The sequence below is a fragment of the Ammoniphilus sp. CFH 90114 genome (assembly GCF_004123195.1).
GTDB lineage: Bacteria > Bacillota > Bacilli > Aneurinibacillales > RAOX-1 > YIM-78166.
Genome location: NZ_SDLI01000005.1, coordinates 230,686 through 346,028, shown reverse-complemented (window position 1 = coordinate 346,028; position 115,343 = coordinate 230,686). Strand labels below are relative to the sequence as shown.

General features: G+C 42.6%; 118 protein-coding genes (2 of these 118 only partly in view). 26 read left to right on the top strand and 92 right to left on the bottom strand.

Annotation, left to right across the window (positions count from 1 at the left end):
• From ehuD to EIZ39_RS13950, 5 genes are all read right to left on the bottom strand, one after another.
• Positions 1 to 193 carry the start of an ectoine/hydroxyectoine ABC transporter permease subunit EhuD gene (gene ehuD / locus EIZ39_RS13970; RefSeq protein WP_129200595.1) on the bottom strand. It extends 479 nt beyond the left edge of the window, so only the first 193 of its 672 coding nucleotides appear in the window; it begins with the start codon at positions 191 to 193; its stop codon lies off the left edge, out of view.
• An 8-nt stretch (positions 194 to 201) separates the two neighbouring features.
• A complete protein-coding gene (gene ehuC / locus EIZ39_RS13965) occupies positions 202 to 858 on the bottom strand; it encodes an ectoine/hydroxyectoine ABC transporter permease subunit EhuC (RefSeq protein WP_129200594.1) in 657 nt (218 codons plus the stop codon).
• Between the two features lie 50 nt (positions 859 to 908).
• Positions 909 to 1,796 (bottom strand): ectoine/hydroxyectoine ABC transporter substrate-binding protein EhuB, encoded by an 888-nt coding sequence (ehuB, locus tag EIZ39_RS13960; protein ID WP_129200593.1) that lies wholly within the window; start codon positions 1,794 to 1,796, stop codon positions 909 to 911.
• A 231-nt stretch (positions 1,797 to 2,027) separates the two neighbouring features.
• Complete coding sequence (locus EIZ39_RS13955) at positions 2,028 to 2,375, bottom strand: hypothetical protein (protein WP_129200592.1); 348 nt, start codon at positions 2,373 to 2,375, stop codon at positions 2,028 to 2,030.
• A 74-nt stretch (positions 2,376 to 2,449) separates the two neighbouring features.
• Complete coding sequence (locus EIZ39_RS13950) at positions 2,450 to 3,112, bottom strand: site-2 protease family protein (RefSeq protein ID WP_129200591.1); 663 nt, start codon at positions 3,110 to 3,112, stop codon at positions 2,450 to 2,452.
• A 128-nt stretch (positions 3,113 to 3,240) separates the two neighbouring features.
• Between EIZ39_RS13950 and EIZ39_RS13945 the strand changes: the two genes are divergently transcribed.
• The 3 genes from EIZ39_RS13945 to EIZ39_RS13935 are packed head-to-tail and all read left to right on the top strand — an operon-like array spanning position 3,241 to position 7,104.
• On the top strand, positions 3,241 to 4,389 hold the full coding sequence (locus EIZ39_RS13945) for an iron-containing alcohol dehydrogenase (protein WP_129200590.1): 1,149 nt from the start codon (positions 3,241 to 3,243) through the stop codon (positions 4,387 to 4,389).
• 11 nt (positions 4,390 to 4,400) lie between these two features.
• Positions 4,401 to 5,681 (top strand): sensor histidine kinase, encoded by a 1,281-nt coding sequence (locus EIZ39_RS13940; RefSeq protein ID WP_129200589.1) that lies wholly within the window; start codon positions 4,401 to 4,403, stop codon positions 5,679 to 5,681.
• Positions 5,674 to 7,104, top strand: coding sequence for a sigma-54-dependent transcriptional regulator (locus tag EIZ39_RS13935; protein ID WP_129200588.1), 1,431 nt, complete (start codon positions 5,674 to 5,676; stop codon positions 7,102 to 7,104). Before EIZ39_RS13940 ends, EIZ39_RS13935 begins: the two co-directional genes overlap by 8 nt.
• A gap of 36 nt (positions 7,105 to 7,140) precedes the next feature.
• Here the strand turns inward: EIZ39_RS13935 and EIZ39_RS13930 are convergent, their stop codons facing one another.
• The 8 genes from EIZ39_RS13930 to EIZ39_RS13900 all read right to left on the bottom strand — a co-directional run bounded on the left by EIZ39_RS13930 (position 7,141) and on the right by EIZ39_RS13900 (position 15,166).
• Positions 7,141 to 8,904, bottom strand: coding sequence for a sigma-54-dependent Fis family transcriptional regulator (locus tag EIZ39_RS13930; RefSeq protein ID WP_129200587.1), 1,764 nt, complete (start codon positions 8,902 to 8,904; stop codon positions 7,141 to 7,143).
• Position 8,905: 1 nt separating this feature from the next.
• A complete protein-coding gene (locus tag EIZ39_RS27555; protein WP_255433955.1) occupies positions 8,906 to 9,040 on the bottom strand; it encodes a hypothetical protein in 135 nt (44 codons plus the stop codon).
• 263 nt (positions 9,041 to 9,303) lie between these two features.
• Entirely contained in the window at positions 9,304 to 9,576 is a 273-nt protein-coding gene (locus EIZ39_RS13925) for a DUF1507 family protein (protein WP_164985094.1), read from the bottom strand.
• A 96-nt stretch (positions 9,577 to 9,672) separates the two neighbouring features.
• On the bottom strand, positions 9,673 to 10,830 hold the full coding sequence (locus EIZ39_RS13920) for an iron-containing alcohol dehydrogenase (protein WP_129200585.1): 1,158 nt from the start codon (positions 10,828 to 10,830) through the stop codon (positions 9,673 to 9,675).
• A 245-nt stretch (positions 10,831 to 11,075) separates the two neighbouring features.
• A complete protein-coding gene (locus tag EIZ39_RS13915; protein WP_129200584.1) occupies positions 11,076 to 11,354 on the bottom strand; it encodes a DUF4242 domain-containing protein in 279 nt (92 codons plus the stop codon).
• 39 nt (positions 11,355 to 11,393) lie between these two features.
• Complete coding sequence (adh, locus tag EIZ39_RS13910) at positions 11,394 to 12,914, bottom strand: aldehyde dehydrogenase (protein WP_129200583.1); 1,521 nt, start codon at positions 12,912 to 12,914, stop codon at positions 11,394 to 11,396.
• 208 nt (positions 12,915 to 13,122) lie between these two features.
• The gene (locus tag EIZ39_RS13905; protein ID WP_129200582.1) at positions 13,123 to 14,178 is read right to left on the bottom strand and encodes an Ldh family oxidoreductase; all 1,056 of its coding nucleotides are present in this window, start codon (positions 14,176 to 14,178) and stop codon (positions 13,123 to 13,125) included.
• Between the two features lie 40 nt (positions 14,179 to 14,218).
• Entirely contained in the window at positions 14,219 to 15,166 is a 948-nt protein-coding gene (locus EIZ39_RS13900; RefSeq protein WP_129200581.1) for a hydroxyacid dehydrogenase, read from the bottom strand.
• Between the two features lie 183 nt (positions 15,167 to 15,349).
• Here EIZ39_RS13900 and EIZ39_RS13895 point away from each other — a divergent pair, with 183 nt between their 5' ends.
• Entirely contained in the window at positions 15,350 to 16,294 is a 945-nt protein-coding gene (locus EIZ39_RS13895; RefSeq protein ID WP_129200580.1) for a selenium metabolism-associated LysR family transcriptional regulator, read from the top strand.
• A 35-nt stretch (positions 16,295 to 16,329) separates the two neighbouring features.
• Here the strand turns inward: EIZ39_RS13895 and EIZ39_RS13890 are convergent, their stop codons facing one another.
• Positions 16,330 to 16,629 carry a UxaA family hydrolase gene (locus EIZ39_RS13890; protein ID WP_129200579.1) on the bottom strand — a complete coding sequence of 100 codons (300 nt, stop codon included), beginning with the start codon at positions 16,627 to 16,629 and terminating at the stop codon, positions 16,330 to 16,332.
• Between the two features lie 13 nt (positions 16,630 to 16,642).
• Positions 16,643 to 17,389 carry a FadR/GntR family transcriptional regulator gene (locus EIZ39_RS13885; RefSeq protein WP_129200578.1) on the bottom strand — a complete coding sequence of 249 codons (747 nt, stop codon included), beginning with the start codon at positions 17,387 to 17,389 and terminating at the stop codon, positions 16,643 to 16,645.
• Between the two features lie 301 nt (positions 17,390 to 17,690).
• Between EIZ39_RS13885 and EIZ39_RS13880 the strand changes: the two genes are divergently transcribed.
• Complete coding sequence (locus EIZ39_RS13880) at positions 17,691 to 18,572, top strand: sulfite exporter TauE/SafE family protein (protein WP_164985093.1); 882 nt, start codon at positions 17,691 to 17,693, stop codon at positions 18,570 to 18,572.
• 28 nt (positions 18,573 to 18,600) lie between these two features.
• On the top strand, positions 18,601 to 19,497 hold the full coding sequence (locus EIZ39_RS13875; protein ID WP_129200576.1) for a DMT family transporter: 897 nt from the start codon (positions 18,601 to 18,603) through the stop codon (positions 19,495 to 19,497).
• A gap of 49 nt (positions 19,498 to 19,546) precedes the next feature.
• Here the strand turns inward: EIZ39_RS13875 and EIZ39_RS13870 are convergent, their stop codons facing one another.
• The 19 genes from EIZ39_RS13870 to EIZ39_RS13780 form a co-directional block, all read right to left on the bottom strand.
• Positions 19,547 to 20,992 (bottom strand): NAD-dependent succinate-semialdehyde dehydrogenase, encoded by a 1,446-nt coding sequence (locus tag EIZ39_RS13870; RefSeq protein WP_129200575.1) that lies wholly within the window; start codon positions 20,990 to 20,992, stop codon positions 19,547 to 19,549.
• A gap of 16 nt (positions 20,993 to 21,008) precedes the next feature.
• A complete protein-coding gene (locus EIZ39_RS13865) occupies positions 21,009 to 22,196 on the bottom strand; it encodes a nickel pincer cofactor-dependent isomerase, group 22 (protein ID WP_240675814.1) in 1,188 nt (395 codons plus the stop codon).
• 2 nt (positions 22,197 to 22,198) lie between these two features.
• Positions 22,199 to 23,230: an Ldh family oxidoreductase gene (locus EIZ39_RS13860; protein ID WP_129200573.1), complete on the bottom strand. Its 1,032-nt coding sequence runs from the start codon at positions 23,228 to 23,230 to the stop codon at positions 22,199 to 22,201.
• Positions 23,231 to 25,207: a TRAP transporter permease gene (locus tag EIZ39_RS13855; protein WP_129200572.1), complete on the bottom strand. Its 1,977-nt coding sequence runs from the start codon at positions 25,205 to 25,207 to the stop codon at positions 23,231 to 23,233. It lies immediately after the preceding gene.
• Positions 25,208 to 25,271: 64 nt separating this feature from the next.
• The gene (locus EIZ39_RS13850; RefSeq protein ID WP_129200571.1) at positions 25,272 to 26,369 is read right to left on the bottom strand and encodes a TAXI family TRAP transporter solute-binding subunit; all 1,098 of its coding nucleotides are present in this window, start codon (positions 26,367 to 26,369) and stop codon (positions 25,272 to 25,274) included.
• A gap of 91 nt (positions 26,370 to 26,460) precedes the next feature.
• The gene (locus tag EIZ39_RS13845; RefSeq protein ID WP_164985092.1) at positions 26,461 to 28,062 is read right to left on the bottom strand and encodes a thiamine pyrophosphate-binding protein; all 1,602 of its coding nucleotides are present in this window, start codon (positions 28,060 to 28,062) and stop codon (positions 26,461 to 26,463) included.
• A 120-nt stretch (positions 28,063 to 28,182) separates the two neighbouring features.
• Complete coding sequence (locus EIZ39_RS13840; protein WP_129200569.1) at positions 28,183 to 29,538, bottom strand: SLC13 family permease; 1,356 nt, start codon at positions 29,536 to 29,538, stop codon at positions 28,183 to 28,185.
• Between the two features lie 78 nt (positions 29,539 to 29,616).
• Positions 29,617 to 30,723: an NAD(P)-binding domain-containing protein gene (locus tag EIZ39_RS13835; protein ID WP_129200568.1), complete on the bottom strand. Its 1,107-nt coding sequence runs from the start codon at positions 30,721 to 30,723 to the stop codon at positions 29,617 to 29,619.
• Between the two features lie 47 nt (positions 30,724 to 30,770).
• Positions 30,771 to 32,048, bottom strand: coding sequence for a TRAP transporter large permease (locus tag EIZ39_RS13830; RefSeq protein WP_129200567.1), 1,278 nt, complete (start codon positions 32,046 to 32,048; stop codon positions 30,771 to 30,773).
• Positions 32,029 to 32,595, bottom strand: coding sequence for a TRAP transporter small permease (locus EIZ39_RS13825; RefSeq protein WP_240675813.1), 567 nt, complete (start codon positions 32,593 to 32,595; stop codon positions 32,029 to 32,031). The genes EIZ39_RS13830 and EIZ39_RS13825 overlap by 20 nt, the downstream gene beginning before the upstream one ends.
• Positions 32,596 to 32,677: 82 nt before the next feature.
• Entirely contained in the window at positions 32,678 to 33,769 is a 1,092-nt protein-coding gene (locus EIZ39_RS13820; RefSeq protein ID WP_129200565.1) for a DctP family TRAP transporter solute-binding subunit, read from the bottom strand.
• A 24-nt stretch (positions 33,770 to 33,793) separates the two neighbouring features.
• Positions 33,794 to 34,402: a FumA C-terminus/TtdB family hydratase beta subunit gene (locus EIZ39_RS13815; protein ID WP_129200564.1), complete on the bottom strand. Its 609-nt coding sequence runs from the start codon at positions 34,400 to 34,402 to the stop codon at positions 33,794 to 33,796.
• Positions 34,403 to 34,417: 15 nt separating this feature from the next.
• Positions 34,418 to 35,326: a fumarate hydratase gene (locus EIZ39_RS13810; RefSeq protein WP_129200563.1), complete on the bottom strand. Its 909-nt coding sequence runs from the start codon at positions 35,324 to 35,326 to the stop codon at positions 34,418 to 34,420.
• Between the two features lie 41 nt (positions 35,327 to 35,367).
• The gene (locus EIZ39_RS13805; protein ID WP_164985091.1) at positions 35,368 to 35,739 is read right to left on the bottom strand and encodes a succinate dehydrogenase/fumarate reductase transmembrane subunit; all 372 of its coding nucleotides are present in this window, start codon (positions 35,737 to 35,739) and stop codon (positions 35,368 to 35,370) included.
• A gap of 15 nt (positions 35,740 to 35,754) precedes the next feature.
• The gene (gene sdhC, locus EIZ39_RS13800; protein WP_129200561.1) at positions 35,755 to 36,174 is read right to left on the bottom strand and encodes a succinate dehydrogenase, cytochrome b556 subunit; all 420 of its coding nucleotides are present in this window, start codon (positions 36,172 to 36,174) and stop codon (positions 35,755 to 35,757) included.
• A gap of 16 nt (positions 36,175 to 36,190) precedes the next feature.
• The gene (locus tag EIZ39_RS13795) at positions 36,191 to 37,927 is read right to left on the bottom strand and encodes an FAD-binding protein (RefSeq protein ID WP_129200560.1); all 1,737 of its coding nucleotides are present in this window, start codon (positions 37,925 to 37,927) and stop codon (positions 36,191 to 36,193) included.
• Positions 37,928 to 38,653 (bottom strand): succinate dehydrogenase/fumarate reductase iron-sulfur subunit, encoded by a 726-nt coding sequence (locus tag EIZ39_RS13790; protein WP_129200559.1) that lies wholly within the window; start codon positions 38,651 to 38,653, stop codon positions 37,928 to 37,930. It abuts the gene before it with no gap.
• A gap of 220 nt (positions 38,654 to 38,873) precedes the next feature.
• Complete coding sequence (locus EIZ39_RS13785) at positions 38,874 to 40,028, bottom strand: UxaA family hydrolase (RefSeq protein WP_205668552.1); 1,155 nt, start codon at positions 40,026 to 40,028, stop codon at positions 38,874 to 38,876.
• A gap of 51 nt (positions 40,029 to 40,079) precedes the next feature.
• Positions 40,080 to 40,376: a UxaA family hydrolase gene (locus EIZ39_RS13780; protein WP_129200558.1), complete on the bottom strand. Its 297-nt coding sequence runs from the start codon at positions 40,374 to 40,376 to the stop codon at positions 40,080 to 40,082.
• Between the two features lie 228 nt (positions 40,377 to 40,604).
• Here EIZ39_RS13780 and EIZ39_RS13775 point away from each other — a divergent pair, with 228 nt between their 5' ends.
• From EIZ39_RS13775 to EIZ39_RS13755, 5 genes are all read left to right on the top strand, one after another.
• Positions 40,605 to 41,669 carry a YeiH family protein gene (locus tag EIZ39_RS13775; RefSeq protein ID WP_164985090.1) on the top strand — a complete coding sequence of 355 codons (1,065 nt, stop codon included), beginning with the start codon at positions 40,605 to 40,607 and terminating at the stop codon, positions 41,667 to 41,669.
• A gap of 12 nt (positions 41,670 to 41,681) precedes the next feature.
• Positions 41,682 to 42,626, top strand: a complete 945-nt coding sequence (locus tag EIZ39_RS13770; protein WP_129200557.1) for a selenium metabolism-associated LysR family transcriptional regulator — start codon at positions 41,682 to 41,684, stop codon at positions 42,624 to 42,626.
• Between the two features lie 176 nt (positions 42,627 to 42,802).
• Entirely contained in the window at positions 42,803 to 43,228 is a 426-nt protein-coding gene (locus tag EIZ39_RS13765; protein WP_129200556.1) for a DMT family transporter, read from the top strand.
• Positions 43,229 to 43,255: 27 nt separating this feature from the next.
• Complete coding sequence (locus tag EIZ39_RS13760; RefSeq protein WP_129200555.1) at positions 43,256 to 43,930, top strand: Crp/Fnr family transcriptional regulator; 675 nt, start codon at positions 43,256 to 43,258, stop codon at positions 43,928 to 43,930.
• Between the two features lie 20 nt (positions 43,931 to 43,950).
• Positions 43,951 to 44,430: a DMT family transporter gene (locus EIZ39_RS13755; RefSeq protein ID WP_129200554.1), complete on the top strand. Its 480-nt coding sequence runs from the start codon at positions 43,951 to 43,953 to the stop codon at positions 44,428 to 44,430.
• A 92-nt stretch (positions 44,431 to 44,522) separates the two neighbouring features.
• Here the strand turns inward: EIZ39_RS13755 and EIZ39_RS13750 are convergent, their stop codons facing one another.
• The 5 genes from EIZ39_RS13750 to EIZ39_RS13730 all read right to left on the bottom strand — a co-directional run bounded on the left by EIZ39_RS13750 (position 44,523) and on the right by EIZ39_RS13730 (position 48,312).
• Positions 44,523 to 44,897 carry a hypothetical protein gene (locus EIZ39_RS13750; RefSeq protein ID WP_129200553.1) on the bottom strand — a complete coding sequence of 125 codons (375 nt, stop codon included), beginning with the start codon at positions 44,895 to 44,897 and terminating at the stop codon, positions 44,523 to 44,525.
• Positions 44,898 to 44,913: 16 nt separating this feature from the next.
• Complete coding sequence (locus EIZ39_RS13745) at positions 44,914 to 45,900, bottom strand: anti sigma factor C-terminal domain-containing protein (RefSeq protein WP_129200552.1); 987 nt, start codon at positions 45,898 to 45,900, stop codon at positions 44,914 to 44,916.
• A 3-nt stretch (positions 45,901 to 45,903) separates the two neighbouring features.
• Positions 45,904 to 46,392, bottom strand: a complete 489-nt coding sequence (locus tag EIZ39_RS13740) for an RNA polymerase sigma factor (protein WP_129200551.1) — start codon at positions 46,390 to 46,392, stop codon at positions 45,904 to 45,906.
• 108 nt (positions 46,393 to 46,500) lie between these two features.
• Positions 46,501 to 47,028 (bottom strand): hypothetical protein, encoded by a 528-nt coding sequence (locus EIZ39_RS13735; RefSeq protein WP_129200550.1) that lies wholly within the window; start codon positions 47,026 to 47,028, stop codon positions 46,501 to 46,503.
• Positions 47,029 to 47,211: 183 nt separating this feature from the next.
• Complete coding sequence (locus EIZ39_RS13730) at positions 47,212 to 48,312, bottom strand: iron-containing alcohol dehydrogenase family protein (protein WP_129200549.1); 1,101 nt, start codon at positions 48,310 to 48,312, stop codon at positions 47,212 to 47,214.
• A gap of 220 nt (positions 48,313 to 48,532) precedes the next feature.
• Between EIZ39_RS13730 and EIZ39_RS13725 the strand changes: the two genes are divergently transcribed.
• Positions 48,533 to 49,303: a YheC/YheD family protein gene (locus tag EIZ39_RS13725; RefSeq protein ID WP_129200548.1), complete on the top strand. Its 771-nt coding sequence runs from the start codon at positions 48,533 to 48,535 to the stop codon at positions 49,301 to 49,303.
• Entirely contained in the window at positions 49,304 to 50,074 is a 771-nt protein-coding gene (locus EIZ39_RS13720; protein WP_129200547.1) for a YheC/YheD family protein, read from the top strand. It abuts the gene before it with no gap.
• A 35-nt stretch (positions 50,075 to 50,109) separates the two neighbouring features.
• Here EIZ39_RS13720 and EIZ39_RS13715 read toward each other — a convergent pair whose 3' ends face one another.
• Positions 50,110 to 52,050 (bottom strand): ATP-dependent DNA helicase, encoded by a 1,941-nt coding sequence (locus EIZ39_RS13715; protein ID WP_129200546.1) that lies wholly within the window; start codon positions 52,048 to 52,050, stop codon positions 50,110 to 50,112.
• Between the two features lie 139 nt (positions 52,051 to 52,189).
• Between EIZ39_RS13715 and EIZ39_RS27550 the strand changes: the two genes are divergently transcribed.
• Positions 52,190 to 52,321 (top strand): hypothetical protein, encoded by a 132-nt coding sequence (locus EIZ39_RS27550; protein ID WP_255433954.1) that lies wholly within the window; start codon positions 52,190 to 52,192, stop codon positions 52,319 to 52,321.
• 92 nt (positions 52,322 to 52,413) lie between these two features.
• On the opposite strand, the gene EIZ39_RS13710 is transcribed toward EIZ39_RS27550, so the two are convergent.
• From EIZ39_RS13710 to EIZ39_RS13690, 5 genes are all read right to left on the bottom strand, one after another.
• Positions 52,414 to 53,619, bottom strand: a complete 1,206-nt coding sequence (locus EIZ39_RS13710) for an alanyl-tRNA editing protein (protein WP_129200545.1) — start codon at positions 53,617 to 53,619, stop codon at positions 52,414 to 52,416.
• 139 nt (positions 53,620 to 53,758) lie between these two features.
• Positions 53,759 to 54,940 carry a dicarboxylate/amino acid:cation symporter gene (locus tag EIZ39_RS13705; protein WP_129200544.1) on the bottom strand — a complete coding sequence of 394 codons (1,182 nt, stop codon included), beginning with the start codon at positions 54,938 to 54,940 and terminating at the stop codon, positions 53,759 to 53,761.
• 706 nt (positions 54,941 to 55,646) lie between these two features.
• On the bottom strand, positions 55,647 to 57,209 hold the full coding sequence (locus tag EIZ39_RS13700) for a PAS domain S-box protein (protein WP_129200543.1): 1,563 nt from the start codon (positions 57,207 to 57,209) through the stop codon (positions 55,647 to 55,649).
• Between the two features lie 111 nt (positions 57,210 to 57,320).
• A complete protein-coding gene (locus EIZ39_RS13695; protein WP_129200542.1) occupies positions 57,321 to 59,624 on the bottom strand; it encodes a copper amine oxidase in 2,304 nt (767 codons plus the stop codon).
• A 15-nt stretch (positions 59,625 to 59,639) separates the two neighbouring features.
• Entirely contained in the window at positions 59,640 to 61,112 is a 1,473-nt protein-coding gene (locus EIZ39_RS13690; RefSeq protein ID WP_129200541.1) for an aldehyde dehydrogenase family protein, read from the bottom strand.
• Positions 61,113 to 61,321: 209 nt separating this feature from the next.
• On the opposite strand from EIZ39_RS13690, the gene EIZ39_RS13685 reads away from it, so the two are divergent.
• The gene (locus EIZ39_RS13685; RefSeq protein ID WP_129200540.1) at positions 61,322 to 62,035 is read left to right on the top strand and encodes a response regulator transcription factor; all 714 of its coding nucleotides are present in this window, start codon (positions 61,322 to 61,324) and stop codon (positions 62,033 to 62,035) included.
• Positions 62,019 to 64,106 (top strand): ATP-binding protein, encoded by a 2,088-nt coding sequence (locus EIZ39_RS13680; RefSeq protein ID WP_129200539.1) that lies wholly within the window; start codon positions 62,019 to 62,021, stop codon positions 64,104 to 64,106. The genes EIZ39_RS13685 and EIZ39_RS13680 overlap by 17 nt, the downstream gene beginning before the upstream one ends.
• Before the next feature lie 257 nt (positions 64,107 to 64,363).
• Here EIZ39_RS13680 and EIZ39_RS13675 read toward each other — a convergent pair whose 3' ends face one another.
• The 7 genes from EIZ39_RS13675 to EIZ39_RS13645 form a co-directional block, all read right to left on the bottom strand.
• Entirely contained in the window at positions 64,364 to 64,927 is a 564-nt protein-coding gene (locus EIZ39_RS13675) for a hypothetical protein (RefSeq protein ID WP_129200538.1), read from the bottom strand.
• An 18-nt stretch (positions 64,928 to 64,945) separates the two neighbouring features.
• Positions 64,946 to 65,389: a DinB family protein gene (locus tag EIZ39_RS13670; protein WP_129200537.1), complete on the bottom strand. Its 444-nt coding sequence runs from the start codon at positions 65,387 to 65,389 to the stop codon at positions 64,946 to 64,948.
• 18 nt (positions 65,390 to 65,407) lie between these two features.
• Entirely contained in the window at positions 65,408 to 65,872 is a 465-nt protein-coding gene (locus tag EIZ39_RS13665; protein WP_129200536.1) for a YbaK/EbsC family protein, read from the bottom strand.
• A 198-nt stretch (positions 65,873 to 66,070) separates the two neighbouring features.
• Positions 66,071 to 66,898 carry a beta-keto acid cleavage family enzyme gene (locus EIZ39_RS13660; RefSeq protein WP_129200535.1) on the bottom strand — a complete coding sequence of 276 codons (828 nt, stop codon included), beginning with the start codon at positions 66,896 to 66,898 and terminating at the stop codon, positions 66,071 to 66,073.
• Positions 66,895 to 67,542 carry an LbetaH domain-containing protein gene (locus EIZ39_RS13655; protein WP_129200534.1) on the bottom strand — a complete coding sequence of 216 codons (648 nt, stop codon included), beginning with the start codon at positions 67,540 to 67,542 and terminating at the stop codon, positions 66,895 to 66,897. Before EIZ39_RS13655 ends, EIZ39_RS13660 begins: the two co-directional genes overlap by 4 nt.
• Positions 67,543 to 67,735: 193 nt before the next feature.
• Positions 67,736 to 69,469, bottom strand: a complete 1,734-nt coding sequence (locus tag EIZ39_RS13650; RefSeq protein WP_129200533.1) for a methyl-accepting chemotaxis protein — start codon at positions 69,467 to 69,469, stop codon at positions 67,736 to 67,738.
• Between the two features lie 203 nt (positions 69,470 to 69,672).
• Positions 69,673 to 70,722 carry a YheC/YheD family endospore coat-associated protein gene (locus EIZ39_RS13645; RefSeq protein WP_129200532.1) on the bottom strand — a complete coding sequence of 350 codons (1,050 nt, stop codon included), beginning with the start codon at positions 70,720 to 70,722 and terminating at the stop codon, positions 69,673 to 69,675.
• Positions 70,723 to 70,898: 176 nt separating this feature from the next.
• Here EIZ39_RS13645 and EIZ39_RS13640 point away from each other — a divergent pair, with 176 nt between their 5' ends.
• From EIZ39_RS13640 to EIZ39_RS13630, 3 genes are all read left to right on the top strand, one after another.
• Positions 70,899 to 71,669, top strand: coding sequence for a YheC/YheD family protein (locus EIZ39_RS13640; protein WP_164985088.1), 771 nt, complete (start codon positions 70,899 to 70,901; stop codon positions 71,667 to 71,669).
• A gap of 43 nt (positions 71,670 to 71,712) precedes the next feature.
• Positions 71,713 to 72,456, top strand: coding sequence for a YheC/YheD family protein (locus tag EIZ39_RS13635; RefSeq protein WP_129200530.1), 744 nt, complete (start codon positions 71,713 to 71,715; stop codon positions 72,454 to 72,456).
• Positions 72,457 to 72,545: 89 nt separating this feature from the next.
• Positions 72,546 to 74,411: a diguanylate cyclase domain-containing protein gene (locus tag EIZ39_RS13630; protein ID WP_129200529.1), complete on the top strand. Its 1,866-nt coding sequence runs from the start codon at positions 72,546 to 72,548 to the stop codon at positions 74,409 to 74,411.
• Between the two features lie 65 nt (positions 74,412 to 74,476).
• On the opposite strand, the gene EIZ39_RS13625 is transcribed toward EIZ39_RS13630, so the two are convergent.
• The 11 genes from EIZ39_RS13625 to EIZ39_RS13575 form a co-directional block, all read right to left on the bottom strand.
• Complete coding sequence (locus EIZ39_RS13625; protein WP_129200528.1) at positions 74,477 to 74,674, bottom strand: hypothetical protein; 198 nt, start codon at positions 74,672 to 74,674, stop codon at positions 74,477 to 74,479.
• Between the two features lie 90 nt (positions 74,675 to 74,764).
• Positions 74,765 to 75,388, bottom strand: coding sequence for an HAD hydrolase-like protein (locus tag EIZ39_RS13620; protein ID WP_129200527.1), 624 nt, complete (start codon positions 75,386 to 75,388; stop codon positions 74,765 to 74,767).
• Positions 75,389 to 75,577: 189 nt separating this feature from the next.
• A complete protein-coding gene (locus tag EIZ39_RS13615) occupies positions 75,578 to 76,741 on the bottom strand; it encodes an aminotransferase A (protein ID WP_129200526.1) in 1,164 nt (387 codons plus the stop codon).
• Between the two features lie 10 nt (positions 76,742 to 76,751).
• Entirely contained in the window at positions 76,752 to 77,735 is a 984-nt protein-coding gene (locus tag EIZ39_RS13610) for an ABC transporter ATP-binding protein (RefSeq protein ID WP_129200525.1), read from the bottom strand.
• Positions 77,716 to 78,735: an ABC transporter ATP-binding protein gene (locus tag EIZ39_RS13605; protein ID WP_129200524.1), complete on the bottom strand. Its 1,020-nt coding sequence runs from the start codon at positions 78,733 to 78,735 to the stop codon at positions 77,716 to 77,718. Before EIZ39_RS13605 ends, EIZ39_RS13610 begins: the two co-directional genes overlap by 20 nt.
• Positions 78,736 to 78,749: 14 nt before the next feature.
• On the bottom strand, positions 78,750 to 79,664 hold the full coding sequence (locus EIZ39_RS13600) for an ABC transporter permease (protein ID WP_483296037.1): 915 nt from the start codon (positions 79,662 to 79,664) through the stop codon (positions 78,750 to 78,752).
• A 16-nt stretch (positions 79,665 to 79,680) separates the two neighbouring features.
• Complete coding sequence (nikB, locus tag EIZ39_RS13595; RefSeq protein WP_129200523.1) at positions 79,681 to 80,634, bottom strand: nickel ABC transporter permease; 954 nt, start codon at positions 80,632 to 80,634, stop codon at positions 79,681 to 79,683.
• A 24-nt stretch (positions 80,635 to 80,658) separates the two neighbouring features.
• Positions 80,659 to 82,248, bottom strand: coding sequence for an ABC transporter substrate-binding protein (locus EIZ39_RS13590; protein ID WP_129200522.1), 1,590 nt, complete (start codon positions 82,246 to 82,248; stop codon positions 80,659 to 80,661).
• 34 nt (positions 82,249 to 82,282) lie between these two features.
• The gene (locus EIZ39_RS13585; protein ID WP_129200521.1) at positions 82,283 to 83,863 is read right to left on the bottom strand and encodes an N-acyl-D-amino-acid deacylase family protein; all 1,581 of its coding nucleotides are present in this window, start codon (positions 83,861 to 83,863) and stop codon (positions 82,283 to 82,285) included.
• A 34-nt stretch (positions 83,864 to 83,897) separates the two neighbouring features.
• On the bottom strand, positions 83,898 to 85,235 hold the full coding sequence (locus EIZ39_RS13580; RefSeq protein WP_129200520.1) for a helix-turn-helix domain-containing protein: 1,338 nt from the start codon (positions 85,233 to 85,235) through the stop codon (positions 83,898 to 83,900).
• A 201-nt stretch (positions 85,236 to 85,436) separates the two neighbouring features.
• Positions 85,437 to 86,345, bottom strand: coding sequence for a cupin domain-containing protein (locus EIZ39_RS13575; RefSeq protein WP_129200649.1), 909 nt, complete (start codon positions 86,343 to 86,345; stop codon positions 85,437 to 85,439).
• Positions 86,346 to 86,961: 616 nt separating this feature from the next.
• Here EIZ39_RS13575 and EIZ39_RS13570 point away from each other — a divergent pair.
• A complete protein-coding gene (locus EIZ39_RS13570) occupies positions 86,962 to 87,942 on the top strand; it encodes an NADPH:quinone reductase (RefSeq protein ID WP_129200519.1) in 981 nt (326 codons plus the stop codon).
• 60 nt (positions 87,943 to 88,002) lie between these two features.
• On the opposite strand, the gene hprK is transcribed toward EIZ39_RS13570, so the two are convergent.
• A complete protein-coding gene (hprK, locus tag EIZ39_RS13565) occupies positions 88,003 to 88,938 on the bottom strand; it encodes an HPr(Ser) kinase/phosphatase (RefSeq protein WP_129200518.1) in 936 nt (311 codons plus the stop codon).
• Positions 88,939 to 89,017: 79 nt separating this feature from the next.
• Positions 89,018 to 89,770, bottom strand: a complete 753-nt coding sequence (locus EIZ39_RS13560) for an AAA family ATPase (protein WP_129200517.1) — start codon at positions 89,768 to 89,770, stop codon at positions 89,018 to 89,020.
• A 210-nt stretch (positions 89,771 to 89,980) separates the two neighbouring features.
• On the opposite strand from EIZ39_RS13560, the gene EIZ39_RS13555 reads away from it, so the two are divergent.
• Entirely contained in the window at positions 89,981 to 90,253 is a 273-nt protein-coding gene (locus tag EIZ39_RS13555; RefSeq protein ID WP_129200516.1) for a YciI family protein, read from the top strand.
• A 46-nt stretch (positions 90,254 to 90,299) separates the two neighbouring features.
• On the opposite strand, the gene EIZ39_RS27545 is transcribed toward EIZ39_RS13555, so the two are convergent.
• The 3 genes from EIZ39_RS27545 to EIZ39_RS13545 form a co-directional block, all read right to left on the bottom strand.
• Positions 90,300 to 90,428, bottom strand: a complete 129-nt coding sequence (locus EIZ39_RS27545; RefSeq protein ID WP_255433951.1) for a hypothetical protein — start codon at positions 90,426 to 90,428, stop codon at positions 90,300 to 90,302.
• 318 nt (positions 90,429 to 90,746) lie between these two features.
• On the bottom strand, positions 90,747 to 91,964 hold the full coding sequence (locus EIZ39_RS13550) for a chromate transporter (protein WP_129200515.1): 1,218 nt from the start codon (positions 91,962 to 91,964) through the stop codon (positions 90,747 to 90,749).
• A 42-nt stretch (positions 91,965 to 92,006) separates the two neighbouring features.
• A complete protein-coding gene (locus EIZ39_RS13545) occupies positions 92,007 to 92,315 on the bottom strand; it encodes a PadR family transcriptional regulator (protein WP_129200514.1) in 309 nt (102 codons plus the stop codon).
• A 186-nt stretch (positions 92,316 to 92,501) separates the two neighbouring features.
• Here EIZ39_RS13545 and EIZ39_RS13540 point away from each other — a divergent pair, with 186 nt between their 5' ends.
• The 4 genes from EIZ39_RS13540 to EIZ39_RS13525 are packed head-to-tail and all read left to right on the top strand — an operon-like array spanning position 92,502 to position 95,033.
• On the top strand, positions 92,502 to 92,993 hold the full coding sequence (locus EIZ39_RS13540; RefSeq protein ID WP_129200513.1) for a small multi-drug export protein: 492 nt from the start codon (positions 92,502 to 92,504) through the stop codon (positions 92,991 to 92,993).
• A 15-nt stretch (positions 92,994 to 93,008) separates the two neighbouring features.
• Positions 93,009 to 93,749: a hypothetical protein gene (locus tag EIZ39_RS13535; RefSeq protein WP_129200512.1), complete on the top strand. Its 741-nt coding sequence runs from the start codon at positions 93,009 to 93,011 to the stop codon at positions 93,747 to 93,749.
• A gap of 18 nt (positions 93,750 to 93,767) precedes the next feature.
• The gene (locus EIZ39_RS13530) at positions 93,768 to 94,157 is read left to right on the top strand and encodes a GntR family transcriptional regulator (RefSeq protein ID WP_129200648.1); all 390 of its coding nucleotides are present in this window, start codon (positions 93,768 to 93,770) and stop codon (positions 94,155 to 94,157) included.
• A 15-nt stretch (positions 94,158 to 94,172) separates the two neighbouring features.
• A complete protein-coding gene (locus EIZ39_RS13525; RefSeq protein ID WP_129200511.1) occupies positions 94,173 to 95,033 on the top strand; it encodes an ATP-binding cassette domain-containing protein in 861 nt (286 codons plus the stop codon).
• Positions 95,034 to 95,219: 186 nt separating this feature from the next.
• On the opposite strand, the gene EIZ39_RS13520 is transcribed toward EIZ39_RS13525, so the two are convergent.
• From EIZ39_RS13520 to EIZ39_RS13485, 8 genes are all read right to left on the bottom strand, one after another.
• Positions 95,220 to 95,711, bottom strand: coding sequence for a fasciclin domain-containing protein (locus tag EIZ39_RS13520; RefSeq protein WP_129200510.1), 492 nt, complete (start codon positions 95,709 to 95,711; stop codon positions 95,220 to 95,222).
• A gap of 68 nt (positions 95,712 to 95,779) precedes the next feature.
• Positions 95,780 to 96,004 carry a hypothetical protein gene (locus EIZ39_RS13515; protein ID WP_129200509.1) on the bottom strand — a complete coding sequence of 75 codons (225 nt, stop codon included), beginning with the start codon at positions 96,002 to 96,004 and terminating at the stop codon, positions 95,780 to 95,782.
• Positions 96,005 to 96,149: 145 nt separating this feature from the next.
• Positions 96,150 to 96,764: a LysE family translocator gene (locus tag EIZ39_RS13510; protein ID WP_129200647.1), complete on the bottom strand. Its 615-nt coding sequence runs from the start codon at positions 96,762 to 96,764 to the stop codon at positions 96,150 to 96,152.
• Between the two features lie 89 nt (positions 96,765 to 96,853).
• Positions 96,854 to 97,327: a MarR family winged helix-turn-helix transcriptional regulator gene (locus EIZ39_RS13505; RefSeq protein ID WP_240675802.1), complete on the bottom strand. Its 474-nt coding sequence runs from the start codon at positions 97,325 to 97,327 to the stop codon at positions 96,854 to 96,856.
• A 20-nt stretch (positions 97,328 to 97,347) separates the two neighbouring features.
• On the bottom strand, positions 97,348 to 97,677 hold the full coding sequence (locus EIZ39_RS13500; RefSeq protein ID WP_164985087.1) for a DUF1904 family protein: 330 nt from the start codon (positions 97,675 to 97,677) through the stop codon (positions 97,348 to 97,350).
• A 174-nt stretch (positions 97,678 to 97,851) separates the two neighbouring features.
• Positions 97,852 to 98,490 (bottom strand): nitroreductase family protein, encoded by a 639-nt coding sequence (locus EIZ39_RS13495; RefSeq protein WP_129200507.1) that lies wholly within the window; start codon positions 98,488 to 98,490, stop codon positions 97,852 to 97,854.
• A 5-nt stretch (positions 98,491 to 98,495) separates the two neighbouring features.
• Positions 98,496 to 99,626, bottom strand: coding sequence for an MBL fold metallo-hydrolase (locus EIZ39_RS13490; RefSeq protein ID WP_129200506.1), 1,131 nt, complete (start codon positions 99,624 to 99,626; stop codon positions 98,496 to 98,498).
• Positions 99,627 to 99,654: 28 nt separating this feature from the next.
• Complete coding sequence (locus EIZ39_RS13485; protein WP_164985086.1) at positions 99,655 to 100,083, bottom strand: MarR family winged helix-turn-helix transcriptional regulator; 429 nt, start codon at positions 100,081 to 100,083, stop codon at positions 99,655 to 99,657.
• A 170-nt stretch (positions 100,084 to 100,253) separates the two neighbouring features.
• Between EIZ39_RS13485 and EIZ39_RS13480 the strand changes: the two genes are divergently transcribed.
• Entirely contained in the window at positions 100,254 to 100,460 is a 207-nt protein-coding gene (locus EIZ39_RS13480; protein ID WP_129200504.1) for an asparagine synthase, read from the top strand.
• 93 nt (positions 100,461 to 100,553) lie between these two features.
• Here EIZ39_RS13480 and EIZ39_RS13475 read toward each other — a convergent pair whose 3' ends face one another.
• From EIZ39_RS13475 to EIZ39_RS13400, 16 genes are all read right to left on the bottom strand, one after another.
• Positions 100,554 to 101,735 (bottom strand): O-antigen ligase family protein, encoded by a 1,182-nt coding sequence (locus EIZ39_RS13475; protein WP_129200503.1) that lies wholly within the window; start codon positions 101,733 to 101,735, stop codon positions 100,554 to 100,556.
• A gap of 127 nt (positions 101,736 to 101,862) precedes the next feature.
• Positions 101,863 to 102,825, bottom strand: a complete 963-nt coding sequence (locus EIZ39_RS13470) for an NAD(P)H-dependent flavin oxidoreductase (protein ID WP_129200502.1) — start codon at positions 102,823 to 102,825, stop codon at positions 101,863 to 101,865.
• A 113-nt stretch (positions 102,826 to 102,938) separates the two neighbouring features.
• Entirely contained in the window at positions 102,939 to 103,520 is a 582-nt protein-coding gene (locus EIZ39_RS13465) for a LytS/YhcK type 5TM receptor domain-containing protein (protein ID WP_129200501.1), read from the bottom strand.
• 132 nt (positions 103,521 to 103,652) lie between these two features.
• Positions 103,653 to 104,300: an aspartate/glutamate racemase family protein gene (locus tag EIZ39_RS13460; RefSeq protein WP_129200500.1), complete on the bottom strand. Its 648-nt coding sequence runs from the start codon at positions 104,298 to 104,300 to the stop codon at positions 103,653 to 103,655.
• Positions 104,301 to 104,362: 62 nt separating this feature from the next.
• Entirely contained in the window at positions 104,363 to 104,716 is a 354-nt protein-coding gene (locus EIZ39_RS13455; RefSeq protein WP_129200499.1) for an aminoacyl-tRNA hydrolase, read from the bottom strand.
• A 295-nt stretch (positions 104,717 to 105,011) separates the two neighbouring features.
• Positions 105,012 to 105,239, bottom strand: coding sequence for a hypothetical protein (locus tag EIZ39_RS13450; RefSeq protein ID WP_129200498.1), 228 nt, complete (start codon positions 105,237 to 105,239; stop codon positions 105,012 to 105,014).
• Positions 105,240 to 105,351: 112 nt separating this feature from the next.
• Entirely contained in the window at positions 105,352 to 106,854 is a 1,503-nt protein-coding gene (locus tag EIZ39_RS13445) for a tripartite tricarboxylate transporter permease (RefSeq protein WP_129200497.1), read from the bottom strand.
• Between the two features lie 24 nt (positions 106,855 to 106,878).
• Complete coding sequence (locus EIZ39_RS13440) at positions 106,879 to 107,370, bottom strand: tripartite tricarboxylate transporter TctB family protein (RefSeq protein WP_129200496.1); 492 nt, start codon at positions 107,368 to 107,370, stop codon at positions 106,879 to 106,881.
• A 25-nt stretch (positions 107,371 to 107,395) separates the two neighbouring features.
• On the bottom strand, positions 107,396 to 108,856 hold the full coding sequence (locus EIZ39_RS13435; RefSeq protein ID WP_129200495.1) for a M81 family metallopeptidase: 1,461 nt from the start codon (positions 108,854 to 108,856) through the stop codon (positions 107,396 to 107,398).
• Between the two features lie 24 nt (positions 108,857 to 108,880).
• Positions 108,881 to 109,894: a tripartite tricarboxylate transporter substrate binding protein gene (locus EIZ39_RS13430; protein ID WP_129200494.1), complete on the bottom strand. Its 1,014-nt coding sequence runs from the start codon at positions 109,892 to 109,894 to the stop codon at positions 108,881 to 108,883.
• 67 nt (positions 109,895 to 109,961) lie between these two features.
• Positions 109,962 to 110,711: a FadR/GntR family transcriptional regulator gene (locus EIZ39_RS13425; protein WP_129200493.1), complete on the bottom strand. Its 750-nt coding sequence runs from the start codon at positions 110,709 to 110,711 to the stop codon at positions 109,962 to 109,964.
• Between the two features lie 216 nt (positions 110,712 to 110,927).
• On the bottom strand, positions 110,928 to 112,811 hold the full coding sequence (locus tag EIZ39_RS13420) for a PAS domain-containing sensor histidine kinase (protein WP_129200492.1): 1,884 nt from the start codon (positions 112,809 to 112,811) through the stop codon (positions 110,928 to 110,930).
• 128 nt (positions 112,812 to 112,939) lie between these two features.
• Positions 112,940 to 113,245 carry a monooxygenase gene (locus EIZ39_RS13415; RefSeq protein ID WP_129200491.1) on the bottom strand — a complete coding sequence of 102 codons (306 nt, stop codon included), beginning with the start codon at positions 113,243 to 113,245 and terminating at the stop codon, positions 112,940 to 112,942.
• A gap of 196 nt (positions 113,246 to 113,441) precedes the next feature.
• Positions 113,442 to 114,056, bottom strand: a complete 615-nt coding sequence (locus EIZ39_RS13410) for a PH domain-containing protein (protein ID WP_129200490.1) — start codon at positions 114,054 to 114,056, stop codon at positions 113,442 to 113,444.
• A gap of 128 nt (positions 114,057 to 114,184) precedes the next feature.
• Complete coding sequence (locus tag EIZ39_RS13405; RefSeq protein ID WP_129200489.1) at positions 114,185 to 115,150, bottom strand: hypothetical protein; 966 nt, start codon at positions 115,148 to 115,150, stop codon at positions 114,185 to 114,187.
• Positions 115,122 to 115,343 carry the end of an RNA polymerase sigma factor gene (locus EIZ39_RS13400; protein WP_164985085.1) on the bottom strand. Its footprint extends 357 nt past the window's final position, so only the last 222 of its 579 coding nucleotides appear in the window; its start codon lies off the right edge, out of view; the stop codon is at positions 115,122 to 115,124. The genes EIZ39_RS13405 and EIZ39_RS13400 overlap by 29 nt, the downstream gene beginning before the upstream one ends.

Here is a 115,343-nt window from a genome sequence, read left to right as displayed (position 1 = left end):
GAGTATTACGGATAAATTCAACGAAGCCGTGAGTAGACCATTGAACGACCCGAAAACGTGATCTTCTTGCAATCGCTAATACGAGCCCAATTAAGACAGCCACAAGAAATCCAACAACCGTCGCTGATACCGTTAGTTTCATAGCCTTGACTAGATCCGGCAGAATGGATAAAGCAAACTCGTGATTCCACATCTCTTTTCTTAGGACCTCCCTACTGATAATTTTCTCTCCAACCAACGCATACCCCACGTGCAGGGATACGTCAAAAGGAAATAAATCAAGAGAAGCAAAGTAAAAATTTCCATCGTTTGCATCGTTGTGGTCCTAAGCAACATACCTTGAAAGGTCAAATCAGATAAGGTAATCAAAGACACCAAAGCCGTCCCTTTGATTAACTCGACGATTAAATTAGTAAACGGAGGCAACATCCTTACACAGGCTTGAGGTAAAACCACGAGCCTCATCCGCTGCATCGGTGTCATATTCAAGGCAATGGTCGCTTCCGTTTGGCCTTTAGGAACAGCTATAATCGCACTCCGTACAATTTCTGCTCCGTAAGCACCCGCATTCATTCCTAAAGCAATTACCCCCGCCATCATGGCAGACAGTTCTATTCCCAATAAAGGCAGAGCAAAGTAGATCCAAAATAATTGCACTAACAAAGAGGTGCCACGGATGACCTCCACATAGAAAGAAGCGAATAAACGAATCACCTTAAATCTAGATAATCGGGCCAATCCGAACGTAAAAGATAGAACAAATGCCAAAATAATAGAGAAAAAACTAATTTGTACGGTTACCCATGCCCCCTTCAGCAAGGGCGGAACCAATTGGACCAATGTTTCCAACCTACACACATCCTTTTTTAAAGGGCAAAACCCCCCAAAGGGCCTTGGGGGGCTCCACTTTATTCTTTCAATAATTGCTCTAACGTTACATCACCCGGAAGCTCTTGCTCTGTAAACCCAAATTGTTGCAAGATCTCTAAGAGTTCCCCTGATTCTTTCAACAATTGAAGCTCACGATTAAAGGCTTGTCGGAAATCATCATCCTCTAGTCGAAAAGCGGTCGCTCCATATCCCCGAACACTTTCGCCATCGATGACAGGTTGCTTAAAATCCATTACACGCTCCAACTTCCCTTCTGGTGAAATCTCTAAAAGAGCTTGTAAAGAAGGACCAGTCATCGTAATGGCATCTACTCGCCCAGACTCTAGGGCAGCTATCGCGGAAGGATTATCAGGCACCGTGACAATCTGGTCTCTAGCAACACCTACTTTTAACAGATATTCATTTTCGATGGCACCACCCATGACAGCTACTTTGACGTCAGGCTGAGCAGCAATATCTTCATAGCTATGTAAACCTTTAGGATTACTTGGTTTTACAGCTAAAGCTTCACCAATACTGTACTCTGGATCTGCAAATGCTACTTCTTTCGCCCGTGCAGGAGTGATAAACATCCCCGCAGTAATCAGGTCAAATCTTCCAGCTTTTAGTCCGGGAATAAGGGAACCAAACTCTGTAAGTACCCCATCCATCTCGTTAATACCCATGTTTTTCAGTACTGCGCGGGCTACCTCCACGGCTTCACCCGTCAATTTACCATCCGCCGTAGCGTAAGCGTACGGCTTTTCGTTAGCGAAACCAACTTTAACCACTCCCTCTTGTTTCGCTCTTTCCAGCGTACTCTCCTCTTGCACTTCTGCATTAGGTGAAGAACTCTGCGTAGATCCACAAGCCACTAAGGATATGGCTGTCATGCAGGTGAGAAGCATTGATGCTAGCTTTTTCAAAGCTAACCCCCCCTTTTTCTGTTTCGTATTTTTTGGAATAGGACTATAAATATTGTATCGAAATCAAACAATTCTTTCAATTCCCCTCTGCCAGGATCTCCCTTGCTGAGAAGGGAGATATCTTACTGAGAGCAAATAAGAAGGAGCATCCTGCCTATTCTTTTTAAATCATGACAGATGCTCCCATATACTCAGGATTTGTTCAATTGTTCAAGAGTCACTGGCTTGTCACTAAAACTCCTCTGAAAATTCTTCATTAAACAATGTAAGACCGGCTGGATGAGCTTTGGTCGGGATCGGCGTTTCTCCTTCAAAAGAGGAAATGCCTTTACAGTCAAATTGTAATCTCACCGAAGTGGCTTGTTGTGCACTTTTAACTTCTCTTGCCAAGGTTTGGATAGATTCTTTCAGTTGCTCATATTCTTCTTTATTCGTAAGATAAGTCATCGTAATATGAGCTTGAATGGATAAAGAACCTTCCGTAGACTGTATCGAAACGATGGCTGCCCACGGTTCATGATAATTTTCAATATGTTGAAATCCATATGTATCTTCTGTTATAGGCACGGCTTGCCACATCGTCTTCCCTTCCTTCTATTAGGCTTGGTATCCAATATCCCCATAAGTGGATGAAATTAAGCCTTATTTATGAATTAGATGAAGAGAGAACCCATCGTTTTCAATACGTAAGGAACAGCGACCTGAAAGATAGGCGGAAAAACATAACTCCCTAAAGGCGTTATGGCTAAGATAAGAAAAATGACCACTCCATAGTTTTCATATTGCGTCAACTTTGCCCTCACATTCGGTGGTGCAACATCCTCTATAATTCGATACCCATCTAACGGGGGAAAAGGCAAGAGGTTAAAGATAAACAATACTATGTTTAAGTAAATGATTGTATTAAACAACTGGTAAACCATCTTATAATTTGCCTCCGAAAACCAATCCATCCAACCCATAGTCTTCAGAAAATACCAAACCATCATAAACAAGAAGGCTAATGCCAAGTTGCTAATGGGACCTGCGATGGAAACTAGAATTCCTGCCAAACGAGGATTGCGAAAATAAAACCGATTAACAGGTACAGGACGAGCCCAGCCAAAGCCTAGGAGAAAGATCATAATGAGGCCGACAGGTTCAACATGTACGGCTGGATTAAGGGTTAGTCGCCCTTGATTCTTTGCCGTAGGATCTCCAAATTGATAAGCAACATAAGCATGTGCCCATTCATGGAGTGAGAATGCAAGAATTAAAGCTATTAATACGTAAGGGATCTGTTCAAGGGGATAAGCTAAAAATGAATCCCAATTCATAGGAGTCCTCCTTTATTTTTTCGAGGTCATGCTCTTATTATTTGTTACAATTCTACTAAAAAACCAAAAATTTCTACCCTATCCTCTTATTATATATTAAACTATCTGAAAAGGAGGGTGTTTTTAGCGTGCGTATTTCAAAGTTCATGACACCGGAAATTATTTTTGGTCCTGGGTCAATGAGTCAGACTGGGGAGAGTCTTCGCCGTTTAGGCGCGGAAAAAGTGTTTGTAGTTAGCGACCCAGGTGTAATCCAAGCTGGTTGGGCAAAAGAAATTATCCGCTACCTGCACGATTGCCGTCTTGACTATCATCTTTGGACAAACGTAAGTGAAAATCCAAAAGATTACGAGATTAATCAAGGGGTTTCGGAATATCTTGCAACCGATTGCAATGCTGTACTAGGCATTGGTGGAGGAAGTGCCTTGGATGCCGCGAAAGCCATCGCTCTAATCAGTACCAACCATGGAACGATTCATCTCTATGAAGGTGTTGATAAAATTTCGCATCCCCTCCCTCCTATGGTGATGGTTCCCACGACAGCCGGTTCCGGATCTGAAGTCTCTCAATTCTCCATTATTACTGATACAACGCGCCGCTTGAAAATGACGATCGTATCCAAATCTCTTATTCCTGATATCGCGATCATCGATCCCGATACCCTTGTAACCAAAAGCGCCCGCTTAACGGCTAATACGGGGATGGATGCACTAACCCATGCTATTGAATCTTACATATCGCTAGCTGCGACACCCTTAACCGAACGTTTTTCTCTTCATGCCATCGAACTCATCTCCAAGCATTTGCGACCATCGACTGCTAGCCAGCATAACCGAGAAGCCAAAGAAGCCATGGCGATGGCCAGCTTGCAGGCAGGGCTTGCCTTCTCCAACGCTGTCCTCGGTGCCGTTCATGCTATGTCTCACCAGCTTGGGGGATTGCTTGACACTCCTCATGGAGAAGGGAATGCGATTCTCCTTCCTTATGTCATGGAGTTTAACTTTCTTGCTACTCCGGAAAAATACCGAAACATCGCTGAAGCCTTCGGTGAAAATGTCAGTGGTCTTAGCTTAAATGATGCAGCCAAGCAGGCAATCAAGGCCGTTCATCATCTCGCGAGAGATCTAGAGATCCCTGAATCGCTTGCCAAGCTCGGTTTAATGGAAGAGCATATTGAGGAGATCAGCCAGAATGCCGTACACGATGCCTGTATGATCACCAATCCGCGCGACATGAGTGAAGCGGATGTATCTAAGATCTTTAGGCAAGCGCTTTAGGAGGAAGCAACATGTCCGAGAAACAAGAATTAATTGATCTACTAACAGGGATAAAATCTTCTAGAAAAAGCTATTATCACGAATTAAATCAGGCCATTCTTGAGCTTCAGCTTAAAAACAAACAGCTTGAAGTCATTAATCAATTGACTCGCCTTCAGGTCAATCTGTCTTGGGAAGAAGCCAGTTATTATATTGCTGTCCAGGTTGGTCAAGTGCTGTCCTTTACATGCTTTGCGTTGACCCTTATGGAGGGCAAGACCACGTCCAGTTATATCGTAAGCACCGACACCTCTCCGAGCTCTGTCCAAACCTTAAGGTTCAGTGAACTAGAGAATAAGCCAACCTTGTCCACGGTTAACCGCTTTATAGAGGAACATCAAGGTAGCACGGGTACCACAGTCACGATGCGCAACCACGTTGGTCAAGTCTTTGGTTTCTTGACCCTGCTTCATCGTGAAACAAATGCGAATACGCACGAAGACCTCCTCTTCTTTCATCGAATTGCCGAACAGGTGGCCGTTTCCGTAGAAAACATCCTCCTCTTCAAGGATGTCAGCGATAAAGTGAAAATCGAAGCCCAGCTGCTGCAATCCGCCAAACTAGCCGCCATTGGTGAGATGGCCGCGGGCATTGCCCATGAATTAAACAGCCCACTCACAGCAATTCTAGGAAACGTCCAGCTCCTCTTAAGGGAATTCAAGGAAGATAGGCCTGGTAAGATGCTGCAGGATATCTATCAGTGCGGAGTTAGAAGCAAGAAGATTATTCAAAACCTGCTGGTTTTCTCTAGACAGGAAGAGTTTACATTTGAAGACCTCTCCTTGCATGACCTGATTGAAGATGTGTTCAGTCTGATCGGCTACCAGTTGAAGGTATCTGGAATTCCCGTGGAGAAAAGATGGGGCGAATCCCTTCCTCTATTCCGAGGAAATCGTTACCAAATTGAGCAGGTCATGATCAATCTACTTTTAAATGCCAAAGATGCCCTCCAGCAAGAAAAGGAACCTGTCATCACCATAGAAACGAAAGTGGTGAAAAAGGACTCTAAACCTTACGTCTCTTTTTCTGTTCGAGATAACGGAACAGGCATTGACGAAAAAATCTTGCCGCAGATATTCAACCCGTTTTTCACGACAAAGGAGCATATGAAAGGAACCGGCCTTGGGTTGTCAGTGAGTCTCGGAATTGTACAAGCCCATCATGGCATGCTGGTAGCAGAGAGCAGAAAAGGAGAGTATACCAAGTTTACCCTCATGCTCCCGGGGAAAGGCGGTGTTGATGACCATGAGTGAAAAGCGAATCTTAATTGTGGATGATGAAATGGAAGTTACTTCTTTTTTTCGTTATTTCTTTGAAGGAAAAAATTGCAAGGTAGCGGTCGCCAACAGTGGACGCGAGGTCGATCACCTGCTTCATAGCTCTCCCCTGCCCTTTCATTTGGCTTTAATCGACATGAAGTTGCCGGATACGAACGGGTTAGAGCTTCTCCGTACCATTAAGGAGAAGTTTCCAAGCTGTGAAGTTCTTATTATGACCGGCTACAGTACAGTAAAGACTGCCGTGCAGGCCATCCAGGCGGGTGCTAAGGATTATTTAGAGAAGCCCTTTGACGACCTAGACAACCTAGAAACTATTATCGATTCCCTCCTTCAGCAAACCTCGCAACAGGAAAAGGACCTGCGCAGTACGGCAGGACAATATGGCATTATCTACGCACCAGGAGGACCAATGGATACCGTCCTCTCCATGGCAAGCAAATTGGCTAAGAAAGCCATCAATATCCTTATTATAGGTGAGACAGGGACCGGAAAGGAGCTCATGGCGCGGTTCATCCATGAGTCCAGTCTCAGGTCACAGCATCCTTTTGTCGGCATCAATTGCGGCGCCGTTCCTCAGGCTCTGCTGGAGAGCGAGCTCTTTGGTCATGAAAAAGGGGCCTTCACAGGGGCTGGGAAAACAAGAAAAGGCTATTTCGAACTGGCCAATCACGGGACGCTGTTTCTCGATGAAATTGGAGAAGCTCCTCTAGATATCCAAGTTAAATTACTTCGTGTACTTGAAACAGGTGAATTTATGCGGGTAGGAGGAGAAGACATCTTGAAATCGAATATTCGTGTCATTTCTGCTACCCACCGACATCTTGAACACGAAATAGAAAAGAATAGATTCCGCTCAGATCTCCTTTATCGCTTAGAAGGGGTCAAGCTCGAGATCCCTCCCCTTCGTGAGCGACCTGAGGACATCCCGTTAATTGCTAATTATTATCTACAAAGAAAATTCGATGGACAATGTGAAATTTCGGATGAGGCTATTACCATGCTGAAAAACTGCCCCTGGCCGGGGAATGTCCGTCAATTAATCAACGTCCTAAATCAAACCGTAGCCATTCATGAATGCTCAATAATTAAAGCGACCCATTTACACGGAAGATTGAAAGAGATGCCAACTTCTCCCGTTACCGAGGAGAAGCTGGCTCTAGAAGAGTATATCCGACGCGAAAAGGAAAAGTTTATCCATGGGATTGTTGAATCCATTGGCTCCCTCGAAGATATAGAGTTCAATGAGTTAATGAAGCAAATGAAAGACCTGGAAGCACAGGTTGGTAGGCGCATCATCCTAAAAGGACTAAACGAAGTACAAGGTAATCGAAAATTGTTAAGTGAGAAGCTCGATATTACACCGAGGATTCTCCGCTACATCCTGAACGAAAAATAATTCCCTGAGTTCATCACCCAGGGAATTATATGAATTTTAAAGTGATATATTGTAAGTCCTTAGCTTTCGGTAAAGCGTGTTGCGTCCAATATTTAACAGCTTGGCTGCTTGGCTAATGTTTCCATTTACTTGATCTAGCGTCTGTTTGATGCAAGTCGCCTCATTCCACTTCAAGCTTCTTAAAGCAGCAGCCTCATTCTCCTCTTGTGCCTTTTCAGGTTTGGGCTCAGGAACTGACTCTTCCTCTATAGTAACAGAAGACGGGCATAGTGAAGCCAACAAGTCTCTTTGGATCTGTCCCGAATCTGCAAGAAGTGCTGCCTGTTGCAGCACATTCTGAAGCTGGCGGAAGTTTCCTGGCCAATCATAGGCTTGAATGAAGGACTTAGCCTCCTCGCTTAATATCGGAACCGTTTTGGCAAAAGGTAAATGAGAAAGTACATGTTCAGCTAACAGAAGAAGATCTGAGCGCTCCCTTAGAGCAGGGAGCTTTAAGGTAAATCCATTCAGACGATAGTACAAGTCCGCACGGAACCTTCCAGCTTCAATTTCTTTGAGCAAGTCCTTGTGGGTGGCCGCAATGATCCTTACGTTAACTGGTCGCGGGCTAATACCTCCAATTCGAGTTACGCATCGCTCTTGAATCACACGGAGCAAGGTTGCTTGTGCGGCTAATGGCATATCCCCAATTTCATCCAGAAACAAGGTTCCCTCATCGGCCGCTTCAAACTTACCAGCTTGTCCCCCGCTTTTTGCCCCGGTAAATGCCCCTTTTTCATAACCGAACAATTCGCTCTCGAGCAAGCTTTCTGGGATCGCGCTGCAGTTGATCGCAATAAACGGCTTATCGCTTCGAAGGCTCGCCCCGTGCAGTGATTGAGAAAACAGCTCTTTGCCCGTTCCGCTTTCACCCGACAACATTACGTTGATATCAAGAAGGGCTACTTTTCTTGCCATCTCAATGGTTTCCTTCATTTTAGGGTCATCGCAAAGAATATCCTGAAAAGAATATCGATTCGTAAGCTCTCCATGCTGTCCCATCTTTTCCCCGCGTAGGATGAATTGACTTCTTCCGTCTTGACTGCCACTTACAATATGGGTTGTAAATATATGATTCTTAAATCTTAGTTTCCGATCTTTGGCTAATTCTGAACTAGAGGTGTCCAATTGTTCAAATACAGCTGCAACCGACTCCCCCACTTTCTTAGATCCCACAATTTTCGAAGCCGAGAAGTTCATCCGCGTAATGATTCCTTCTTCACTGACAGTAATGAGGGACGAAGGATGGTGATCGTATATAAAATCTAGGTCCCCGCTCCAAGAATGTTCTTTCTGTCCCTTTTTCATGTCCGCAATGTAGAGGGCCTGTTCTATTGTTTGGGCCGCCCGCTTCACGAGCCCAAGCGAATAGGGGTGAAAATCATGCTTATAACTGCTCATATTAAGAACGCCAAGGAGCTCCCCTGAAGGCCCAAATATTGGACTTGCCGTGCACGTGAGAAAATGATTATCCCTACAGTAATGGTGCCTCCCATGGACAACGACCGGTTTCTTTTCGGTAATGGCAGTGCCGATGGCATTAGTACCTTTATATTTTTCCAGCCAATTGGCACCCCTGCACAGCGCCACGCGATCCACCTCTTGCAAAAAGGTAGGATTCCCCATGCTATTGATCACATATCCATCTGGGGTTGCTACCAATACCAAAAACTCAGTCCCAGCTATATCTTGAAACATGTCTTCCAAAATGGGAGAGGAATAGTGTAAAAGTTCAGCATACCGATCATAGTACTCTCGCATTTCATACTCTTAACACGCTTTCCAAATCCAAGTTCATCGGTTTAATACCATATGATTGGCAACGCTTCCAAGAGTCCTCAATATAAGCTGGAATAATCCCGGGTAATGTAGATGCAGGAGACAGATCCATAACCATTTTGTAACATACCTCCCATGATAATATGGAATAACTTCATCAACAAAACTTATGTAGACATATATTTACATTATTTGCAATTTTCATGCCAGATGACAGCTCGCTTTATTGTGGTCTTTTTCATATGTTTTCGGACGATTTATCGGCTAGACTGGACAGAATATCGGCTGAGGGCCGTTATTTTGTCATCTTTAACCTAAAAGTTGCAGTTTATTTCATAAAAAATAAAAAACAGGAACAAATCTTTGTTCCTGTTCGTTCGCTTATGAAACCTTGAAGGTCTCGTGGCTTTTACTAATTGTAATTTCCAAGTTATTCATAATGGACTTTCCCTCTATACGGCTTAACAGCTTCAATCGAACTAAAAAATCAACCACGCGGGATAGGCCAAACAATTGAGTGTTCAAGAGATCCTCATATAACGGATCCTGCTGGTTCAAATGACCATTCATTTTTTCCATCAACATCATGATCTTATTGATGTCGTGCTCCAATTGTTCGATCACAGAATCTTGTAGATCCCTCATATTTTCCATCACATTTCTCCCCAAATGATCGTTTTCCATCAAGACTAAGGAAACCATCGAGGATGTTAGGGAGTCCGGGACGACTCTCCACATCCATCTAACAAATTAAAATGCCGCGCGTATCATCGCTTGAACATCGTCAAGAGTTGCTTTTCTAGGGTTGGTAAAGGAGCAAGCATCCTTCATAGCATTTTCCGCTAATAGAGGGATGTCCTCTTCTTTAGCGCCTAGCTCAGCAAATCCGCTTGGAATATTGACATCGCGAGCAAGTGTAACAATCGCTTCTAATGCTTTCTCTGCAGCAGCACGAGTCGATAATCCGCTTACATCTTCCCCTAAGGCCACTGCGATGTCGACGAAGCGTTCTGGTTTAGAAATTAGATTGAATCTCTCTACATGCGGCAACAAAATCGCATTGCACACCCCATGCGGAAGATTGTAGAATCCACCAAATTGATGGGCAATCGCATGCACATATCCTAGGGAGGCATTGTTAAACGCCATTCCAGCTAGTAGTTGTGCATAAGACATCTTATCACGCGCCTCGATGTCTTCCCCGTTCGAAACAGCAGCACGTAAATATTGGCTTACGAGACGGATGGCTTTGAGGGCACATGCATCTGTTATCGGAGTTGCAGCTGTCGAAACATAAGCTTCAACTGCATGGGTCAAAGCGTCCATCCCGGTTGCTGCGGTTAAAGCAGGCGGTTTTTTCACCGTTAACAAAGGATCGTTGATCGAAATAGCAGGCGTCACATGCTTGTCTACAATGGCCATCTTTACCGAGCGTGAGGTATCTGTAATGATGCAAAAACGGGTGATTTCACTTGCCGTTCCTGACGTCGTATTAATAGCAATCATTGGAATCATAGGTTTTTCGGAGCGATCAACCCCTTCATATTCGTGAATAGCACCGCCGTTTGCAGCCACAAGCGCTACGCCTTTTGCACAATCATGGGAGCTTCCTCCACCTAGAGATACAATGACATCACAACCTTCAGTTTGTAATGCACTCAACCCAGCTTCAACGTTCTTATCCGTAGGATTCGGCTCAGCTCCAGGGAAAATAGCTACATCTACTCCAGCTTCCTTTATGTATCCAGCAATTTGATCAGCGACACCAAATTTATATAGGCCTGCATCCGTGACGATTAATGCTTTCTTTCCTCCTAAAAGCTTGATTCTTTCTCCCACTTGCTTTGCGGCGCCCACACCCATAAGATTGACACTTGGCATATAAAATCCGAATACTTGCTCTTGCATACTGAACAACTCCTTTAAATTTTATATTTTGAATGCGCTTTCTACTAACTTATATTGCAATAGGCGTGCCAACTATAAAAACCTATATTTCTCTTCTATTTGGGCCATTTTCTCATTAACGGTCATGGAGTTGCTCCGTTCTGGAACAAGACTACTGTTCCGTCCTGTAACACTGTATCGTTTTGCAAAGCTAGTAGAACAAAAGAGCTTTTTTCGAATGATTGTTCGAAAAAAGCTCTACCATTTTATTTTAACTCTGCGGTTGTTGGGTCAATAATATTGCGTACTTCTAACACCTGATCTGCAGGGAACCCGCCACGTTCTGCATGTTCCTTAATCAATTGAGCATTGGGGGCAATATATACACAAAAAATAGTGTCGTCTGTAACGTAGCTGTTCACCCATTGGATTTCCGGACCGAGCTCTTGAAGTACCCCAACGGATTTTTGGGAAATCGAACACAGGTCTCCAGCACCTAATTTTCCAGCATTTGCAAGTTTGCGTTCAATAATATACTTTGGCATTGTCATTCTCTCCCTTATATGATTTTAGTTTAATTTCCATTAAAAGAAGCCAAGAGCATCAGGACTGTAGCTTACTAATAAATTCTTTGTCTGTTGATAGTGGCTTAGCATCATCTTATGGGTCTCTCTTCCGATACCGGACATCTTATACCCTCCAAAAGCGGCATGGGCTGGATAAGCATGGTAGCAGTTTGTCCAAACCCGTCCGGCTTGGATGGCCCGCCCCATACGATAGGCTGTATTCATATCCCGCGTCCAAACCCCAGCTCCTAAGCCATAAAGGGTATCATTGGCAATAGTCAGTGCTTCTTCTTTATCTTTAAATGTAGTCGCGGATACAACAGGTCCAAAAATCTCCTCTTGGAAAATTCGCATCTTGTTATGTCCTTTAAACACCGTTGGCTGAATATAGTAGCCTCCTGCAAGCTCCCCAGACAATTCAGCTCTAGCCCCGCCAATAAGACATTGCGCACCTTCTTGACGGCCAATATCCATATATGTAAGAATTTTATCCATTTGCTCCGTAGAAGTTTGTGCTCCAATCATGGTGTCTGTGTCTAGCGGATTGCCTTGTTTAATACTTGCTACCCGCTTAAGCGCCCTCTCCATAAACTGATCGTAGATGGATTCCTGAATGATGGCGCGTGATGGGCACGTGCAAACTTCTCCTTGATTAAGAGCAAACAACACAAATCCTTCAATAGCCTTATTGAAAAAGGCATCATCCTTCGCACAAACATCCTCAAAGAAAATATTAGGGGACTTGCCGCCTAACTCAAGCGTGACAGGAATAATATTCTGAGAAGCATACTGCATAATTAAGCGACCCGTCGTTGTTTCTCCTGTAAATGCAATTTTTGCAATTCGATCACTTGTCGCTAAGGGCTTTCCTGCCTCTAATCCAAATCCATTTACGATGTTCAATACACCTGGAGGAAGTAGGTCTTGAATGAGCTCAGCAAGGACTAATATGGACGTCGGAGTTTGTTCAGCAGGTTTCAACACGACACAATTGCCTGCAGCCAGTGCAGGAGCTAATTTCCACGCAGCCATGAGAATCGGGAAATTCCAAGGAATAATTTGTCCAACTACGCCTAGTGGTTCATGAATATGATAAGCTACAGTATTGCTATCAATTTCAGCTAGAGAACCTTCTTGGGCACGAATGCAACCCCCGAAATATCTGAAATGATCAATGGCAAGCGGTATATCTGCCGCAAGAGTTTCCCGAATCGGTTTTCCGTTATCCCACGTTTCCGCAACCGCTAACATTTCTAAATTTTCTTGCATACGGTCAGCAATTTGATTTAGAATCGAAGCTCTCTCTGCAACAGAGGTTGCTCCCCACTTTTCCTTCGCTTCATGTGCTGCATCTAAAGCAAGATCGATGTCTGCAGAAGTAGATCTTGCTACTTCACAAAAAACTTTTCCATTTACAGGGGAAACGTTTTCAAAATATTGACCCTCTACCGGAGCCACCCATTTCCCGCCAATAAAATTGTGATACTGGTTTTTAAATGTAACCTTAGATCCTAACTGGCCTGGCTGTGCATAAATCATGAATCAACCTCCTTTATTTGTTTCGACATTATACAATGCAAAAACGATACCAACTTCTTTCTTATTGGTATGGTCTAATAAATAAGGAGGGTTGTTCGTTTTTTGAGAAGAACTTGGTCCATTTTGATACTACAGTGTTCCAATCTAATACATCCTGTACCTAAAAAAATACCTGATCTTCAACAGCGAAGATCAGGCAATCCCAAAACTATGAAGTCATAGCTGCCGGAAATCTTAAATCCAGTGACTCCCCTAGAGCGTATAGTTCTCTTTCTACTTCTTCAGAAAGTGATATTCCTTGCAATAGACGGTTTTTGTATTCTCTTGCTCTCCTCTCACCAGGATAAAAAATTTCGTCCACTCCTTCCGCTAACGGCACACTTTTCACTTCTTCCAAAAATTGCTCCAAAAGATGTGTAAAGTACTCAAGATCCATAAATTTGCTAATATCAAATAATATAAATAAATGTCCTATGTTTGATTTATCCGGATGTTCCTCATACATGTTCTTGACATGAGGTCCAAAAGCTGCTCCAGAAAGAACCCCTGTTAAAATTTCGATTGCAAGAGCAAGGGCATATCCCTTAGCCCCGCCCAGGGGTAAAACGGCTCCTCGCAAGGCTTGTTCAGCATCTTCGGTTTGTTCACCATGCTCATTAATCGCCCAGCCTTTTGGGATGGGTTGGCCTTGTTTGGCTGCCAGTATAATTTTCCCCCGGGCAACAACACTCGTGGACATATCAATAATCACGGGAGTATCCGACCTGGTTGGAAACCCAAAGGCAATGGGATTGGTGCCAAAAAAAGCTTTTTTTCCTCCCCATGGAGGAATACCAGGTGGGGAATTCGTAAAAGCCATCATGCCAAACCCTTGTTCACAGGCCATCTGACAGTAATAAGAGGCCGTTCCAAAGTGATTGCTTTTTTTTACAGCTACAGCTGCCAGTCCCGTTTGCTTAGCTAGTTCCATGCCTTTTTTTACAGCGTAAGAGGCTACAATTTGCCCTAAACCATGATCACCATCTACTAAAAGTACGGACTCTCCTTTTTTCTCCACGGTCATTTGTGCAGCGGCTTGGATTCTTCCTTCCTTCATTCTTTTGGCATAAATAGCCAATCTACTAATACCATGACTATCTACCCCTTCTAGGTTCGCTCGAACCAGGGCATCTGCCGCCGTATAAGCTTGCTCAGACTCCACCCCTAACCGTTCAAACACACGTTGACAAAAAATCTTCAAATCTAACTGGTTATATAAAGACATGATTTTTTACCGTCCTTACATTCATATTTCCCCTTCTAGGTTAACGCACGACACAAAGAGGAGATTGTCCTTGCAATATTTTAATGACTTCTTCTGCAACTAACATAGAGGTTCTAATTTGAGATTCTTCTGTTAAACCAGCAATATGAGGAGTAAGTACGATATTGTCACAAGATAAAAGCGGGTTGTCTTGTTGTATCGGCTCAGTCTCCAGTACATCAAGGCAAGCCCCTGCTATTTCACCAGATTGGACAGCTTGGACCAGAGCGGCTTCATCAATAATGGCACCTCTTGCTGTGTTGATTAGATAGGAGGAATGCTTCATGGATTGAAATTGGGCTGTTGAAAACATCGATTGAGTATCTCGTGTCAACGGAACGTGGATGCTGATAAAATCTGATTCGGTTAGCAAACGTTCAAAAGACACGGTTTGAATACCTGTCTCTGCTGACGGAAAATCATAAGGGGTCATAAACGGGTCATACCCGATAACATGCATTCCAAAGGCAGAGGCTCTTTTGGCCACGCGATGGGCAATTTCTCCCATACCCACCAAACCTAGTGTTTTTCCATACACCTCTGATCCAGTAAACCGCATGCGGTCCCAGTTTCCTTTTTTCACGTCTTGGTTAGCATGGAACAACGAGCGATTAGCCTGGAGCATAAAGGACATCACATACTCCGCAACGGAGATGGCATTAGCATTTCTACCATACACCACATCAATCTTTAAGAGTTTAGCTATCTTTAAATCAATATTATCCAGTCCTACTCCTAAACGGCCTACTACTTTCAATTTTTTTCCTGACTGCAGCAATTGATCGTCTACGACTGTCTGGTTCCTAACAATAAGAGCATCGACATCTTGTACCTTATTAAGTAACGCCTCACGATTCTTCCACAAGGTAGGATCATATTCCACACTAGCATATTGGGATAGGAGATCAATTCCTACTGGCCAGATCATTTCGGTAATAAGTACCTTCATAAATACCCTCCTCTTCTCTCCCTGCATGGATGACTTTATCAATAAATCCAATTTTTAAATATTCCATACTTTTAAACTATTTGTATTTATTATAAAATATAATAAGAGAATCTAAATTAAAACATTTGCTAATCATCCGCTGATCAAACCTATGTATTTACCCAATAACTCCAGTGGAGGGTAATGATGAACCTAGACCATTTGAAAGTCTTTTACATGGCAGCCATAAAGAAAAATTTTTCTGAAACAGCAAAAACACTTCACTTATCACAGCCTACGGTTAGCTTACAGATTCAGCAACTTGAATCCGTATTAGATACTAAATTATTTGAGAGAACAACGAAGAACATCAAACTTACAAAGCCTGGTGCTCTACTCTTTCAATATGCCGAACGGATTATTCAACTAGAACATGAAGCAATTAAGGAGATCGCCCTTCTGTCTGATTCCATTCAAGGAAATTTACATATTGGAGCAAGTCTCACGATCGGTGAATCCATATTGCCCTACATCATAGGGAAATATAGTAAAGAATACCAAGGAGTATCTCTTAATCTGGAGATTTTTAACTCTACCCAAATCATCCAATGGCTCAAACAACATAAAATTGACTTAGGGTTTATAGAGTCCCCTATCCACGATTCTGAATTGGTCCATATCCCTTTTATGGAAGACGAACTAGTTGTCATTTCTTCCACGAAGGATGTTCATCCCCTCATTGGCGATAAAGAGGTCATTAGTCCGGAAGAACTGTTTGCTTTGCCTTTGATTTTAAGGGAACCTGGGTCTGGTACACGTCAAGTCATGGAAGAAAGCTTAAGAAAGCATAAACTGAACCCGAGCCATCTTAATATCGTTCTAGAACTCGGAAACACGGAATCCATCAAGGCTTCTGTTGAATCTGGGATGGCACTATCCATTATTTCACATTCTTCTATTCAGAAGGAACTCCTGTTAGGAACCTTACGAAAGATTCGTATAGAAGGAATCACGATTCTTCGATACTTCTATGCTGTATACGATAAACACAAACGGAATTCTTTAGTCGAGGAAACATTTCTAGACTTTTTATTTCAAACACATAACCCTTCTAGCTTTTCTAAGTCACAGATTGAGTATTTGATATAGAGGTAAGTCGCTGTAACTTACCTCTATCTTTACAGCTAAGCTTTCTTTTTATAATCCCATCGAGCTGTTTTTAGGTTATGGGTATGCACATAATCACCGGGAGCAATGTCTTGTGTTGTTACTCCTATTTGAACACGGTACTCAATGACTTTGTCTCCTTTTTTTAAGCTAGTCAAGGCAATCTTATGGCCGAGAGGGATATCGCTTTTCGACTCCACAGTGACCGTGGCATTATTCTCCATGATTACCCCTTCCACCTTTTCCCCCTTCTTAATGTCTTCAACTGCGACACCTACATGATCAATCGCATGATGAACAAGAAATTTATGAGTCATTGATTTTTCCTCCTTAGGACATCATTTCGTTTCCTTTATGAATAGAAACAGCTTCGCTTCCTTTTTGATGAATTAAGATCGATTTTTGCACACTTTCTAGATGGTTCAGCATGTTTTGGACGGCCAATTCTTTATTATTCTGTTTAATAGCTTCAATAATTCGACTGTGTTCTAATAAAGATTGTTCACAACGTCCTGGGATCTCGACCGATTGTGTTCTTACCTCAGATAGTAGATCAATAAGATTCATCATAATGCGATGGAGAATGGAATTATCTGACATGCGTACAAGGGAGAGATGAAACTTGAGGTCTAGTCGAGATACTTCATCATAGTCATGGGACTGGGCAGCTTGCCTTGCATCCGCCAAGATACTTTCTAGTCCTGCAATTTGCCCAGGTGTACAATCACTATCCACTGCCCAAGCTACGGCCTGCGTCTCTAATACCTTACGTATCGCAAAAAGCTCCACAACGTCGTCATGCTTGACAAAAAAGGAAGAGGCAAAATTTTTTCTGTATGTTTCTTCATCCGAGACAAAAACTCCTTGGCCATGCTTAATGGTTAAGTAACCCTGGGCCGCAAGAATTTTATAAGCTTCCCTAATCGTATTCCTGCTTACATTAATTTTTTGAGCTAGCTCTCTCTCACCTGGAATCTTCTCTCCAGAGCTGAACCTGCCCTGATGGATTAAGTCCCGGATATAATACACAACCTCCTCCGATATACTCTTGCGCTCCGTCTTGAACCCATCAAACATTTATTCCCCTCCTTATGCTAATAAGACTACGTGGTAGAAGTATGCGATAACTTAGAATAGAACCTAAGAGGTCTACTTTGGTTGGGAGGTGTAATGGTTATATGTTCCAACCAGTGGGTTATAATCCTTATTAAACCATTATTTTACAGACTATTCAATATTATTAATCAATACGACTTATTTAGATTCTCAATGAAAACCATTGTAGATTAAAATAGATATCCTCTGGAAAATTGTGCTAAGGTATATGAAAGAGTTGAAATATTCAAATGAGGGACTAAGAGAAATTGGGGTGTATTCTTTGTTCATAACGATGTTAGTTATTGGTATCCTTGGCGGTATCCTCACTGGCATGATGTCTGTAGGAGGAGGATTAATTCTTATTTTCCTGCTTCTCTTTATTCCGCCTTTCTTAGGCTATTCGTTCACCATGCATGAAATTGCCGGAATGGTCATCATCCAAACCATCTTTTCAGGTAGCTCGGGCTTGTACAGCTATTGGAAGAGAAGATTAATCAACACTTTTTTGATTAAGTACATGGGGCTTAGCAGCTTTATAGGTGGTTTCATTGGGGTCATGCTATCTGAACTTCTCAGTCATAATCAGCTCCTGGCTATTTTCGCTGCTTTATCCCTGGTGGCAACCATTACCATGTTTTTCAAACCAAAACCCGTGGAAGGAGAACCGTATGAGAATAAGAGCCTTGCCATTGTTCTAGGACTAGGGATTGGTGTACTTGGAGGAATGTTCGGCCTCGGAGCTGGATTTTTATATATGCCAATCATGCTGATCTTATATCGGATTCAGACGAAGCACGCTGTAGGGACCGGTTTAGCTTTAGCCATCCTGCTATGCCTAGGTGCTCTATTCGGTAAGGTCACTGATCTTTCTGTACCTTGGCAGGCTGGTACTTTTTTAGCCTTAGGTGCTATTCCTGGCGCTCAACTCGGCTCCTATTTAGGACAAAGAATGAAAACCGAGTCTCTACGTAGACTGATGGCCATTTCAGTTGCCATTGTCTCAGTTAAGATTTGGATTGATCTGCTTCAAGAGCTAGGCGTTTCCCCCAGTCTATCCTGGACTTTCTTTCTCATTATAGGCGTTTTCATTAGCGCAATCGTCCAGGTTTATCAGTACAATACTAATAAAAAACAAAAAGAGATAAAACAACAGAAGTTCTGATCGATGCCATATCTAGGGAGGATTAGAAATGGGGGTATTGCTCAGCTTCTTTAGTGCTCTATCATTTTCTGCCAATTATGTTGCAGTACGCAGAGGAGTACGAGAACGACCAGAAAGAGATGCGGTCATTATTACCAATCTTATTAATTTTATTATCCTTGGAATAATTAGCTTTATTATTCTCATGACGATGAAGCCTGTTGAATGGTCCTGGTTGGGGCTTTTATTCTTTGCTCTAGCTGGTCTATTCACTTCCTTCTTAGGTCGTTTAGCCTTGTTTGGCGGTATTCGACGGATTGGATCAGCCCGCGCCGTTGCGGTCAAGAACGCCTCCCCTATGGTGACGATCATCCTTGCAATCCTCATTATTCAAGAGGATATTACACTCTTACCTTCACTAGGCATCTTGCTCATCATAATAGGTCTTTCTTTTATGATTCACCAGGATTGGAAGAAGGGGGAGGGCAATCAAGAACCACAAACCAACCGTATTGGAATTCTCATTGCCTTATGTGCCATGTTTGGTTTCGGCTTAGGCCAGACTTTTCGTAAGCTAGGCGTAGTTCATATGAATGAAGCCATTATCGGGGCTTGGCTTGGGGTCGCAACGTCCTTGCTTCTTTCTTTTCTTATGGAGATTGTAAGAGGCTCCGGCAAGCAACTCCCCTCTTATTTTAACCCTAAAAATTGGAATCGCTATTTTTTCTTAGCAGGTGTCTTCTCAAGCCTAGCCCTTATCTTCTTTTTCAGTGCCTTACGAAGTATTCCTATAGCCTATGTCAGTGCTATATCTGCTTTGGAACCTATCTTAACGGTTGCCATTACAGCCCTATTTCTCAAGACAGATGCCAACAAATTGACCCGAAAATTCTACGTGACCCTAGGGATTATCGTGTTTGGCGTCGGATTAATCGCTTTTAAATAAAACGAGAGGATGACTCCCAAGTGCCGGGATCATCCTCTCTTCATTTCTATTAAAACCCTAAGGAGACATACTTTGTTTCTAAAAATCCTTCCATTCCGTAGTAGCCCCCCTCACGACCGATGCCACTTTCCTTGAATCCCCCAAACGGTGCTTGAACAGTGGTTGGTATAGGATCATTGGCTCCGATAATTCCGTACTCCAATCCTTCGTACATGCGGATCGTTCGGCCTAAATCCTTGGTGTAGAAGTAAGCGGCCAATCCGAAAGGCGTATGATTAGCTTTCTCTAGAACCTCTTGCTCGGTTTCAAAGGGAAGAATAGGCACGACAGGACCAAAGGTTTCCTCATAGGCTACCCGCATTTCATCATCTACATCGACGAGAATCGTCGGTTCATAAAAATACCCTTTCCCCAGTTCTCCATCTGTCCTTATCCTTCCTCCACTGAGCAATTTCGCCCCTCGGTCTAAGGAGTCTTGAACTTGTTCTTCAATCTTTTGCAGCCCTACGCGATCAACAATCGGTCCAAGATCTACGTCCTCCCGAAGTCCATTCCCCATCACCATCTTTTCAATCTTTTGCTTAAGCAGTCTAGAAAACGGCTCGATGATAGAAGTATGAACATATACCCGATTGGTACAGATGCATGTTTGGCCACTGTTACGAAACTTACTAGCTATTAATCCTTCGACTGATTTTTCGAGGTCAGCGTCAGGAAACACAATAAAAGGGGCATGCCCTCCCAATTCCATGGACACTCTTTTCACTTGATGGGATGCCTGATTGAGAAGCTGTTTTCCTACCTCTGTGGAGCCTGTAAAGGTGATTTTCTTTACATAAGAACTGGATGTAAAGGCTTCTGCGATCTCTCCTGCATTCCCTAGGACCAGGTTAGCCACACCTTTTGGAAGACCCGCCTTTTCCATGAGCTCGAAGAATAGAATGGCACTGCCAGGGGTCTGTTTAGCAGGCTTGAGAATCACTGTGCATCCCGCTGCCAAGGCTGGAGCAATCTTTCTCGTAACCATGGATAATGGAAAATTCCAAGGTGTAATCGCTGCGGTCACTCCAACGGGTTGTCGTACTACTAGAATCCTTTTCGTTTTACTATTTGAGGGTACTAGGTCGCCGTAAACTCGTTTAGCCTCTTCCGCATACCATTGGACATAGTCAATCGCAATGTCGACCTCACCACGCGCTTCTCGAATGGGCTTTCCCATTTCAAGTGAGATCATATGAGCGAGATCAGCTTTATTCTCCTGCATCAGCTGCACGATCTTCAACAAATAGGCTGACCGTTCTTTTGCCGGTGTGGTTGACCAATCTGCAAACGCATCATGAGCCGCTTCAATAGCCATAATGGCCTCTTCTCTTCCGCCATAAGCCATATGGGCAATCGTCTCCCCTGTTGCTGGGCTTTTAAGTGCGATCTGTTTTCCGCTGAGGCTCTCCATCCACTGGCCGTTAATCAACATTTTTCTACTCCGATCTTCCATACACACTACTCCCCTTTTAGAACTTGATTTCATGTAGGTCACATTGGACACCCAGTGAACGAAGCTTCCCTTCCTTATCGCATTCACGAAACAGGGCCTCAGAGATCCAAAATTGCTGAAGGTATTTCGTATTCTTGATTCTTGCCACACGAAGGTCCTTCGTGGAATGAAGACGCACGGCCAAATCAATTGCAGCTTGCTTCGAAGGCATGGTAACTGGAATTTTAGCTGTACCCAGAAAGCCCGTAGCTATTGCGTTTTCCATGATCGCTTGCATGTTAATCTTATCTACTAACTCTCTTGTTGTAATATCCGCATATCCAATGCCTAGGGCATTCCCTTTTGATGCAAGAGTAAGGTCGAGAGCAACGATGGTCTCAAAATGTTGAGTAGGAGTTCCACCTAGCCTTCTATGCATCCCAACGACGTTTACATCCATTCCAGACCCGCTAATGTCTTTTCCAATATAATCAATGATCAGAACATGGAGGTGGTCATATGGTAGAAGGGGGATATTCTCCCAAGCTAGTTTTAAAAGTTGTTCTTCGATCTCTTCCATTTCATCTGGTCGTGCTGCTTTCATCTCAAGCGCCTCTCCCCAAGGGTTATCTACTATTGCTAAGCCTCCAATAAAACGCGTTTTCTCCCTGATCAACCGAGCAGCCTCGACAATGTGTGCCCCTAGTCCCGCTCGATGGAGAGTCTCCGCCCCTTTTTTCTTTCCTAGACCAACGGCTAGCATCTTCGAAAGACCGCTTTCGATAGGAGCCCGGAAAGCCGTATGCGGTTTTATCCGATTGTAGATAAAAATACCTTCAGCCTCAAAAGCCAAACGATCGCAATAGACGTCCACTCCCGATGGTGTTTGGCCTAGATGCACCACTTCCATGGATGAGCAAACAGGTATCCCAATCGTCTGTTCCGAGATACCTAAGTTTTCTAATACTTTGATTTGTCCCTCTGCCGTTCCTCCACCGTGACTCCCCATAGCAGGGATAATAAAAGGGTCAGCTCCCCAAGACCGAAAGGTATCCGCCAAGACCTTCATCACTTCGACTCCATAAGGAAAACCTCTGGACCCACTTGGCAAAGCCAGGCGCATACCTGGCTTGATATGAGGCTTAAATCTAGCTAACTCGTTCTTCACGGTTTCCGTTATATTTTCTATCTTTTTCTTATTAAATGGTTGCTCTACCAGATACATGTTCAAAGGTTGTATCTCTCCCTCAACTCTCTTAACATCTCTAACGTATGGTTGGCTAGGGGGATTCCATTCTCTCTTCTCTCCATAGCTGTCTTCTCTTCAAGCTCACCGGGATAGTAGATTTCATCAAATCCAGGGGCAGGCTTTACTGATTTAATCGATGCAATGAATTCCCTCATTAAAGAATGATAAGTGTACATCGGAAGAAAAGATTCAATAGAGATAGCTCCCAAAAAATGTCCAACATTCTGGCTTCGATCGAATTGATCTACTAATCCTCCCACATCTTTAGTAAAGCTTGCTTGCGAAAGAATAGCGGAGAATACTTCCGCTACAATGGCCAACGCGTATCCTTTCACCCCTGCAGCTGGAAGAAGGACGCCTTCATACCCCTCCCCTGCCGTCTTAGCAGGGTACCCTTCCTTATTGAGCGCCCAGCCTTTCGGAATAGGTTCTTCTGCCGTTAAATTCCGAAGTTTCGTTCGAGCCACAGCGCTTGTGGCAAAATCAATGGTTAGGGGAGGTCCGTCCTCAACGGGAAATACAAAAGCCATGGGATTGGTACCGAATAACGCTTCCATTCCTCCGAATGGAGCAACACTTGATGGAGCATTCGTCATGACGATGCCAATGCAATGTTGTTCACTGGCTTTTACAGCATAATAGCTGCTCATCCCAAAGTGACCAGAACGTCTTACAGCCGCTAGCCCTACCCCTCTCTCATGGGCGCGAGAAATAGCTTCTGTCATGGAAAAATAGCCTGCAACTTGACCTAATCCATTTCGACCATCTACCACAAACGAAGAGCCGCTGTCCTGAATAATCTCAGGTGTCGAATTTGGATTAACAACTCCCTTTTCAATTCGATTAATATAGACAGGAAGATAGCTAATGCCATGTGAATCAATCCCCCGTAGATTCGCCTCCAACATGACATCAGTCGTAATCTGAGCATGCTTTTGCGATACACCCGTTTTGATTAACACTTGCTCAGAAAGCTGCCTTAAGTCCTCAGGCATCCAGCGGTCTGTCAATTATAATCCCTCCCTAATAGGCTGCTCCATTCTATTTACTTCTTTCTTGTTAGCAACTCGGCTTATTCTTCGCTGTTGCATCATAAAGACGATCACACCAATCAAAAGACCCATAATATCCGTTAAATTCTCAGGCAAAATCAAAGCAACAGCACCAGCGAATAGGAGGAGACGCTCGAGCCAAGTACAAGAAATACGGAAGTAACCAATCACAGCGCAACCAAGCAGGATGACCCCTAGGATCGCAGCTAAGACACCAATAATTCCTTTGGATAGAGTCCCTTCCACAATTAACAAACTAGGTTCATAGGCAAACATAAAGGGAATAATAAACCCTGCTAAGGCAAGCCTTACGGATGTCCAGCCCACCTTAAACGGAGAAGCTTTAGCCAATCCGGCAGCAGCATACGCCGCTATTGCCACCGGTGGAGTAAGTGTTGATAATGTGGCAAAGTAGAAAACAAATAAATGTGAAGCTAAGACATTAATCCCTAATTCGATCAGAGCAGGTACCGCAATGATCGATGCCATAATATAAGCGGCTGTTGTCGGTAGTCCCATCCCCAAAATGATGCAAGCAATCATGGTTAAGAACAATGTGAAAAACACATGTCCTTCTGTAAATTGGAGAATGGAGCTTGTAAATGTAACCCCTGCACTTGTTAAAGAAACCGAGCCCACGATAAATCCAACCACCGCACAGGCAACGGCAACACTTAAGGCAGTTTTACCTCCTTGCTCCATCGCTTCAAGCAATTCCTTCCCATTCAATCTCGTCGTTTTTCTCAACATACCAATGGCCACGGTCGAAATAATCCCAAAAAACGCTGCATATATAGGGGAGTATCCATTAAGTAATAATAAGGTCACGACGAATAAGGGGAGGATCATATGACCTCTCTCTTTCACCACATCCAAGAAGCGAGGAATCTCCGATTTGTCTAATCCCTTTAGATTTAATCTTCTCGCTTCCCGATCAACCATCACCCATGCCGCTAAATAATAGAGGAAAGCTGGAATAATAGCGGCGATCATCACGGTAGAATAAGGAATCCCGGTTAATTCAGCCAATACAAACGCGGCGGCTCCCATCACAGGTGGCATAATCTGTCCTCCTGAGGAGGCAACGGTTTCTACCGCTCCTGCAAAGGTAGGGGAATAACCAATTCTTTTCATCATAGGAATCGTAAAGGCTCCCGTTGTTACCACATTTGCTACGGCGGCTCCATTTACCGTTCCCATCACACAGCTTCCGACCATAGCTACTTTAGCCGGTCCCCCTGGAGTTGTTCCGGCAACAGAAATGGATGCATCCGTAATTAATTTTCCCATGCCTGTTTTCGTCATAAAAGCGCCAAACAAAACAAACAGGAAGATATAGGTGGCAGAAACCCCCAACGCAATGCCAAAAATCCCTTCTGTACTCAGGTACATTTGCTCTATAATCCGTCCATAAGAAAAATCCATATGGGCAAAGGCCCCAGGAATCCATTCTCCATACTTGGCATAAACAAGAAAAATAATCGCAATGATTGGCAGCGTATTCCCCATTGTCCTTCGTGTTGCCTCAAGGACTAATAGAATCGTGATGGTACCAAAAATAATGTCTGTTTGGTTCGACATTCCTGCTCTCATGGCTATATCATCGTTAAAGACAATGAGGTAACCAATTCCAATCATAGATAACAAACTTAAAGCCATATCCGGAATGGTAGGCGCATTCTGATTCGACTTTTTTCTCATCGGATAGATTAAAAATACCATCATTAAGACCAAACCAAGATGAATCGCTCTTTGTTTAATGGCCAGAAGCTGGCCAAAGCCGGCGGTATACAGATGGAATAAAGATAAACCTACAGCAAGGGCGAACACCACATAACGCCAGAAACCCTGCCGAAATTCACGATAATTCGATTCGTTATCATATTTCTTGATAATTTCTTCTTGCTGTTCGACGCTAATATCGTTTGGCCTCATGAACACGCACCCCCTCGCAATAGTTAGGATGGCAGAGAACTGCCATCCTAATCAGAATCCTTCCTTACTGAATCAACGAATCCGGTATCTGTAGCCCCTGTTCTTTAAAGTACTTCACAGCACCAGGATGTAGAGGAAGAGTCACACCATTCAGCCCTTCTTCCGGCTTCATCTTAGAAGCTCCCTTGAAGCTAGCTGCTAGCTGCTCCTTGTTGTCATAGACAGATTTAATCATGCTGTACACCACGTCCTCATCTAGATCCGCACGGCCGAGAAGCAAGTTAGCCACCGCTACGGTTTCAATCGCTTCAGACTGTCCTTTAAATGAGTTGGCAGGGATCGTAACTGGGAAATACCAGCTATACTTCTCCATCAACTTATCTCTTACTTCCCCTTCAACAGGAAGAATCTTGACATCCTTGGAAGTGGCCATCTCTACTACACTAGCATGAGGAAGACCACCGGAAATATAGGTAACATCTACTTGGTTGTCGAGCAGCATCTGAGCGGACTCTGCATTCCCAACATATTGGGCCTTTGCATCTTTACCATCTTTGTAATCAATACCGACAATCGATAGAATTTCTCTTGCATTTAGCTCTGTTCCACTGCCTACTGGGCCTGGTGCAATCGTCTTTCCTTTGATGTCACTTAGAGAATTAATCCCCGAGTCTGCACGAACGACGAAATAGCAGAGATTTGGATAAAGATAGGTGAGAGCGCGAATATCTTTTTCCGCACTTCCTTCGAACTGCCCGACCCCATTCCAAGCTTCATAGGCAATCCCGTTCTGAACAAAAGCCACATGAGCTTCTTTCTTGCTCATCAGCTTGACATTTTGCGGTGATCCCGCTGTGGCCTGAGCCGAAGCGCGAACTCCTTCCACTTTTTGATTCCATAAGTCGGCCATCCCATTACCAAGGGCATAGTAGACACCGGCTGTCGTTGCGGTAGCCACGTTAAGAAATAACTGTTTTTTCGGACTCTCTGAAGCGGCGGGAGCTGGGGCTGAAGTCTGGTCTGAGGGTTTATCTGTTGGGCTACTGGGCGCGGGTGTGGAAGTCGTGTTGGTTGAGGTGGAAGAGCTACCACAGCCAGCAAGGATGGTGGACAGGCTCAAGATAAAACAAACAATCGTGACGAACCATTTTGAATTTCTCATTTTTTCCCCCTTAGTTTAATAGACTTCTCCCGATAGTAAGCGCTTTCTACTATGGGTAAGGAAGAAGGAAGCCGCAGCCTCCCTCTTTAACCTACATTTGTTGCCAATATTCTGCTGGATTCACTCGGGCATCAATAATGGTGAAAGTAGGACTAGACTGTACCTCTTTTAATGCTGCTTGAAGCTCCTCCACCGTCTCTACGGTGATGCCGTTTCCATTATAGGCCTTCGCAAGATGCTGATAATTGATTCCGGAAAACTCAACGCCGGTAGTCTCAAGATTCATACGGCTTTGCTTGAGGCGGATCAGACTTAGAAGCTGATCATTAAACACCACAATAGTGACCGGCAGCTGATGTTGAGGAAGCATGGCAAGCTCGCCAATAATCATATCGAAACCAGCATCACCGGTAAAAATTACGACAGGACGATCCCTATGCACCATCTGAGCTGCGATCCCGGCAGGCAGGGCATATCCCATAGAGCCTAAGCCATTAGATTGAAGCAAGGTCTTAGGTTCATAACATTGCCAAACATGGTTTAGCATAATGCGATGACTTCCTGTATCTACGATTGCGATAGCATCTTGGGGCAACAGCTCTCGACATGTGGAAACGACATCAAAGGGGCTGAGTCCCTCTCTTTCCTGAGGTTCTATCTTTTTCACCAAGTCTTCCTTGTAACGGAGGCAATCCTCCTGCTTCCATTTTGATTCTACTTCTGTAATCTGGTTCACACTTTCAAAAAAGCTTTGGATGTTACCTACATATTCCTGATCAACTGGGATCAGCTGATACTCATTCGGTACAATGTCGATGTTCCAGGTTTTCGTTTGCCAGGAAAGATTCCAGTCACTTCTAAGCTCAACCGGATCAAAACCGATCGTAATAACTAAGTCTGCGTCATCCCTAACCAACTGCATATGCTGCCCATCAGCCACCGGACTTAATCCTGTTCCCCCAAAGCAAAGGACATCATTTTCCGGCAACAAGCCCTTTGCCTTATAGGTCGTAATAAGCGGAACGCTCCAGTTTCTACAGAAGCTCTGAATAGCAGGGGCATCCTCCAAAGCCACCCCAACCCCAGCCAGTACAACGGGCTTTTTCGCTTCTCGCAATGAATTGACAAACGCATCGATCGTCTCAGCGGCCGGACCTACTTTACTCGTGGTCTTCTTTCTGCGCGGGATATACTTTTGTTGCATCACAGCAACATCCGTCGGTATATTAATATGTACAGGTCCTGGGTAGCCCGACTTACAAATGTCAATCGCCTTCTGAATGCTTTGACTATCTGAACATCCGCCTAACGTCGTTGACCACTTGGTAACAGGCTTAAGGAGGTCTCTCTGTTCTAGAATCTGATGAGTATAGACTCCTTTAAGCTTCGTGCTTACTTCACCTGTAATCACAATCATCGCTGAACGATCGAGATAAGCATTGGCAACCGGTGTAACGGTATTAGTAATTCCAGGTCCTAAAGTAGACACGAGTACCCCTGGCTTCCCAGTCAGCTGATAATACGCATCCGCCATAAATCCAGCGCCCATCTCATGTTTGGTTAATATAAACTCTATACCTACTAATCGGAAGGCCTCAAGTAATTCTAAAACTTCCCCACCTGGAATCCCAAAGGCGTATTCTATCCCTTCCTCCTTTAGATGTTTTGCTAGGATCATAGCCGTCTTTTCCATAGTAGCCTCCATTCGTTTACTTTGTTCTCTATGTTTCATTCTATAGGCTTGTTATTATATAGTCAATTTATAATGTTATTAATATTCATAATATATAAATTAATTTTATTTAATAAATGACTAGGTGATAGCAATTACTAGAGGCCAATAGAATCGGGCCATTAAATAGAGGATAAGGAAACCAAAGATAGAAACTAGTCCCCCTATTTTGATCATGTCCCAAGATCGAACATACCCACTCGAGAAAATAATGGCATTAGATGGGGATGAGATCGGCAATGCAAGCGCTAAGGAAGAAGAGAGAACAATCATGGTGACTGTGACGATCAGATTCGTATCAAAGCTAATGGCTAGTGGAATAATGAGAGAGGTTGCCACCGTGTTGCTGATAAAGGTCGAAACGACTAAAGATAGAATGACCAATGAGAGTACTAAGGCAGATGGTGAAATCTCCATGAGAAGCAGTTGCTCTAATATATATTTGGCCAATCCTGACTCCTTAATCGCTACTCCAAGGCTCATCCCCCCGCCAACCAACAGCAGGGTATCCCAGCCCATATGCTTTAAATCCTGAGGTTCTAGTATCTTGGTTAGGTACAGTAGAATAAAAGGAACAAGAGCCACTACTCCATCGGGAATCTGTTGGATGGGAGTCATTAACCAAAGGCCTACGGTTAATAGAAAAATGCTCGTGATGACAGCCGAGACCCTCCCCTTGGGTTTGGGCTTTTGCTTTGGCAGGGAAATGGGGGTCATGTCGTTGGTAGGGTAGAAGACCTCCAGCCCCATTCGCGCAACAAATAGAACCAATAAGCATAAGGGTATAGCTAGTAGAAACCAAAGGCTAAACGATACCTGCGTGACTCCTTGTTTCATAAACGTATACATGGCAATAGCATTGGGCGGAGTTCCAATGGGTGTAGCCATCCCCCCCACAGTAGAACCTACGGTAATCGCGAGTAAAATGGATTTGCTAAAAGGGTTTCCTCCATAAGGTTTTAATATAGGAAGAACGAGAATCATTAAGAGAAGAGTCGTCGCCGTATTCGAAATCCACATGGACATGGCTGCGCTAGAAAGCAAAAAAAAGGTCACCATCCTATCAGGAATACCCTTGCTCCTCTTTAGTATCCAATAGGCTAGCATTCGGTCGATCTCGTATTTATGGATCGCGTGACTGAGAGCAAAGCCACCTAAAAACAGCGTGATGATCGGACTAAAAAAGGGCTCGAAGAACAAGGTTAAACTGTTTCCCCCTAACAACCTCTCATCCGTTAATAGAATGGCCTCTAAAAACAACACCAATAGGGAGGTAAGAAACAGGGGAATCCATTCGGTTACCCAGAGGATCACAGCAATGACAAAGATCGCAAGGGTGACCCGCATCGGCTCTGTCAAAGTGTCTGAGATTATATATACAAAATACCCCACAATTAAACTTAGTAAGAAAAATACATATCTACTGGCTTCTCTCATTCATACCCCACCTCTTTTTCCCTTTGGTTGAGTGTATGCGAGAAAAAAAGAAAAAACGCCTACCATCACCTTTAGATGTTAAGCGTTTTTTAATAGATTTGGGATTAGCGCATGAGAGGTATGCCAAACCCCAGCGATTTGAGTATAAGAGGGACCATGATGGTGAGACGACAAAGGCCCTACAAAATATAGACCTGGCATACTGGATTCAAACCACTGATTTACTATAGGAAAACCATTGCTCTCTTTCTTAATTTCTCCACTTAAGGAAGTTAGAAAAGGGAGATTATAAAGATTAGGTCGATATCCTGTGGCGGCAATCACATGATCGACCTTTAATGTGTTCCCTGAAGATAAAACTAAAGAAACCTGATCTTCATCATAGAGTATATTGGCTTCCTTCACCTCTGAGTAAGGATGTTGGTTTGCCTTTCCTTCTACAAGGGGGAGTAGAAATTCCGTCACGGTCGCTTTTAGAAACTCCTTACTAATCTCCTTTTGTTGTTCCACTGGAAAGGAATAAAAAAGCGGTGCAATTTCTCTCTGCCTTCGGTTGATCTGGGGTACAGGAGGTTCATACCCTGAACCACGGTAAATTAAATCCACCTTGGCACCTGTTTGGTGCAACAACGCTGCAGCTTCCCAACCGCTTTGTCCGCCTCCTACCACCGCTACACTTTTCCCAGAAAACGGTTGATAATCGGTATAGCCATTGGTATGAGACAACCACTTCCCCTTAAGGTGAAGCAGGTTATTCGGAATGTACTCCGCATGCGTTAATCCGATAGCAATCACGAGGTGTTTGCACTCCAGGCTGGTTTCCTGATCTGTAATGACGAAATATCTTCCTTGTTTATAATTCACATGGCGCACACATTCCTCTGTAAACGTGACCTGATTTCTCTCTGCAAACCAAAAAGCATAATCCACCCATGCCGTTCGAGATACAGGATAGGTCAATTCTATATTCTTTTCTTTCTGATATTGGGCAAACGTATACTGCTCATGAGGATCTGACAAGCCAATATAATCGACTTGCGTGCGGATAAACATTTCTGGCGGCATCTTATGCCGCCAGAAACCCATAGGCTTCCCTAGCAATTTATACGTAAGCCCAGATGCCTGAGCATGAGCAGCCAAGGATATCCCATATGGACCTGCTCCTACAATAACCAAGTCCAACATCTCCAAACCTCCATGTAAAAGCACCAGTTGAACTGGTGCTTTCTTTTTTAATAACCGACGAACTTTGTTAGATACATTGAGAGATCTTCGAATCCGATTAAGATAAAGAGAACAGCAATCATAATGAGGATAAAAGGAAGAACTCCTTTCACCGCTTCTCCTAGAGGCGCTCTAGACACCCCGCTCACCACAAATAGATTGAGCCCAACGGGAGGAGTAATCATCGCAAGTTCCATATTTACTGTCATAATGATAGCAAAATGAATAGGATCAATCCCCATCGATTTTACAATCGGAAGCAAAATCGGCAACGTAATTAAGATGATGGCTATTGCTTCTAAGAAGGTACCCATCACAAAAAACATCAAATTAATTAAGAGCATAAAGCCCCAGAAACTCAGGTTTAAATCTCCGATCCACATCGCGACACTCTGTGGTATACTCTCATTCGTTAAATAGAGAGAAAAGAGCATCGCACCTGCAATGATGAGAAAAATCATAGAGGTGGTGTTGACTGTATCCTTCATCACTAAACGGAAAGTAGCTAACGACATCTCTCTATAGATGAATATAGATACGAAAAGAGAATACGCTGCAGCTACTACAGAAGCTTCCGTAGGCGTAACCGCTCCTGTATAAATACCTCCTAAAATTAGGAAGGGTAATATCGCTCCCCAGAACGCTTTTCGAGACGCTCTCCACCTTGTGGGCCAATCTGCTTTGGGATCTCCTCCATAACCTTTGACCTTCGCTACAATAATTGCCGTTACTAGTAATACGCCGCCGAGCAAGAGACCTGGAATTACCCCTGCGGCAAAGAGCTTACCTATAGACTCTTCAGCTATCGTACCATAGATAATGAGTGGAATGGACGGTGGAATGAGAATCCCTAGCGTTCCTGATGCGGCAACCAATCCCATCGCATAATGTCTGGGATATCCAGCGGCCACCATACCGGGAATAAGGATGGAACCGACCGCTGCTGCCGTTGCGGGTGAAGAACCGGAGATCGCTGCAAAAATCATACAAGCAAGAACCGTGACGACCGATAAACCGCCAGTGATGTGGCCCAGCCAGGCACGCAGTGCTTCAATTAAATATTTGGATACGCCCCCCTTAGCCATGATGGCGCCTGCAAAGATAAAACCGGGTATCGCCATGAGGGTAGAATGATGTAAACCAGCGAACATCCTTTGCGCGAGCATAAATACAGCAAAGTCGCCCTTAGTCATCATAATGGCTACGGTCGCAAGGGCAAGACAGATCGCTATGGGGACCCGGAGTAGAAAGAGTGTACCTAAAAGACTAAATAGCGTGGCTGTCATTACGGCTTCCCCCTTCCCCTTTATCGGCTTGATAAATCTGAATGTGCTGATCCGCTTCGCTATGCATCACAACGAGTTCATTTCTCTTCATTCTCAGGATGGCTTCCACGAAAAGTTTCAAATAACGGATTAATAAAAGTGTACCTGCCAAGGGTAGACAAATATATACCATCCACATGGGAAGCTGCAAATCCATAGAAAGCGCTTTAATTTTATAGTTAAACAAAACAAGACTTAAACCAGTGTAAAACAGAAAGATCGAATAGAGGATTCCTGCAAATGTGGCAAAGATATCAATGCAGTGCTTTAGGCGATTCGGTACAGCTGCGTACAGCAGCTCCACTCGAATATGATACTCATCCCGAAGAGCAACCGAGGCTCCAATTAAGGCTCCCCAAACAATCATAAAGCCGGATATTTCTTCCGCCCAGGTAATCGGTGAGTTAACAACATAACGCATGAACGCTCCATAAAAAATGATGGCTAAACCCACGACGATAAGGACGCCGGAAGCCAAATCTTCCCCAAGTCGAAAAGCTTTTCTCATGGTTTCCAAAGAAATACCCTCCTTTATAAATGGAATCTATAAAAGAGACCGAGCGGTCAGTGCCACTCGGCCCACTCATCCATTACTCTAGTGTTCTGGCGTAATCAATAAACTCTTGCCCGATAAGTGGCGTAAATTCATCATACATCGGTTTTAAAGCTTCTCTAAACTTATCCTTATCCGCTTCTGTCATCTCATAGATTTCATATCTACCTTCATCCTTAAACTTCTTAAAAGAACCATCGGATAAGCCCTTCGCAATCGAGCGTTCAAACGCTGTCGCTTCGTCCATGGCTTCCTGGATCATGGTCTGTTGATCGGCAGTCAGAGTATCCCACCACATCTTGCTTGTAAGAACCGCATAGTCTAATCTTCCATGCTCAGATAGAGTCAAATATTTTTGCACTTCCACGTATTTCTGCGTGTCAATATTGTTCATCATATTTTCCTGACCATCGACGGTTCCTTGCTGTAGTGCCGTATAAACTTCAGAGAAAGGAATCGTGACCCCTGATGCGTTTAGATATTTAAACTGGGCTTCGAGGACCTTACCAGCCTGAATTCTAAATTTGAGTCCTTTGAAATCTTCAGGTGTTATGAGTGGTCGCTTATTATTCGTGAAGCTTTTCGCTCCCCCACCCCATACCCCTAGTGATTTAAAGCCATTGGGTTCGATCTTTGCAAACATTTTCTCTCCCATTTCACTGTCCCAAAACTTATAGAAGGCCTCTTCACTCTTAAACAAGAAAGGCATATCAACAATTTGGAAGGAAGGATTAAATTTCACGAGCTTTGTCATGGATGGATTTATAATTTGAACGTTTCCAGCCAAGAGCTGCTCTTGCTCCTCGTTATCCCCGTACAATTGGGAGGATGGAAAGACTTCCACTTTGATCTTTCCCCCGGACTTCGCCTCTAAGACCTCTTTAAATTTATCTGCACCTTGGCCTTTTGGACTATCAGGGGTTCCCACGTGAGAAAACTTCACAATAAGAGGGGCTTCAGAGCCACCTCCACCACTAGAGGCTGGACTACTGGCTGGAGCAGGGGCTGGAGATGAACTATTATTCGAGGATCCCGTTTCCTGTGATCCCCCACCACAAGCTGAGAGTGAAAAAGCTAGAATAGCTGCTGATACGGTAGCTACTACTTTTTTATAAACTACTTTACTCACGTTTAATCCCCCCTGTTATTAATCTTAATTAGATATGCCTAACTTTTCATACACCTTACCTAAGTTGCCTTCTGCTTGGGTTCTCACTTCTTGATAGAGATTGCCACCGTGTGAATCTACGGATACGAGCAAAGGGCCAAAGTCCTTCACGCGAAGCTTCCAGATCGCTTCAGGCATCAAGTCTTCCCACCAAACCTCTTCAATCTCTTCAATTTGAGTGGTTTCTAATGCTGCCGCTCCCCCAACGATGGAAAAGTAGACTCCGCCTACCTCAACACAAGCATTCGCCCCGTCCTCTAGCATCCCCCCTTTACCTGTTATCGCTTTCACTCCAAATCTCTCAAACAACCCGCGAACGAATCGATCCATTCGTGTACTTGTTGTGGTACCAATACAGACCTTTTCATATCGTCCATCCTCCAGCTTCTTCACTCCAGGAGCCGTATGCAAAGTTACCGCTCCTTTTAGCTGTTGAACTAGGTCCTCAGGAGGATCAACCTTGTGATCAAAAATACGAATTAAGTTCGCATCTCGAATCCCAAAAATATGTCCGTTCACGGTTACTTTATCGCCAACTCGTAGCTGCTTTAGAAACTCATCTGTCATGGGTGTTTGCAGGTAATAGTGTGCCACTCGTCTTTCCTCCCTCTAGTAACTAATCACAGGCTTTTGATTCTCTTCAAACGTACCGCGTGCTCTTCGTGCCGGCCAGCACATCATATTGACCGCGACGGGGTTCATCGTAATATGCGTATCCGCCGACTCAATATGGACAGCTAATGCCGTTGACTCTCCACCAAGTCCATTCGGTCCAATACCAGTTAAGTTAATCGCTTCAAGGAGTTCTTGCTCGAGGGCGGCAATTAAAGGATCGGGGTTCGGTTTGCCGATTTCTCGAGCTGCTGCTTTTTTCGCCAAGGCCGTACAAAGATCTGCCGTACCTCCTATCCCCACTCCAACTAGTGTTGGAGGACAGGGGTTAGCTCCTGAACCAACGACGCATTCGATAATAAATTTCTTTACACCGTCTAATCCTTGAGCTGGGTAGAGCATCTTAAGATAACTCATATTTTCCGAGCCTGAACCCTTAGGAAGCGCTAGAATCTCTACCTTTGATCCTTCTACAAACTCCCAGTGCAAAACAGGAACCTTTTTCCCAACCGCTGTGCCTGTATTCTTACGAGTGATCGTGTCACATACACTTGATCTTAACGGATGTTCAAGAGTGGCGCGCTTCGTCCCTTCCCGAATCGCATCTTCTAATCGCAGACCGTCAAATCGGACATTCCGTCCTATCTTGACGAAATAGACAGGAAGACCGGTATCCTGACAAATCAGGAGGTTCTCCTGGTCTGCGACATCAATGTTTTGCAGGATCGTACTAAGAATCTGCTTTCCTGTTTCATAAGTTTCTTTATCATAGGCCTTCTGTACAGCTGCCCGAATATCGGGTGGCAAGTCCTTAAGTGAGCGAATGTACAATTCTTTACATGTTTCTTCAATATCCAAGTAATCTTGTTCTTTTAACTGCCATCCGGTTTCTATCAGTTTGCTCATGTGTCTAAAAGCCCCCTCAGCATTCAATTTTTTCAGCTCTCTTAACCCATCGTCATGATCTTAATTAAGGCTGCCCCTCCCCAAAGAGAGAAGATAACTCCAATAATGGCTAAGCCCGCCGTCCAACGCTTGATCGTTGCTTCATTACTGGTGTAGTCTAATACAATATTACGAACTCCATTTAGGCCGTGAAACAAAGCGAGTACAAGCAAGCTAAAATCTAGGGCGATATAGCCAATAGTACGCAACCTTGCAACTAGATCATTGTAGTCTGGAGGTACTGCCGGGTTAGAGTAGTGTAGGTTCCACATATGAATTGCAATTAGAAAAACAAGAGCTACCCCACTGACCCTCTGAAAAAACCAGGTGATCACGTTCTTTTTCCCGCCGCGTTTAAGTGCTGCTACCGTCACTTTTATACCCCCCTCCTACAGAAATGCTCTTGATATTAACCAGAGAAATAGAATACTTGATAAAACAAACATGATATTGAACAATACTTTTTGCTTGGTGATGAAATAGCCCATATCGATGAGGACAAGGCGTATTCCGTTCAACGCATGAAGGATAACGGCGGCAAGAACGAATAAGTCAAAGACGACGAAGATCGGTGTATGAAATAAAATTTCAAAGGTCCGCTTGAAGGCTTCTTCTCCTAAGAACATCGCTGTGCCCATCGTAGCAATATGTGCCATTAAGTATAATAGTAGTCCAACTCCTGTAATACGGTGGAGAACCCAGGCTTTCATCCCAACGGAATGACGTCTTAGCACATCGACCTTATGGACTGAAACATCGACAGCCTGTAATCGATGATCCTTAGGTACCCTTAGATCTGATCCTGCCATTTTTATTTCCCCCCTTCTAACTCGCTTCGACTTTAATTCTTGCCGTTTGTCCTAGTAGTTCTTCCGGCAGCATATGAGTAAACTGAACTTCCTCAATTTTCATAGCTGGTTTCGCACCATTCTGTGTCATATAGATGTTTTTGTACCAATTTTCGTTATCGGTGATCGCATAGTCTGAACGGTAATGAGATCCGCGACTTTCATTTCTTGTATAAGCAGCTAGGGCAATCATCCGGCCAATTTCTACCATGTTCTTCACATTAAGAACCTCGTGCCAGGCCAGATTATAAGCTTTCCCTCCACTCACCTTACAGTGACTTACCCTCTCGGCCATTTCCTCTAATCGGTCAATCGCAATCTTCAGGTCTTGACCATTTCGTACCAAGCCTACCTTCTCCCACATCAACTTTCCAAGCTCTTTTCTCAGGTCAAAAGGATTTTCTCCTGTCTCATTATTAAATGGTTGTAGAATTTCTTGGACAAATCGATTGACTTGACTTTCTGAAACCTTCTGTCGCTTAATCTGAGTCACATATTCAGCAGCAGCATCACCAGCCCGAGCTCCAAATACAGTAGAATCTGCTACCCCGTTCCCGCCTAAGCGATTCGCACCGTGAATACCGCCCGCGTCCTCTCCTGACACAAACAATCCTGGTATCCCGCTGAAACAATCTTTATTAATCCTTACTCCACCCATATGGAAGTGACCGGTTGGAGACACCTCAACAGGCTCCACACTCAAGTCCTTACCTACGTCCTTGCATCGGTCCACCATTCCTGGGAACATTCTAAGTACATTCTTCCGGCCTAGATGCGCAACCGAGATCAGTACACCATCCAGCCTTGTGCCTCTTCCCGCCATGATTTCCATATAAGCGGCACGAGCCACGCGATCTCGGGTGGATCGCTCCATTCGCTCGGGATCATAATTGGCCATGAAACGTTCACCTAATGAGTTATAAAGATGGCCGCCCGCCCCTCTTAAGCCTTCTTCTAGGACGCCCCCATTCATTCGAGAATTCTCTGCTAACAGGCCTGTTGGATGGAATTGCATCATCTCCATATCGACAAACTCTGCCCCAGCACGATAAGCAATAGCCATGCCATCAGCGGCCTTCTCTAAGGATGGGGCAGCAATCTTATACATGCTCGCCCCGCCGCCTGTTCCGACAATAACCGCAAGCGCTTCTACCACAATAAACTGACCAGTTCTCAGATTCAGCATCAAACATCCTGCGATCGCTTGATTATCATCGTTATAAAGCAGTTCGACCGCACGCACTTCATCCCACGCGATAACGCCTTCTTTTGCGTAGAGCTGATCCCTCAGCCTGTTTATAATTTCAATTCCTGTTAAATCTCCTCTATGTACGGTACGATCAAAGGATTGACCCGCGAACGCCTTCTGGTGAACAGTTCCATCCGGGTTCCGATCAAAAAAACAACCCATTCTTGTCTCAAGCTCTAGAATCCGCTTGGGAGCGTCACTAACTAATGTCCAGGCTAGCTCCTGGTTATTGATCATACCTCCCCCTTTTAAAGTGTCTTTAAAATGAAGCTCTACCGAGTCGTTAGGGTGAAGCACCACGTTATATCCACCCTGTACCATCCGAGTACATCCGCTCTTCCCGACGAGACCCTTAGCTGCGACAATGATCTTGAGCTTAGGATTCAAATCATAAGCATGATGTGCAGCGAACAACCCAGCTCCTCCACTCCCAAGAATGAGGATGTCGCATTGAACTCTCTCCATTTATTTACTTCCTCCTTTCAAGGCACCTGCAACAGCCTTGGTCTTGATCTTCTGAATAGACCAAGTCGGTACAAGATTCTTCGGACAAACTTCCATACAATTAAATAACGTATGGCAGCGAAGGGCACCATCTTCACCCGCAGCGACCTCCATACGGGACTCCGTTGCTGCATCACGCTCATCCGCAACCAAGGTATAAGCTCGATTCAGAGCCGCTGGTCCAATATAATTATCGTCGAGGGAAACTAAGGTGCACGCACTATAACAGCATCCACAAGTAATGCAATCTAGGCTTTGATCGATGATCCCACGGCGACTTGGGTCTTGAGGGATCTGGGCAAAGTCTTTCGATGCTTCCGCGTTCGGAACGAAATAAGGTTTGATTTTTTCCCATTGCTTAAAAAAAGGATCCATATTCACGGCAAGGTCTTTGACTATCGGAAGATTTCTGAGAGGGCGAACCGTAATCTCGCGTCCAAGTTTTTCGATCTTGGTTCTACAGGCTAGTCCCTCTTTATCATTCATGACCATGCCACAGGAACCACACATCCCCACTCGACAGGAACAACGGAAGGAAACTGTCGGATCTTGTTCAGACAAGATAATAAATAAGGCATCGAGCACGGTCATGTTATCCTTGGCATCGACAACAAAAGTATCATAACGAGCTTTCTCGTCATTCTCTGGCTCATAGCGTAGCACGTGAAGCTTAACTTCTCCTTCCATCTCATGCACCCCCATGTTTTCTGTGGTTTAGCCTTCCAACCAATTTTGTTAAACCTATTAAAACATCATTATACTTAATTTTCAATAATTTTTAATTATTTAGATTTATGTGAGTTATTAATAAGTGGCATTAAAATTTCTGATAAATAGAGGATTTAGGGTGGAGTCTATTCATTCTATAAATAGAGGTAAGGGTCTTCCCCTTACCTCCACCATAATCTTAAGCACTGCGATAAAGCTTTGTTAATGAGAACTCACGGTGACCCAGAGCTTCCGCTGCCGTCACACGCCCGTTAATCGTACGGATCAACATCTCCATTAACAAATCACCGGCTTGCTGCAGGTTGATTTCTCTTCGTAAGAGCCCAGATACATCGACATCGACATGCTCAGACATCGTAGCCACTGTAATTGGGTTAGCACTAATCTTAATAACCGGCTCAATCGGATGACCCACGATATTTCCTTGTCCTGTTGGGAAGAAGTGAACCACGGCACCGCCTGCAGCCATCAAAGTGATACATTCCGCCGCTGCGGATGAGGTATCCATGAAATTCAATCCCTTGACCGTTGGAGCCTCCGCTGGTCCTAGAGCATCAACAATAGGCATTGTACCTGTTTTCTCAATGTTTCCTAACGCCTTCTCTTCAATCGTTGTCAATCCACCGCGAACATTCCCTTCCGTAGGCTGACTGCCTAGGAGATCTACACCCTTTGACTCGATTTCCCGTATGTAGTCGTTATACATGTTCTGGAATTTATCGCCAACGGCAGGAGTTGCGCAACGAGCTGCGATAAGATGCTCACCGCCTGTGAGTTCCGATGTTTCCCCAAACAATACGGTACCTTGTGCAGCCACTAAACGATCAACCACATTTCCTACCGTTGGACATGAACCTAATCCTGTCGTTGTATCGGATTCTCCGCACTTAATGCTGACCATAATCTCAGATAAACTAACTGGTACACGCTGTTGCTCAGACGCCTTCTGTAAGAATTCCTTTGCTACGCGAGAAGCCTTTTCAATCGTGGCGAAGTCCCCATGACGCTCAATGGAAAATCCTGCTACTGGCTTTCCGCTCTTTGCGATTCCATCCACAATTTTCTGCGTCCAAATCGGTTCAATCCCGATGACCACGACGGCCGCAACATTTGGATTTACACAGTTTCCAATAATGGTTCTAAAATGCAGCTCTAAGTCCAGACCGTACTGTAAGCGCCCATAGGCGTGAGGAATAGCTAGTGTCCCAGGGACCACTTTAGCAACGGCTTCAGCAGCTGCATTTGAGATATCATCTACAGGCATAATTACGACATGATTGCGAATTCCTACTCTTCCATTTTCACGTCTATATCCAAAAATCGCTGTCATCATATCCACCTCTTATCGTATTTTTAAATAAAACTTTTAAGTGCTGTTAAGAATCTACTTTTGATAGTCCCATCTAGCTGTTTTCAGATTATGAGTGTGAACATAATCTCCTGGTTTAACATCCTCTGTCGTTACGCCAATTTGAACTCGGTATTCAATGACCTTGTCCCCCTGCTTTAGATCTGATAACGCAATCTTATGACCGAGTGGGATAAAGGCGTTGGCATTTACGAATACAGAAAAGTCATTTTCCATGATTACCCCTTCAACTTTCTCACCAGGCTGGATGTCCTCTACTGCTACACCTACATGATCTCCTACATGGTGAACTAAAAATTTGTGTGCCATCATTACTCCTCCTTTATATTATTTTTTAATATGTTGGTTGGAGGACTCAAGGTTAAGTGACCCAACCACTTGGTCCTAAACATATTAAAACAGATGTCTTTTTAATATTCAATACTTTTAAACTATTTGCACTTATTATAATTTTAAATAATTGTATTTTGTTATTTCAATAATTCCTTTCCTCCTTCCTATGGTATTGTTGTTTATAAACACCATCCTAAGGAGGCGAGAATGATGTCTTTGCCAAAGCTTGAACAGATCAAGTCAACTATAGAAGAAAAGCCCAAAATAGAACAAATGAAGATAAATACCAGAGTGGGTCTATTAAAAGGAGTGATCCTGACCTTAATCCTTGCCATGGTGGCAGGAAGCATTGCACGACTCCCTTTCTTTTCTATTATGGGAATCATGATTATCTCGATTCTCTTAGGCATGAGCTGGAAAGCGCTCATGGATGTCCCTGCGAATAGCAACGTAGGAATCACTTTTAGCAGCAAAATCTTATTAAGAGCTGGAATCATCCTTATGGGTCTGCGTCTAAACTTTTCACAGATTGTGGAGGCTGGTTTCTCTATCGTGCTGGTCGATGTTCTGGTCATTGCTTTTACATTAACCGTAATGATTGCTATAGGGCATGCATTAAAGGTAGATAAGTATCTGACTGCGCTGATTGCGGTAGGTACGGCTGTCTGTGGAGCGGCGGCTATCGTTGCCGTTGCCCCCCTCATCCATGCCAAAAAAGAATTTACAGCTGTGTCCGTCGCATGCATTGCTATCCTGGGGACGATTGGAACAATTTTTTACACATTTCTTTTCCCTTACTTAGGGTTAGATTCCTATCAATATGGCGTGTTAGTTGGGGCAACGTTACATGAGTTGGCGCATGTTATTGCGGCAGCCATTCCTGGCGGAGATACAAGCGGGGAAATCGCCATTCTGGTCAAGTTAGGAAGAGTAGCCTTACTCATTCCAGTAGCTATGATTCTCGGTTACTTCTACACGAAGAAGGAGAGGACGACGAAGGAAAGCATGGGAATTAAGGATTTGCCTATTCCATGGTTTATCTTTGGATTCTTAGCGATGTGTCTCGTGAATACCGTAGGCATCTTATCCACAACGGTTACTCAATTTCTTATTGCTTCGAGCGTGTTCTTATTATCCATGGCCATGGCAGGCCTCGGGCTCAGTATTAATTTTTCCGACTTTAAAAAGGTAGGTTTTAGAGCCATTCTGGTTGGAATTATTGGCTTTATTTTATTAACAGCCATCAGTCCCCTTCTACTTAAACTGGTCTAAAAGGAGGTACTCATGAACTTTGAACATCTTAAGGTGTTTTACGTTGCCGCTACGAAAAAGAACTTTTCGGAGACAGCCAAGACCCTTCATCTCTCACAACCTACCGTGAGTCTACAAATCCAACAACTGGAGTCCCTTCTGAATGTCAAGTTGTTCGAAAGAACGACAAAAAACATCAAGCTCACAGATTCAGGACAGCTTCTGTACCTTTACGCAGGAAAAATAATCAATTTAGTCAATCAAACTAAAAAAGAACTGGATCTTCTTTCTAGTTCGATTCATGGAAACCTCAGTATTGGGGCTAGCTTGACGATTGGGGAATACTTACTTCCCTATATCATCGGGAAGTATCAGAAGGAATATCCAAAAGTACATCTATCCATGAACATTTACAACTCCTCCCAGATCATTCAACAATTGAAAAACGAACAGATTGATTTAGGCTTTATTGAATCTACGATAACGGATCCCGAATTGGTCTACCTCCCCTTTTCGGAGGATCAGCTCATTCTGATCTCTTCCGCGAAGGATCCACACCCGATGGTAAAAGACCGGGAGAGTATTCTCCCTTCCGAGTTATTCTCCTTGCCCTTAATCGTAAGAGAGCATGGCTCGGGTACGAGACAAGTCATGGAAGAAAGTCTATTAAAGCACAACCTGGATCCATCGAAGCTAAACATCATTTTGGAGCTTGGGAGCACGGAGTCTATTAAAGCTACTGTTGAATCAGGAATGGGCCTTTCTATTATCTCTGAATCCGCAATTCAAAAAGAATTAAGGCTAGGTACCTTGAGGACCATTCGTATCCAGGGAATTTCATTACTCCGAAATTTTTCTGCCATCTTTGTAAAAAACAAACTCTACTCTGTACCTGCAGATTCATTCCTGGAATTTATATTAAAGCAATACAATGCTACATCTACCGAAACGATTCCACTTAAGAGAGAAGTGACATGACGGTTGGACCCGTAGGAGTTGGTGGGCTTCATTTTGACATAAAAGAGGATGTCCTTGTCGGACACCCTCTTTTTCCTTTCCATTTTTTCACTCAAAGGACATATGTCCTATCTCATATCCTTCGCTATATCTTTTAATATAAGGGAACGTTAAACTGATATTCAGGAGAGATACGAATGAAAGGGAGCTTTTTTGCTTTTATGGCCGGAGGTTTCATTACGCTTCAGGGGGTCGCTAACTCTAGGATTAGTCAAGATATCGGCACTTGGCAGACCGCAACAATTACTCAATTAACGGGATTCTTTGCGGCCTTGCTTATTTTATTGGTCGTTAAAGATAAAAAGTGGCAAAGGTTGAAGCAAGTAAAACCGTTGTATTTAAGCAGCGGGACCTTAGCCGCTGTCATTATTTTTAGTAATGTTACCGCTATCCAACATATTGGCGTGACGTTGACGATAGCCGCTGTGCTAATTGCCCAATTAACACTGACTTGCTTCATAGATGTTAAAGGCTGGTTCGGTGTTGTCAGACAAGAAATGCAGATGCCTCAGTATCTAGGCATCTTAATGATGATTATAGGTGTTTTAGTGCTTAAGTTTTAACCTTTAAAGTTGGAGGGAAACGAAAAAATGAAAGAAGTAATGGAACGGGAACTTCTACATGATTATTTGCAGACTTATCAACTTGGGCTCATCTTCCAAGAACCCTTAATTTCTCACTTGTCTTTATATAGCTTTGAAACTGGGGAATTGATCTGTTCTCAAGGAGAGATCTCTGAATATCTCTATGTACTGGTAAAGGGAAAGATTAAAGTCTATAACACTTCGACGGAAGGCAAAACTCTTATTATTTCGTTTAAGACACCGCTTGAAGTCATTGGTGAAATCGAATACCTTCGTAATATTGAATTTATCAATACGGTTCAGGCCGTCACGCCAGTTTATATGATCGCAGTTCATCATCGTTGGTTAAATCAATATGGGAAAGACCATGCGCCTTTGTTGCAATTTTTATTGGACATTATCACTGAAAAGTTCTGCCAAAAGTCTAATTCGTTCAGCTTGAACTTGATGTATCCGGTAGAAGTACGATTAGCCAGCTATTTACTCGCCATTTCTTCAGATGGATCGTTTGCCCTAAGCGTGGTCGACACAGCGAACCAAATTGGAACCAGTTACCGTCATCTAAACAGAGTTCTTCAGCGCTTTTCCACGGAGGGTCTCATAGAGCGTAAAAAGGGAGGCCTCCTCATTAAGGACCGAGAAGGATTAAGTCAAATAGCAAGCCATAATATCTATGAATAAGAAAATGGGAGAGAACAATCATGATAATAGGACTAATACTAGCCCTCGTAGCAGGCGGGCTCGTCAGTTTACAAACGATATTTAACAGTAAGGTCAATGAGCATGCCGGTTCCTGGTCCACTACAACCTTAGTATTAGGGATGGGGTTCCTCGCTTCGCTGACGATAGGGTTTATCTTTGAAGGGACTCATTTATTTAATTTTCAAAACATGAAGGTCATGTACTGGTTCAGCGGATTGATCGGAGTAGGTGTCGTGGTCTGCATGGTACAAGGAATCAAACGACTGGGCCCCACTTTTGCTGTCTCCATCGTCATGACCTCTCAGCTTGGATTCGCTTTATTATGGGACTCCCTGGGCTGGTTAGGTCTAGAAAAGGTTCCTTTTACCTTTAAACAATTATTCGGTGTATTTATCATCATTGGCGGCATTGTGTTATTTAAGTTTGGTCAGGGTAGGGTCCAGACTCAGCAGACATCCACATCTAAGATGACGGCATAGTCCGGAAATAACTTCAGCTTCGTGAACTCGGGGAATTTGGTTGATCCAAGCTCCCCTTTTTCATGCTATTTCATCTAGTCTAGGATTTTGAACTATGGACTCGTTAATTCCAGCACATTCCCTTTTTCATCCTCAAATATGATATAGTCTTTATCCGGGTGATTGACAAATCGAACAAGAACTGTTTCACTTCCCTTTTCCCAACGATCGATGACCCAGTTCACGTTCTCATTACTCCCTGTGGTATCGCCTATCTTCTTCCAATCTTCCTTAGGCAGTTCCGTTTCATAATACAATCTAGCTTCCTCTATCAAGTCGTTATCAAGAACGTAGGAGGCCTTACCACTCACTACCTCCATCTTTGTAAAAACAGGAAGGTCAATTGACCCAGGACTAATATCGGTTTCAGCACTACATCCCACCATCATAACAGCCATGCTTATGAACATTAGAAACTTCATCATCATTCATCTCCACCCTTCTCTAATATTTATCTACCGTTGCACCAAGAACAGCCGCCTTGATATAGGGCTTATCCACTAAGGATTTGAATTGTTCTTTACTACCCGTGACCACAACACCGATAATTCTTCCTTCATCTTCTTGGCTTTTCCATGACTGATATAGTCTTTCCGCTTGACTCTTATAATGAGTTTTAGCATAGGCCATGTAATCTACTAGATCCTTCTCAAAGGATTCTTCGGTGTTAGGCGAAGTTCGACTCTCCGGATCTCTGTAAGCATGAAACCCGTATACACTTCTAGCCGTCTGTGGCCGCGGATCTTCTATCTTTTGGGCTTCCTCTATCGTTAAATCATTGACTTGGAACCAAACGGCGTTAACTTGAGAAGGAAGCATCGATTTTACTTCATCTAACCGATAACCGCGATCAAGTGACAGGGCCATCTCGATATACTGATTCTCTTGCAACTGGTCCAATTGAGGTAAATCGTTAATATACTTTTTATACTCTATCATGGGATTGTAAAACTGCATTTCATATTCTCCGTTATGAGCATTAGAGAAACGATCGACTTGATAATCCGTAGTCAATTCTTCTATGTACTGAAGGTCAGAATGGCCTCCGATGAGTAAACTCGGGTCTCCCATGATTTCAAATTCATAAATCTTCTCCCCCCACGGCACACTGCGGTGTTCCACGAATTTATAGGTAGTTAATCGCATCGTACCTTGACCTAAACCATATTGAAACTGAGCGTTGGTCAAATGTAGATTCGCTCCAGCAAATTTGTGGAGTCCTTCGATTTCTGAGTAAATCTTCCAACCTTTATTATTTAATAGGGTCTGATTGGAGATAAAAACTCCCCCTATCAATAGGAGGGATGCAGCAGTAGAAATCAGGATATTTCGTATGACAGATTTGCGTTTCGCTTGTTTAAAAACATGTTGAACATCCCCCGCTTGGAACGGATTTTCTAAACTTTCTGGATGCGTTGGATCTTTTTTCATATATCATGACCTCCCACTATAGTGTTTTAAAAATTGTTTTTTTGCCCTTGCTAAATATGTTTTCACCTGCTCCACCTTCATGTCGAAAGATTGAGCAATCTCCTTATAAGACATGTCCATCTCATAACGTAACAGCAAAAGATGCTTATAGGTCGGAGATAATTCATCTAAGGTTTGATGTACCTCAGTTTGGTTTTCCGCTGTTAAAAGGATATCTTCAGGGAGTTGTTCTTCTACAATATCGTCAGGCTCTAAGGTAAAGGGGACGGCTCTCTTTTGTTTTTTCCGCAGATCATAGTATAAGTTCAAAGCCACTTTAAACAACCAGGAAGAAGGATTTTTGATTTCGGATGTCTCCGCATAGACAAAAGCTTTATAAACCGTCTCTTGTACAATATCCTTAGCGTCTTCTGGAGAGGCTCCTATTTTAACTAGATAGCGGTATAAAGTATTCATTCGTTCTTTTAGCCATTCGGCGTCGTGAATCTCCATCGGTAACCTCCATTCATCAAGAAGACGTACGACATTTAAAAAAGTATACAATTCGGATTATAAAAAATGAGAAAACCCCTTGGTCTTTAAACCAAGGGGTCGACACTTCTACTTCGTCTCTACACGGAAATTAAAAAGAATGTCGGGAATTTGTTTGGCCATCGCATTATACTCTTCCAACTCCTGACCTTCTAGAACTTGATCAAGAGGCAACACATAAAAATACTTACTGCCATCGATCTCTGTGATTTCCTTAAGTTGGCTCACACCCGGCCCCCCCTCGGCCTTCACTTTCTCCCACTCTTGGTTGGTCATCCCCACAATTCGCATAAGAGACTGATGATATTCTGGATTGGCCGATGGATACAAGAAATCAGTACTTCGACTAGCTTCGATGATATGAACCTTTGCCCACTCTTTGGGCAAATCAAGTAAATAGCCATCTAAAGAATTTTGGTACGTGCGTGCTTCAGTTGAAAGTTCTTGTGGTGTTTCCTCTGGAGCTACTTGTTTCTGTTCTCCCTGAGGAGGGGCCGTCACTTCTGTTGAATTGGAGGTGGGGGGGTCCCCAGCTTGGCATCCTAGTGCGGTTATAGTTAGTAATCCTAAGGCTATACATGTCATCCACTTTTTCATTGGAATCTCTCCTTGTGTTTTCATTTCTAATGTCTTTGACGCAGGTCCTGAACCAAATGTTACAGTGGTACAGAAAATTCCTCGCTCATGAAAAAGAAAAGGAAGAACTTCCAATCCCTTAGGATATAGGTGGGGTTCTTCCTTCTTATTGCTTTGTATGATATTCAAGGTTTGTTGACTCTATTAAACAACCGCCTGCTTTATACTTTCTCCCAAACTATGTACATATTTTATCGCGAATGCTACATCTTCAATCTTAATAGGGAAGGGAAGATTGTGAATCGCCTGATCTGGAGCGCAAGCCTTGACCGCTGCTTGATGCACTTGCGTCTCATTGACCTCTGTCATACCCAGGTCAAAGAGAGTGATAGGCAGATTAATCTTTTGATAGAACTTCATCATCTGCGAGATCTCTTCATCTGTTTTCCCCTCTAGCTTGAATTGGCAGAGGAGACCATAAGCAACAAGCTCACCATGGTAGGCTCCCTTTACGCCTGGAATAACGGTCATACCGTAATGGATCGCATGCGCCCCCGAAGATGCGCAGGTATCCCTTCCTAAGCCCCCGACCAATCCAGCGAGAAAAACGTTGCAATCTATAACTTGTCTAAGAGCTTCTCCCGTTACTCCCCGCTCACAATCGTGAATAGCTGTCTCACTGTGGTCAAATAGCAGATCGCGGATAAGTTCTGCCATCTTTAGCCCGGCCTTAGTCCTTGCATTCTGGTCTTTGCCTATGTTTAGCGGGTTAGCCTCATACCACTTCACAATCGTGTCCCCGATCCCTGCAGTTAAATAACGCTGAGGAGCCTCTCGGATAATATCAGGGTCTACTAGCGCTAAAACGGGGGAACGATCGAATTCCTCCATACGTTCAAACACGTGTTCTGGTGTATAGATAATCGAAAGCGCACTTGATGCTGCACATGTGGAAGCGAGTGTTGAAACATTAATTACAGAGAGTCCTAGCCGATTGGCAACCAGCTTGGCTGTGTCTAGACATTGGCCTCCCCCCACACCCAAAACAAGATCCACTTTCGAATCTGCCAATCTCAGCAACCGTTCAAGCTCTTGATCAGAACAATGACCCTCAAAATACTCTAACTGATAATCCAACCCATTTTCTCTTAAACTTCTCTCAATTGGCACTCCTGCTTTGGCCCAAGCTGTACGGCCAGCAATAATGAGAGGATGTTTTCCGTACTTCTTGACCCAATCTCCCGTTTGATGGAGAACGCCTTGCTCCTGAATATAATTAGAAGGATATGCTTTAGATACAAACATTAACAATGGCTCCTTTTCAGTTTTCTTGTCTAATCAAATATTTTTAAAATAAAATCTACTGTATCCAGTATAGCTTATATCGGATAATCGCGGAATAGTTCTCTGGACAACCTGACGCCGCCGAATAGGAGACATGAAACCAATTATTCTTCTGTTTATTACAAATCTTTTACTATTGAATATTATACTTTTATAAGTATAGGGAAGGTGTTGAACGGAATTGGGCCAGATCGAGGATTATGGCTTAGCCCGAAGCAAATGGGATCAATTTGCGGCGATGAGAAAGGACCCTCTTCTAAAAGGGATGCTTATTCCAACCAAGAAGTATACCTTTAAAGGCTTTAAAAAAGGATTAAAGAGATTTCCTATAATTTTTCTAAAACCAGAAATAGGTGGAAAAGGTAACGGGATTATCAAAGTCGCAAGATTATCATCTGGCTATCTAATCCAGGGTGGAACTACTCGCAGATTTGTCAAAAAGAGAAAAAAAGCCGCCTTATATATACATCAGGAATTGAACAACAAGCCTTATATTTGGCAAAAAGGAATTGAGCTTTTAACGGTGAATGGTCGTCCTGTCGATTTTCGAGTCTTATTGCTAAAGCCCGACAACCAATGGAAAACGGTGGGAATCATGGGTAAATGGGCAAAAAGGAATAAAATAGTAACCAATTACTCCCAGGGGGGCCAAGCTATTTCTGTTCAAGATGCCCTGATAGGCTTGCCTTCTTCCCATAAAAGCGTTGCTCAGATTGAAAGAGAAATGAGCAAATGGGGAATCCATCTCGCTAAGAAATATTTTAATTATTCAAGAATGTTTGGTCTTGATCTTGCTCTCGACAAGAAAGGGAAACTATGGATTCTAGAAGGAAATACCAAGCCAGGATATAAACTGTTTCGTTATCACAAAGACAAACAGTTATACCCCCTTATTCAAAGACACGTCAAACAGATCCTGAAAAATCGCAAATGGTTAAGGAGGAAAAGGTAAGTGCCTGAGAAAAGCTATAAAAGTAATTCCATAGATGGAAAACTCCGCGTCTATCGCTATTTATCCGCTTATCCCCATATTAATACCCATCAACCCTACACCGTACAGATGGACAAAACGAAATTAAAAAAGTGTATAAAAAAATATGGTCTTATATATGTCAAACCTAATATCGGTTCACACGGAGAAGGAATATTTCAGATCAAGAAAAAGGATAAGAAGAACTTATTGCTCCGAACAACTAAGCAGAAGAAAACATTTAAGAACGTCTCTTCTTTGTATAAATACTTAAAAGCTCATTCCAAACGCTTAATGGCTATCCAGCAGGGAATCTCATTGGAACTGGCAAACGGAAAACCGTATGACATCCGGTCCATGGTTCAAAGAAAACCGGGTGCTCCTTGGACGTCAACGGGTATCTTTACAAAAGTTGGGGCAAAAGGAAAAATCGTCACGAACTACTCGCAAGGTGGACAAATTGTTTTACTAGATCATGTCTTTAAATCCATAGGATTACCTCCGAAAAAGCGAAAGCAAAGATTCAAGAAACTTAAAGCCGTTTCCTTAGCTGTAGCTCAAGCCCTTTCCGCTGCTCAGTCGGGAATGTATGAAATGGGCATTGACTTTGCTTTCGACAAGAAAGGAAGGTTGTGGATCCTCGAAGTCAACACCAGACACCCTCAATTCCACCCGCTCAAAGAACTCCATCCTAAGATGTATCAGCGTATGATGGCTTTTGCCAAGAGCTACGGAAGAACGACTGCAAAGTGATGAAAAAAGGGACCTCGAGCGTAGAGGTCCCCCTATTAAACGATTTCCAATATCCCCACCGTACCCTCAGGAAGGATGGATTTTACTTTCTTCTTTACCTCTTCTTCATTCAACTCTTTCCCCATAATGGTCACAATGCCTCGATCCTCACGCGAACGAATCAATCGTCCAATCCCTTGCCTCAATCGAAGGAGCATGTATGGCATGTCGACCTCTGCAAAAGGGTCCGTTGCATCTTTTCGTTTTGCTGTGAACAAAGGATCGTTCGGAGGGAAAGGCAAAGACCAAATCATCACATGGGAAAGTGAATGGCCAGGGATATCTAAACCCTCCCATAAGCTAGTCGCACAGAGAATGCTTTGCTCATCGTTCTGGAAGATGGAGATTAGATGGCTAATTTCCGCTGATCCTTCAAAAAGAAAGGGTAGAGACGCCGCCTCTGGATAGGATGCAAGCTTTTGCTGGAACCCCGTTAACTCCTCTCGGGACGAGAACAGGATCAATGATCCCCCTTCATTCTGATGCAAAAATTGCAATGTTTCCTTGACCTTGTCCATTGAGGAGTCATCCGGAATGAGGTTGACCTTCATCTGCTGACTGTAATCATATGGAGACGGGACTGAAAAAGAAAGGTAGTGATTGATTCCAAGACTTTGTGCTAGATGATCAAAGCTTCCATCAATGGATAACGTTGCAGAAGAAAATACGATCGGCATTTTCTGAGAAAACAAACGTTCTTTTAGTACTTCTTTTACTCTTTTTGGCATGATCACTAGAGTAATCCCGTCCATATCTTCTGTTACCCAGGATATGAGCTGGCTGGGTTGTCTGAATAAAGACAAGGCTAATTGCATCATGTCTAAATGTTCTTCTACAATCTTGAGTTGATAGGGATCAAGCGTAAACAATCCGCCTTCTAATACGAGTTCTTCTTCAATCATCGTCAACATATCGATGAATCGATTCACTTCACGCTTAAGTTCTGGCCCCCACTCGATTTCTTTGCGATTAGAGCCTTCAACGTGATGACTGCTCTGGGAAAGAAGACGAAACAGTCTTTCGCTCTGCTCTATGGCCTCTTCGATCCCAACCGCTAATGATTCTCTAATCTCCCCATTCAGCAGTCTAGTCACGATCGCCTCAAACGGGTTATGCTTTAATTGATAAGTTAAGGCATTCTGCGCCGCGGTCTCTGCTAGATGACCCTCATCAAAAACAACTGAACTGTGTGCAGGCAACAAGGGAAGTTGTCCCGCACGTTGCCTCGCTTCGTAGGTCCAAAGGTGCTCCATATAGAAATCATGAGAACAAATAATGAGGTCCGCTGATTTTCGATAATGTTCTCGAGAAAGGGTCAGACCACAGCGATGCCGCTGCGGGCATGCCAAGCAGTCCTGAAAAACGTCCCATCCCAGTTTCTCCCATTGTCGGTCAGTAAGGTGCGGATAATCTTTGCGATCTCCATAAGGATGAAAGGCTTGGAGTGTATTGGGCGTTCGGACAAACTCCGGCAATCCATGATAGATCTCGCTGAATAAAGCAGCGTCCGCTGTCTTTGATCGACCTTCATCTAACTTATTTAAACAAATATACTGGTCGTGTGATTTGCCTAAGCGAGCATCAATTACCAAGTCCAAATGACGTGCGAGTTTCGCAATATCTCCCTCTGGCTTGACTAACTGCTCAATTAAGGACTCATCTGCGCAAGCGATGACAGCGGGTTGTCTTCTATATCTTGCATAGAGAACGGCGTACAACAAATAGACGAGCGTTTTCCCCGTTCCGACGCCTCCTTCCGCAAATATCGTCTCGTTTCCGCTATAAGCCCTTTCAAGTTGAAAAGCCATATAGATCTGTTCATCTCTTACTTCAAATCCAGCTTCCGGCAAAAGATCATAAAATACATCCGCTATCCAGTCGCTCGCTTGCTGGTTAAACGGTAGTGTTGGGTCATGTTCAAATGGATAAGTTCCCACCTTTGATCCTCCAAGTTCTATGTAAACTCAAAACTTTATTATAACATACGTGTATATGGGTAGAATTCCCTTTGTGATTTGATTTTAAATCCTCTATCTCTAGGGAACAATAGCGGTAGTCGTACGAAGGAGGAACCCTATGAATGACCAATTGAGAATCATGATAGATGAAATCAAACAAAGTAAACAGCAAACCTGTAATCCTAAAACGGGTGAAATGATGGAGCTCAATACCGTCCCCAAGAAAGCAAAACGAAAAGGTACCGAATGAGTTGCAGAGTAAGGTCTCATCAAACCATCGCGGGGCCCTATATATAGGAAGCAGCCTTAAGCATCGTTAAGCACTCGAGACAGCTTCTACCATTAGGTTTCCCCCTCGAACAAGTCTAGCTCTTGCATTAATCGCTCTACCGAAATCGTCTTCTCGCCGCCTCCTTGAGCAAAAGTGTCATTTCCCCCACCTTTTCCATTAATAAGAGGAAGCACTCCTTTAACAAGCTGATTCATATTGGTTTGTAAATCACGACCTCGGGCACAGATCAACTGCAGCCTATTTTCATCTTCGTTGATAAACACGACCAAGACCTTATCACTCTTCATCGTAATGGTTTTCGCTAATTGTTGCAGTTCAAAAATGGGACGACCTATGAACGAGGCTTTAACCACTTGATGATGAGGATGAATCTCTGCTTGGTCTAAGAATTCATCCGCTTCATAACCCATTAGCTCTGCCTTTAAATCGTTCAGCATTTTTTCAAGATCCTTTGTCTGTTGTAAAACCCGAAGGGCCGCTTCCTTCAATTGTTCTTGGGGTGCGTTTAAGACACTTGTTAGACTCTGAATGACTTGATGTTTTTCATGAAGGTGTTTGAGTACTCGGTCTCCACACACGAAGTGAATTCGAATATTTTTCTTTTGCTTCTCCCAATGCAGGATCTTCAAGGAGCCGACCTTCCCCGTAGAGTCAGGATGCGTCCCACCACAGCCGTTATAATCAAAATTGGGAATGATGACGAGGCGAATATTTTCTGAAACGGATAGATCTTTCCTTAGAGAATACTGAGAAAGCTCTTCTTTTGTTACCCATTTCGCTTCAATGGGGCGGTTCTCCAAAATGATTCGGTTAGCCAAGGCTTCAACTTCCTTCGCTTCATCATGACGAAGGTCGGCTATCGGAAGATCAATGGTACATGTTTCTTTACCTAAATGAAAACTTACCGTTGAATAACCGTATTCTTGTTCGAATGCAGCGGACAAAATATGCTGTCCAGCATGCTGTTGCATATGATCAAAACGGCGATCCCAGTGAATCACTCCCGTAAGCTCGTTATGTACTTCAAGGGGCCTTTCTATAAAATGTCGAATCTCCCCCTCCACTTCCTCCACATCATAAACAGCAACATCATGAAGGTGCCCGGTATCATAAGGTTGTCCGCCGCCAGTCGGGTAAAAAGCTGTCTGTTCCAATACAACGTAGCAGCGTCCCTTTTCATCCTGATCCTGTCTTATGAGTTGGCTTGTGAAAGAACGTATATATGGATCTTCATAATATAACTTTTCCGTCGGCATACATCTACCACCTTTCTTGCTTTCATCATACTGCAATAGAAGCACGAAAAAAAGCCCGCTCACTTGAGCGGACCTGCATCTCTTCATCCTATTTAATAATCATCACTGGGACTTCAGATCGCTGAACAACCTCGTATAATTAAGCTATATCGCGCTTAGCGGATGCATTCGCACTATTTCCACTCCACTTTTCAACAAGCATAGCAATCGCACCATCACCTGTGACATTGCATGCCGTGCCAAAGCTGTCTTGGGCCATATAAAGAGCGATCATCAAGCCAATTGCCGCTTCATCAAAGCCGAGCATACTTCCAAGCAAGCCAATGGATGCCATGACCGCGCCACCTGGGACCCCGGGAGCTGCAACCATCATGATGCCGAGCATCGCAATGAATGGAAGCACTTGAAAGTATCCCGGTATGGCAAGGCCGTTAGATAGAAACATCACCGCCATCGAACATGTTAACAGCGTGATCGTACTACCGGACAAGTGAATCGTCGCTGATAGAGGAACAACGAAATTCGCCACTTCACCTTTAACCCCAAGCTTCTTCACTGAACTCAGCGTCACAGGAATCGTTGCCGCACTCGACATCGTACCAATGGCCGTCATATAGGCAGGAAGCATATTTCTTAATGCGCGAAGAGGTGATCTTCCGGATACCCCTGCAGAAACTCCGTATAATACGATTAGCCAAATCCAGTGCAAAGCGACTGCCAATAAAAGAACGATACCAAACACTTTTACCGTTTCAAACACTTGCCCTTCACTCGCCATCCCCGCAAAGATCGCAGCAATATAAAAAGGTAATATTGGAATAATAACTTTAACAATCACTAAATCGATAATCGCTTTCCCGCCCTGGAAAAATTGGTATAGCGAGTCGTTCTTAATCTTGCTTAACCCAATCCCAAACAAAAACGCCGTCACCAATGCTGTCATGACTCCCATCATCGGATCAATCTTCAACTCAAAAAACGGCTTTAGGGCTTCTCCCCCTCCAGCCACGTTGCCTGCACCGGCAGCAAGTAACGGAATCAGATTGCTGGCGGCAAAATAAGCCAACGTGCCAGCACAAATCGTGGAAAGGTACGCCACGGCAACCGTCATTCCGACTGTTTTCCCAGATTGATTTCCGAGTTGTGCTACACCACTAGTAATAAAGAACACGATGATTAAAGGAACCGTAAATCCGATAAATTGACCAATAATCCCTTTTACCGTAATGAATAAACGAACTCCCTCATCTGGCAAATAGAGTCCTGCCAACATACCTATGATAATCCCTGCCAACAACTTAGGAATAAGACCTACTTTCATGGCCAAGCCCCTTTCTTGTTTTTTTCTATTGTAACGCGTTATAAGGCTTATTTTTCGTTTTCTCGAATTTTAAATATGTTAGAAAAAGTATTTTATTTCACATATTAATTTTTGTCCATAATTGAGAGACGATAAGATCTTTAGCATTATTATGTTTTTTCGTCAAACAAACAAGAACAGTCCACAACACAGAGACACTTACTATTCAAAAATAATTTTATTCAAAATAATTTTCTTATCTTGAAAAACATGCTAACATAAAAAAAATCTCCACCAATGTGGAGATTTTATAAAGATAGGGTACTTAGTTAGTTTTGTAGGTCGGTGACACTAGTTTTCTCGAAGCTTTTCTTAGCTTCACTTTTCATCATTTCCGATTCTTTACATATCCCTAAAGGCACCATTTTATCATTCACTTTTCGATACGAGTCAGAGACGATGAGAGAAATACTTTTTTTGTGAATAACACGACATTTCACGCAGTAAAAAATAAGGATCACACCCTATCAAAAAGATCTATAATTATCAAACGAAACGTTACTATGGGTCTTATCTATCTTAACGAAATCTAGAGTGAGGAGGTGTGAGAAAAATCATAGCGTGGTCATCTACTTTAGAGGATAATCTTATTTTTGGGGAAGGTGCCACTTTTTCACAAAAAAAAGAGCTCTTCCTAGCGAGAAGCTCTAACTTTAGTGCTATTGAATTATAATGATTCTGCTTCCTTGTACTTCGTGATGTCAGATCGAATGGATACATATTGGTAGGGCTTACCCTCTTCGTTTAAGAAAGGAACAATTGTCGTGAACACCCAATAATACGTGCCGTCTTTGGCTCTATTTTTAATCTCACCTTTCCAAATAGAACCCTGCTGGATCGTGTTCCACATGTCTTCAAAAAACTCTTTAGGATGATAACCCGAATTAATAAGTTTATGGGTTTTACCAATGAGTTCTTCTCGACTATACTGGGATATTTCACAGAATTTGTGATTTACATTCGTGATCACACCGTTTTCATCTGTAATAGCTACGATAGAGGATTCGTCTAAGGCAAATTTAATATCCGCTAATTCCTTAAGTGCGCTCTTCAACTCTTCTTCAGCCTGTTTCCGGGACGTAATGTCCGTCCGAATGGATACGTATTGGTGAATGTTTTCATCTTCATCAAAGAATGGAACAATCGTCGTCTTCACCCAGTAATAGGTCCCGTCCTTAGCCTTATTCTTAATTTCTCCTTCCCACACTTCACCTTCCGATATCGTTTCCCACATATCCTGAAAGAAGCTTTTCGGATGATAGCCAGAGTTGATGATTCTATGAGTTTTCCCTATTAACTCATGCTGACGGTACTTGGAGATTTCGCAGAATTTTTCATTGACATAAGTGATGATTCCTCTATAATCCGTGATCGCAACGATGGAGGATTCATCTAAGGCCAATTTAATATCGGCTAGCTCCTTTATGACATTTTTTAATTTGTGTTCTTGGCGTTTGCGCTCCGAAATATCCCTAAACGTAATCGCGCGTGCGATCACTTCCCCATTCACATCATGGATCGCTGAGATCGACAAATTCACATCAAATAAGCTGCCGCCTTTTCTTTTTCCTACGGTTTCATACGCGGATACTTGTCCACCAAAATTGACCACTTGATGAAGGGTTTGATATTGGCTGATCAAATTCTCCGGGATCACTAACGAGGATAGATCTTCTCCTAAGACCTCTTCAGGGTTCCATCCATAGACCTTTTCAAATGCATCATTAACCCTTATAATATGACCTTCTAAATTTACTACCACAATGGCGTCTGTTGAATTTTTGAAAAAAGATTCAAGCTGTTCTTTTGTAGAGCGCAAATCTTCCTCAGTTTTCTTTTCATTGCTGATATCCTTGGCTATAGCATAGATCCCAACCACACTTTCCTCAACCATGATGGGGAAGTTAATCATATTGAACTGGACAGGAAATCCATTTTTATCTTTAAAGGAAAATTCAAAGCTTAAACTTTCGCCTTGAGACATTTTCCTGAAGTTCTCCACCATTTTTTCTAAGTTTTCTTTAAATACAAAGCGTTTATAAGACTTTCCTATAATTTCTTCTCGCTTATATCCGATAAGGTTTAATGCGCTAGGATTAACGCTATAGAAATTACCATTAAGATCAAATAAAAAAATGGCATCTGGATTATTTTCAAAAAGAAATCGATAAAATGCTTCACTTTCATTTAACCGTAAATGATCTAAACTAATCGCAGCCAGAACAATCACTCCTTATTACCATCAATTAGACTTAGTATATACTATTTCATTGGCCACTAGGAGTAAATAACAGGAGACTTAAAAACCCACCATCTCTGGTGGGTTATCTGCTTTGCATCTTTAGTTTTTCTTCGGCAAATCTAACGTTGGCGTCTGATCGAAGAAGTTCCACGGCTTAATCATCGCGCGAACCCATTCGGTCGGCATCATCGGCCATTCTTCCGCGCGAGCGACATGAGTGGCTCCGGTTGTCATCCACAAAACGATGTCGGTATTTTCGATCGAGCTGTTATCGTCTGTAAATAGCTTCAAACCAGTATCTTCTTTACTTCGGTTCGGATACTTGCCTTCCGGATAACGCTCATCCGGGTGGTAGTTGGTGACCCAAATCTGTTTGTCCATGAAGTGGACCCGTTTAGACAACCACTCATCTTCCGAGAATAGGGCTCCTTTAGCAATAGGGTGTGTGCCACCAGCAAAAGGTATCACCTGATAAGATACAGGATTTCCAACTTTATTCTCCTTATTGGGATTGCTGATTAAACGAATGGTTGATGGATCAAACTTTTGAATTGCTTCTTGTTCAGATTTGACTGTTTTTTGCTCGGTGATCATAACGCTTTTGCGCGGACCACCATCCGGGTTAGGTGCGACCTTAGGGTTGATTTCCAATAAGGAATTGTTCCCTCCGTCCACATCGAGATCCAGTCGGAAATTATAAATGTGCTGGTGAGTCGTCCCAACGATATTATGGTCAATCAAGGTTCCATAACGCGTATCTTTCTCTGCGGTTTCATCATGCATCGTCTTGGTTACGACCCCTTTGACCGCTTCGATACCGGACGCCCCGATATCAATCTTCATCGTTCCGTTTTGCAGGAGAACCCAATCAAAGATATAATCATAGTTTCCAATCGTACTCACCCAGCGAATAACGAGTTCACGTCTTTCTCGGCTCTCATTGCCTTCCGTGAAGGTAATAAGATCATCGTGTCGGTATTCAGGTCCTGCGTAACGTTCAAATACTGCGATGGCATTTGGAATGGTATACGGATTACCTTCATTGTCCGCAATCGTCGCATCCAATAGCATCGCATTTTCAGGAACATCTGTTCCTTTGACTAGAGACGACGTTAACGCGCCCATTCCATAGTCACCAGAATCCAAATACGCTTTGAAATACCAGCCGACATCGGGATCACCATAAGGTACGATCATCCCTCCAAGCGAACCCTCGTACATGATCTTTCGTTTCTTCCCCTGGTCGTTATAGGTCACCGTAGACAGAATCGGACCGACACGCGTATCTAAACGAAGGTGGAGATCCCAATTGTTCCAGTTGATGGCATTGCCGTTTATCCGATAATTTTTGCCTTCCGGCTCTGTGATATGAAGAGGCTTCACCCCTACCTTCTTTTCGAACTGTCTTCCGTTATAGGGGTTGTTTTGCATCGGGATCGGAATGATCCCCTCATCCTCAACTTTAATCACTTTCTTTTGTTCAAGATCTACAATCGCGACAAGATTTTCAATAGGGTGGGCCCAGAAATTCCCGTCCCCTGTATTCAAGTAAGCCACTACCTTTAACAATCTCAAGTCTTGCTCCAGCCCGTCTTCCCCTTCAAAGTAGCCCACGGTTAAAGGTGTGGCGACTACCTTCTTCACATCATCAATTCCTCGTTTTTGCAAAGCTTTGGCGTATTCCACACTGTTTTCGATCGCTTCTTGGGCGGTAAAGAAGTCATCAAGGATAATCATTCCGTGTACATCATCGATTTTCTCCCATGATACGAGCTTCCTTGTCGTCAGGTTGACTTCTCCTTCATAAACTTGCTTCCCGTCTAAAGCAATGAATTCTGCTTTCCTCTCAAAGGAACGGGACGAGCGGTTACCGTTTAGCACCCAATCCCAGACATCCTCTTTATTCGGAATCTTAACAGATATTTCTGTAAAACGTAGACCTTCCTTATAATTGCCCGATTCCTTCAATGTTTTTACTACCTCTTCGATTTCCGTAGGAGTCAAAGGATTGAATGGATGATAACCATCCTCAATCTTTACAGTCTGTTCTAGGCCAGATTGAAAGACCTCATTGATAAAATGGTGCGAGACATACGATACGCCTTTTTTCAAGGTGACGGGAGCATCTAACTGAATACTCTTCCCGTTCACAATTGCCTCCTTAGAACCAGGCTTAACGCGGACCACATAGCCATCCCTGCTAATATTGATCGTGCCCGTAAAAGCGTCCCACTGCACTTTGGCACCGAAATTCTCTAAGGTAGCCTTTAACGGAACATAGTCCGCTTCACCACCCCCATGGGCGTAAGCGACAGACGGTATGGCAGTTGAAAGCGGTGAAAAGGCCAAGGATAGAGCAAGGCCCAGGACAACCGCGGATTTCATGAATGTTTTCTTCATCATTGATTCTCCCTTCATCTAAAGCTGATACCAGTTCAATCCTTCTTTATTCAAATCCACCCATACACTCTTGGTATGCGTGTACATATCCATCGCTTGGATACCGAGTTCACGACCGAATCCGCTTTGCTTGGTTCCACCGAATGGAGCGGCACTATCGAGCATGCTAAAGGTATTGATATACACGGTTCCTGCCTTCAATCCTTTGGCCATCCGGTGAGCAAGCTTCAAATCATTGGTCCATAAACCGGAAGCCAGACCGTACAGCGTGTCATTGGCTTTTTTCAAGACATCTTCTTCATCCTTAAAGCGAATAACGGAGATCACCGGACCAAAAATTTCTTCACGGGCAATCGACATACTGTTCGAGACGTTCTCAAAGATCGTAGGCGTATAGTAATAGCCGTTCTCCGTCCCTGCAAATCGTTTCCCTCCGGTAACCAATCGGGCTCCTTCCTCTAATCCACTCTGCACATAACGTTCAATCGTATTTAGTTGCTTCTCTGAAACTTGAGGTCCCATCTGAGTTGTTGCCTCAAGTGGATTCCCGATGCGAATACCCTCAACCTTGCGTATGAAGGAATCCATGAACCGATCGTAAATTCCTTCCTGGACAAATAAGCGTGAACCTGCCGCACAAACTTGCCCTTGGTTAAAGTAAATACCAAACATGGAACCGTTTACCGCATCGTCGATTGAAGCATCATCGAATACAATATTCGGCGATTTTCCTCCTAGCTCTAACGAAACCGGTTTAATATGGCGGCTGGCAGCCTGCATGACCAATCGACCCACCCCGGTTGAACCGGTAAAGGCAATTTTATCCACATCCGGATGTGAGGCAAGTCCTTCTCCAGCAATGTCCCCTCTTCCTGGGATCACATTGATCACTCCATCAGGGATACCTACTTCTTGGAACAATTTTGCTAGTTCCAACGTACTGATCGGCGTATCCTCAGCCGGCTTAATCACAATCGTATTTCCCGCTGCCAAAGCAGGTGCCAGCTTCCACATCGCGAGCATGAGAGGAAAATTCCATGGTACAATAGCTCCTATTACTCCTAGGGGTTCTCTTAATGTGTAATTAAAACGGTTCCCTGGAGAAGAAAGTGTTTCCCCTTGAACTTTGTTGGCTAATCCCGCGTAAAATTCCAACACATCAATCATGGCAGGAATGGCTATGTATTTTGATTCATTAATCGGTTGACCGTTATCCTTCGTCTCGAGCTCTGCTAAGAGATCCACATTTTCCCATAGCTTCTGAGCTGCCCTATGTAAGAGACGTCCTCTATCGCTTGGAGCCATCTCCGCCCAAGGACCGGATTCAAATGCTCTACGCGCCGCTTTCACCGCTAAATCCACATCTTCTTGCTGCGCTTCTGCCACTATACCATTCAGTTCCCCTGTTGCAGGATTACGAGTTTCAAAGGTTTTTCCCGTAACGGAATCAACCCATTGTCCGCCTATAAATAACTGATAGGTTTTTGTCATTCGTTTAACTTCCCCCTTCTGTATTCTTCAGGTGAAATCGGTTACACTTCACTCATTGTAGAGGTAGAAGGTAAAGAAAAAAGAGAACCAAGGTAAAAATAAGGTAAAATAATTAACAAAATACAATCTATTTTAAAAACATTGATCCTACTCTAACTTCATATTAGAATTTAATAGAGTGAAAAGTCTTTTGAAAGGAGTGTTGAGCCTTGGCAGGGGAATACATACTGATTGTCGACGATGAAAAAGAAATCGGAGAGTTACTAACCATGTACCTTACTAGAGAGGGCTTTACATCCACTTTAGCTTGTACCGGGGCAGAAGCCATTGAGATGGCAAGGCACCACTCACCTGACCTCATCATTCTGGATGTATTTCTCCCAGATATTGATGGTCATGAAGTATGCAGAAGACTGAGAACGTTTACAGAATCCCCCATTTTATTTCTTAGTTGCAAGGATACCGAAATCGATAAAATCATAGGTCTTAGTATTGGAGCAGATGACTATATTAGTAAACCTTTTAGTCCGAATGAACTGATGGCCCGCGTAAAGGTAAATTTGCGTCGTTCCAGGCGAACTCTTCAGGCGGAATTGTCCAAAGAGCCTACGCAATTCGTATCTCCTTCGTTAACATTAAATAAGATAAGACATGAGGCCTATCTGCATAATCAGCCTATCACGTTGTCCGCGAAAGAATTTCAACTCCTTTCCTTCTTCATGTCTCATCCGAAGCAAGTATTTAGTGTGGATCATATTCTTGAACAGCTATGGGGCTATGACTTTCAGTCGGACACCAAGACGGTGAAGGTACATATTGGGAACTTAAGGAAAAAGATTGAAGATGATCCTAGCAACCCTAAGATCATTACCACCCTTCGAGGCGTAGGCTATCGGTTTGAAGAGCATGCAGCGTTGGTTTAATCGATTTTTCCCCTCATCCTTGTCGATTCGGATTTTGTTAACCTTATTGTTTGTAGCCCTGGTTCCGTTATTGTTTTTTGGGAGTTTAGCCACGCAATTCGTGAAGGATACGTTAAATGATACAGCGGAGCATACCGGGGAGATGATTTCGGCTAACGTTATTGCCCTTTACCAAACTAACCTGCAAACTCAAGCGAACTTGATCAACCAGGAACTTAAGAGCATTGAGCAGCGAGTAAAGACCGCAAAGGGCTTTGCCGAACAGCTCTACCGAGAGCCTCATGCGTTTCCTATGTTGAAACCGGTTGAATTCACGAGGGAGGAGCAAGGTTATTATTGGGAGGATGTGGGCACAACGAACCGATCCAATACGGGGGCTAGCGGCATCGTTCCGCTCACACCGGATTTGCTGGAGCGTCTGTCACGCAGCCAATATCTCGAGCCTTTTTTCCAACAAAGTGTAGAGAGCAACCGCAATATTGCCGCCATGTACTTTATTCTACCTGAATCCGCTTGGCGTATTTTCCCGGCGATTCACTTGAAGAAAGAAGTAGAAAACGAGTTTTTTAATCCGTCCATTCCAGTTACCTCGTATTCGTTCTATACCCAAGCACTACCAGATCATAACCCGTCGAAGACGATCGTCTGGAGCGATCCTTACCAGGATATTACACATCGAAGCTCCATGTTGACGGCTAGCTCTCCCGTTATGGGCAAACAGGAGGAATTGCTTGGAATAGTTGCTGTGGATATCACGATTGATTCAATCGTTCAAAATATTCTAGATACGAAATTTAACCATGATAGCTCTTTTGCTTTTCTCATCAATCAATCGGGTGATGTCATTGCGATCCAAGAAGAAGGCAAAGAAAGCATGTCGCAGATCTCCTTTACGCCGATGGCCGAACATGCCAATACATCGGTTCAGCTACCGGAAGGACGAGTGTTGTTAAGCGCCCACATCCCTGCGACAAACTGGTGTTTGGGCTACGTCATTCCCCAAGGAGCCATGGTGTCCCCCTTAATGGATCAAGCCCATCAAGAAATAAGAGAAAGCGGGAAAGCAATCGTTTCTCAATTATCCTTTGCGATCGGTCTCTTAATGTTGTTTTGCTTTGGGATTACGTTTGCCATGTGGAAAGGCGTCACAACCCCACTGAACCGACTGCTTACAGGAATTCATAACGTGCGAGCCGGTAACTTTAAAGGAGAAATTCCTAAAAGCGGCATCAGCGAATTTGACCAGCTATCCACCTCCTTTAATGACATGTCCAAAGCGTTAGAGCAAAGTCAGAACGAACTTCTCCTTTTAAATAATCAGCTTGAAGCTGCGATCGCAGAGCGTACTGAAGAATTAGTTCAAAGAAACCGGCAATTAAAAGAGATCGAGGAATCGAGGTCTGCTTTATTCTCGAATATTTCCCATGACCTGAAAACGCCCCTGACCATCATAACGGGGTATATCGAAGCGATAAAAGACGGATTGATTGCAGAGGATCAGCAAGAGATCTATTTAGAGAAAATTCAACACCGCATCTCTTCCGTCAATCGACTCGTACATGATTTATATGAATTGAGTCTGCTTGAAACGAAGACCAAATCACTAGATTACAGCAGAGTGAGTGTTGAGACGTTGGTTAATTCTCTAAGAAGCCGCTGGCCTTCCCTTCAGTCTAGGCTCGAACAAACTCATTCGCTCCTTGATGTCGATCTGCACCAACTCTATCGTGTCATTGACAATCTCTTTGAAAATGCCCAAAAGTATGCGAGTGATCATCCCCCCGTTTTAAAATTAGAGTCTTCCTCTCATGACCTATATATTACGGTGCAAGATCAGGGACCTGGAATCCCCGAAGAGCAACTCCCTTTTCTATTCGAACGCTCTTATCGTGCGGATAAAGCCAGGAATTCCAAGATCCCTGGAAACGGACTCGGTCTCGCTATTGTCAAAGAAATCGTACAAGCTCATCGAGGAGAGATAAACGTACGGAGTAGGCTTCATGAAGGAACGTCGTTTACCATCAGACTCCCTTTAGTCATAGAGGAGTATAAGAAAGAAGGGGTGTCCTAAAGGCACCCCCTTTACTTTTTGGTCAGAGATTAAAAGCGATTGATAGGTGCCCCGAAATCACACTCAGACTAATTTTAGTACTTCAAAACACCAGATTGATGCCCCGAAATCACTCTCAGTCCAATTTCAGTACCTCAAAACACCAGATTGATGCCCCGATACCACTCTCAGACCAATTTCAGTACCTCAAAACACCGATTGATGCCCTCAAATCTATCTTCTGAGTCAGCCTCTACTTTCTTCACTGGTTGTAGTCTCTACCGAACTTCCTTCGCCCAATAGGTAAAAGAGCTCATCGGTGCTGAGTGTACGTGAACATAGTAGATCTTTAGTTGGCCCAGAGAAATGTTACCGGGGACCTCAAAGACAAATTTGAACTCCTCTTCCGCCTTGACATCAAAAAGCTGAGCTTTCCGATCCATTGGAGCTGTTTCCCTTACATGCTCAACGATATCCTCTTGAAAATTCCAGTAGTCTGGTTGCCATTCCCCCTTTGTATAGCGAAGAGGTTGTACTGGGATATCCTCTGGAGTATAAAAAACGAGAAAATCTGTGCCGAATTGATAGGGTTCCAGACGAGTGTTCCATTTTCCTTTAACGATAAATTGTTGTCCCTCTTGCTCCAACGACAAATCTAGGGCAGACGGCTTGGATTCATAAAACGCCCAAAAGTAAAGTCCGACAACGGCCCCTACAATGAAGACAGGAAGTCCTACGGCGATGGAACCACTAATCCAGCGACGCCGACTGAGGAGAAAAATTCCCCATACTAAAGAAAAACATAAAATAAGACCCATTCCTAAAACATAAAATGAAAACAATGATGTCCTCCTCTTTTTCTACCTCACGTAAAAAATATAATCTGTGTTCACGGGTTCAAGGCCTGAAGCTCTAAGTCTCGTATTGATCTGCCCCCGGTGGTACTGGCCATGCAGCGCAACATGAATCAAAATATCGTCCAAGCGAGTTTTGAACGCTGTTCCTTTGCTATTAACATAGGAAACCGTGTCCTTCAATTGGTCGTCGGATAGCTGATCGAAGAGCTTTTGAAAGTCTTCTTTATTTTTCTCCATTAGAGCAGAGCAGAATGAAAGATCCCCTTCTGGCCATATCGAAACTTGTGACGTATCCCTTCCAACAATTCGTGACACCCAAACTTGCTCAGCCTGCAGGATGTGCGCAAATAGACGAAGTCCCTCTAGATGCTCGGCTGTTTCTAGGGCTTCTAGAATTCTTCGATTCGCCCAATCTAAGTGCTCGTACATCTTCCTCACGGTGTTCATCCCAATTCCCCCATATGCTTAGTCTTCCTGGCTCGCTTTAATTACGATGCCATTAGTAATTTTAACTAACTGATCAAAAGAGATCGGTTGCAAGGACTCCGCAATCCCTGCAGCGGTATAGACCTTATCGAACCGCTGGATGGACTCATCAATGTAGATAGGGATATCTTGTCGCAGGGCAAAAGGACAAACCGCACCGACTTGAAATCCTGTGACCTCCACCACCTCGTCCGGACTCGCCATCTTTTGTTTTTTTCCACCCAGTAAGGCCTTTACCTTTTTCGGATGAACCCGTACATCGCCCGCAGCAACAAATAAACCATAATTGTCTTCATTTGAACGAAATAGGATCGCTTTAGCGATTTGACCTACTTCAACTCCAAGCTTGTTGGCCGCCTCTTCAGAAGTATGTAACTTCTCTTCAAAAACCAGAGGTTGTAAACCATGTGGCTTTAGAAAATCACGAACACGCGCAATCGGCATAACTTTTCCTCCCTTAATAGTCACAAGCTTATTAAATCATCTTTTCCCAGTATAAAAGAATATCACTATAGTTATCCAGTATGAATTGTAAAATATGGCTACATCTTCCTGTCCATATGGACGGTTTACCAAGTATAAAAAAGACTTCGCAGCTCTAAGAAAAGCATACGAAGTCGCTACAACTTGCCATTGCCATACTCACATTCCGAGCAGCCCTCTAGTTTCTTGAGGTGTCATAATGGGTCGTTCATAAGCCTGAGCTATATGAATAATCCTTTGCACCAAATCCTCATTCGTAGCCAAACGTTGATTTTTCTTATTCAGCCAAATATTATCCTCTAACCCGATACGAACACCGTCCGCCAGAATGACCCCTAAGGCTGTCATCTCTTTTTGGCTTTCCCCAAGCCCTGTTATTGAATAATAACAGGGAGAAGGCAACTCGGAAATCATCAACCCAAGATGATTAATATTCGCTTGCGCACTAGCTACATTGCCAAGAAGAATATTAAAATAATAAGGTGGTTCGAGTAACCCTTTTTTGATGAGGTACTTAGCAAAGTTAATCATTCCCAGATCAAATACTTCTAGTTCCGGTTTTATTCCTTTTTCAGCCATTTTTTCAGCCAATTTCATGATCATGAGTGGAGCATTCATGCTCTCGCTCTGTATAAAGTTTAATGAACTCAGCGTCAAGCTTGCCATATCCGGCTTAAGGGGACCATCTAGATCTAGCACCTCGGCACGTTTTGAGAATTCCGGAAAGTTCCGGCCGCTTGTGGATACACAAAGAATAAGGTCTTGATTGTGTTCTCTAACCCCTCTGATAATTTCACCATAGACCTCTTTATGATAGGTTGGAATTCCATGAGAATCACGAGCGTGAAGGTGGGCAATGGATACGCCCAAAGGAGCACACTTCAAAACATCTTGTATAATTTCTTTTGGGCTTATGGGGACGTGAGGAGTCATGGCCTTTGTGGGGATCATACCTGTCGGGGCAAAATTAACGATTAATTTCTTCATGGGTTCGGATTCCTTACTATTGGCTTAGCCGGAACCCCAACTACGACGGTCTTCGGAGGAACATCCTTAATCACCACCGCCCCAGCTCCTACAAAGGCTCCCTCTCCGACCGTTACATTCATTACGACCGCGCCCATACCAATAAAACAGCCCTTTTTCAACACAGATCTTCCTCCAATAATCGTTCGCGGACTGATATAGACATCGTCTTCCACCGTAACATCATGACTAATCGTACTATTAAGCCGAACAATGACGTTATTTCCTATTTTCGTATTCTGACCAACCACACTTCCTTCTGGCAGGACCGTACCAACTCCTATGGTCACTCGATTAACATCGACGGAAGGATGAACCAACGTCGCCATCTGACAATCATTCGATTGCAATTTTTTGGCATATTTTCTCCCCCGTAAGAGTACATGTGAATGGGCACGGAGAAAATAGTTATCCTTATCCTTCGCTAGTTCGGAAATCCATTTCGTTCCACCCACAATGGGATATCCGCATAAATAACCTTTATAATACTTATACCTTGGGTTATGGATAAACCCTTTGACGTTCCAGGTTGGCTCCACACGGTTGATCGCATCAATTAGTTTGAAATCGACATAGCTAATGCCAACGATATAAAGATTTTTCATCTCATCACCTTTCCTTCAGATACAACCTATGAGAACAAATTCATTTCTATGAAACTCAGAATGAACCTTATAGTTTAAACTATGAAATAAATTGCTCAATTGCTTGGATGTTTATATATGATAGAACCGCCCTTTGAACAGAAAAATAAACAAGTGATCAACCTTTTATGGGTGACCACTTGTTAAAGAATTTCTAAGATAGCTCTGATTCTAGTTTGGATAACAAAGCAACCACTGTATCTGAAGCTATTTGCAATTCTTCAAATGCACTCTGAGCTCCTACTAGGTCACCTTTTTCATAACATTCGACCGCTTGTTTTGCATAGTGATGCACGGATTGGTGAGGGACTTCTAATTCTCTGAACATTGGAAGGTTCTTTATTTTAGGTGGTAATTCCCCATAATACCAATTCCCCAATCTGCATGTCTGATAAGAAGCAGCTTGTTGCGGCTCAAACGTGTCCAGTCCTAATAGCATGTTATAAATTTTCCACTTCCAAAGAAGATGATCCGTTCTAGCTACTCTAATGAGATCTTTAGAATTTAATCTTACATTGATATCAAAGAAGGCAATACGGTATTGATCCATCTGCTTACTTAGATGATAAATCATTTCGGCTGTTTCCTTGGCCACTCTTTGAGACTGAGCACTCCGATCAAAAATGTTCGTGTTTCGTTCCGCAATGTCTAGGATCGTAGCGGTTTGTTCTTCGCTCATCGCGGCAATCTGGGAAGTGGCAAGGTTAATTTCTTGCATGGTTGACACAATAACTCCCAACTCCTCCCCTGCAGAATGAGCCTCTTCTACACTTTTTACAACGAGATTCTCAGTCTGTTTGATTTGCTGAGTGACCTGATTTGATACCCTTCGCAAGGATTCCATGTTGGATGTAATTTGAATAATTTGCTCTTTTGTATGTTCTGCCAATTTTCTAACTTCCGAAGCCACAACCGAAAAACCTCTTCCATGCTCCCCTGCTCTTGCTGCCTCGATACTGGCATTCAGTGCAAGCAAATTGGTTTGTTCCGCAATTTCACGAATAATCTTAACTACACCTTGTGTATGTTCGATTTCTTGATCAAGTTCGTTGACTTGTTCTACGACTTGCTCATAAACATGACCGACCTGTTGAATGTCATTCAACGCTCTGTCTATTACTTGTTTACTCTGTTCTGCCGACCGCACCGCTTCTTCTGTTCCCTCAGCTACTTTTACAGAATGCTCAGCAACCTCTTGTATAGAGGCACTCATTTCTTCTGTAGCAGCTGTTACATTATGAGTTTCCTCAATCTGCCTGTCCATGCTCACAATGAGTTGCTTCGTTGTATCAAGGCTTGTTGTACCATTGAGCATATCAGATACTCCAAATAAGAAGGATTTAAACGTTTCTTCCATATATACTTCAACGATAAGCTGTTGATCATAGGCCGCTAATTTTTGTATAGCTAGAACGGACTGCACCATTTGATGAGGCTTATGGTTTAATTTCTCCATTAAGATCGATGTCATCATTTGAATTAACAAATGATGAGCAGATATGAAATGTTCAGCGGTCAAATAGATACGGCTATGTACTTGTCCAATCATCATTCTTGTCATAATGTATTCCTGATTGACCTCAGCTTGAAGAAACTGTTCTAGGTACCTCTCCATCGTCTTACTCAAACGGTCAACACTAGTATGTTTTAGAATGATCTTATTAAGATGTTCTACAGATTGAATATACTCATAGAATTGCTCTACAATCTCCTTCTTAAAGGGAAGAAGATATTCTGCAGCATCTTTTACTTGTAGCAATGTATCTTGATTAATACCCAAAAACACCAACCGTTCTTTAGCTCTCTCACCTACTTGGGCAATATCCGTTGAACGAGAAAAATCCATATATTCATTCCATGCTTTTGGTTTTTTTGTGAAAATCCCCATCTTTACCACCCCGATTTGTAATCTATTAAGTACGAATGAAAATAGACAATAAAAAACCGACCACGATATGAAAAAGGGTCGGTTGCACTACTCACTCCTAGCCATTCTGATCCTCGTTACCACAATTATACACCAATTAATCTCGCATATAAAACTATTATACTAGATGATCATAGTTATTTATACCCACAAAGAGTTCGTATTTATCTAGAAGTTCTCATAAGATACGAGGCATAACGCAAGGCTTGTCGATTCGCTAACTTAAAGAGGTCAAGCCTACCTATTTGCCTAAAAATCTTCCTTCCCGGCTTATCATTTGCTTCAATGATCCAAATGTCACCGTGGATGTCGATGCCAAAGTCTAATCCTAATTCCATCATCTTTCCATAGTTTTCTTCAATGGTTCGCGCTACCAAATGACTTAATTCATGGCATTTAAGAAGGATTCTCTTTCCTTTCTTTTTCCCAAATAGAGGTCGTAGAACAGCTGAGCATTCTTTTCCGCTTCCCCCACCATGAAGATTGGATACCGGAATCTGTCGTGCACCGATACGCATTGCTTCCCCCGTAATCTGCCAATACCCTCTTTCATTTTTTTGAATGAGGACGCGAAGGTCGGCAACCCGATCGGGTAGTAAATATAGAAGCAGACCTTGTTGGATAACAAAAGGCGAACGATCTACCCAGCGATCCATCCAATTAAAGACTTCTTTTTTCGCTAGCAATCGACGAATCTGCCTTTTTCTGTTGATTTGCCCAACGACTAGGTATCCTTTCCTGCGACGTTCTATTCTTACAATGCCTCTCCCCCATGTCCCGTTCATGGGTTTTACATAGAGTAGAGAAAACTTTCTCAACATCTTCCTCAGCGTATGGCGATGATAGGGGCGCGTCTCTGGGAGATGCTGACGCAGTTCTCGAACATCATGGAGAACGTGATGAATCTCCCATTTTCCTGGTAGTTCTTGCTCGATAAAAGGCAGGAAAGAATGCTTCCTTATACGTTTATAGAGTCTAGATTTAACATTAAAATATTTATCAATCACTAAATCCGGCCAGTCAAAACTCCTCTTGACCCATCTACCAACCTCTGTAAGTGCATACCCCATTATTTTCCTTCTTTTAAAATGAATATCTCGTAGGGAGAAAACAAAGAGCAGATGTTCTATCCGTCGATTTTCTCTGAATAACGGCCGAAACACATCCAGGTTGCCTGGTGTAGTAAGGACTCCAATCACAACTCTTTTATTCAAACCAGTTCCCCTCCTTACATCTAGAATTAATTTCTCTATTATTCTATGAATTCTCTATCGGTGTTGCTTGGATGATTGGCATCACTATGATTTCCACGCATCCTGGTAGGCTAGCAAACAAGCACTTCTAATCTGCTAGGAATATGGTACTAAAAACAAGAAATGAGGGATCGGGGTTGTTAAAACATAAGGTCATTCGCAATAAGATGAGAATTGCACGCGTGTTAATGAAAGATCCATATCTATCTTCGTTCATTCCCGAAACAGCTTGGTTTAGTATAAAAGAGTTAGAAAGAATGCTAAAGAAGTATAAGGTTGCTTATGTAAAGCCTAATAAAGGTCTTCAGGGTGAGGGAATCATTCGTATAAAATCTCTCCCTAATAAAAAATTTGAAATCTCTTATAGCAAAAAAACAAAAATAAAAAAGTTTGACTCCATGGTAAACAAAGTGATCAAACTTCTAGACAAAAGAAGAGATTATTTAATCCAACAGGGATTAGACTTAGCTACTTATGAAAATCGACCCTATGATTTTCGTTTCCTCCTCGTTAAACATCTAGATCGTTGGCACTTGACTATGAGCTCAGCCAAGGTAGCTGCGATGAAAGATTCTATAGTCACGAATGTAACCTATAACAGCAGATGGCTGCCGCCAGATGAACTTCAACACTCTATCTATAAGGTTCTTAACGAAAGCGATCAGACGATTAACCCCATGGCAACTTTACGTGAACTTATGGACCTTTCCTATCAAATCGCCAATACACTCGGAGGACAATTCCCTTTTTATATGCTAGGTTTAGACCTAGCCGTTGATAAGAATGGAAGTATATGGTTCTTTGAAGCCAATACGAGCCCTGCCATTAAACCTATGAAAAAAGTAAATGATCCAAAGTGGTTTGCGATCGTGAAGACTGCATTAAAAGATATCGAGATCCAAACTTAATTTTGTGAAAGCTTCACATATTTAGAATACGGAGGTCTTAGAATTGTTGAAACATCAATTTATCAAAAGCAAAATGAGGAAAACCAGACCATTACTTGATGATCCAATGCTATCCAAATATGTACCGGAGATACACTGGTTCAGTGCTGAGCGTTTAAAAAAAATGCTGCACAAACATACAACGGTCTATGTAAAACCAGATGAAGGGAGCCTTGGGATGGGGGTAAGGCGTTTAGAGCTGGATGACTCTAAATGGAAACTTACAGATAGAAAATCCTCCAAAAAACTATCTCCCACTAAAGCCATAAAAACTTTAATAAAAAAGTTTAATCCAAATGAATCCTATGTTGTTCAACAAGGAATCAAGTTTTTGACTTATAAAGGGCGTCCTTTCCATATCCGTGTGGTCATGCAGAAACCAATGAATCGCTGGCAAGTCTCTATGATGAGTGCCATTATTGGCAACAAGAAAAACGCATTAACTACGAATGTCGCACGTGGTGGTGACGAACTCCCCTTAGAATTCATCATGCATCATAAGGATCAAAATTGGAGCCCCATGAATACGTATCGAGAGCTGATTGACCTATCGCACCAGATCGCTGCAAGGCTTGGATCCACATTACCGCTTCTTGTAGTTGGTCTGGATCTGGCTATTGATCAGAGAGGAAGAATATGGTTCATTGAGGCGAATACGAGACCGGACATGTCGGGGATGAAGGAGCTAAATGATAAAATATCTTTCAAAAAGTATCTACGAGCTAAAAAATGGATAAGTAGGATTTGAGAAAAATCAAAATCCATTAAAAACTATTGCTCCAGAGACTCCTCTGGAGTATCCTTAAATTAACATTTATCTGATAGGAAAAGGAAACTATGAACAATCGCAAGAACATACTTGCAGCTACTCTCTTCGTTCAAATTTTAATAATCCTCTTTCAAGCTGTGTCCTTAGCCGAAGAGCTAACACCACGAGCAATTAATGGAAATATTGATCTCTCTTACGAGCAAGTGCAACAGCTGCCCCTACAAGGGGAATGGGAATTCTATTGGAAGCAACGCCTAGAGCCAAAAGACTTTAAGAGTTCCAATACTCTTCTGCCGGACTATATAGAAGTTCCTTCCTCTTGGAAGGGGAAATCAATTGGTGCAGAAACTTTGGGCTCTACAGGCTTTGCTACCTACAGATTACAACTCTATATTGATCCCGCTGAAACAGGACAAGAAAAGGTCCTTGCTCTTGGCAATGTGGGTAGTGCTTATGAAATCTGGATTGACGGTGTAAAGCGAGGAGGCGCAGGCTCAGTTGGCATTGTTGCTTCCGAAGAGGAAGCGAGTCTACAAATTAACCATTATCATTTTATCCCTACCAATGAAGTCATTGAGATTGTCATTCAGGTCTCTAACTTCTCCTACCGTAAGGGAGGAATCTATACTCCTATCACCTATCAAAGTCCATCGGACGTTTTGCAATCCACTTTAAAAACTGAGATAGATTCCTTCCTCATCATTGGTGGTCTCCTTTTTATGGGAGTATATAACTTGATTATTTTCACTGTAACGATCAAATTTCAGCGTGACTTACTCATGATCGGATTGGCTTCTGTCTTTATGGCGATTCGTTCTTTCCTCATTAATGATTATTTATCAACTTTATTATTATCAGACCTTCCCTTATCGATGATTAAAAGAATGGAATACATAGTAGAAATGGTCTCTTTTTTATTCGTCATTCTGTCCATGCGCTTCTTGTACCCTAAAGACATACATCCGTTGATGGTAAAAGTAACCTATGTTTACGTCTTGCTTTGTGGTGTGTACAATTTGTTTGCTCCTACCCTGGTATTTACACAAACAATGATTTATCAGTTCCTTATTATGGTTATCATTACAGCCTATTTCCTTTTCTATGTTGGCCTATTAGCGTTTATCCGCAAGAGAGAGGGTGCCATCTTTACTATAGTTGGCCTTATTGTGCTCATTCTTGGCATCCTGAATGATGTCCTTTCCTCGGCCCTAATTATTCCTTCTTTATTTGAATTAGAGTTCAGCTTTCTCCTATTCATCATGCTTCAAGGAGTTATTGTTTCCTATCGTTATTTAGCACTATCGAAGCGTAACCAATCATTAAATGATCGATTACTAGAAATGAATGAGCAGTTGGAAGGAACCGTGGAACAGCGCACCTTGCAACTAATGGAGAAAAATAAGGAACTTGCGCAAGCAAATTTGAAACTTGAAGCCTTGAGCAGCACCGATGGATTGACAGGATTACCTAATCGAAGACAATTGAACAGTGTGCTTGAAGACGAGTGGAGCAAAGCAGCAGAAAAAGGGAACTCCCTTGCAATCATGTTAATCGACATTGATTATTATAAAAATTTTAATGACACTTACGGTCATCTCTCTGGGGACGATGGACTTAGACTCGTTGCTAGGGTCCTCATGTGTCAGGTGAAAAACAGCGATATTTTTGCCGCTCGCTATGGCGGTGAGGAATTTATGGTCCTTATATCCGAGGCTACTCATGAGAAGGCCTATCAAACAGCCGACTCGATCCGCCAGTCCGTCCAAGATTTACGAGAGCCTCATCAAACCTCCCCCTTTGGGTTTCTGACCGTTAGTATCGGTGTGGCCATAGGAGGACCACATAACTTCACGAGACCTGAGATGTTAATCGAGCGAGCTGATAAGGCACTCTACCAAGCCAAAAAGGATGGCAGAAACAAGGTCGTTGCCTAGGTAAAAAACATGTACAAAAAGATAGGGCTCCCTAACAAATTTGGTAGGGAGCCTTGAGTATTGCCTTAGTAGTTATAGATTTTTTTCCCATCCACCTTGAATCGAAACGAACCAATGGAAACTTCAACGGAACCACCTCTCTGCAGTGCGAAAACGGCTAGATAGTATAGAGCTAGGAAAAATATACTGAGACCGCTTCTACTATGAAAGGAGGGACTGGTGTTAGTCTTTTCTAGTTGTGTAATTCTAGTAAGTGAACTCATGAAGAACGCTCCTCTGTTTCAATGATGAACTCTTGAATCTGTATTCAACAGAGGTTATGAGATTCCCTTCCTCAAATTTATGTTTTTTTCTTACTGAACCAAAGCTAGTAAATCCTCCGGTTGATGGACCAAATAATCTGGAGCTCCTTTTACGAGAAGGTCTAGTGAATCATATCCCCAGGTCACAGCTGCAATAGGCACCTTAATTTCTTGACAAGCCAAGATATCCCGATGTTCGTCCCCCACATATAGAACTTCTTCTGGCCGAAGTTCATGCCTTTTAAGATAACGTTCTAGCACTTTTGCTTTTCCGAAAATTCCTTTTGTTGTTTGTACTTCATCAAAAATACTTAAATCGTTAAAAGCGAGGAAACTTTGGATGTTTTCCTTTGAATTTGAGGAAAGTACGGCAAGCGTATACCCTTCCTCCTTCAGTGTATGTAGTACGCGCAGCATGTTGGGAAATGGCTTCATCAACTTAACCGAATTTCCTAATCCTTTTTTTACATCCAATGCTAACAACGGAAGCTTGTATAATGGAATTTTCATATAATCTAGTCGTTGCTTAATCGTCATAGTACGCAAATAGTTAATGTCCTCTATCTTAACCTGCTGAAAACCGCGTTTCCTAGCAACCTGGTTAATCATGTCGATGAGAAAATGGGATGAGTCCGCGATCGTTCCATCAAAATCAAAAACAATATGCTTCTTCATGGCTTACTCCTTCCTGCCTACCTTTAATTTCTATAGTATAAAGGGGTTCAAAGTGAACTTCAAGGAAGGGTAGCTGTCCCACATCTAAGCTAGTGATATCACGGTTACGAAATGGTGATCGTCCCTTAATGTTCTACGATAAAAAAGTAGAGGCATACCCCAAAACGGGTACACCCCTCTATAAGTTTGTCAACCTCCCCTTAAAGATGAAACAAAGCTCTCCATACGATCCATAGCCAGCTGTAAATTCTCTAAGGAGCAAGCATAGGAAATCCGTATATATCCCTCACCAAAATTGGAGAAAGCACTTCCTGGTACGGTTGCCACCCTTGCATCTTGCAACATTTGGGTAGCAAACTCCGTTGAACTTAAACCAAATTCCCGGATGGAAGGAAACATATAGAAGGCTCCATTTGGTTTAACCACCTCAATTCCCATACCAGTCAAACGATGGTAGACATAATCTCTCCTTTCTCGATAGGATTCTCTCATAAGTCTTACATATTCTTCTCCTAGATTAAGAGCATCCAAGGCTGCATATTGACCAATTGAGCTAACACAGCTGACATTATATTGATGAACCTTAAGCATTTCTCTTGCCAAATATGCAGGAGCCAACGCATACCCCACTCTCCATCCTGTCATGGAATGAGATTTGCTTAAGCCATTGATCACGATGGTTTTTTCACGCATATTACTCAAACCAGCGATGGATACATGCGTATTGTCATACATAAGCTCACTGTAAATTTCATCAGAAATTAAAAAGATTTCTTTATCTTGAAGAAGTATAGCAATAGCTTCCAACTCTTTTACTCCCAGACTACATCCAGTAGGATTCGAAGGAGATACGAGTAGAATACAACGCGTCTTGTCCGTGAGCTTTCTCTCTATCATATCGGCAGTTAGTTTAAAGTCATTGATGGACGTATCCACATAGACAGGTACCGCGCCACTTAAGGTGATTAAGGGTTCGTAACCTGAATAAATTGGTGCAGGTAATATCACCTCTGAGCCTTCCTCGAGGATAGTACGGAATGTGACATCTATCGCCTGCGTTGCACCAACGGTTACAATGACTTCTTCAAGCGGATCATAAGATAGGTTATAGTGAGTTTTATAAAACTCAGCAATAGCTTTTCGGAGTTCTGCAATTCCGGCATTTGGTGTGTACTCTGTTTTATTTGTGTTAATGGCCTGACAGCCTGCCTTCTTAATCGGCTCGGGTGTCGGATAATCCGGCTGTCCAATGGTCAAGGATATAGCATCAGGATATTGCGCCACTAAATTCGCCATTTTCCGTATACCAGAAACTTCTATACTTTTTACATTCGACCGAATCAAATGTTGCATTTCCAGCCCCCTAGTTATAAAGATGACAGGACACCCAATGATCTTGTCCCAATTTTACTGATTTCGGAACTATCTGCTTACAGGAATCCATCACTTGTGGGCATCTGGTGTGAAAAACACAGCCTTGTGGTAGATTAATAGGGGAGGGCATATCCCCTTTCAAGACGATTCTCTCTTTTTTCACCTTAGGATTAGTGTTAGGAACTGCTGACAATAAGGCTTTGGAATAAGGGTGAGAAGGATTAGAAAAGAGAACATCTGTCGGCGCTTCTTCTACCAGGTTCCCAAGATACATCACTCCGATCCGGTCGGAAATATGCCGCACCACACTTAGATCATGTGCAATGAACAAATAGGTCAAATCAAACTCTTTTTTTAAATCCAAGAATAAATTAAGAATCTGGGACTGGATGGATACATCCAAGGCGGAAACTGGCTCGTCGCAGACAATGAACTTCGGATTCACCGATAAGGCTCTAGCAATGACAATTCTTTGCCTCTGACCCCCTGAGAATTCGTGGGGAAAACGGTCATAATGGTCCGGACTCAAACCTACCTTTTGCATCAGTTCGAGAACCCGATCTTTTCGATCTTCCTTCTTACCAATATCAAAAATATCCATCGGTTCCTGAATTGCCTTCCCGATCCTTTTTCTTGGATTAAGAGACGAGTATGGATCTTGAAATACAATTTGCATCTCTTTACGTAGCAATCTCATTTCTTGTTCATCGGCTTTCAAGATATTCTTCCCATTGTAATAGACTTCCCCTGAAGTGGGCTCTAGTAGACGTAAGATCATTCGTCCTGTGGTACTCTTTCCACAGCCTGATTCTCCCACTAAGCCGTAGGTTTCGCCCGCCAGTAATTCAATGGAGAAACGGTTAACTGCTCGAACGATGGACTTCCCGCGTCCAAACCCTTGTTGTTGCTCAAAGTTCTTTACGACATTCTTTATCTGAATTAGGGGTTCTTGACTAGATATGACTGATTGCATGACCTTCTCCCCTTTCTAAAGCGATTTTTTCAGAATGCCAACAGCGAACCTTATGATTTGGGGCAACTAGTTGAAATTCAGGTGAGTTCTCTATACAATGCTGGTCTGCATAAGGACATCTGGCTGCAAATCGACATCCCGTTGGAACATGGTGTAAGGAAGGAACCATACCTTCTATTACGTGCAACTTCCCACCCCGAGGAGTGTGTTCATCTGGTATTGATTTCATTAATCCGATCGTATAAGGATGCTTGGGGTTCTCAAATAATTCTTCTACGGAAGCTTCTTCAACAATTTGTCCAAGATACATAACAATCACCCTAGTACAGACTTCAGCCACGACACCTAAATCATGAGTTATAAGCACAATTCCCATATCAAGTTGTTCTTTTAACTCTAGCATGAGATCCAGGATTTGCGCCTGAATTGTAACATCTAGTGCAGTCGTTGGCTCATCAGCAATTAAGAGCTTGGGTTGACAGGCCAGCCCCATCGCAATCATAACTCGTTGGCGCATCCCTCCTGAAAGCTGATGAGGATATTCATGAACCCGCCGTTCAGGTGAAGGAATTCCTACAAGCTTCAGCATATGGATAGCTTTTTCCCATGCCTCTTTCTTCGATAACTTCTGATGCAAAATAATAGACTCTGTTATCTGATCTCCGATAGTATACACTGGATTCAGTGAAGACATTGGATCCTGGAAAATCATGGAGATCTCATTCCCGCGTATCTGCTGAATATCATCAAGCGACAACGAGAGAAGGTTCTTTCCTTCAAAACGAATCTCCCCTTCTAGCTTCACACTGCTAGTCGCGCCAAACAAACGCAGAATAGATAGAGACGTAACACTCTTCCCGCAACCCGATTCCCCAACGAGCCCAAGTGTCTCACCAGCATCCACGTGAAAGCAGACCCCATCTACAGCTGTCACTTGACCCTGCTCCGTCCTAAAATGGGTCTTTAGATTATCTACCTCGAGTAAACGATGGGGCTTCATTCTGTCCCCTCCTCTCATTTGGCTTTACTTGTATGAGGGTCTAGCAAATCACGCAGTCCATCCCCCAGTAAATTTAATCCCAAAACCGTAATCATGATAGCTATTCCAGGAAAAGCGGTCATCCACCAAGCCTGCCTTAATAAGATTTTGCCATCGCTGATAATATTTCCCCAGCTTGGAGAAGGCGGCGGCGTCCCCGCACCTAAAAAGCTAAGTGATGCTTCAATAATGACAGCATAAGCAAAGATAAAGCTTGCCTGCACTATTAACGGTGAAAGACAATTTGGTGCCATATGTAGCCAGATAATGCGCCAAGACTTTCCGCCTAACGCTCGAATGGCCTCAATATAACTAAGCTCGCGTACAACAATAGCTGCAGAACGAATCGTTCGAGCCACAGTAGGTGTATAAACAATACTTAAGGCTATGATCACATTCTCCAATCTTGGTCCCAAGGCAGCCATGATGGCGATCGCGAGAAGAATGGCTGGAAAAGCCATTAGACCATCATTAATCCGCATCAGCACATTATCCAAACGTCGGTAATAAGCTGAATACAAGCCCATTACAAGTCCACAAACCGAAGTAATCATGACAACGGTAAAACCAACAATCATGGAGGTCTGGCTTCCATAGATTACGCGACTCAAGAGATCACGTCCAAACTCATCCGTTCCGAACCAATAGGAGGTACTAGGTGCTTGTAATCTATTTTCCACTTTCATCTCAAGTGGATCATGCGGAGCTAAAATTGGAGCAAATAAAGCCACACAAGTTACAAACAATACTAAGATAAACCCTACAAGGGCAAGGCGGTTTTGAATGATTCGCCGAACAACCACCTTCGCTTGCCGAGAAAATAAAGTAGATGTCGTTACCGTCTCCATTGAAGCTATGGGTACTTTTCTCTCTTCAACATTGGTGTTCATAGTGGATCACCCCCTCCTAATTTTTATCAAACCTAATTCGGGGATCGATATAGGCATATAGTATATCGACAATTAAATTAATAAAGACGTAGGCTCCAGCTATCATAAGCACTGCTCCCTGAATAACCGGGTAATCCCGTTTTACGACGGAATTCACAACAAGCTTACCGATACCCGGGATGTTAAAGACCGTTTCGGTGACGACGGCACCACCAATCAATGTGGCAAAAGATAAACCAATAATTGTAAGGATTGGGACAAAAGCGTTGCGCAAGGCATGCTTGTAAATAACCTTTCGTTGTTTTAACCCTTTAGCCTCTGCAGTACGAATATAATTTTCATTCATCACCTCGAGCATAGAGGAACGGGTAATTCGAGCGATTAGAGCCGCTTGCATAATTCCTAGCGTTATCGCGGGCAAAATCAAGTATTTAAAGTGATTGACTAATCCGTTGGATAAGGGCTGATAGCCTGAAGAAGGGAGCCAACCTAACTGAACCGCAAAAATGAGAATTAAGGTTAATCCAATCCAGAAACTTGGCAATGATATTCCAACTAAGGCAGTCATCATAAGCATTTGATCCATCCATGATCCACGATTTCTTGCCGCCGCAATACCTAAAGGAATGGCAACTAGAATCGCAATTCCCTCAGCAAGAAGAGTCAAAGAGACCGTAGGCCCTAGATGCTCCCATATCGCTTCCGATACCGGCATACGCATAATAATGGAATAGCCCAGATCGCCAATTAAAACACCGCCAAACCATTGTAGAAATTGAAGATAAATAGGAAGGTTAAGGCCAAGCTGCTCTCGCAGCTTAGCCAACTCTTCTTCCGTAGCCTGGGAACCTAAAATGACAGAAGCAGGGTCACCTGGCGTTAGGTGGATGATCACAAAAACGACAACCGCAACTACTAGCAAAACAGGTAAAAGACTGGATACTCTTTTTAGGACATACCATCCAAGCATATCGCTTTAGGCCTCCTTATCTCTCTATTCAACTGAAACATTCCAGAAGAAAATATCATAGAAGTAGGTATATCCTTTCACATTAGTCCGGTAAGCCGATAACCCGTGCATATCTCCAAGCTTAATAAGAGGAACGTCCTCCCAGAAAGTGCTCTGAACCTTTTTGAATATCTCACGTTGCTCTTCGAAGTTTGAAGATACACGTATTTGATCTAGCAATTGGTCCATAGCTGGGTTATTATACCACCCTGCATAGTTGTTGCGAGAGTCAATAAAGACCGGTTGAGTTGGATTCGTATAAATAGGGAAAAACGTAAATACGATATCCCAAGCTTTTTCATCAGAACGACGCTTAATGAGCGTAGGCCAATCGTATACTTCTAAATTTGCAGGAATCCCCATCTTTTCTAATTGATCTTTAATCACTACTGCGGTTTTATAAAGGAACTCATAGTCTCTCGTTGCTAAGATCGTAACAGGCTCTCCCTTGTATCCGGCTTCTTCTAGAAGCTTTTTAGCTTTATCGGCATCCTTTTGATTGTAATTCTCTTTTCCATCTTCAACATACCAGGCTTGTTCTGGATACATGAGACCATGGTCCAATCGATAGAATTCCTTATCACCAACGGCCGCCATCATGACCGTATCCAAATCTACAGCTGCATTCACAGCTTGCCTAACTTTTTGATTAGAAAATACTCCGTTCTTGTTGTTAAAAAGTAGTCCATTCCAACGTCGAGGCTTGGCAATCGACATGACCAAATTCGGATCATCCTTGAGCATTAGATAATTATCAATCGGTACATCGTCAGCAAAATCATACTCCCCAGATTGAATACCAGCTACACGTGTTGCCGGGTCTGGTACAGGGATAAAATAGAGATTTTCAACTAGAGCTTCCTTCTTCCCAGCCCATCCGCTAGCTGGCTGTTGTAAAGGCTGATAGTCAGCAAACTTCTTCAAATGGATATACTGATCCTGCTTCCACTCCACAAATTGGAAAGGTCCAGTTCCGATGAATTCCTTGGCTCCTTGCTCGTCGGCTCCTTCAATGACTTCCTTCGGCATAACTGCTAGCCCTTGGTGAGGGAAGGCCATCAGAGTAAGCACTAATGCCGCAGAAGGACCTTTCGGATCCAATTTAACCACTAGCGCATGTGAGTCCTTTGCCTCTATAACGGCATTTCCTAAAGCTGTTTTCCCATTATTGGATTCCGCTTTCCAGCGATTGACGGAGGCTAATATATCTTCTGAAGTAAGTTCTTTACCATTGTGAAACTTTAAGCCTTTACGTATAGCAAAGGTAATCGTTTTGCCATCCTCACTCGTGTCAATGGACTCAGCTATCAATGGAGAAACTTGGTACTGCTCATCCAGCGTCACAAGTGATTCGAAAATATGCCATCCCACTTGAATAGCTGATGTCGCGGTTGTCTTATATAGATCCAATGTGGGTGGAGCCGCGGAAACTGCCACACGCAAATCCGCTTTTGCGGTCGCTCCTTTGGCTTCTGGTGTCGCCTCTTTCCCCGGATCAGAAGTAGAGGATGGAGATGAGGAACACCCTACGATCACCATGATCATTACGAGCCACAAGATTCCAATCTTTCTCATATTAATGCCTCCCTATTATTAATTTGCAAATCTATTATTTATATTTAATCACTTGTCCAGCAGTGACCTCGGTGAATACACCGTGATTGACAGCCAAATGACCATTGACCCAAACATATGAAATCCCAAGAGCTTCTTGCTTCGGCTGATCGTAAGTAGCTTGATCTACAATCTTACGTGGATCGAATACAACAACATCAGCCCAATACCCTTCTCTTAAAAAACCACGGTCTTTTAGCCGCAGTAGCTGTGCTGGTGCCCCTGTCATTTTTCTAACTGCTTCCCATATCGGAAATGCTTCCTTGTCTCTCGCATATCGACCTAAAACACGTGGAAAAGATCCATATAAACGTGGATGCGGCTTTCCTCCAAACACACCGTCCGAGCCAACCATTTGTAAAGGATGTCTCATTGCCTTCATAATATCTACTTCCACACCCCAATGAATAATCATCGTAACCGCTGCTTCTTCTTCTAGTAGTAAATCCATAGCCGCATCTGCCGGATCAATACCTCTTAGTTCACCAAGCTCGGCCACGCTTCGTCCTTCTAGATGGCGATTTTTATCAGTAGAGACTGCGGCTATGATAATATTCTTCCATCCATTGTTCCGAACGGTATTATCATATTCCCCGTTATGTAACATATCTTGCTTCGCTCTCTCTCTCAAAAGTGGATCCTTTAGTCGAGAAAGCATCTCTTCCGTACCCCCATCATGCATCCATGGCGGTAAAATGGCATGAAACACTGTAGAGGCAGCTGTATATGGATATTGGTCAAATGTTACCTCTATCCCTTCTTCTCTGGCTTCTTCCAACTTGACTAGGGCAGGCCCTAGCTTGTCTCTATTGATGCTTCCGCAAACTTTAAAATGGGAGACGTGGAGTCTAACTCCTGACTGCCGTGCTGCATCAATAACCTCATCAAGAGCTTCTAAGCTTAGGTTGCTTTCATTACGGATATGCACCACAAAACACCCGTCATATTTAGCTGCCCCCTTACATATCGCCACCAGCTCTTGTTTATTGGCAAAAGCACAAGGTGGGTACTGAATTCCTGATGAAACACCAAATGCACCTTGACTCATGGCTTCTTCCACTAGTACCTGCATTTGCTCAATTTCCGATGCCGTAGCCTCCCTTCCTTCGAAGCCCATAACCATGGAACGTACCCCTCCGTGAGGTACTAGATAGGTAACATTGCCAGCCAATTGGGACTGTCCAAGGAATTGAAGGTACTCCTCTACTGTATTCCATGGCCATTCTCCAATATCCCCATTCAACCCCTTGAGTTGCTTTTGCCAAAGAGGCTTCGTCGCCTCAGAGACGGGAGCGACTGATATTCCATCCTGTCCAAGCAACTCAGTAGTTACGCCTTGAAGAACCTTAATCTTATGAACTGAAGGTTGGGTGCACCATAAATCCGAATGAACATGGGTATCAATAAACCCGGGTGCTACAATTTGCCCCGAGGCATCAATGACTTGCTTAGCGTCTTCACCCTGAAGCTTGCCTATTTTTTTGATTCTTCCATCGGAGATACCCACATCAAGTTTTGTCCAAGGATTACCCGACCCATCACATACAAATCCATTTTGAATAATTACGTCATACATTAAAGGTCCCTACCTTCTCTATGATAATAATCGGTTAACTACTTATATCATCCGGTACTTGAAACGTTAAATGATAAAGCTGTCTTGGCCTTCCTTTACTTACAGGTTGCTCTTCGCCGACGAGCTTAGCCAGCTTACATTGCTCCAAGCGGCTCAGCAATCTTCTTGCACTACGAATTGTAATTCCAAAGCCATTCGCCAACTCCACAGATGTGATTTTCCATGAACCATTCGTCTCACAAAACGAAATCATTTTATTAATCGTCCCTACACTAAGCCCGGATAGTCTAGCCCATTTAAGTCGCTCCTCGTCATCTGAACGAACGGAATATTCCATTTGATAATGATGGTCCAAGGGACCAAGAACATTTCCATAAGGCATGACGATATAACAGTTCCCCCCTCCACTGATCTTTGATTTAGACAAAGCCTCTCTCGCCTTTTGTTCTGCCTCATTTGCTGTACGACCTAAGCCTACCCCTACACTGACACGTAAATTCAATTGATCATGAATTTGATTCAGTAACGTAAAGCGGCTAAAGCCATTAGTTGACCGTTCCATGACACCACGTGTTGTCACAAAGGTAATCTCATCTCGATCAGTCCAATTCATAAGAGATTGCGTCTCTTCTCCGTAGTCAATAAGCAGCTGTTGAAGGGCCAGCTTCTTGCGTTGAATCTCGTACTCAGAAGAAGCCTGCTTAGCTGAGAAATTTTCTACGTGTAATATTCCGATGGCAAGCTGTGTATCAGCCAAATAAGCACTTTGCCCTTCTAGTTGAACGCGTTGTAAACAATCATGAATGGTAGATTTTGTTGGAACAATGCGGTAGCAAGCAACACCTAACTCACGTAGCTTTTTATACACCGATGTTACACAGGTAAACACTGCATCAATCTGCTGCTCCGTCCACAATTGATAATGGAACTCCATGATCTCTTTTTCTGCCGTTGCACTAAGATCATAATCTTTTACGTAAATCTCCTCTACCTCAATCTCTAGCTCCTCAAGTCTTTTGAAAATTTCTTCCTTTTTTATAATGTCCACGCTTAATCGCAATTTTTTCTCCTGAAAGAATTCACTATTCTCTCTCAGCATCTGAAAAAATAACCGGTACAGACTTGTACCATCATGAGGAAGGTATATCATTGTCTTCTGGTCACTCACGCGTTCCCTTGCAATCTGATAGGGAATCGGTCCCGCAAATAAAAGGGCTTCCACTTCATGAAAACATCCTTCAACTAGATCTTGAGTTTGACCGATATCCGTATATCCAAGGGGAAGCATCTCCAGCTCTGGAAACGCCTGAGCAATTTCAATAATGTCCTTAACAAAATCGTACGGACCAATGGCCGCAACCTTGATCTTCATCTCTGTTTTCCTTTCGTAGAAGTAAATGTAATTAAATTATTAAAATATTTTGATATAATAATCCCACAAAAAGGATTAAGGAGCAACGACCGAAAATAGACCGAAAATAGAGAAAAATCATTTCACATAAAAAAAGATCCTGAAAGAGATTACAGGATCTGAAAGCTTTAAATTATTTAAGTTTATTATCTACTCTATTAATTAGTGATCATGATCCTCTTCCGCTGCCATAGCAATGGCTTTCGTCTCATGAACAGTTCCAAATGGATGCTGAGGCGGAGCATAAATGGAATAAAGCTTGATAGGGATGTTGCCAGTATTGGTTAGATTATGCCATTTACCTGCAGGTACAAGTATCGCGTAATCTGCAGATACTTTTTGTTGATAGTCTAATTTCGACTTACTGTCCCCCATTTGAACGAGCCCCTCCCCTTCTTCAATACGGAGGAATTGATCAAGATTAGGATGAGACTCTAAGCCAATATCTTCTCCAACCCCAATACTCATTAGAGTCAATTGCAGATGTTTCCCAGTCCATAACGCCGTACGGAACGTCTTATTTTGTTTAGTAACCTTCTCAATATCTACGACAAATGGCTGTGAACCATAATCTTTGATAGATGATCTCTTTAAGGATTCTAGTCGTGTAACATTCTGTTTTTCACCTGTAGAAGCATGTATAAAAACATTTTGAATGAGAGGATTTTGACTCGACATACCATTCTTTCGGTATTCCTCATAGGCCTCAACTCCTGCGTCGTGGGCCTTTTGAAGACCTTCTCTATAAGTTTTAAAATTCACTGTATTAAATTGGTATTGAGGTGCTCTTCCCGTCAGTGATAAGTATAGATTATGAAATTGGCTGAAATGTGTCTTTTTGACTTCTAAGGCCTGAAGAATCTCAGTTTTATGCTGTTGATTCGGTGCTGCATCAGCTAATCGGCTATAAAAATCAAGGGCTGTAGCTTCTCTTTTTATTCCAGCTTGTATTGCTTCCACTTGTTCATTATTTACTTGATGATTTATAGCCAAATAATCGGAGTAATGGATCGGAGTGTTAACATAATAATAATAAGGATATGAGTAATTTTTTGGAGGAAGATAATGCATGTTGTTCATTCCCTTCATAGGTTTATAAAGACATCATATGCCTATTCTTCGAGAATGTACTTTGGTCACCCTATGTTACAATTTCTTTGATCTAGGTGCCTTTAAGAGGATTACATTAAATATTGTCAAAAGTTGGTCACATTCCTTTGTCTAAATCGTGACAAAATTCACGCTCATGTGGAAACAAAAATAATTATAGAATAAAATAGCAACAAGATAATGTGAAAAGGATCACAATAATTCTAATTTAGAAAGGAGTTTGAAAATGGATATGTATACACCGGATCTGTGTATTCACTGTGGTGAGGAATTAGTTATTTTTGAACGTAACCGTTGTGAATGTTTAAAGTGTCGAGAAAGCTTCAATGCGACTTATGCCGATGATCTTGTAGAAGTAGAGTAAAGAAGAGCCCGTTGGCTCTTTTTTTATTGCACAGGGAAGATGCTACTTTTCGATTCTTAATATCCAATTCTATAATCATCGTAATCCCCCAGCAAACAAATGATATTCATGCTTATTTTACCACTAATACACCGTAATTTGACATTTTTCTACCTTCAAGAGAAGATAGGGACGACAGTCATTTTATTTATACAGATCCAGGAGGAAAGACACATGAAAGCAATTCAAATTACAGAGTTTGGCGGACCTGAAGTCTTGAAATTGGCAGATGTACGTGAGCCTACCCCAGCAAGAAATGAGGTACGGGTTAGACTGTTTGCTGCGGGTGTCAATCCGAATGAAACTTATATTCGTACGGGTACCTACTCTTTTTTAATTCCTGATTTGCCGTACACCCCTGGATTCGATGGGGCTGGAATTGTCGATGCCATTGGCGATGGGGTAGAACATCTTAAAATCGGAGACCGCGTCTTTGTCGCGGCCTTGCTTGCCAAGCGCAACACCGGAACTTACGCCCAAAAGGTCGTTTGCGATGCCCATGCTGTCCACCGCTTGCCAGATGCCATTTCCTATCAGGCAGGTGCATCTCTTGGTATTCCAGCCTTAACGGCTTACAGGGCGTTATTTCACAGAGCCAAGATCAAACCGGGTGAAACCGTGCTAATCCATGGGGCGAGCGGCGGCGTTGGTGTATTAGCCGTTCAGATGGCCAAAGGAATCGGTGCGACCGTGATTGGTACAGCAAGTACAGAAGATGGTTTTGCTTTGGTGAAAGCTTCAGGAGCCACTCATGTACTCCACCATATCACCGAGGACTCTATGTCTGCTATCCTGTCTCTGACAAATGATAGAGGGCCAGACGTCATCATTGAATTTTTGGCCAATGTAAATTTAGAGACGGATCTGAAGATTATTGCTCCCTATGGTCGCATCGTTGTAGTGGGTAACCGCGGCAGCCTGGAGATTAATCCGAGATTAGCCATGATGAAAGAAGCCGATATTTTAGGGTTAGCCCTTTGGAATGCGCTTCCTCATGAGTACAAGGAAAGTTTACACGCGGTTGAGGCCTTCCTGGAATCTGGAATCCTTCATCCGGAAATTGGAGTTGAACTCCCTCTAGAGGATGCAGCAAAAGCGCATGAACAAATAGTAAGCCAAAAAGCCCAAGGAAAGATTGTACTTGCCATTGATTAGACTAAAGTAAAGGGTCCCCTCTCCCTCTCAAGATCAACAATTACTGGATTGGGAGGGGAACTATCCCTCACTAGAATTCTCAAAATCAGCTTGAATTCTACTCAAAAACTCTTCTGCTGCACTGTATCCCTGCTGTCTTAGATACCAATTATTTGCCGCTGCTTCAATTAATCCTGCAACATCACGGCCTGGTTGAAGTTGAATTTCAATAGAAGGAATCTTCACACCCATATACTCAGTATAACGAGGCTCCTGCTCTAATTCGTTGTTTAATGCGTCTTTTTGCCATTTCATTAATTTAATATCTAGGGCAATTCGTGTTTCATCTTGAAAAGCCCTCCTTCCGTACATGCGGACCACATTTAGCAACCCAATACTGCGAAGTGCCAAAAATTCTTTGGTCTTTTCATCATGCGTACCCAGAAGAGTTTGCGGACTTAGTTTTTTTAGCACGACGATATCATCCGCAACTAATCGATGTCCCCGACCAATGAGTGTGTGCGCCGTCTCGCTTTTCCCAACGCCTGAGTGGCCACGAAGGAGTATTCCAATCCCAGACACATTAACACAAACTCCATGAATCGCCATTTCAGATGCTAATTCCTTAACTAAATAGGCATCCAATTTAATCATAAATTCGGAAGTCGTCTCCACTTTGTTCGTCACTAACAAGGGAATTCCCTCTTCTATACAATGATGTTTCAAATAGGTAAGCCCTTCTTCACCTGCGGTAACAATAAAACATGGCGGGTGATACTGAACGATATTTCCAATACGAACTTTACGCTCTTCTACACTTAACTTATGTAAATAGTTGATTTCTTTTCTTCCTAGAATTTGAACCCTCTCCGTTGGAAAAAAATCAAAATGTCCAACAAATTCTAGACCAGGACGATGAACACGTGATTGTGTAATCGTCTTCTGCAACTGGTTTTCACCAGCAATCACTTTCAATGAAAATCTCTCAATCAGTTTTTCTACTGTTATCTTCTTCAAGTTAAGTCACCATCCTAGTGGCAATAAAAATTCTCTATCATTGTACGGAAACAGGGAGTAGGAGTTTCAAAATATATTCCTACCCTTCTTCCGACTCCTCTTCCTTTTTAAACAGCTCTTCGAGATACCTTTCCTTTCTATTTAGGAACCCTTTTGTAATTTGATAGTGCTCCGTGTCTTCATAACTGACACTTTCAATAACTTCGGAATCAAAACTATAGATCTTGGCCTTTGGATAGCCTAGAAGAATCGGTGAATGTGTGGCGATGATAAATTGAGCGTTTCCTGTACTGACTAGTTGGTGAATAATCCTCAAAAAAGCGAGTTGCCGAGCTGGTGATAAGGCCGCCTCCGGCTCATCTAGAAGATATATTCCCCTTCCCCTAAAACGGTTTAGAAATAGGGATAAAAAAGATTCGCCATGGGATTGGTGATGTAAAGACCTACCTCCGTACCCTTCATAATTAAACGTCGGATCGTCTTGGGCTAGTTGATCAAGATGCGTTGCAAAATGATAAAAACTTTCTGATCTTAAAAAGAATCCTTGATTGACTTTAGGTAACCAAGAAAGACGAATGTAATCCCCTAATGCAGCCTGGGAGGAGTCCACGTCATGTGCATTGTTTCTTCCACCTCCTGCGGTATTAAACTCACACTGATAGGCAATAGCCTCAAGTAGTGTTGATTTTCCGGAACCATTTTCCCCTACAAAAAAGGTTACTTCATGATCTAAATCCAATGTTTCCATATCTTTTATAGCTGAAACAGAGAACGGATAGGACTTCATGTCCTGAATTTTCTCTTTTAAAAGAGTTACTCTACGTAAAAACAGATCAATGCACTCTCCTTATCACTTATTTGTAAGAGATCAAATTGAAACGAAGCCGTTTTACAGCGCCTAATCGGATATATTTTAGCAGAAATTCATTCTTTGAGGAAATAAGTTCCAAATCATAAAACTATACATCCCCCTCTCCTTGCTTATTCTTGTGTTTGTTATAATGATAGAGTATAAAAGTTACATCCCAAGGAGTTGACGCTATTGTTATATGTAGCCCTGTTAACGATCATTGATGAGGACATCAATACAAGGAGCCGTCCTGCTCATCTCCAATATATCGATGGACTCTATCGGCAGGAAAAAGTAGTTTATGCAGGTCCTTTTACAGACGGAAAAGGGGGAATGGTAATCTACCGAGCAGATAGTTACGAAGAGGCCAAAAAGATGGCGGAGGAAGATCCCGTTGTCATCGAAAAAGCCCGTACCTTGGAATTGCGGGAGTGGAATCCTTTGGCATTTCCCTTACCCAAATAGAATAATGAACGACGATAGCCGATATTCTTCTTTTTCAAATATCGGCTTAGTCCGTCATCTTCCCTGCTATTAATCCCAGAAGGACGTTCGTGATGAGTAAAGGATGCATCTCACCTGCAATAATATAAGTTAGAACCCCTGATACAAAAGCAATCAAAAGTGCATTCGCTGACAATTCATATCTCTCCTTTATTAGAACTAAGTCCCCTACTTTGGGACGAGTTTCAACTTGTTTTTGTTACAAGTGGGGATTTAGTGTTTGCCGGACATACAGTATCTTATATATCCCCAAAAACCTCAATAAGGGTCTTTTCTGGACACAGAAACCGCTATTTCATCTAGGACAAGCTTTCTAAGACGTATTTCTCAGAAATAACGGAACCAATGTCCGTTCAACTTGTAATTTTAGCGATTTTAACTCTAATAACGCACCTGATGTCCGGCTGCCCTATCAAAAGATAAAGCCTTCCAAATTTATGCGGAATGCTTTTTCCTATAATAAACCAATAATAATCCCACCAAAGGCTCCTGCAATAACGACAACCCAAGGCGGTGTCTTCCAAAACGTAAGCATAATAAACAAAATAGACGCTAAAGCAAAATCAACAGGGGCCAAAATGGTGCTGGTCCAGATCGGATCGTAGAGAGCAGCTAATAAGATTCCGACAACGGCCGCATTGACTCCAACCAAAGCGCCTTGAATATTCGGCTTTCTGCGTAGCGTATCCCAGAATGGCAACGTTCCAACGACGAGCAAGAAAGCTGGCAAGAATATCGCGATCGTTGCAATCATGGCACCAAACCAGCCACCCATGATCGCTCCTAAGTAGGCAGCAAAGGTGAACAGAGGACCGGGAACGGCCTGAGTCGCACCATAACCGGCGAGGAACTCTTCCTTATTTAACCACCCAGTGGGAACAACCTCCCTTTCCAAAAGCGGCAACACCACATGCCCTCCACCAAACACCAGCGACCCTGCCCGGTAAAAACTGTCGAAGACAGCTAACCATTCATAAGAAGCCACACTACGAACTAATGGTAGTCCGAATAATAATACGAAAAACAGAACAAGACTGAGGACAGCGACAGATCGACGGATCGGAACACGTATCTCGGGCAACTCCGGGATCTTGCTATCCTTGTATAAGATTAATCCGATGATGCCGGCCACAATAATGATGAGTACCTGAGTCACCGCCGACTGCCAAAGGAGCGTGATCGTCGCAGCCAGGATGGCCATGGTGGCTCTATTCCTATCAGGAGTAAGCTTCTGTCCCATTCCTAGAACCGCATGGGCCACAATAGCCACCGCCACTAACTTTAATCCATGAATCCAACCAGCGTTTCCTATATCAAACCCTTGGAGTAGAAAAGCAAAAAGAATAAGGGCAATCACGGAAGGAAGAGTAAATCCAATCCATGCGAAAATTCCACCTAAAAGACCTGCCCGCATAACCCCAATCCCGATTCCTACTTGGCTGCTTGCAGGACCAGGGAGAAATTGACAAAGGGCAACCAAGTCCGCATAACTGCGTTCATCCATCCACTTCCTACGACGGATATATTCCTCATGAAAATACCCGAGGTGAGCGATCGGACCTCCAAACGAAGTGAATCCTAACTTCGTCGACACTCCCAATACTTCGAGTAAGGACTTCCATCTACTCTTATCTTGATTTTCTTCTTTTTCCTCTAACCTAGGACTGTTCATGTGACTCTTACCTCCTACTAGCTAAAATAAATCTAAGATCAGTTACTCTTTTATCTCTTTAAATAATTCATAGGCCTTTTTCCTAGCTTCAACGAGCACCATATTCCCCTTGGCCGTCGTACGATAATATTTTCTAATCTTGCCTTCTACATTTCGCTCTTCTTTGGACAACAATTCACTGTTCTCCATCTGGTGAAGGATAGGGTATAACGTCCCCGCACTAATTTCATAACCATGCTCTCTTAGCTCCTCTAACATCCACAAGCCAAAAATAGGCTCTTCCTTAGCATGATGTAGAATATGAATTTGAATAAATCCAAGAAATAGCTTCCTAAGTACTTTATCTTCCATATGAACCTCTCCATTATACATTACCGATATCGGCTTTCGATACTATCTTAACAAAAACTTTACAAACACTCAAATTCATTTAACGTAGTCAAAAATTGTACATACAGCCCCCTTTCCATTTCTCATTCCCATGTGTTATAGTGTGTATGAAGATATAAACACCTTAACACTTGGAGGGAGATTCATATGGGAACATTTGATGGACTATGGGGGTATGGGCTCGTCTTTCTGTTTTCAGCGATTCCTTTTTTTGAAGCCTACGCGGTGATCCCGCTGGCCATACTTGCAGGACTCTCTACTCTCCCTGTGATCATCCTTGGTCTAGCAGGGAATATCCTTACCGTTTTGTTGGTGATTCTATTCCTAGACAAGATTAAACAGTGGAGAAAAAAACGAAAAGGTGACGATGAAGATACAACTTCACCAACTAAACGTTCGATAAGAGCAAAAAAATTATGGATAAAGTATGGTTTACCGGGATTGGCCTTCATTGGTCCGTTGCTCGTTGGTAGTCACTTAACCACGTTCATGAGCGTAACTCTTGGTGGCACGAAACAATCTACAGCCAACTGGATGGTAGCGAGTCTCGTGATATGGTGTTCGGTATTTACTGTATTGGCTTACCTAGGAATTGACTTCCTAAATTTAGGAGAACGAAACCTATTTCAAGCAAATTAAAGGGGAGAAGATTTTATGCTGCAACAGGCTATTTGGCTAGCGAAAAAGGAAATCAAACATCATCGGATCTTGCTTCTATTTACCCTATTTGGCACCATGTTTTTTGCTTTAATCACATCGGTTCTGCTTGATAAATCTGCGAAAAAGATGTTCGGTACAGAAATGGTGCAGTATAATCATATTTTATTAGATATCATTTTCGTCAATATCACCGTTTATTTAGGTACCATTTTTATTTCTGGACCTTACCTGAGCTTCAGAGCGATAAAAGAGGACCCTTTCAGTAAAAGAATGGCTATGTTGCGATCCTTGCCCATTCCGGTTCCTGTGCTGTCACTAAGCCGTACACTGATGATGTTAATCACGTTAGTTGTCATGTCAATTACCTTTTATAGCACCCTTGCGGTAGCCTTACCAGAAGGATTTTACCAACTCATTTCACCAGTGGAATTTATGGTTTTCATTGTTTTTTGGTTTGGCTGCTCCCTTGCAATAGGGGGACTCAATCCTTATATTGAGTATGGTACCAGTGGCAAAGTCTTGCATCTAACTCCCTTTCTTTTTTTAGGCATTCTAGCTATTACGATTACCACTTCTTATAAAGTATTCGACCTAGGCATTGTTGAACTGATTTTAGTTGGGGTTAAGTCTAACGGTTGGAGCCTTGCCCTCCTCTCCCTTCTTATAGGTGTTACCGCCTGTACGGGTTGGAACAAGATACTAACCCATCGTTTAATGAAAAGAGATTATTATTAAAGGATCGGAGGAGGGATGATGAAGTTACCGATACGGGTTTCCGAAGAAAGCCGGGAACCGATATACCATCAGATTGAAACACAAATTAAAGCACTCATCGTCGGCGGTCAGATTCCACCAGGCACTCCCCTTCCTTCCATACGGATCTTGGCAAGTGAGTTAGCTTGCAGCGTGATAACCACAAGGAAAGCTTATCAGAATTTAGAGAGCAGCGGTTTCATCAAAACGATTCAAGGCAAAGGCACTTTTGTAATCAATATTGAAAGAGAAACCAAAGATCGGACGAAGAAAAAAGTCGTACATGAGGGATTTCAAAAAGTGTTGGAACAAGGAAAGCAACTCGGGTTTTCGGAGGATGAGATTCGTTCTATTTTCAATGAAGTGCTCGACCTCCATTATCTTAAATAGACAGGAAGGATAACTATGGAAACCTCTGCACTAACAATAACAGGTTTAACTAAGAAGCTTAAAAATTTCAGTCTAGGACCCCTTGATCTCATAGTCGAAAAGGGGACCATCGTTGCCCTCATAGGAGCGAATGGATCTGGAAAAAGTACCTTTCTTCGAGTCCTGATGAATGTTCTGAAAGCAGATAGTGGCACGATTTACGCCTTTGGCGAAAACTTCTCAGAGAACGAGACGGCGTTGAAGCAAAAAATTGGCTATGTAGGCGACAAGCTTGAACCCTATCGTCATTTAAGCATTAAGGAACTGTCTTCTCTCATCTCCTATTGGTATCCCACTTGGGATCATCAGCGTTATTTACATTACCTTTCGCGGTACCAGATTGATGAAAATATGAAATATGAACACGGTTCAACAGGTACGAGAAAAAAGGTAGAGTTCATCTTCTCCTTATGTTACGACTCCCAGTTATTAGTGCTTGATGAACCTTCTGCCGGTATGGATATGGTTTCCCAACGGAAAATGAAGGAAGATTTACTGAACTATATGGAGGATGGAGAAAGAAGCATTTTAATCGCTACACATATTGCCGATGAAGTGGAACAATTATCCGATTACATCGCAGTCATAGAAGAAGGAAAAATCGTACTCACCTTTAATAAGGATGATGTACGTGAACATTGGGCTAGAGTGAGCGTGTCTCAAGTTACGGATAGCCTTCTGGATCATGCCCATGTTATCAGTACTTCAATGAATCCTCCAGAAATCGTAACAAATCATTTATCTGCTCTTGAAATGGAATTAAAAAACCAACAAATTACGATAAATCAAATTCAACGGCTTACATTAGAAGAAGTAGTCGAGAATCTAACAACCTAACCCATATAATGACTGTTTAGATGGATCTTGCACCCTATATCGAGTCATTGTTATAAAACTCCCAAGGTTCCAAAGTTTCATAGTTAGATTCTGACAATAAAAGAACCGGAAGACGCTCCGCTATTTATCCTCTTCTTATAAAGAGAAATAACAGAAACTTTTCCGGTTCATTTTGATCTTGCCCTCTTATGGCAATAATACCTCATCAATTACATGGATTACACCATTAGAAGCCTCGATGTCTGGCTTTATTACATTTGCTTTGTTCACTTTAGTAGGATTAAGTGATATTTTCACTTTCTTCTTAGCCAAAGTCTCTACTTTCATTCCGTCTTTGAGATCACCAGACATGACCTTACCTGGTACAACATGGTACAGCAGAATATCCTTTAAGTCTTTTCTTGCTAACAATTCTTCTGCGGTAATATCTAGCTTCTTTAATAATTTATTAAAGGCCTCATCTGTTGGAGCAAACACGGTGAATGGACCTTTGCCTTTCAATGTGTCAACCAAACCAGCCTTTTTTAAAGCAGCTGCCAATGTATTAAAATTCCCAGCTTCTATCGCCGTATCAACAATGTCCTTTTTAACACCTTGCTCCTCTGCGAACGCTCCCGCTGAGAAGGATAAAACCATCATGATCATCAACAAAACTAACCCAAACTTTCTCTTTTCCATTAACAATACCTCCTTTTAATTTGTCTAAAAGGTAGTATTCATTTTTTTTACACTTTTATCCATAAAATCTACAAATGATCTAGGAGTTTACTTTTCACATCATTGATTTGCATATCCATCAATTCAATCATCTCAATTTTTCCGGACCGTATCCCTTTCTCGATTCCAAGATGATACGCTTCCGCAATCGCGATAATAATAGCGTTCGCTGCCCCATTTTCTTTGGTTATTTCACACCCTCTTTCTTGGAGAGTGATGATTAGTCTTGAAGAAATGTCATCAATGTCCGCCATAGATAAATCCTCTCCCGCAATTAATAAACTTTTTTTAGGTTCCCCTCCTTTTTTTAGACCATACGAAGTGTCTATTGGATAAGTTTTTGTCTTAATTCATCCACACTATGAATCATATAGGTCGGCTGTTTCCAAATTTTCATGCCTATACCCTCTTTTCAAAAGCTAATTTCAAACCTAACCCTACGTATACGGAACCCACGATTTTTCCTTGCCAACGTGCAAACATAGAATTCTTTTGAATCCATTTCGTACCTAATGAACTTATGAGGAAAACAAGGATCGTGGTGTACATAATGCTCATCAACACAAAGGTCAATCCAAGGATCAAAAGCTGAATAATAACAGGAAATCCATCAGCTCGGACAAATTGCGGCAGAAAAGCTAAGAAAAATAGCGCTGTTTTTGGATTTAGCAATTCAATGAGAATTGCCTGATAAAAGGACGATGCAGGATTCAACTCTCTTTTTACCTGACTTTCTTGTTTGTCCGTTCTTTCAAGAAAAGCACAAATTCCTAAGTAGACTAAGTATAGAGCCCCCAGATATTTAACGATCTCAAAAGCAAGAGAAGAAGTCATGAGGATCGCTGAAAGTCCAAGAACTGCTACAATGGTGTGGATTAAATCTCCCACAGCAATCCCGATCCCTGTTAGAAGTCCAGCTTTCCTTCCTCCTCTTGCCGTTTGGGATACGGTTAGCAAAACCGCTGGTCCTGGGATGAGAAATAACATGAGCACCACAAATATAAAGGTTAGCATATGGGCCCCTTGGTACCAATAATACGCTCCAATGCCTCCTCCGCTTACAACCATGAGGATCAAAATAGCATAAAGTATGAGTTTTCTTTTCATGATTTCTCACCAACCTTCTTATCTATTGTTTTCGTAAGTAACTCTAGTGATTGAATGATTTGATCCATCTCCTCCTCGGTCAGTTCTTCAAACATACTTGCATAATAGCTTTCCTGAAAAGCAGGTACTTGTTTTCTGATTTCTTCTACTTTCTCCGTCGTTTGAATCCAGACGACCCGACGATCTTTCATATCCTTTACTCTCTTGACCCACTTTTCTCTTTCAAGACGATCAATAATTCCAGAAACCGTACTGTAAGATAAATTAATGGCCTTACTGATATCTCCAATCGTCTGGGGACCATTTGTGATCCTCCGCAAAACTAACAGTTGAGGGAGTGTAATCCCATATTCCGCTAACTCTCTGGTGACGGCCAGTTCAAAGGATTTGTTCAGCTTTTTCATCAGCTCTCTTAATACCGTCGCTTTACTCAGTGTAATCCCTCCCTTCAAACCTTCTTTCGTGAACAAGATATTTTCTGCACGAAATATTATTGAACGACATATCCAGTAAGAGGCTTGCCATTCTTATAGTAGAGTTTTGGATCCAGAATCATGTAGAAGATATGGGTATCCTTGAATCCCCCGCTTTCTAATAATTCATGCAAATCCGCTACAATACGGTCGTGCTTATCCTGACTTCGTTGAAACATCAGAATCTCTAAATATCGTGGGTTATGAGTCAAGCTGTCCCTTTGACAAAGCTCCACTTTGACCTTTCCTTCTTCAATATCCGCTGTTATCGCGAAGACTTGAGTTATTTTAGGAATGAGACTTGTTAACTCTTCCGTGGTGAATCCATTAAAACGGAGGTAAGGCATCCTCATCTTCCTCTCTGACAAATAAGGTTTATCACTGGATCTAATGTTAATACAATCATTGTCAAAACAATGTTTTCTGTACGAAATAATATCACAAAAGAGTGTGTCTGAAAACTATTTTTATAAAACCTGTGAATCAAAGACATAAAAAAGAAGACTGTCTTAACAGTCTTCTTAAAACGTCTCCTCAATCATAATCTCCTCAATCGGCAAGCGTAAGGAAGGTTTCGGTGCACGTGCCGCGTAGCCGACGCAAATACACATGACCGGAATATATCGACTTGGAATGTTTAATTCTTGTCTTATCTCTTCCGTTTTGAAGCGAAGAATACTGGTGTCGAGTCCTTTATCCCGGCAGGCAAGCATCAACTGCATAGCCGCTAAGGATGCATTTCGAATCGCTTCCTCTTTACGAAATTCGGGTCCTGCCTCCAGATAGGCCTCTTGGATCGCTTTGATTTGTTCCTCTTTCATTTGTGCGGTACAGTGCCCCTGTCTAAATGCCTGGTTGACTATTTTTTCAGCCTTCGTATGAGCTTGCGTATCCCCTAGTACCAGAAAAGCCACAGAACAGTCAATAATCTGTTGCTGGTCGTAGACAATCGGAAACAATCTTTTTTTTCGATCTTGGTTTTGGATTACCATAAAGCGCCAATGCTGTAGATTCCAAGTCGATGGAGCATAAGTGGCCAAACGTATAAGCTCAGCCAACAGCTCCTCCGATAATCGTATACCACCTTGAAACTTCTGTATGCTCTTTCTTGAGGTGAGGATATTGGGTATCAATAAATGTGAATCCTGTGACGACTTCATATCACTCAATTCCCCTCTATAAGTTGTTTTTCTTTTAAAGGATAATCCGTCGAAACCCACCAACGAGACTGTGAGTAACGAGCAGAATAAATGGGAATGGTTTCTCCCATTGGAGGAGTGGAAAGCACCGCTCCCTTCTCCTTCGCCGCTTGGCTTACGCGTTCAATCGGATCTGTCCAATCATGTAAGGACAAGGTAAAAGCGCCCCAATGGATAGGGATTAGGACTCTTCCCTTAACATCTAGGTGAGCTTGAACCGTTTCTTCCGGCATCATATGGATATTTCTCCATCGCTCGTCATACTGTCCGCATTCCATCATGGTAAGATCAAAGGGACCATACCGTTCCCCGATCTCCTTGAAATGTGGCCCATATCCACTGTCCCCGCTAAAGTAAAGCCTGGCTTGGGGAAACTCGATGACCCACGAGCACCAAAGCGTAGTATTACGGTCCCCTATACTTCGGCCGGAAAAATGGCGAGCTGGTGTGCAGGCCAGCAGGATCCCTTCAAACTCCCATTCCTCCCACCAATCAAGTTCAATAATCTTGGACGGATCAACTCCCCAACGCTCAAGGTGTGCTCCAACTCCGAGAGGAGTAATAAAGGTTCTGACCTTTGGTTTTAGTTTTAAGATTGTGCCATAGTCTAAATGGTCATAGTGATCGTGAGACAAGAGGACTGCATCGATGGGCGGGATATCTTCCACCTCAACCGGAGGTTTTTCACTATATCTCTTCCCTCCAATCGAGGGAAGAGGCGAAGGGGCCATACCGAGCATAGGATCTAGCAATAATCTCTTCCCATTGATCTCTAGTATAAAAGCGGAATGACCCAGCCAAGTGATGGTAGGTTGATGTTTATCCGGGTTAGTTAAGAGAATCGCGGGCTTCTTCATAGGAATCAATTGTTTCGGCCGGCGATTAGGATTTCCTTTTATATAGTCTCTCACTAAACTAACCATTGTTCCCGCGTTCATCTCCATCGGAGTCGGAACCATATTCACGAACTTTCCGTTCGAATAATTCACTGAACGCTTCATCCTCTCCTTAAACCCCCTTCCGCCAAAGGCTGGATAATAGGTCAAAAAGAGATAGCCAGTCAGAATGACCAAGATTACAGTAGTCAGAATAATCATAGGCTTAATACCTCCAGCATTCTTCTTGTTATGAGCTTTTTAAAAGTAGTTGAAGAATTCTTTTTAACTCTTTTACATCTGTATCAGTCAGGCTTCCAAAAAGCTTTTCCGTCAAATTCTCTTTCTGCTTGATCACCTTTGTTAATACCTCTTTTCCCTGATCCGTAATCTCTAGGAAGATCACTCTTCGATCCTGTTCGCTCATGCTTCTTCGAATTAGGCCTTCTTTTACCAGCTTATTGGTTAAACCGGTTATTCCTCCCGTTGTAATTTGCAGTTCTTCTGCAAGGATTGTTGGACGTTGTCGACCTTTCTCCTCTAACAATTGCAATATTAAAACATGAGTAATATATAAATCCGTTTGATTTAGCTGATTCCACTCATACGCCCCCTTCTTCGTTAGGGCCGTGAACATTTGCTGTATATCCTGCAGATCCAATTTTTTATCGTTATTCATATTTATCATGTCCTTCTACCTTATAAGTGATCAGTAAATATCTTAGTACTAAACTATTTACTAGTATACATTATATCGACTTATGATCTAAGATGCAAAGTAATATTAACTGATCCTTCAATCCATACTAAACATTGGACCATCATCTACTTCTAATGGAGGTATGGAAAATGCAAATTCGCGAAGGATTAGTTCCTACCGTATTAGGTACCGTTGTCACAGGAACCGGTTATGCACTGCGTGGAGTCAACCCCGCTCTAGGGGCAGCCGTGATGGGATTTGGACTTGCTCACGTGGTACTCGGGGGTATTGATCTCGTTGAACATCATGCGGAACCTACCGACTTAGACTTTGAAAAGTTATTAAACTTAAAGTAGTTGTGGTCAAAAAGAAAAACACATCTAGCTCTAGATGTGTTTTTCGTCTCCTAAAATTCTGTGGAAGGTAACAGTAAAGATACACTGCTCCAACTACACCTTCTTAAACTCTCTTTGTCCCCATAAAACAGAGCTTCCTGTAATTTGCCTGTAGGTTCTAGCCAATCCACCGATCATGGCTGCTGACCCAATAAAGAGTACGCAAATTTGTGGACTCATAATCGTAAAATCAAAAACACCCTGCCCCAAGATCATTGCTTGCATTCCGCTTAACAAGGGAGTTAATCTGCAGTTCGCCTGAAACAAGACCCGGATCTCTTGCAACAAAGACCACATCATATAAAAGAAGACAAACAATCCAACAACCCCTAGAGTTGTAGCTAATGTAAGAAGGATGTTGTGTGCATGAAATACGCGCAGATAATCGTAGACCGTACGGTCAGCCAAATAAATCCCTAAGAGGCCCCATCCGGTTACAGGTTTTTTCTGAAACATCTCAAACGTACTGAGCCAGATCTCCTGACGGTCACGAATGGATGAAAACAGGATTTCTCCTCTTGGAAACCAATCTGGTTGGTGCAGCATTAAGGCAACAAGGCCTAACAAGAGAAATGTAAGGAAAAGCATTTTTCTCTTATGACCAGAATAATAGGCGAATATCACAAATCCAAGGAAAAGACCAATCACGGCACCTCGAGATTCTGTGATCAGAAGAGTGAAAGCAAAGGCCAACGTACTTATAGCATATACCCATTTCGTGATTCCGATTTTTCTCTGAAAAAAATAATACCCTATTAAAACCATAATAGCATACCATGTTCCTGCGAGATTCGGGTTGTTAAACGTTCCCGATACCCTATAATTTTGGTAATCACCAATGTCTGCAATACTTCGCGTACCTAGCAATAATTTCCACCAAGCCGGTTCATACGTAATGATCCCGATTTTATCTAATAAGGCAATAAAAGCTGACCCCAGAGACAAGAAAAATAACGATAATAATAGTCTTTCAATCACTTCTTCCCTTTGGTATTGATCTTGTAGATATAAACTTAAGAAAAAATACCCCAAGAGGAATAAGGATGAGGTAACATACATTCCCTGATCATTCGCAAACCCAACGAAAACAGACCAGATAAATAGGAGCAGTAACCCATTCGTCCATGGATGACGCAAAGACCAGTTCCCTTTCTTTATGTATAGATAGGTTATAAAGAGAACGGCCAGCACGGCAAAATAAGGCGAGTAAACAATGAGACTTAAAACAATATTCATAATATAAAAAGCACCTTCATCTTATAGTTATTCATAAGAACAACATAAGTCACGAAGCGCTTTCATAGCAATAGCAATAAATGACGAAAAAAAAATATATCTATTTAGTTAATTAGGACTATATCATCTACAAGTTAAAATGAAGTCGAGTGGTATTCAATACATCGATCGCTTCTTTGGCCACTTTCTGTACAATATCTGCGGCACTTTCAATCGATTCAATCATGCCTGCGGACTGCCCGCAGTTGACCCATCCTTCTTGCATCTTGCCTTCAATAGCGGCAATTCTGTTGTTTGAGCCTTTAATATACGGTAACAGCTCTTGAACGGTCGGGCCTGTTTTCTCATATTCCACAACCTTCTCGGCAAAAGGAGATCTGGCTACACGGAACACGTTCCCGATACTGCGAGCCATGACCAAGGTGCTGTCATCCGTTGCATCTACGAGTAGCTTTTTGTAGTTGTCGTGGGCTTGACATTCCCTAGTGGCGACGAAACGAGTGCCCATTTGTATGCCTTCTGCTCCAAGCATCATGGCTGCTGCCATCCCGCGTCCGTTCGCTATACCACCGGCCGCAACAACCGGAATGTTCACAGCTTGAGAAACCTGCGGGATCAGGGCAAATAACGTCAGCTCCAACGGGCTGTTATGTCCTCCCGCTTCAAACCCTTCAGCAATCACAAGGTCGGCACCTAACTGTTCTGCCTTCTTTGCATGTTTAACGGAGGCAATATACACCATGACTTTAAGACCAGCTTCTTGAAATAAGGGAATGAGTGGTTTGGGGTTGCCTGCAGAAATACTTACGGCTTTTAACTGTTGGGCATGGTCCAGAATGGCCTGGATATATGGCTCCTGGTTGGAGTGCTCACTGATGGGCAGGTTGACACCAAACGGCTTATCCGTTAATTTAGCTGCAAGGCGAATTTGTTCCCGAAAGTCCTCCGGAGACCTGCCAGCCGAACCAACCACACCGAATCCTCCCCCATTTGATACCGCTGCTGCCAAAGCCCCGTTACCTACATAAGCTAGACCCCCTTCAATAATCGGATATCGAATGTCTAGTAACTCACAAATACGATTTTTCACTGAAGATCCCCTTCCAGGTATGAATAGATAAATTTTACCATATTTTGAACTTAAAAGGCACTTTAATAGACAATTCAAAAACGGTGGTTAACCCAGCCCACCGTTTTTCATATTTAGACGTAGACGCGGCGTCCTTCCTTATCCCTTGCCCTCCAAGCTTCCATAGAAGCAATCGCGATAAAAGCGGTGAACCCGTGAAGAACAACGTATACCGTAAGAGTATTTAATACATCAAGAGGCAACCCTTCTCGAAAATGTGTATTGATCACTACCAGTAGAGAGGTCATAAGGGCAATATACGTGCTGCTGATAACCTTCTTTCCTTCATTCCATTCTTGATAGATAGGAACGAGAAGGAACAATAAGACGATGACAGCGCCATATACAATGAGGACATTCCAGACCCCTTCACCTCCGAGATAAAATCGGAACAGATACAAGGTTGAGCTCGCCAGGGCTCCCGATATATATCCGCCATATAGAATGGCAATCAGGAGAGGAATGGTTCGAAGATCCAATATATAGCCAGGAATAATATGAAAGGGATTGAGCATACAAAGAACAATAGAGAGAGAGCAAACCACTCCCAATCCCAACTTTCGTACGGAATGTAGTAAATCCTTTGAACATAGAAGAAACAGTAACGGGAACAGAGCAAACAAAATATTTAGTATTAAATTGGCCGTACCTGCCATGGACCTATCATCCTCTCATCTAGCTACGATACGTTTATTTTAAAGGATTTGTCCGCTTGCAGGTGTTAAGCTTTTCGGAAATTTTGTTGACTTTTTTGTGAACTTAATAGCAATCAAAACTTGTGAGATATCTTAGAGATGATCGGTGTCCGAATTCAAATATTGAACACAGCGCCTGGCGCTCATTTCCGGTGCGGTCAAAATAGGAATACGAGTATGGATCTTACCAGCCACATGGGCCATGCTGTATTGAGCAAGTACAATCACATCAACTCTTTTCTCTAATGTTGCTGTCATATCCATAATTCGTTGATCATGCTCCACCTGCTTTCCCTCAAGCAAGAAACGAAAGGCTTCCGTATTGACTAGAGAATGAACTTCAATCTCCGGTTTTCTTCGTTTTAAATAACTGATTAATGCAGCCGGTGTTTCCTCAACCGTAGAGATCAATCCGATCTTTTGGTAGGTTAGGGCGTCATCTAGCATAGCCTCATCTGATCTGAATAATTTCACGTCGTACAAGGGTTGAAGGACATCGGTCACCTCGTTAAAAGCGGAACAAGTGAGTTGAATCCCGTCCACATCTGATTCTAACGCTAAATTAACCAGACGGGAAAAGCGATTGATGATCGAAGGTGTTAACGAACCTTTCTCTTGGATCATCGGAAGTAATCCTGTATCCATAAAATGAAGCCGAGATACCTCTGGAGCTACTTTACGAAAAGCTTGGTCAATAGGGTCAACTGCTGTAGTGGTGGCATGGATAAATGCAATTTTCATCTTTGACTTCCTCTCATACGATATTGTCCGACCGATCGGAGCATTCGTTCACAACCTATGGACTACAACACTTTCAAGCTACCAATAAATTTTCTTGCTTGTGCTTTTTCCATAGGTGGCAAAACTACAACCGTTACGGAGCCTTCAGGAACCTCGGTGCGCCCTCCGTCGCGGATGAAAAGAAAGCCCTCCTCTATCAACTGATGCAGTTGTTTTTCGGCAGCTCCTAGCACAACCTTCTTTTGCCCTATCTTTAACCAAGACTCAAATACATTGTGGTATTGTTCTCTATTAATCAGACAATGTAGAGTCATTATCGTAGCGGCATGAGCCACTTGCGAGGCGATCTTTCCTTTGGACATAGACAGGTCTTCATTAACAACATAGTATTGAACAAGTTCTTGACTAGGGTTCATATAACATCCTTTTGCAAATGACATTTTGCTCCAGCAATGCCTTCGAGGTTTGAGGCCCTCAAATCGGGCCACGCGGTTTTCAGGGCGTCATTCGACACGTTTGACACCCTCAAATCGGGACCACAACATTTTCGGGGTTTCAAAACGCATCTTTGATACCCTCAAACCAGGGCCACGCGATTTTCATGCCTCATTCGACACGTTTGATACCCTCAAATCGTCGCCTCGCCATTTTCGGGGCTTCAAACTCTGCTAACGTTCTCCGCCTTTACTAAACAGATTTTTAAGAGTGAAGTTATCGAGCCCTGTTCCTTATATAAAAGGCAAGGACAAATGGAAGCAGAGGTACCAAACCAAGTAATCTAACCCAATTCTCTGCACCTGCAAAATAAAGCATAGGGAGTAAGAGCGTTATTCCACAAATAACTAGGGCTTGCCAAGACTTCTTAGACAATCCGTAAACGACTGACACGGCTGCAACTATAATTAATGCCCAAAAGATATAACCTATCCAATATCCCATTGGTTCACCTCCCAGCGATATCTAAATTTTAACAGGATAAACCAATCAAGGATAGTCTTTACCAACAGAAAAAGAAGGGCACATAGCCCCCCTCTTTACGACATCCTTATCATTATGATGCAATGGACTGATCCACCTTCTTGCCCACTAGTTTCATCATGACATACCCAACCAAGAAGATTCCCAAAATCACGATGATACCTGGACGAAGCAACAACTCAAAAGGATTGTCTCCTGCCATAATTACCGTTCTCTGAAGCCATCCCTCTAATTGATTTCCTAAGATAAAACCAATCACAAGGGCTGGGATCGAAAAGTGGAATAGCCTCAGCAGGAAACCTATAATCCCAAAAACAACAAGTAACCAAAGATCAAACAGGTTCTGAGAAGTACCGTACGTTCCATACAACATTAAAACCAGTATAAGAGGATACAACCATCTTGTAGGAATCTTTGTGAGCGGTATGGCAATGTAACGGATAATCCATAGTCCAATAATTATTAAAACCAAGTCAGAAAAGATCAAACTAAAGAACAGTCCATAAACCATCGGACCATTGTTTTCGAAGAGCTGAGGGCCGGGATAGATCCCGTGAAGCATGAGGGCTCCCATCACTAACGCGGCCTCCGCATCTCCCGGGATACCAAAACTGAGCATTGGGATCAAATTAGAGCCCGACACGGAATTATTTCCGGCTTCCGCAGCGGCCACGCCTTCGACTGCCCCTTTCCCTAACTTCTCGGGCTGTTTAGCTGTTCTTCTAGCTTCCCGATGCGACAGAAACCCTCCAATACTAGGCCCCAACCCCGGCATCATGCCAATAAAGGAACCTATTGCGCTCGATTGTACAATCGTAGGGAAACAATTTTTGAAATCTTGCCAAGTCATCCGTGAATCTTCTTTCGTCTGAGGAGGAGGCAAATGTCCTTGTTTAGATTGCATTTGTTTCTTATAAACACTGTATAAAATCTCAGATAAAGCTAATAACCCCAGTAAAACAGGAATCACAGGCAAGGACTCTTCAAGCTCATAAATTCCGAAACTATACCGTGGAAGACCCGTTGTGGGATCGGGACCTATAAGAGACAGGCCGATCCCGATTAAGGCTGAAAGAATCCCGCGAATTTTATTGCCAGCGGTAAACGCCCCTACCGTCATTAAAGCGAACATCACGATTAACAACAATTCAGGAGAAGCCAAAAGCAAGGCAATCTGGGCCATGAAGCCGGTTAAGGTTAACAGGAGAATATCCGCAAAAAGCGAGCCGAAAGCAGATGAAATTTGAGCTGTTTGCAGTGCTTTCCCAGCTTTTCCCTGTTGCGCTAACGGATATCCATCCATGACTGTAGCGGCTGCAGAAACGGTTCCCGGTGTCCCCAACAGAATGGCGGAAATCGATCCGCCAGCTAAGGCTCCTTTGTAAAAGCTCATGAGTAAAGTAACGGCTGCCACGGGAGAAAGGGAATACGTGAACGGAATTGCCACGGATATGGCCATCATGGAACTCATCCCTGGAATCGCCCCTAGGACTTGACCAATGATGATCCCTATCGGAATCAGGATGAGATTATCCCATGTGAAAAAATGCTGAAATGCTGCTACAATGAGTTCCACTTCTGAGCCATCCTTTCTTCTCGTCTAATAAAGAAAAGAATCTATGATCGGTTCCCAAAAACCAAGAGGCAAATAAACCTGTAGCGCGTATCGAAAAATAAAATCCGTTACTAAGGGAACTAAAATCGCAGGAACTAATAAATTTACCCAACCTCTGATTCCTGCCATCCAATAGATTAGGGCAATTCCTAACATACTGGAAAAAGAAAAACCAATATACGGTGCAGCCAATAGAATAAAAACAGCCACGAGCACAAATAACAAAAACTCTTTAACCGTCGTATTAGAAGGTTCCTTACTGAACGTTGTTACTCGATTTCTAAATCCTTGAATAAGTAAGGAGATAGATAACAGTCCTATTAAACTTAGGATTGTATAGGGGAAAAATCGTGGAGAAAGGGCTAAACCATTTTCTTCAATCGGAACTTGCGTTGGAGTTAAAAGCATTAAGATGAGCGATATGGCAAGAAGGCCCCCGCCACTCATGACTTCCTTATTCATCCATATTCGATTCACGTGTTTCCCCCCTTACACTCCCAAGTTAAATCTCATGAAACGGGTATACCTTTCGAACTACCTTGCAGTATCTAAAATCAGATAAATTCACACTGCTCCATCCTGGAGCGCTAACCGTGATAATAGAATCCGTAACCTTACCAAAAAAGGCTCGAAAATGATTGCTAGACTTTAATCCTACAATTTTATAGTCTTGAATAAAGATCCCGTGAAGTCTAAAGATTTGATCATCGAACACTTGAGATCTCCATGAACAAACAACAATATCAATGCCATTGGCCTGCAGTCTGGCTGACTTACCTAAATTGACCTTCATCCCCGTCCACATGGGCGAACTTTGGGTATATTGACCATCTGTTAAAGACTTAACGTATACCCTCATTTCAAGAGGGGCTCCATGAACCGGATCAATTTTGCCACCAAGACGCACACTGATCCACTGCCCCACTCCCGCAAGGTGGGCCTGCTCAGCCGTCTCCGGGTCAAAAATCGTTCCAAAACAAGCTGGGGCTACTCCAGACTCTATCATGGCTCGCAGTAGGTGCGTCCCATCACCGGGTGCTCCACCCCCGGGATTGTCAGACGTTTCATTGAGAACCACAGGGAATCCTTTCCCCTTCAGAGCTTCTACGATCCCTGCTTGAGGAGATAAAATGGGTGGAAAAAAATCTTTTCTCACGTTAATTACGTAATCCGCTAGCTTCTCGCCCATTTCTTTTGCCTTTTCCTGATCCCCCAGAGTAATCGTGACAATGGAACATCCAACCTCAGCAATATCGGCATAAGGGAAGCCATGGTAGAAGGAACACTCAATCACGTCTGACATCTCTTCCCATCCACGGCAAATTTCATTAATATCCTTCACCGGAGAAGTGAACGAAGTGCTAAGTGGGATCATCAAGGGTAAGGAAATAAAATGCATCGTTGGCTGAATCTTCTCCTTTACCATCGCCTCGGTCCAACGCATCGCCTTGATCCCTATCTCATACGAATCAATATGTGGATACTCCTTTACCCCAATCAACATATCGGCGTGTTCAACCATCTTTTCCGTCACATTCGCATGAAGGTCCAGAGTAATCACGATAGGAATGCTCTTCCCCAGACACCTACGTAGTTCTTCGAGCAAATCTCCCTCGATATCTTCGGTCTGTTCTGCTACTCCTGCTCCATGCAGATTAAAGCAGATGGCATCGATGTTTCCCGCATCTAGAATCGTTTGGATAAATTCGCGTTTTAATTCTTCATAGGTTTCTCTTTCAATCACACCCGATGGACGTGTAAAAGCGGAAAAGGTAGGGATAACCTGAATCCCTAACCTTTCAGCTTCATCAATCATGCCTCCAAGGTAATCCTTTACGCCATGATGTCTTTCTAAAACAACTTCCCGAAAGTCCCATTCGGACATCTGAAAGTGCTTTTTCGTTGCGAGCACCGTGGAAAACGTATTGGTTTCATGTACAATTTGCCCAATGATAACTCTCACGGCTATGTCCTCTCTTTTCGTCGCTTATTTTTTACCCAGCATAAGTTTTAAGTTATGATCTAAATCCTCAAGATTCTTCTTGAATTCTTCGGCACTCATATAGGAAGGCTCTACTGACATCTTCTTAAATTGATCTTGGACCTCTGGATCTTCTAGAGCTTTCTTGATTGCGTCTTCCCACTTGGAGGTAACATCTTCAGGCGTCCCCTTCGGAAAACCGATCCCAAGGAACGTGCGAATACTTGCATTCTCATATCCTAGCTCTAATAGGGTGGGTACCTCGGGTGCAATCGGCCATCTGGAATTACTAGTGGAAGCGATCAACTTTACATCTTTCGATTCAATTAAAGGATTCGTTCCGGAAGATACAGCAAAAGTGAAGTCCGCACTACCATCAAGGAGAGCCTTCGTTGAATCAGCAGATGAATTAAAAGGAAGTTCATTAAACTCTAGGCCGAATTCACTCTTAAGCCATGTATAGAGAACCGTCGAAACCGTAGCAGGTACTGTGGAAGCATTCAGCTTGCCTGGGTTATCCTTCACATATTGAACAAATTCCTCAAAAGTATTGTAAGGTGCGTCATCTTTAACAATGATGCCATAGAGAAATTCTCCAAATGCCCCTGCCACTACAAAATCATCCAAGGAAACCGGCACTTCCTTAAACAGTGGAGCATGTACCATCTGTCCAGCGGCAATTACTCCCGCACTATAGCCATTAGGGTCAGCTTTTGACAACTGGGTAATTCCTGTAATTCCACCGCCCCCTTCGACATTCTTAACCACAATACTTTTACCAAAATCTTTTTCGATGTTCTTCAGTATTGCCCGATACGATAAATCGGTTCCTCCGCCTGCGCCATACTGAATAATGAATTCAACTGGCTTCGTTGGATAGGAAGGTTCAGCAGCCTTAGGTTGGGATTCACTAGTTGGACTTGCACTATTTCCTGTTGCAGATTGGGTTCCCCCTCCACCACATGCCGTAACAACTAACATCATCCCCACAATGAGACATAGCAATGAACGATACTTCATCAATTCCCCTCCTTGTCATAATTACTACCTTTTAAATGTCTGACCAAAGAAGTTAATTTAAAATAATCTAAATTTTCTTAACTGTCTCTATTATATTTACTTCATCTTTAACTTTCAACCCTTTTATCATGTTTTCTACATTTTTTTCCATTCCACCAATATGTTGTTCCATCGCTTCCATAGCTAGTTGTTCATCTCTACGTTCAAATGCATCAAGAATCCTCATATGGGAACGAAGCACCTTTTCTCTATTCTCATCCGTAGTAATCAACTGCTCTACGGAATGGTCAATGGAATCTAAAATCGTATTCATTAACAAAAGAAGCATGGTATTACCAGAAAACTGAGCAATTAATCGATGGAATTCTCGATTGTTTTGAATCATAAATGCTTTGTCTTTATAACTTTTCTGCAACTGGCAAACATTCTCCTTAATCTGATTAAGCTCATTAGGCGTCATTCTCTTGGCTGCTTTTCCAGCCGTAGTCACCTCCAGAATTTTCCTCACTTCAATCAGCTCCATCATACTCACTTGACCCAATTTATACAGTAAGGTAATAGATGATGCGACCCCATCCAAATTACTCTCCTTTACAAAGCACCCTCCTTGGGCCCCTTGTATCGTTTGTACTACTCCCGAATGTTCCAACATTTTCAAGGCTTCTCTTACCGCTGAGCGACTGCACTGCATTTCTTCTGCAATGATCCGTTCCGGCGGCAATTTGTCTCCCGACTTTAATTTCTGCTGAATGATCATATCCATGATCTGATTAAAAATGGTATCTACTATTCTTTGTGATTTAATAGGACGAAACATGATATCCCTGCCTTTCACAAATATTGATTAAGTTAGATTTTTCTTAATATTTTAACATGCTTTACCAATAAAATAAAAGAAAAATGACACAATTAGCGATTATTCTTAAAGACTACAAGAAATCTGGAAAATTATTGAATTGATTGTCTTAATGAGGAAAATGAGGATTAATAAAAAGAAGGACAGCCTAGGAACTGTCCTTCTTTTTATAGGTAGTTAGAGGATGGGCGGAAGAGGCAAAGTAATTTCTACTGTAGTCCCTTTATTCACTTCACTAGAAACGTTTATTTCACCGTTGTGATCTTCTATTATACTTTTGCAGACCATGAACCCTAAACCCGTTCCTTTTTCTTTTGTTGTATAAAAAGGTTCACCTATCCTAAGGAGAACATTCTGAGGTATTCCGCAACCCTGGTCAATAAAGCGAATAAGCAGCTTGCCGATCTCATCTAATTTTCTGAGTTGAATGGTTAATTGTCCTCCATTCGGCATAGCATCAATGGCGTTCTTAATGACGTTAATAAACACCTGCTTTAATCGATTTTCTTCACACAATAGAATGTAATCATCGGGTTCGTAATCGTTCTTGACCACTACACTGTTCATATTTGCTTGAGCACTTAATAAGGCAATCGATTGTTCTAGGGGTATACAAATATTTTTTTCTTCGAGTTTTATAACCTGTGGTTTAGCAAGCAGCAGTAGTTCATTTAGAATCAATTCAATTCTATTCATTTCACTATCTATAATTTCAAAATAAGACTGATTTTCTGTTTTCTTATCCATGAGTTGAAGGAAGCCCTTAATGGCTGTGATCGGATTGCGAATTTCATGGGCGATACTAGCAGCTAATTCACCCGCTACAGACAGCTTCTCCGAGTCGATCAGAAGTTTTTCCGCTCTTTTCTTTTCTGTTATATCCTTTAAAATAACAACAAGCCATATATTTTTATTCAGATCATTTTTTACTGAGAAAGTGGTAAGTAAGACATCCACCCTACTTCCGTCCTTTTTTATTCGATAGGACTCGCAGCCTCTTATTCCTTTATCAGCTTTAATACTTTGGGTGAAATCGACTACCTCTTGTCTTTTCTCTTTTGGGATAATTGGCATTTCCTTAATCGAGAGCCCTAATAGCTCCTCTGCCCCCCAACCAAAAACGTTTTCAAATGCCGAATTCACTCTTAGTAGCTTTTCTCTTTTATCAAAGATCAGGATGGAATCTATGTTATTTTGAATAAAAGATTCTAATTGAATCATAACAGATTTCTGTTGTGTAATATCTCTAACAATTCCTGCCATGGCATTGATCTTACCTGTATTTTTATCGCGAATAGGAGACATTGTAATACTTACGGTAATATAATCGCCATTTTTCCTTTGCTTGATGGTTTCGAATTGTTTCGTATTATTTCCTTTTAACGTTTCCCTAAGAAGATATTCTGCTTCTTGCATCGAAAAACCAGGTGTAACAGGAAGGCGCTTACCCTTTACCTCGTGTTCCATATAACCAAATATCACTTCAAATGCTTGATTAGCTTGCAGAATCCTTCCAGACAAATCAAATATAGCGATACCTTCCGAACTATGGTTATAGAAGGACTCAAGCCTATGTAATGAATCTTCTGCTTCCTTCCTATCCGAAATATCCCTACAGACCGAAAGAATAAATTTTCCATCCTTAGCATCCAAAGTATGTGTATTGTTTTCAACAGGTATCCGTGTACCGTCTTTACATACGTGAGTAGTTTCAAATGTGGTCGTTTCATTGTTAGATATCTTCTGAAGAATCTCCTGGACTTCCTTGTTTTCATGGATATCGATCTCAAAAGGGGACAGGTTTAGCATTTCATTTTTGGTGTAGCCTAAACGTTCATAGGCAATTCGATTAATTTCTATAAATTTCCCCGATATACCATTTATATCGATTTTAAAATAATATACTGCATCCGTTATATTATTAAATAATTGTTCAAACTTTTTACTGATTGAACTTAAGTTTTGATTTTGTTCTTTGAAAGTCTGCAGTTCTAACTTTAATTTTTCATTTTCTTTTTTTAACAACTCTATTTCACTTTGATCTTTCATCTTTGGATTCAATCGCCCACCTCCTCACCATAGTCACTTGTAAACTAAGTTTAACACTTATACAGAAATTTTAGAAATGTCCTAGCACAAACAAAAAGAGGAGCAGCCATATGGCCACTCCAAATCCTATGCCTTTCTCCTTAACGAATTGGTCCCTGATTCAATTTCGTTAAGGCTTCATTGACTTGAAATATCTTCGCGTTAACGTGTTCAATTCCGAACCCCTTTAGACGCGCCGTATGCATGGTTAAATACTGTTGAGCCGTTTCTTTAGTCTCAAACAGATAAATGCCGCCAGCTTCTTTTGCTTCGCTGTTCTCCGTCCAAATCTTCCAGAGAAGCCCTTCTTCTTCATTAATGCTTCTTGCTAGATCCGAGAAACTATCCGCCATCTCTCTACCAAATGGGCCTTCCATCTTAAAATCGACTTGTAATAAATAAGCCATGTATGATCACTCCTCTCTACTAAATTCTATCAACCGCTGGATAATTTTACAACTTTTCCGAATAGTACCTCTATCAACCGAGTCTATCAATGTGAACATAAATATAAGGGATTCCCTGTCCTGTTATTTAATCAAAAATAAAAAGCAAAGCATTCCTCGCCAGTCTAGCTGTCGGGAAAGCCCTGCTTCTGTTCTCCTAATTATTAATATACTTCTCAAACACGAAGCCAAAGTCAGAGATATGATATTCGCTTCTTTTTGACTCTAACCAATTAAACGTAATTTCATTGATCTTAGCAAATTGAGCGGAAAGATCGGCCTCCGTACGAGTGAGACCCTTGACAATATCCACCGCTGTACTTAAACTTTGGTGTGCATTTTCATGCTTCGCCTTGTTCGTGGCTACGATTAAAGAGATGCGTAATAGAGATTTATATAAATCTTTTAGCTTTTCGATCTGATTTTTGTCCACATCTATGGAAAATGACGATCCTCCAAGTTTAAACTTGATCTCACAATCGAGGTCAATGGTACCTGCTGTCTCCAGGTACACATCTGTGATCGGATTAGCATGGTAGTCATACCTTTTTAACGTACGCTTAGAACTCACTGCGCTGTCCCCGTCAAGGTGAATAAGAGCCATATTGGTAAAGCAATACTCATCCTTCTTAGACTTGATGAGGAAATAGATCTTCTCTTTGTCCTCGTGCATGACATAGTCATCAGAGTCAACCTTATCGTAATCCTTTGGATCAATTACTTTTCCTATATCACTTAACCCCAATGCTTCTGAAGCCAATTTTCTAAACATAAGCCTCTCCCCTTCCGTTAGATCATCGAATAACCCTTTCTAATCTATGACATATTCAATCAAAATTAGAACGATGATATTCTATTATATAGACGGATGTCGAAGCTAAATATTACAAAAAGCCACCGTTATTTCATGTTTTCCGCTACCAACATTAAATCTTCCTTTGATATCTTGCTGTCAGCTTTCGCTTGTATAGTGTAAATTGTTCGAGGTGCTTCTCCTTTGACCCACTCGATAAACTGCGTTCCCTGATCCACCACATAAAAACCTTCTTTACCGGATGGTAGAGAAACCTTTTCTACTTTCGCATCAGGTGAAACAAATAGTCTTTTCGCTCCTGTAAACTGCACCCGAACCGCAATCTCTTCTTGACCATTGGTAAACATTATAGAACTATAGGAAGGTTGGGTCTCATCATAGTTTCCTTCACGTATCAGGATTCTTTGTCCAGTGCGACTTGCTTCTTCTTTCATTTCCTGTTCAAATTTACCCATGTTGTAATACGTATCGATATCAAACTCAGCGACGCCGTAATGGAAGGTAAAGCCGTCAGGCAGGAGCGTGGGCTTCATAAAGGAAGGGAAGTTCTTCCTTTCAAGTCCCTTTTCCCATTGGCCGTAGTCTTGATATTGGACAGGTTTGGTTAGAAGGGTTGTGGTCTGTATCGGGTTCAGCGACAGGTCGTTCACATACACGTGCATCACTTGACCAGCATTCATTTTGTCGCGAAGCTCACGGTGAATCTGTTCCCATTCCCTTGTAATTTCCGGATCTTGTTCTAGTGGATTCATCCCTTCTCGTTTCACGATATATGAATTTTTATCCAGAGTTTCGGCCTCATAGACAATCTCTCCCTTGGAATCTGTAAGTTGCCAAACCCCTGTTGCATAGGTCCCGATCCCCCCCACGATGAGGAGACATAAGGCAAAGATTCCAGCCATCGCAGGCTTCTGAAGAAGAAAGCTTGATTGGCTAGGTTCTTGGTTAATTTTACTCATTACTTCACCCCGAATATTAATTTCGATTTGTGTTAACGGATTGCATTGGCTCTTAATCTCAAGTTCATCCTTGGAAAGTCGCACCTGCCCCATTTTCCAACTCCTCCCCTTCCTGTAACCATACTTTCAACTTGTTTTTTGTTCTTTGGTATTTCTTTTTTACAGCCTCGGTACTGGTGTAACTTAAGATTTCCCGAATTTCTTCGAACGATCGTTCTTCTAGTATCCTCAAGATAATTAAGTTTCGCTCGACAAGAGATAACTGAGATAGAGCCCTTGCCATGGG

Bases quoted from the DNA above. Each gene is read 5' to 3' on its own strand.
- EIZ39_RS13955 (WP_129200592.1), bottom strand. From the start codon at position 2,375: ATGTGGCAAGCCGTGCCTATAACAGAAGATACATATGGATTTCAACAT.
- EIZ39_RS13950 (WP_129200591.1), bottom strand. From the start codon at position 3,112: ATGAATTGGGATTCATTTTTAGCTTATCCCCTTGAACAGATCCCTTAC.
- EIZ39_RS13940 (WP_129200589.1), top strand. From the start codon at position 4,401: ATGTCCGAGAAACAAGAATTAATTGATCTACTAACAGGGATAAAATCT.
- EIZ39_RS13935 (WP_129200588.1), top strand. From the start codon at position 5,674: ATGAGTGAAAAGCGAATCTTAATTGTGGATGATGAAATGGAAGTTACT.
- EIZ39_RS13930 (WP_129200587.1), bottom strand. From the start codon at position 8,904: ATGCGAGAGTACTATGATCGGTATGCTGAACTTTTACACTATTCCTCT.
- EIZ39_RS27555 (WP_255433955.1), bottom strand. From the start codon at position 9,040: ATGGTTATGGATCTGTCTCCTGCATCTACATTACCCGGGATTATTCCA.
- EIZ39_RS13925 (WP_164985094.1), bottom strand. From the start codon at position 9,576: ATGGAAAATATGAGGGATCTACAAGATTCTGTGATCGAACAATTGGAG.
- EIZ39_RS13920 (WP_129200585.1), bottom strand. From the start codon at position 10,830: ATGCAAGAGCAAGTATTCGGATTTTATATGCCAAGTGTCAATCTTATG.
- EIZ39_RS13915 (WP_129200584.1), bottom strand. From the start codon at position 11,354: ATGCCAAAGTATATTATTGAACGCAAACTTGCAAATGCTGGAAAATTA.
- adh (WP_129200583.1), bottom strand. From the start codon at position 12,914: ATGATTTATGCACAGCCAGGCCAGTTAGGATCTAAGGTTACATTTAAA.
- EIZ39_RS13905 (WP_129200582.1), bottom strand. From the start codon at position 14,178: ATGTCTTTATATAACCAGTTAGATTTGAAGATTTTTTGTCAACGTGTG.
- EIZ39_RS13900 (WP_129200581.1), bottom strand. From the start codon at position 15,166: ATGAAGGTACTTATTACCGAAATGATCTGGCCAGTAGGAATTGATCTC.
- EIZ39_RS13895 (WP_129200580.1), top strand. From the start codon at position 15,350: ATGATGAACCTAGACCATTTGAAAGTCTTTTACATGGCAGCCATAAAG.
- EIZ39_RS13890 (WP_129200579.1), bottom strand. From the start codon at position 16,629: ATGACTCATAAATTTCTTGTTCATCATGCGATTGATCATGTAGGTGTC.
- EIZ39_RS13885 (WP_129200578.1), bottom strand. From the start codon at position 17,389: ATGTTTGATGGGTTCAAGACGGAGCGCAAGAGTATATCGGAGGAGGTT.
- EIZ39_RS13875 (WP_129200576.1), top strand. From the start codon at position 18,601: ATGGGGGTATTGCTCAGCTTCTTTAGTGCTCTATCATTTTCTGCCAAT.
- EIZ39_RS13870 (WP_129200575.1), bottom strand. From the start codon at position 20,992: ATGGAAGATCGGAGTAGAAAAATGTTGATTAACGGCCAGTGGATGGAG.
- EIZ39_RS13865 (WP_240675814.1), bottom strand. From the start codon at position 22,196: ATGTATCTGGTAGAGCAACCATTTAATAAGAAAAAGATAGAAAATATA.
- EIZ39_RS13855 (WP_129200572.1), bottom strand. From the start codon at position 25,207: ATGAGGCCAAACGATATTAGCGTCGAACAGCAAGAAGAAATTATCAAG.
- EIZ39_RS13850 (WP_129200571.1), bottom strand. From the start codon at position 26,369: ATGAGAAATTCAAAATGGTTCGTCACGATTGTTTGTTTTATCTTGAGC.
- EIZ39_RS13845 (WP_164985092.1), bottom strand. From the start codon at position 28,062: ATGGAAAAGACGGCTATGATCCTAGCAAAACATCTAAAGGAGGAAGGG.
- EIZ39_RS13840 (WP_129200569.1), bottom strand. From the start codon at position 29,538: ATGAGAGAAGCCAGTAGATATGTATTTTTCTTACTAAGTTTAATTGTG.
- EIZ39_RS13835 (WP_129200568.1), bottom strand. From the start codon at position 30,723: ATGTTGGACTTGGTTATTGTAGGAGCAGGTCCATATGGGATATCCTTG.
- EIZ39_RS13830 (WP_129200567.1), bottom strand. From the start codon at position 32,048: ATGACAGCCACGCTATTTAGTCTTTTAGGTACACTCTTTCTACTCCGG.
- EIZ39_RS13825 (WP_240675813.1), bottom strand. From the start codon at position 32,595: ATGAGAAAAGCTTTTCGACTTGGGGAAGATTTGGCTTCCGGCGTCCTT.
- EIZ39_RS13810 (WP_129200563.1), bottom strand. From the start codon at position 35,326: ATGAGCAAACTGATAGAAACCGGATGGCAGTTAAAAGAACAAGATTAC.
- sdhC (WP_129200561.1), bottom strand. From the start codon at position 36,174: ATGGCAGGATCAGATCTAAGGGTACCTAAGGATCATCGATTACAGGCT.
- EIZ39_RS13795 (WP_129200560.1), bottom strand. From the start codon at position 37,927: ATGGAGAGAGTTCAATGCGACATCCTCATTCTTGGGAGTGGAGGAGCT.
- EIZ39_RS13790 (WP_129200559.1), bottom strand. From the start codon at position 38,653: ATGGAAGGAGAAGTTAAGCTTCACGTGCTACGCTATGAGCCAGAGAAT.
- EIZ39_RS13785 (WP_205668552.1), bottom strand. From the start codon at position 40,028: ATGATGACAGCGATTTTTGGATATAGACGTGAAAATGGAAGAGTAGGA.
- EIZ39_RS13780 (WP_129200558.1), bottom strand. From the start codon at position 40,376: ATGATGGCACACAAATTTTTAGTTCACCATGTAGGAGATCATGTAGGT.
- EIZ39_RS13775 (WP_164985090.1), top strand. From the start codon at position 40,605: ATGATGTCTTTGCCAAAGCTTGAACAGATCAAGTCAACTATAGAAGAA.
- EIZ39_RS13770 (WP_129200557.1), top strand. From the start codon at position 41,682: ATGAACTTTGAACATCTTAAGGTGTTTTACGTTGCCGCTACGAAAAAG.
- EIZ39_RS13765 (WP_129200556.1), top strand. From the start codon at position 42,803: ATGAAAGGGAGCTTTTTTGCTTTTATGGCCGGAGGTTTCATTACGCTT.
- EIZ39_RS13760 (WP_129200555.1), top strand. From the start codon at position 43,256: ATGAAAGAAGTAATGGAACGGGAACTTCTACATGATTATTTGCAGACT.
- EIZ39_RS13755 (WP_129200554.1), top strand. From the start codon at position 43,951: ATGATAATAGGACTAATACTAGCCCTCGTAGCAGGCGGGCTCGTCAGT.
- EIZ39_RS13750 (WP_129200553.1), bottom strand. From the start codon at position 44,897: ATGATGATGAAGTTTCTAATGTTCATAAGCATGGCTGTTATGATGGTG.
- EIZ39_RS13745 (WP_129200552.1), bottom strand. From the start codon at position 45,900: ATGAAAAAAGATCCAACGCATCCAGAAAGTTTAGAAAATCCGTTCCAA.
- EIZ39_RS13740 (WP_129200551.1), bottom strand. From the start codon at position 46,392: ATGGAGATTCACGACGCCGAATGGCTAAAAGAACGAATGAATACTTTA.
- EIZ39_RS13735 (WP_129200550.1), bottom strand. From the start codon at position 47,028: ATGAAAAAGTGGATGACATGTATAGCCTTAGGATTACTAACTATAACC.
- EIZ39_RS13730 (WP_129200549.1), bottom strand. From the start codon at position 48,312: ATGTTTGTATCTAAAGCATATCCTTCTAATTATATTCAGGAGCAAGGC.
- EIZ39_RS27550 (WP_255433954.1), top strand. From the start codon at position 52,190: ATGAATGACCAATTGAGAATCATGATAGATGAAATCAAACAAAGTAAA.
- EIZ39_RS13710 (WP_129200545.1), bottom strand. From the start codon at position 53,619: ATGCCGACGGAAAAGTTATATTATGAAGATCCATATATACGTTCTTTC.
- EIZ39_RS13705 (WP_129200544.1), bottom strand. From the start codon at position 54,940: ATGAAAGTAGGTCTTATTCCTAAGTTGTTGGCAGGGATTATCATAGGT.
- EIZ39_RS13695 (WP_129200542.1), bottom strand. From the start codon at position 59,624: ATGATGAAGAAAACATTCATGAAATCCGCGGTTGTCCTGGGCCTTGCT.
- EIZ39_RS13690 (WP_129200541.1), bottom strand. From the start codon at position 61,112: ATGACAAAAACCTATCAGTTATTTATAGGCGGACAATGGGTTGATTCC.
- EIZ39_RS13680 (WP_129200539.1), top strand. From the start codon at position 62,019: ATGCAGCGTTGGTTTAATCGATTTTTCCCCTCATCCTTGTCGATTCGG.
- EIZ39_RS13670 (WP_129200537.1), bottom strand. From the start codon at position 65,389: ATGAACACCGTGAGGAAGATGTACGAGCACTTAGATTGGGCGAATCGA.
- EIZ39_RS13665 (WP_129200536.1), bottom strand. From the start codon at position 65,872: ATGCCGATTGCGCGTGTTCGTGATTTTCTAAAGCCACATGGTTTACAA.
- EIZ39_RS13660 (WP_129200535.1), bottom strand. From the start codon at position 66,898: ATGAAGAAATTAATCGTTAATTTTGCCCCGACAGGTATGATCCCCACA.
- EIZ39_RS13655 (WP_129200534.1), bottom strand. From the start codon at position 67,542: ATGAAAAATCTTTATATCGTTGGCATTAGCTATGTCGATTTCAAACTA.
- EIZ39_RS13650 (WP_129200533.1), bottom strand. From the start codon at position 69,469: ATGGGGATTTTCACAAAAAAACCAAAAGCATGGAATGAATATATGGAT.
- EIZ39_RS13630 (WP_129200529.1), top strand. From the start codon at position 72,546: ATGAACAATCGCAAGAACATACTTGCAGCTACTCTCTTCGTTCAAATT.
- EIZ39_RS13625 (WP_129200528.1), bottom strand. From the start codon at position 74,674: ATGAGTTCACTTACTAGAATTACACAACTAGAAAAGACTAACACCAGT.
- EIZ39_RS13620 (WP_129200527.1), bottom strand. From the start codon at position 75,388: ATGAAGAAGCATATTGTTTTTGATTTTGATGGAACGATCGCGGACTCA.
- EIZ39_RS13615 (WP_129200526.1), bottom strand. From the start codon at position 76,741: ATGCAACATTTGATTCGGTCGAATGTAAAAAGTATAGAAGTTTCTGGT.
- EIZ39_RS13610 (WP_129200525.1), bottom strand. From the start codon at position 77,735: ATGCAATCAGTCATATCTAGTCAAGAACCCCTAATTCAGATAAAGAAT.
- EIZ39_RS13605 (WP_129200524.1), bottom strand. From the start codon at position 78,735: ATGAAGCCCCATCGTTTACTCGAGGTAGATAATCTAAAGACCCATTTT.
- EIZ39_RS13600 (WP_483296037.1), bottom strand. From the start codon at position 79,664: ATGAACACCAATGTTGAAGAGAGAAAAGTACCCATAGCTTCAATGGAG.
- nikB (WP_129200523.1), bottom strand. From the start codon at position 80,634: ATGCTTGGATGGTATGTCCTAAAAAGAGTATCCAGTCTTTTACCTGTT.
- EIZ39_RS13590 (WP_129200522.1), bottom strand. From the start codon at position 82,248: ATGAGAAAGATTGGAATCTTGTGGCTCGTAATGATCATGGTGATCGTA.
- EIZ39_RS13585 (WP_129200521.1), bottom strand. From the start codon at position 83,863: ATGTATGACGTAATTATTCAAAATGGATTTGTATGTGATGGGTCGGGT.
- EIZ39_RS13580 (WP_129200520.1), bottom strand. From the start codon at position 85,235: ATGAAGATCAAGGTTGCGGCCATTGGTCCGTACGATTTTGTTAAGGAC.
- EIZ39_RS13575 (WP_129200649.1), bottom strand. From the start codon at position 86,345: ATGCATTATCTTCCTCCAAAAAATTACTCATATCCTTATTATTATTAT.
- EIZ39_RS13570 (WP_129200519.1), top strand. From the start codon at position 86,962: ATGAAAGCAATTCAAATTACAGAGTTTGGCGGACCTGAAGTCTTGAAA.
- EIZ39_RS13550 (WP_129200515.1), bottom strand. From the start codon at position 91,964: ATGAACAGTCCTAGGTTAGAGGAAAAAGAAGAAAATCAAGATAAGAGT.
- EIZ39_RS13545 (WP_129200514.1), bottom strand. From the start codon at position 92,315: ATGGAAGATAAAGTACTTAGGAAGCTATTTCTTGGATTTATTCAAATT.
- EIZ39_RS13540 (WP_129200513.1), top strand. From the start codon at position 92,502: ATGGGAACATTTGATGGACTATGGGGGTATGGGCTCGTCTTTCTGTTT.
- EIZ39_RS13535 (WP_129200512.1), top strand. From the start codon at position 93,009: ATGCTGCAACAGGCTATTTGGCTAGCGAAAAAGGAAATCAAACATCAT.
- EIZ39_RS13530 (WP_129200648.1), top strand. From the start codon at position 93,768: ATGAAGTTACCGATACGGGTTTCCGAAGAAAGCCGGGAACCGATATAC.
- EIZ39_RS13525 (WP_129200511.1), top strand. From the start codon at position 94,173: ATGGAAACCTCTGCACTAACAATAACAGGTTTAACTAAGAAGCTTAAA.
- EIZ39_RS13520 (WP_129200510.1), bottom strand. From the start codon at position 95,711: ATGGAAAAGAGAAAGTTTGGGTTAGTTTTGTTGATGATCATGATGGTT.
- EIZ39_RS13515 (WP_129200509.1), bottom strand. From the start codon at position 96,004: ATGGCGGACATTGATGACATTTCTTCAAGACTAATCATCACTCTCCAA.
- EIZ39_RS13510 (WP_129200647.1), bottom strand. From the start codon at position 96,764: ATGCTAACCTTTATATTTGTGGTGCTCATGTTATTTCTCATCCCAGGA.
- EIZ39_RS13500 (WP_164985087.1), bottom strand. From the start codon at position 97,677: ATGCCTTACCTCCGTTTTAATGGATTCACCACGGAAGAGTTAACAAGT.
- EIZ39_RS13495 (WP_129200507.1), bottom strand. From the start codon at position 98,490: ATGAAGTCGTCACAGGATTCACATTTATTGATACCCAATATCCTCACC.
- EIZ39_RS13490 (WP_129200506.1), bottom strand. From the start codon at position 99,626: ATGATTATTCTGACTACTGTAATCTTGGTCATTCTGACTGGCTATCTC.
- EIZ39_RS13485 (WP_164985086.1), bottom strand. From the start codon at position 100,083: ATGAATAACGATAAAAAATTGGATCTGCAGGATATACAGCAAATGTTC.
- EIZ39_RS13480 (WP_129200504.1), top strand. From the start codon at position 100,254: ATGCAAATTCGCGAAGGATTAGTTCCTACCGTATTAGGTACCGTTGTC.
- EIZ39_RS13475 (WP_129200503.1), bottom strand. From the start codon at position 101,735: ATGAATATTGTTTTAAGTCTCATTGTTTACTCGCCTTATTTTGCCGTG.
- EIZ39_RS13465 (WP_129200501.1), bottom strand. From the start codon at position 103,520: ATGGCAGGTACGGCCAATTTAATACTAAATATTTTGTTTGCTCTGTTC.
- EIZ39_RS13460 (WP_129200500.1), bottom strand. From the start codon at position 104,300: ATGAAAATTGCATTTATCCATGCCACCACTACAGCAGTTGACCCTATT.
- EIZ39_RS13455 (WP_129200499.1), bottom strand. From the start codon at position 104,716: ATGAACCCTAGTCAAGAACTTGTTCAATACTATGTTGTTAATGAAGAC.
- EIZ39_RS13450 (WP_129200498.1), bottom strand. From the start codon at position 105,239: ATGGGATATTGGATAGGTTATATCTTTTGGGCATTAATTATAGTTGCA.
- EIZ39_RS13430 (WP_129200494.1), bottom strand. From the start codon at position 109,894: ATGAAGTATCGTTCATTGCTATGTCTCATTGTGGGGATGATGTTAGTT.
- EIZ39_RS13425 (WP_129200493.1), bottom strand. From the start codon at position 110,711: ATGTTTCGTCCTATTAAATCACAAAGAATAGTAGATACCATTTTTAAT.
- EIZ39_RS13415 (WP_129200491.1), bottom strand. From the start codon at position 113,245: ATGGCTTATTTATTACAAGTCGATTTTAAGATGGAAGGCCCATTTGGT.
- EIZ39_RS13410 (WP_129200490.1), bottom strand. From the start codon at position 114,056: ATGTTTAGAAAATTGGCTTCAGAAGCATTGGGGTTAAGTGATATAGGA.
- EIZ39_RS13405 (WP_129200489.1), bottom strand. From the start codon at position 115,150: ATGGGGCAGGTGCGACTTTCCAAGGATGAACTTGAGATTAAGAGCCAA.